This window comes from Neorhizobium alkalisoli (assembly GCF_002968635.1).
GTDB classification, from domain to species: domain Bacteria; phylum Pseudomonadota; class Alphaproteobacteria; order Rhizobiales; family Rhizobiaceae; genus Neorhizobium; species Neorhizobium alkalisoli.
Window position 1 is genome coordinate 223,935 of the sequence record NZ_PVBN01000006.1, and the last position, 110,419, is coordinate 334,353.

Genomic DNA, 110,419 nt, shown 5'->3' on the forward strand with positions numbered 1-110,419 from the left:
GCCCGCCGGAGCGGCGGTGGCGCGCGAAGGGCTGGCGGGCGGCGAAGCCATTTCGCTCCGCCCTGCCCTGTTTGCCGCAGCCTTCGCGCTGCTGGTGCTCGACAGCTTCGTCGTGCTGTTCATGAACGGCGCCTTCGCCCGCGGTGCGCGGCGAAATCGCGGCGCAGCGGCTGCAGCGATTGTCGCGGCCCTCGCCTTCGGCCTCTTTGCCTTTATTCCCGGCCAGACGATGGCGCAGGACATGCCGCCGGGTGCGGGGACGAAACCGGGTGACGAACAGATCCTCGAGCGGCTGGACACCACTCACCTCGCCTATGTCGTCACCGGCGAGGCCGACGTGGACAACCTGTCGGAACAGGGGCTGGAAGGGCTCAGCCAGTTCCTGACCTATCGCACGACGCTCGAACCCGGCGCGCCGGTCGGGCTGGATATCACCAAGGATGACCTGTCCTTCTATCCGATCATCTACTGGCCGATTTCCGCCAATGCGCCCATGCCCTCGCAGGCCGCGATTTCGCGCATCGACGCCTATATGCGCAACGGCGGCACCGTTCTTTTCGACACGCGCGACCAGTATTCCGCCCTGGACGGCGGCGGGACGACGCCGAACGGCGAACGCCTGCAGGCGATCCTTGCCAATATCGACATACCGCCGCTCGAGCCGACACCCGAGGATCACGTCCTCACGCGCTCCTTCTACCTGCTCACCAATTTTCCCGGCCGCTACACCGGTAGCCCGCTCTGGGTCGAGGCACGGCAGGAGGCGAGGAATACCGGCGCGCAGTTGTCGTCCTCGGGCGACGGCGTCACGCCGCTCCTCATCACCGGCAACGACCTCGCCGGCGCCTGGGCCATCGACCCGCAGGGAGCGCCCGTCTTGCCCACGGTGCCGCCCGATGAGATGCAGCGCGAATACGCCTATCGCGCCGGCGTCAACATCATGATGTACATGCTGACCGGCAACTACAAGGCCGATCAGGTGCATGTGCCGGCCCTCCTCGAACGGCTTGGCCAGTAGGGAGCAACGGATGACCATCGAATTCGCCCCCTTCTTCTCCTGGCCGGTACTTACAGCTCTCGGCGTGCTGGCGCTCATCCTCGCAAGTCTCGCCTTCTGGCGCGGCGTGCGCGGCGCCACACTCCGCACGCTTGCGCTTGCAGCCCTGCTTTTGGCGCTCGCCAATCCGACTCTGATGCAGGAAGACCGGGAACAGCTCTCGACCATCGTTCCGATCATCGTCGACCGTTCGCAAAGCCAGGAGACCGCGCAGCGCAAGGAGCAGACCGACGAGGCTCTCGCGAGCCTCAGTGACCGGTTCTCCCGTTATCCGCGGATCGAGACGAGGGTGGTCGACGTCGCCGACGACGAAAATTCGGATACGCCGTCCACAAGACTCTTCACCGCCCTGCGTTCGGCCATTTCCGACGTGCCGCCGGCACGCATCGGCGGCGCGGTCTTCCTGACCGACGGCCAGATCCACGACCTTCCCGGCGTCAATCAGGATCTCGGCTTCAACGCTCCCGTCCACGGCCTCATCACCGGCCAGCCGGACGAGTTCGACCGCCGCGTCGAGGTGGTGCGGGCGCCCCGCTTCGGCATTGTCGGCGAAGAGCAGGAACTGACGCTGCGCGTCTTCGACGACGGCCGCTCCGGCAGCAGCGCCGCCCAGGTGACCGTGCGGATGAACGGCCAGCAGATCGCCACGCTTCAGGCCCGAACCGGCATCGAAACGCCGTTTCCCTTTACGGTTCCGCGCGGCGGCAACAATGTCATGGAGTTCTCGGTCGCCGAACTGCCGGGCGAAGTCACGACCGCCAACAATCGCGCCGTCCACGTTATCGACGGGATCCGGCAGAACCTGCGCGTCCTGCTGGTCTCGGGCGAACCGCATGCGGGCGAGCGCGCCTGGCGCAACCTCTTGAAATCGGATGCCTCGGTCGACCTCGTCCATTTCACCATCCTGCGGCCGCCGGAAAAGCAGGACGGTACGCCGATCAACGAGCTGTCGCTGATCGCCTTCCCCACCCGCGAGCTTTTCGTCGAAAAGATCAAGGATTTCGACCTGATCATCTTCGACCGCTACAAACATCGCGGCGTGTTGCCGATCCTCTATTACGATTACATCGCCCAGTATGTGCAGAACGGCGGCGCGTTGCTGATCGCCGCAGGCCCGGAACATGCGGGCGAAGATTCGATCGCCTCGACCCCGCTCGAACAGGTTCTGCCGGCCGCACCGACCGGAGAAGTCCACAGCGCAGCCTTCTATCCCCATCTCTCGGAAGCGGGGCAGAAGCACCCCGTCACCCGCGGCCTGGACGGATCGGATCAGACGCCACCCGCCTGGGGCCGCTGGTTCCGCACCATCGACGTCGATACTCCCCAAGGCCAGACGGTTATGGAAGGGGACGGCAACCGCCCGCTTCTCGTGCTCAACCGCCAGGGCGAAGGCCGCGTCGCCATGCTGTTGTCCGACCAGGGCTGGCTCTGGGCGCGAGGCTTCGAAGGCGGCGGGCCGCATGTCTCGCTCTACCGCCGCATCGCCCACTGGCTGATGAAGGAACCGGAGCTTGAGGAAGAGGCATTGACCGCCCGCGCCGTCGGCCGGACGCTGGAGGCGACGCGCCAGACGATCGGCGACGATCCGGGTCCCGCCAGGGTCCGCTATCCTTCCGGTCGCACCGAAACGATGCCCATGACCGCTTCCGGCCCAGGCGAATACCGGCTGGAGCAGCGGATGGACGAGACCGGCCTTTTCGAGGTCACCAATGGCGAGTTTTCGACGCTCGTCCATGTCGGCACCGTCGATGCACCGGAATTCAAGGCGATGATCTCGACCGAGAACACGCTGAAGCCGTATGCCGACAAGACCCACGGCCTTGTCACACGGGTGGCCTCCGGGGACGGAATTTCGCTGCCCGGCATCCTGCCCGTGCGCGGCGAAGTGCGCGTCAACGATCCCGACCGGATGGTGATCCGCATGACCGACGAGAGCGTGCTGCGCGGCATCAATACGCTGCCGCTGTTTGCCGGCTTTGCCGGCCTCTCCGCCCTCCTCTTCGCAGTCGCGGCCATGTGGTGGCGCGAGGGGCGCTGAGCATGGCCGATCTTGAACTGACGTCCGAGCCCTCCCCCGAGGATCTGTCGGTGATCCTGGAGGGGTTGACTGCCTTCAACGAAGGCGAAGTTGGCGCAGCGGAACGCCAAACGCTTGCCGTACTGATCCGCGATCCGGACGGAAAGGTGATTGGCGGTCTCTCAGGCTACACGTCCTGGGGATGGTTGTTCACCCAGCTGCTATTCATCCCGCATTCGCTGCGGGGCAAGGGCATGGCAGGCAGACTGCTTCAGGAAGCCGAGGAGGAAGCCCGCCGCCGGGGCTGCCATGGCGCCTGGATCGACACTTTCAATCCCATTGCTCTCAAGGCTTATGAGCGTCACGGCTACGAGAAGTTCGGCGAGTTACCGGGCTTTGTGACGGGGCGAACCCGTACCTTCCTTAAAAAGGCGCTTTGAGTTATTCCATCCGCAGGATTTCACGCGGAAAAACGCCGGCGGCATGGATATCGAACTGAAATTGATCGAGGGCGTCACGCCCGAGGAAGAGGAGGCCATCCTCAATCGGCTGAAGGCCTACAATATTGAAAGATTCGGCAAGAGCGACCGCCAGGAGCTGGCGGTACCGATCTACGATGCCGAAGGCAAGGTGATCGGCGGATTGACGGGCTATACCGGCCGCGGCTGGCTCTATGTGGCGATGCTTTACGTTCCCGACGAACTGCGCGGCCAGGGCCTTGCCGCCCGCATGCTGGATATGGCCGAAACGGAAGCCCGCGCCCGGGGCTGCGTCGGCGCCTATATCGACACGATGAACCCGGACGCCCTGAGGATCTACCGGAAGCAGGGCTATGCAGAGATCGGCACCCTCAACGACCTCGCGGGGGGCCATTCGATTAGCTGGCTGCAAAAGCGCTTTTGAACTCCCCCCCTCAGGTGAGCGATGTCTGGCGTGTTTCCGTGTTGATCATGATCCCGGCAAGCGCGGCGAGAACGAGCAGTCCGGCAAAGATGCCGATGGTGAGCCCGAGGCCCTGCACCACGACGTAACCGACCAGCGACGGCGCAAGCAGGCCCCCGAGACGGGCCATGGCGCCCGCGGCCCCCATCCCGGTTGCACGAGACGCCGTCGGATAAAGCTCCGGAGTGTAGGCGTAGAGAGCGCCCCAGGTGCCCAACAGGGCAAAGCTCATCAGCAGCAGCGCAGTTGCGATGAGGCTCGCATTCGAGGCTATGACGAACAGCAGGCAACCGAGCGCCGACAGCAGGCAGAAACCGATCAGCGTCGGCTTGCGGCCCCATTTCTCGACGCCATAGGCGGCCAGCGCATAACCCGGAAGCTGCGCCAGCGCCACGAGCACCAGAAAACCGTAGCCCCGCACGAAACCGAAACCTTCACCGGCGAGCCTCGCCGGCATCCAGGTGAAGACGCCATAATAGGACACCGACACGAGGAACCAGATCGTCAGGATCATGATGCTGCGCTGGCGCAGTCCGGACGAGAAGATGCCCGTCGACTTCACCGGCGGTGGCGAAACGAGACTGGTTTCAGCCCCGAGCCGTGGCCGGCCGTTCACGACGAGCATCCGCTCCATGATGGCTTTGGCCTCGTCGCTACGGCCTGAACGCAAGAGATAGAGTGGCGATTCCGGCACCAAGAAACGCAGGCCGATACCGGCTACGGCCGGGATTGCCGTCACCGCGAAGATATAGCGCCAGGCATCGGCCACCCCGGCTAGACTGGCCCCCCAGGCGGCGAGCGCGACGATCAGCGTGCCGACCGCCCAGAAGCCCTCGAGCAATACCAGCCAGCGCCCGCGGTTCTTGGCCGGCAGGAACTCGGCCATCATCGCGTAGTCCACCGGCAAGGTGCCGCCGACCGCAGCGCCGGTCAGGAAGCGCAGGACGACGAGGATCATGAAGTCTGGAGCGAAGATGGAAAGCGTGCCAAACAGCGCGTCGCAGGCGACCGTCACGATCAGAACGCGGCGACGGCCGATGCGATCGGCAAGCCTGCCGAAACCCATCGCGCCGAGAAGCATCCCGAAGAAGAAGGCCGTGCCCGTCTGCAGCGCCTGAGGCACCGTCAGGCCGAAGGTCGCCGCTATGGAGGCGGCGGTAAAGCCGACCGCCAGAACCTGCATCGCATCCGCAGCCCAGACGAGACCAAAGATACCCATCAGCCGGCGTTGGTAGGTCCCCGCTCCGGCGCGGTCCAGCGCCTCGTCCATCGTGATTGCCGCCATGCACCTGTCCCCCGGAGTTGACGAATCATGCCGACAAATCATTGCCGGCCAATGGTAAGGTTGATTAGCGGACTTGGGCTATTCGCGCCAGACGATCGTTCCCTTGAGACGCGCATGCACATCTGCCGAAACGGGTACGACCAGAACCCGGTTCGGATCGACCGGGCCTGGAAATTCGAGCGCGTTATACGCGACCTTCTCGAAACCGAGCGGGCCGTAATATGGCGGATCACCGACCAGGATCACCGCTTCCGACCCTCTCTGCTTTGCGGCCTCGATGGCGATCCGGACGAGCTCGCGGCCGATGCCGCGATTTTTATGCGACGGCCGTACGGCAAGCGGTCCGAGCAGATGTCCCTTTACGCCGCCGGCAAGAACCGGGGTCATCCGGACCGAGGCGATCGTCTCGCCGTCATCGGTACAGACGAAGGACAACGACCGGTCATGCGGCCCCTGCTCCCGAATGCGGGCGGCAGCGCGGGTGTGGCGGCCGGGCCCGAAGGCTTCCGCATTGATGAGTTCGATGACGTCGTCATGCGACGCGTCTTCGGTGAGGTAGACAAGTTCGTGCTTATGCAGAAATTCGAGCTGAGACATGGATGGACCGAAGCCGTAGGATAAAGAGCGGACAGGACAAGGGATTTCGATGACGCCGCGTGGCGTCTTGGTCGATAATCAGCGTCGTCGCAGTGCCCGTACTTCGGTCATAGAGGGAATTATCCTTAAAATCCGGGAAGCGAATTAGCAGGAAAAATTTGCCGCGTCCAACGCAAAAACACAGCGTTCATAAAATCATGCCTCGTATTCGGCGCACGCTACCGTATCTATTCAGCCAATGGACAAGCGAAGGAGATCACCGTGGGCAGGCTCGTCGATGGAAAATGGCAGGATGTCGGCTCCGACACCAAGGAAAACAAGGGCCATTTCAAGCGCGCCGAATCGCAGTTCCGCAACTGGGTGACCGCGGATGGCTCCGCCGGCTCCTCCGGCAAGAGTGGGTTCAAGGCAGAGGCCGGCCGCTACCATCTCTACGTTTCCTACGCTTGCCCCTGGGCGCATCGCACACTGATCTTCCGCAAGCTGAAGAAGCTCGAAGACCTGATCTCGGTCTCCGTTGTCGATTATCTGATGCTGGAGAACGGCTGGGAGTTCAAGAAACGCGACGGCGCCACCGGCGACGAGCTTTTCGGCTCGAACTATCTCTACCAGATCTACCTGAAGGCCGATCCCAGCTATACCGGCCGCGTCACCGTGCCGGTCCTCTGGGACAAGCGTGAGAACACGATCGTCTCCAACGAGAGCGCGGAAATCATCCGGATGTTCAACGGTGCCTTCGACGGGCTGACCGGCTCGGCGTCGGATTTTTATCCGGAAGCGCTGCGCGGCGAGATCGACGAGTTGAACGCGGTCGTCTACGACACCGTCAACAACGGCGTCTACAAGGCGGGCTTCGCCACCTCCCAGGAAGCCTATGAACCGGCCGTTACCCGTCTTTTCGACACCCTGGATATGCTGGAAAAGCGCCTCGCCGGCAGCCGCTATCTCTTCGGCGACAGGCTGACCGAGGCCGATTGGCGGCTCTTCACCACGCTTTTCCGCTTCGATCCCGTCTATGTCGGCCACTTCAAATGCAATATCCGCCGCATCGCCGACTACCCGAACCTGTCCGGCTACCTGCGTGATCTCTACCAGCATCCGGGCATTGCCGAGACATGCAATCTCCTGCACATCAAGAACCATTATTACGGCAGCCACCGGACGATCAATCCAACCGGCATAGTCCCTGTCGGTCCGGCGATCGATCTCGACGCCCCCCACGGAAGAGAGAAACTGAAGACGGCGGCCTGATCGGTATTGCTGTGCCCGCCGCTGTCGCCACGCATCACAATCGATATATCCCACGAAATATTTCGATCGACTTTGTAAGCCAAAAGGGCTATGAAAAGGAGACGGGAAATCACGGGTCGGGCAGTACTTGCTTCTCCCCCGACTGAAGGGAGGTAGCCATGCGCAATGAAGTTTCAGTATTTCCAAGAGAGCAGAATTGGGTCGTGCGGCTTGTCGAACAAGGCGCCGAAAGCGAACGCGAGTTTCGCTATGAAGTTTACGCCCGCTCTTGGGCTGAAGGGCAGCGTATCCGGTTGAACAAGGCATTTTCCGCCGGCGCGGACATCGCAAACCGGGCATCAGCGCAAGCCGAGGGATGTTTCGCGAAACTCGAAGACTGAGGCGCCGCGAGCTTTTGGATCAAGCGGAATTTTAGGCGGTCAACCGGCTAGCAGGCCTCACCAGAAATCCGATGTCTCGACGTCGCCGCTCAGTTCCTTGAGCCGTCTCCGCGTCGCGGTTGTCGTATCCTTCGGCAACTCATCCAATGCGAAAAATCCGCTCTCGGCAATCTCCCGATCGGCAGCCCGTGGCGCCGTCTGCTCCACGGTCAGCCGATAGAAGAGCACATGGTCGCGCTTGCTGGCGTTGCGGTTATAGTAGACGTGGACGAGCTGCGGTTCGCCAAGGATTTCCAGATTACCCTCTTCCCTCAACTCCTTCGTGAGTGCGGCGCGGGCAGTCTCGTGCCGTTCCATGCCTCCACCCGGCATGTACCAGCCGGGAACATAGGTATGGCGAACCAGGAAGATGCGGCCTTCGGCATCGAAGCAGGCCGCGCGCACGCCGAGCGTCATGCCGCGTCTCACGATGAAGAACTGGTGCAACAGCCAGACCATTGCGCGTGTTCGAAAACCGCGGATTTCCGGGATGTCTTCGCTGTTCATTCATAACTCCGGGAGCGGCCAGAAAATCGATAACGATTTGCCGGCTTATGCGTTATGTCTGCGGCATGTTCAAATTCGCGCATATTTCCGATATCCACTTGGGCCCGCTGCCGAAACTGACGCTTCGCGAACTCTTTTCGAAGCGCATCACGGGATTTGTCAATTGGCACCGCAATCGCCGCAAGCACCTTTTCGTCAACACGCTCGACCTGCTTTTGAGTGATTTGAAGTCGCGCGAGCCGGACCATCTGGTCCTGACCGGAGATCTGGTCAATCTTGCGACCGGCATCGAGATAAGGCTGGCTGCCGAATGGCTGCAGACGATCGGAGACCCGCTGGAGACGACGGTCGTGCCGGGCAATCACGACGCCTATGTTCCGGGCGCCCATGATAAGTCGGTGGCCGCATGGTATCCTTTCATCGCCAGTGACGACGACCCGAAAATCTGGCCGGAGCACGACCACGTTTTCCCGACCTATCGCCGCCGCGGGCCGATTGCGATCATCGGCTGCTCGACATCCAATGCGACGCCGCCGTTCTCCGCTTCCGGCTATTACAGCCCCAGGCAGGCCCGCGAGACGGTGAACCTCCTGAAAAAGGCCGGCGAAGAGGGTTTGTTCCGCGTCGTGCTGATCCATCACCCCCCGATCCATGGCGCAGCGTCTTCGCACAAAAGAATGATCGGCATCCGCCGCTTTGCCGCCGCGATCTCGACCGGCGGCGCCGAACTGGTGCTGCACGGGCACACCCACCTCAACACGCTCTATTGGCTGAGGAGCCATCACGGCCAGGTTCCCGTCCTCGGCATAGCCTCTGCCTCGCAGGGGCCTGGCGGGCACAAGCCGCGAGCCGCCTACAACCTGTTCACCCTTTCCGGAGAACCCGGCGCCTGGAACCTTCTCTGCGAACGCTACAGCCTCACCGAGAACGGAGACGGCGTCGGTCTCGACAACAGCCGGCTGCTCTATGGCGAGATGCCACCGGCCGTTTCGATCCCGGAAGCCGCGAGAATGTTGTAGAATCAATGTCGGGATTGTTGCGGAATCGCCACATTCCCGTCATAGCTAGTGTCAGACACAGTCATCACCGACATATCAACAGCAGCAAAGCCGCTCTCTCCCTATGAGCCAACCGAGCCCATCGACCGACATTAGGCGCGATCTCGTCGCCCTCCTGCCACGCCTGCGTCGCTTTGCGCTGACGCTCACGGGCGATGCGTCGGATGCCGATCTGCTGGTGCGGGGCTCGGCCGTCAGGGCGATCCAGAAGAGCCACCATTGGAAGGGTGAAGGACGGCTCGAAAACTGGCTTTTCAGCATCATGCGCACGACCTGGTCGGACGAAGCCAGGAAGCGCAGGAAGGCTGAGCCAGCCGGGACGGATATCGGCTCGGCGTCCGAAAGGAAGAAGGCGGGAAATGCCGTGCTCGCGATGCCGGAGGGGCTTGCCGCCGCTTTCCTGCTGACCGATGTGGAAGGCTTCACCTGTCAGGAAGCCGCAGCCATCCTGGGCATTCAGGCCGATCAGCTCGCAACCCGCCTCTGTGCGGCCCGCCTCGGTCTTGCGTCGGCCAACGCCATGACGAGCGAGCGGAGGGCGTGACGGTGAGCGCCTCGCAGCCATCACCGCTCGAATTGCGGCTTTCCGCCTATGTCAACGCACAGGCCGGCGACGGCGATTGGCACGACGTCGAAGAACTGCTGGTGAACGATCCTCAGGCCCGGGCATTGCACGATGCGCTGCGGCATGGCTCGGAAGTCGGGCGACGGGCGTTCGACGATATGCTGAAGGAACCCGTTCCGCTCGATCTCGTCCGTTCCATCAAGAACGCGCCGCTGCCGCGGCGGGCCGTTCGCCTGCCGCAGGCCCCGCGTCCCGGCTTTTTGCTGAAGCCGTCGGGCATGCAGACCTTCATCGCCTGCCTCTCCCTCTTCGTGCTTGGCGGCGCAATCGGCTATATGCTGGGCAGCCGTCCGACGGCGCTCCAGGAGCGCGTCGCCATCGCCGCTCCGGCGCAGGCCGACCGCGATTGGCTGGACGATATCATCGCCCAGTACCGGTTTTATGCGCGCCAGACCACTCATCTCGCAGAAATCCCGGCCGAAAGACCCGCCGACATCCTCGAATGGCTGACGACCAATACCGGAATAAGCTTCCGCATTCCTGATCTTCAAGGCAGCAGTCTCGTCTTTCAGGGAGCGCGTATGTTCACGGCCGGCGGCACGCCGGTCGCGCAGCTTCTTTACCGGCGCATTGAAGGCGACGCGGACGGCGACGTGATCGCCATCACCTTCACCAAGACGCGGCCCGCGGGCAATCGCTCGCTCGAAGAAATCCGCAACGAAACGGGAATCGTCACCTGGGTGACCCCGCTTGCGACCTACATGGTCATCGGCCCCTCCTCCGCAGCAGATCTCGACGATATCGCCGCCAAGGCGGCGGGGTTGATCTAGATCGCCAGCCTGCTTCGGACGGGTGCGATGCTGCGGAAGCCTACTCTTATGGGTAGATGAAGCACAAAAGAACGGCCAGCATGGTGCTCCCTGCTTGGTTGCAATTTGAGGATGCGACCATCGCTTCCGTTTGGAGACCGTGGCACACGGCAAGTCCCCTCTTCCCGCATGCGGGGAGAGGGTTGGGGTGAGGGGCAATCAACTCGTCCAGGAACAAATCTGAGGTCGTGAGCGTCTAAAGCGCCCGTCAATCGACCATCGAAAATAGCCACAATGGTCTCAATTACCGGCCCATTTCGATCAGACCATCGACATTCCAGAAACGGACGGGACCATCCTTCCGCATTCATGTATCGATCACGCTGACGATCGTACTCGCTGTCGGCATGCTGGCTACCGTCAACCTCAATCACCAGCCGCTTACCTGCCGCTCCTTCTTCCCGCGCGCGGGAAGAAGGAGCATGCCGCGCCCTCAAGCCGAACTCAAGAGCATGCCTACAACGACAGTCAGCCGCCAATAGAGCAAGGACAGGTGATCCCGCTAGTGCCGCTCAGCCCCTGGCTTCGAGCACCCGGTTTGCCGCCGATACGATCGCTTCGAGCGAGGCTGCAACGATGTTCTTGTTGATGCCGGCGCCGAACAGTTTTCCGCCCGGATGCTCCATCTCCACATAGGCGATCGCCGATGCATTCGAACCATGCTGCAGCGAATGTTCGGAATAGTCGTTCACCGACAGCTCGATGCCGAGATAGGTGGAGAGTGCGTTGATGAAGCCGTCGATGGGGCCGGTGCCCTTGCCCTCGATGCGCTTGATCTCGCCGCCGTCGGTGATCTCGGCGGCAACTACGCGCACGCCCTTGTGGTCGGTGCCAGCCGGATAGGTGTGGTGATCGACGAATTTCAGCCGTGCCTCGGGCTGTTCCACATATCGCTCGATGAAGCGCTCATAGATCCGTTTCGACGGAAGCTCCACGCCCTCTTCGTCGGTGATGCGCTGGATATCCTCCCGGAATTCGACCTGCAGATTGCGCGGCAGATTGAGACCGTAATCCTCCTGCAGGATATAGGCGATGCCGCCCTTCCCCGACTGGGAGTTGATCCGGATGATCGCCTCGTAGGAACGGCCGACGTCGCGCGGGTCGATCGGCAGATAGGGCACTTCCCAGACAGGATGGTTGGCTTGCCTGATCGCCTTCATGCCCTTGTTGATCGCGTCCTGATGCGAGCCGGAGAAAGCGGTATAGACCAACTCGCCGACGTAAGGATGGCGCTCGGGGATCTTCATCTCGTTGGAATATTCGTAGACGGCCTTGATCCGCTCGATGTCCGAGCAGTCCAGTTCCGGATCCACGCCCTGGGTATACATGTTGAGCGCCAGGGTGACGATATCCACATTGCCGGTGCGCTCTCCGTTGCCGAACAGCGTGCCTTCCACCCGGTCGGCGCCAGCCATCAGAGCGAGTTCGGTTGCGGCGATACCCGTGCCCCGGTCGTTGTGGGGATGCAGCGAAACGATGACATTCTCGCGGTTGTCGATATTGCGGCACATCCATTCGATCTGGTCGGCATAGATGTTCGGCGTCGCCATCTCGACGGTGGACGGCAGGTTCAGGATCAGCTTGTTGTCGGCCGTCGGCTTGATGATGTCGATGATGGCGTTCGAAATCTCGAGCGCGACCTCCAGTTCGGTCCCGGTAAAGCTCTCCGGCGAATATTCGAAGCGATAACCGCCTCCTGCCTTTTCCGCCATCTCCGTGATCATCTTGGCGGCATCGACCGCGATCTGCTTGATGCCGGCCACATCCTTGCCGAATACCACGCGGCGCTGCAGTTCAGAGGTCGAATTGTAGAAATGGATGATTGGCTTGTGCGCGCCCTCCAGCGCCTCGAAGGTGCGGGTGATCAGCTCCGGGCGGCACTGAACCAGCACCTGCAGCGAAACATCCGCCGGCACCCCGCCCTGTTCCACACACCAGCGTGCGAAGTCGAAATCCGTCTGGGATGCGGACGGAAAACCGATTTCGATCTCCTTGAAGCCCATATCCAGCAACAGCTTGAACATGCGCGCCTTGCGGTCGTGGCCCATCGGGTTGACCAGCGACTGGTTACCGTCGCGCAGGTCGACGGAACACCAGATCGGCGCCTTGGAAATTGTCCTGGAAGGCCAGGTCCGATCGGGAATGTTGATCGCCGGATAGGGACGGTATTTCACCGCTGCTTCCGGCATGCCTTGTTTTACGGAGTGCGTCTTGGCGTCCATGATTTGAACTCTCTTCTCGCTTCACGCGTCGCTGCGGCGCCCGTTCCGGGAAAAAGCCGTCGATGCGGACCCTTAGGGTCTATTGTTGCCGATGTCTTGAATGTTCGTGAGAGGAGCTCTTACGCCGGCAGGCTTTCGGCCGCCGGGCGCTCCTCAACGGACCCGGCAACCGCGCGTAAGGTCGAGGCTAAGAAGCGAGGAAAGCGCAAAAGCCGTCGCCCCGGCCGCGGTGCGGCGGGTCAGCAAACGGTTGGACATGATTGCGCCTGTCATGGTCATGTCGGGATGTATAACCGCAGCCGAAAAGCGAGGCAAGTCCCCGCTCATCTTTTCGCCGCATGCAGGAAATGCCGCAGCCCCATCATCACGCCGCCTGCCACAAGGCCCCAGAAAGCACCGGAAATGCCGGCGAACGAGGTGCCGGAAGCAGTGACGAGGAAGGTGATTGCCGCCGCCTCGCGCGTATCGGGCTCCTTGTAAGCGGCGAAAGCGGCGCTCGAAAAAGCCGCGATCAGCCCAAGACCCGCCACCGCCTGCAAAAGGATCGGCGGCGCAAGCGACACGAAGGCTATGATTCCCCCGGCTGCCAAACCCAGCCCGATATAACCCAAGCCGCCGATGATCGCCGCCCAGTAACGCTTCTTCGGATCGGGGTTGGCATCTTCACTGGCACACATGGCAGCGGTGATCGCAGCCATGTTGACCGGCACGCCGCCGACCAATCCACCCAGAATCGAAAATATGCCCGTGCCGGCGAAGAGCACGCCCGGCGGCGGCTCGTAATGGTGCACCTTGAGGATCGCCATGCCCGGTATGTTCTGGGACGCCATGGTGACGATGAAGAGCGGCACCGCCACGGAGACGATGCCATGCCAGGTAAAGACGGGGTCGATGAAGGTGAGGTCCGGGTGGATCGCCGCACCGATCTGAGCAAAGACATCCGGCGGCAGCTCGACCCCGAAGACCAACACCAGCACGAGCGCACCAAGAGCGGCGGGCACGGCCCAGAGCCGCCAGCGGGAAACCACCACCATCCAGGTCAGGACGATCGGCAGGCCGAGCGCCGGGTTGAACGCAACGGCCTTCACCGGCGCAAGGCAGAGGCTCAGCAAAATACCGGCGAGCATCGCGTTGGCGAGTGGCGCCGGGATCATCCGGATCGCGCGGCCGAGCGGGCGGAACAGGCCTGAAAGGATGATCAGGACACCGCACACCACGAACGCCCCGACGACGGCGGGAAAGCCGCCCTCGATGGCGCTGATGCCGGACAGGAGCGCAGCACCCGGTGTCGACCAGGCGATACTGATTGGCATGCGGAACCAGGAAGAGAAGACGATCGCCAGCACGCCCATCGCGACCGATTGCGCAAGCAGCGCCGAGGCTATCTCCGGTCCGCTGGCGCCCATGGCCTGCAGCCCCTGCATGATCACGGCGAACGAACTGATGAAGCCGACAAAAGCAGTCAGCAGCCCCATCATCAGGGCGGAGATGGAAAAATCCTTGAGCATGCCGGCGGGACTCGTGACCTCGAAAGTCGACATGGAGCATCACTGCCGCCGCTGAGGCAAGGTTCGTTGGCGGCAAAAAGGTACGGCGACAAGCAAACCCCGGAGGGAATCCATCCGCCCGGCCGGAGCGTCCGGCGCCGGCAAATCAACCCGTCTTATCGTTAGTGCGAATATTCGCATGCGTTGATAATTTCGAAGGAACTTGGCTGTAGCCTTGTCTTTGTATGTCCTCTCCCACTGCTCCACTGGAGAAACGGGCCAACGAGAACCTTAGAGACTATCCATGACGGCATTGCCAGGTCGCCTTGCAGAGATTGATGTCGGAACTCAGACGCTCTTTCCGCGTGAGCAGCTCTACTTCATCCTGTCGGCCATGCCGGACCCCTGTTTCATCCTGACGCGCAGCGGCCGTTACGCTGCATTGTTCGGCGGCAAGGACACCCGCTACTACCATGATGGCAGCGGGCTCGTCGGCAAGAATGTCCACGATGTCCTGAGCTTCGAAAAGGCCAATCGCTTTATCCGCGAGATCGACAAGGCGCTGGCTTCGCGCTCCCTGCATATCGTCGAATACAGCCTTTCGGCTCGCGATATCCTGGGAATGGAATCGGCCGGACCGGACCATCCGATCTGGTTCGAGGGACGCGTACAGGCTCTGGACTTCCAGGTGGGCGACGAGGATGCGGTCGTCTGGGTGGCAAGCAACATCACCGAAAAGAACGCGATCGAGAACCAGCTGCGCCACCAGAGCGAAACCGATGCCCTCACCGGGCTTTTCAATCGCAGAAAACTGCTCGACGTCCTTCAGCTGAAATTCGAGCTCTTCCGCGATGAACATATCCCCACATCGGTGCTGATGTTCGACATCGACAATTTCAAGATGGTTAACGATCAGCTGGGCCATGCGGTGGGCGATACGGTTTTGCAGGCAACCGCCAATGTCTGTCGTCAGGAACTGCGCAAGACGGATTTCGTGGCGCGCCTCGGCGGCGATGAATTCGTGATCGTGATGCCGGCCACCCGCAAGGAGCACGGCATGATGATCGCCAACAGGCTTCGCCAGCAGGTTGCGTCGGATCTCCAGCGTGCAGTCGGATACAAGGTGACGATCAGCGGCGGCCTGAGCGATTTTTCTGCCCTCGATGCGTCTTCCGACGCGGCTCTGAAGCGGGCGGACGACGGGCTCTATCACTCCAAGCGCGCCGGCAGGAACCGGATCAACTCCGCCTGATACCGGACGCTCACCTTGGCAGAGCGGGAGGTACCAAAATCTTCAGCCAAATCCTCCTTCTCGCACATTAGGCAATCTTAAAGTTTATGAGCAACAGTTTGAATTCCTCTTGGAAATACTCATGATCCCACTGTCGCTCGCTCCAAAATCGAAATGGCTCAAACCCCGGTTTTACGGGCTCGGCTACTTCTTTCCAGCCATTGTAGCCGTCACCGCCGTAGTGATAATGGTGGTGCGGGCAGACATCGAGAAGCGTGAACAGTTCCGGAGCACACAACAGGTCAAGGCGGCAGAACAGCTCGCACGCGTCGCAGCGAGCCTGGAGACCAATGTCCGCGGCAACGTCAACCTGATTTACGGATTGATCGCAGCGGTCGCCGCAAACCCGAACATGGCGCAGCCGCAGTTTTCCGCGTTGTCCGAGCGCATTTTCGGGGTCCCGTCCCAGCTCCGGAACATCGCGGCGGCGCCTGATCTCGTCGTGAAATTCGTCTATCCTGAAGACGCGAACAAAAAAGCGATCGGCCTCGACTACCGGACCAATGAGCAGCAACGGGATTCGGTGATGACGGCGATCCAAAGGCGGAGCCTGGTCATCACCGGCCCGGTCAATCTCGTCCAGGGCGGCCAAGGCTTGATCGCGCGCTATCCCGTCTTCTCGCTGGCCAATGGGCGTTTCTGGGGTGTCGTCTCGGCTGTCATCGATCTCAACAGGCTTTATACCGACAGCAACGTCAACACGTCCCGCCAGAGCCTCGACATAGCCATAGCGAGGCGTCCCATTCCCGGCGAGCAGGATGTGTTTCTCGGGAACCGGGACGTGTTCTCGCAGGACCCGGTCAAGACGCGGTTCGAGCTCGGCCACGATACCTGGTATCTGGCCGGCGTGCCTAAAGAAGGATGGCAAGGCTCGCCGCCGGATATCGTCAGCTTCCGCATTACCGCGTTTCTGGTCGCGCTTTGCATCGCCGGACCGCTGATCTGGGCCGGCCTGCTGATGAAGCAGCGCCATCGCAACATGCTTACCCTGCAACAGCGCGAGGAGCAGCTCGAAGCCCTTTCCCAGCGGCTGGAACTGGCCCTCGAGGCGTCCGGCGTCGGCGTCTGGGAATACGAGCCTTCGTCCGAAACGCTGATCTGGGACCAGCGCATGCGCGAGCTTTACGATGTGCCGCAGGACAAAACGACCTGCGGACATCACGACTGGCGCGACGCCGTCCATCCGGATGACATTCAGGCCCTCGACGAACAGCTCCTCAGGTCGATCCGCGAGGATAAAAGCCACGAACTCGAATTCCGTGTCGTGCGGCGTGACGGAAATATCCGCCATATCCGCGCCAATGGCGCCACCTATGTTGCTGCGAGCGGCATCAAGCGGGTCGTCGGCGCCAACTGGGACGTCACCATCGACGTGACGATGAATGCCGAACTGCGGGAAGCAAAGGCTCAGGCCGAGCGGCAGAACGCGGAACTACGATCGGCGAGACGGACGCTCGAGCATCAGTCTCTGCACGATGCCCTGACTGGCCTGCCGAACCGCCGGTTCCTCGATCAATTCATGGCCGCCGAGGAAACTGCCAGCCAGGATGATCACAAGCTTGCCTTCATCCATATCGATCTCGACCGCTTCAAGGAGGTCAACGATACCTTCGGCCATGCGGCCGGCGATGCCGTCCTCAAGGAAGCCACGGCCCGCCTTCTCCAGTTGATCGGACACGACGAATTCGCGTCCCGGATCGGCGGCGATGAATTCGTCGTGATTACCGGCGGGGCAGAACCGCTTGCGCGGGCAAACCATCTTGCGCAATCGATCGTGACCGCGCTTTCAAGGCCGATCGATATCGGCGAGCACCAATGTCGGATCGGCTGCAGCGCAGGCATCGCCTGCCAGACGAAGGCCGGCGAAGAACTCGGCCAGCTATTGATCAATGCCGACATCGCGCTCTATGAGGCGAAAAAGCTGGGCCGCAACCGGGTCGAGCTGTTCTCCGAGAAGCTGCGCGCCGCCGCCGTGCTGACAAAGCGGCTCTCCGACGAATTCCTGAGCGCGCTCGAGCAGGACCAGATCATTCCCTACTTCCAGCCGCAGTTCGATGCACACTCGCTGGCGATCGTCGGCGTCGAGGCGCTCGCCCGCTGGCAGCACCCGACCCGCGGCCTGCTGACGCCGGACAAATTCCTCCATATCGCCGAGAACCTGCACAAGGCCGCGGACATGGACGCGACCATTCTCGATCGGGCGCTCTTTCAGACGACGCGTTGGCGAACCCTCGGCATCGACGTTCCGCATCTGTCGGTGAATATTTCCGCCCAGAGACTGAAGGACGAGCGGCTCTTCAAGCGTCTGGCGGAACTGTCGTTCACGCCGGGTACGCTCTCCTTCGAACTTCTGGAATCGATTTCCTTCGAGGATCAGGACAAGGAACTGAAAGCCGCCATCCTCAGCCTGAAAGCCTTGGGAATAGACATCGAGATCGACGACTTCGGGACGGGCCACGCATCCATCGTCAGCCTGCTCGAACTCGGCCCGAAGAGGCTGAAGATCGACCGAAAGCTCATTGCGCCCCTGGAGTCGGGTTCTCAGCGGCAGCTCGTGGCATCGATCATCGAAATCGGCCGCTCTCAAGGCATCGAGATCGTCGCGGAAGGCGTCGAGACGGCGGCCCATATCGAGATACTGCGCGGGCTGGGTTGCCAGATCCTTCAGGGTTACGCATTCGCGAAGCCTATGTCGTCGGCGGACTTCGTTGCCTTCGCACAGAACTGGCAGAATGCCGGACCGATGTCATTCCCTCCCGCCATGGTCCGCTCGGCTTAAGACCGGTGCCGACCGTGGATCGCATCGGAAGGCCAACAAAACTCCCGTCCTCATGTACCGATCGCTATTGACCTGGCCCCTGGGGCCGCCCCGATAGAGGTGCGGTCCACAACCGGCGAGGTGATTCTTGATGACATCCGCACAATATCTGAGCCCCTCCGAGGCCTCCGAACGGCTCGGGATATCCCAGAAGGCGCTCCGACTCTATGAACAGCGCGGGCTTGTCACGCCCGTCCGCACGACGGCAGGCTGGCGCACCTATGGTCCCGTCGAGATGACCCGCGTCGCCGAAATTGCGGCCTTGAGAGCCCTGGGCCTCAGCCTTGCACAGGTGGCCCGCGTCCTGAAAGGCGAACCGCAGGATCTGGAGCCCGTGCTCGCAGCACACCAAGCGAGGCTGCAGATCGAGGCGCGCCGCGTCACCGAGACGATCGAGCGGGTGCGGACCCTCAGAACCGAGCTTGCCGATGGTCGCCTGCCGGGAACCGAAAGCCTGATGCGGCTGGCGCAGCCGGCGCGTGATCCCGTCGTGACCTTCGACCTGCCCTGGCCCTGGGGCGGTGAACGGTTCGAGCTGCGCGATATCAAGCGTCTCAATTACATCATAGGTCCGCTCGGCAGCGGCAAGACCAGACTTGCCAGGGAGATTGCGTTGCACCTGCCCGGTGCGGTCTTTCTCGGGCTGGACCGGAGCGATGACGATGCTTCCGACCTGCACCGCCGGCTTGCCGCCGACGTGGGCTTGAAAACTCGTGTCGATCTGGCGCTCGCCTGGCTCGCCGATGAGGGGGCCGCGCCCTCCCCCGACCTTGCCGTTCTTCTCGCCGCACTGGAAACAGATGCCCATGATGTTCTGGTGATCGATATGATCGAACAGGGGCTCGATCGGGCAACCCAGGAAGCACTCATCGCCTATCTGCGTTATCGGGCGCCTGCCCAAAGGCCGCTCTTCATGCTGACCCGTTCGTCGGCGATCCTCGACCTCGCGCTTGTCGGACCCGACGAGACCATCCTGTTCTGCCCCGCCAACCACAGCCCACCGACGAAAGTCGCTCCCTATCCGGGCGCTCCGGGTTACGAAGCGGTCGCTACTTGCCTCGCCCCTCCGGAGGTGCGCGCCCGTACCGAAGGCGTCATCGCCTGGCGTCCGGCGGCGATGCGCGAAGCCCCTCGATAAACAGATCGAGAGCCCGGCGCATTGCGTCTTCCGGCGTGCGGGAAACCTTCCATTCCGGAAAATGCCCGTCGATATACATCCGCGCCAACCCATAGGCGAAGGCCCGCGCCGAAAGCATGACGTCGTCGGTATCGAGCGACGCTTTCATCCGCCCGTCGTCCTTGGCCCGCCCAACGATATCCTCAAGCCGTTGCCGCAATGCCTCGTTCACCGCCACCAGCGTTTCCGAGCCGTGAAAATCGATCAGCGTCCGCGAACTGATGATCTGGAAATGCGTCGGGTTCAGTCGGGCCCAGTCGAGATAACCTATTCCCACAGCACGTAGCTGCTCCATCGGATCGTCTTCAGCCAGCGTCGACAACGCCTGCTCTACCGATCCAGCAAGGCGATGGATCGCCTGCTCGGCCACAGCCGTCAGCAATGCACCCTTGCTGCTGAAGTGACGAAACGGAGCGCCCGGCGAAACGCCCGCCTTTTTCGCGACCTCGCGCACCGAAAGATTGTCGACGCCCTTTTCCTCCACGATCGCGATGGCCGCGGCGATCAGCGCTTCGACCAGATTTCCGTGGTGGTAGGTTTCTCGGGTGGTCTTGGTGTCTTCGGTCTTCGGCATCGCGCTCTTCAAACTGCATCGTCCTCACGCACCCTTAGCACGGCATCACTTTCACGTAATCACTGATTACATCACTTGCGGTCCGGGACAAGCGATGTAATCAATGATTACATGATCGACCTTGGAGGCTCCCCCATGACATTGAACGGCTGGCGACTGATTGCATTGGTCGCGTCTATAATTCTTCTGCTGCTCGCCGCGGCCGCCGGCTGGACAGCCGGTACCGCGGAAGCGGCGCGGATGGTCATCCGCTGGACCGCGCGCCTCTCCCTCATCCTGTTCCTTATGGCCTTCACCGCCTCGGCAATGGTGAGGCTGGCGCCAGGCGCATACACCATCTGGCAGCGTCGCAATCGGCGTTATCTAGGGCTTTCCTTTGCCCTCTCGCATTTCGTGCATCTCGGTGCGATCCTGACCCTGGCATCCGTCGATCCGGACCTGTTCTGGAAACTGACCAATCTCGTCACGATCCTGGCCGGAGGCCTCGCCTACGTCTTCATCGCCGCTATGGCTGCAAGCTCGTTCGACCGGATCGCGGCGGCCATGGGCGGCAGGCTCTGGCGGGGCGTCCACCGCTTCGGCGCCTGGTATATCTATATTTCCTTCATCTTCACCTTTGGAAAACGCGCCGTCATGGACGCCGCCTATCTTCCCGCCATGGTGCTCATCGCGGCAGCGCTGTTCGTCAGGCTGCTCGCCTATGTCCAGACCAGCCGGAGCCGCGTTACGGGTTAGTGACGAGGCCTGCCCAGGGGCAGATAAGAAAAAAGCCCCGCCGGCTTCTGCCAGCGGGGCTTTTTTTTCTCAATTCGGTCGATCAGATTTCGCCCTGGGAGGTGACGATCTTCGAAGCCAGGCCGTAAGCGACGGCCTCTTCGGCGCCGAGCCAGTAGTCGCGATCGATATCCTTGGCGATCTTGTCTTCCGGCTGGCCGGTGGCCTTGGAGAAGATCTTGATCAGGCGTTCGTTCATCTTGATGATTTCGCGAGCCTGGATTTCGATGTCGGAGGCCATGCCGCGCGTGCCGCCGGACGGTTGGTGCAGCAGGAAGCGGGTGTTCGGCAGAGCGATGCGGCGCTCCTTGGGAGCGGCGACATAGATCAGCGCGCCAGCCGAGGCCACCCAGCCGGTGCCGATCATCCAGACCTTCGGCTTGATGAACTTGATCATGTCGTGGATCGAATCGCCGGATTCGACGTGACCGCCGGGCGAATTCACGTAGATGCGGATGTCGTCGTCGCCGGCCGCGGAGAGCGCCACGAGCTGCGTGCAGACTTTCTGTGCCAGTTCTTGCGTGATCGGCCCGTAGATGAAGATCGAACGCGACTTGAAAAGATTCGCCTCCGTTTCCTTGCCGAGCGGCAGTTCCTTCGTCTTGTCGTCGTTGTCGTCTTCGTCGTTCATTACGGTCTCCTGAATGGATTCTGATATCGGACATAATGCGTTCGCGGCCGTAAAACAATGGAGACGAAGTCTAAGAAGCAACCTTCCCCGGACTAAGGTGAATGACGTAGGCGGCATTCCGTCCGATCGGCGAATGGCAATGGACAGTGCGCAACCGCTTGCCTATCCTCCGATATCATTTCGCACGATCACGATTTCGAGGGGACCCGAATGCTGAAACGCCTTTTGCTCGCAACCGCCGTTCTTGCCGCTTTTACCGCCCCGGCATTTGCCCATCTTGATCCGACGGAACACGGCTCCTTTTTCGCCGGCGTGTCACACCCGCTTTTCGGTCTCGATCATATCCTGGCCATGGTGGCGGTCGGTCTTTGGGCCGCACAGATGGGAGGCAAAGCTCTCTGGACCGTACCCGCAGCATTCGTCGGCACCATGGCGCTCGGCTTCCTCGCCGCCCTGAACGGGCTCGCTCTTCCCTTCGTCGAACCGGCGATCCTCGCCTCGGTGATCGGCCTTGGCCTTCTGGTCTCGATGGCCGTGAAAGTCCCTGCGTCGGCGTCTGCGGTCGTCGTTGCCGTCTTCGCGCTTTTCCACGGTTTTGCCCATGGCGGCGAACTCGGTTCGGCAGGAGCCGTCCGGTTCGCTCTCGGCTTCCTCATCGCCACCGGCCTGCTGCATGGCGCCGGTATTGTTCTCGGCCTTGGCATCATCAGGCTTGCGCCCGCCGCCACCCGCATTGCCGGCGCCGTCACCGCGCTGCTCGGCCTGTCGCTGGCCTTCGGCTGAGCCCCGCATTACCGAGATTTAAGGAAGCATCGGCTTTAAACGTCCGATACGGAACCTAACTCCTTGTGAGAAATGTTTGCTCGCAAGGAGTAAGATCATGTCACCGGAAGAACGCCAGATTCTGACCTCCCTGTTCGATCGCGTCCGAACGGCATCCTCGACGCCGAGGGATAGCGACGCCGAGGTCTTCATCGAGCAGGCGAGCCGCGAACAGCCCTATGCCACTTACTATCTGGCCCAGGCGGTAGTGGTTCAGGAAAAGGGGTTGGAAGCGGCGGCCAACCGCATCAAGGAACTTGAGGAACACGTCCATCAGCTGGAGGCTGGCGAAAGCGAACACCACCGCGCCGAACAGGGCGGCGGCTTCCTGAGCTCCATTTTCGGCTCCAGCCAGCCTCAGCAGCCCGGCCCAGCCCCCTCCTCCGGCCCTTGGAACACCGCCCCTCGTCAGACCTACCGCGCGAACCGCGACGGTGACGACGGCTATCGGGCCGCGCCCTCCCAGCACGCGTTCCCCGGCCCATGGGCGGCGCAGCAAGCCTCCGCGCCCTCTGCCGGTGGCAGTTTCCTGCGCGGCGCTCTCGGCACCGCCGCGGGTGTGGCGGGCGGCGTGCTGCTTGCCAATTCGCTGTCCGGAATTTTTGGCCACCACATGTCGTCGCTTGGCTGGGGATCCCCTTTTGACGGAGCCAACCCTTTTGGCAATGCTCCGGCGGAAGAAACCACCGTCAACAACTACTTCGGCGACGACGCCATTCGGGAAGCTTCGGACAGCCGAGGGGGAGCCGGCGCCGCCGACAATTCGAACGACGCGCTTCAGCAGGCCGACTACGGCAATGACGACTTTGCCGACGACCAGCCGGACTTCGACAACAGCGACCTCGGCGACGACAGTTCGATGGACGTGTAAGCGGAGCAAGCCGCCCGTATCCGGCGCCTCACTTCAGCTCGGCGCGTTCGTCACTGCAATCGGTTCACTGGATCGATTGCTGCGGCTTCGCCGGACCACTCCTCACCCACGTCCCCGGTAGGTCGGCACGCCCTGCTCCGGCAGCCAGACTCCTGCCGGCGCCTCGCCGGTCTGCCAGAAGACGTCGATCGGGATGCCGCCTCGCGGATACCAGTAGGCGCCGATCCTCAGCCATTTCGGCTGCAGGAGGTCGATGATCCGCTTGGCGATATAGACCGAGCAGTCCTCGTGGAAAGCGCCATGGTTGCGGAAGGAATGCAGGAAGAGTTTCAGCGACTTCGACTCGACCAGGAAGCCATCGGGGATATAGTCGATGACGATATGGGCGAAATCCGGCTGGCCGGTCATCGGGCAGAGCGAGGTGAATTCCGGCGCCGTAAACCGCACCACATAGTCCGTCCCCTGATTGCTGTTCGGCACCTTTTCAAGGACTGCAGCCTCCGGGCTCTGGGGGGTGCCGACATTGGCTCCAAGCTGCGAAAGCCCGCTTACATCCGTCATCGTCATTTGCCTGTTCCTTCGATCTCTACTTTCTGTCCATGGGCGCGCTCGCCTTCGGGCTCCACATGGATTGCCAATGTGGCGCCCGGAATAGTCTCTTTGATCGCATCTTCCAAGCGGTCGCATATGTCATGTGCCTCGCCGACGCTCATTCCCGCCGGCACGACCAGATGGAAATCGATGAAGGCCACCGCCCCTGCCCGGCGCGATTTCAGATCATGCACGCCGAGCGCACCGTCCGAATGAGCGGTAATCGCTTCGCGCACCGCCGCCTCCTCATCCGGTTCGAGCGCCCGATCCATCAACCCGCCGAGCGAATTGGAAATCACCTTGTAGCCCTGCCAGAGAATATTGAAGGCGACGAAGATGGCGAGCAGCGGGTCGAGGATCGGGTAGCCGGTCAAGACCGCAAGGACGAGGCCGACGAGGACACCGGCCGAGGTCACCACATCCGACATGATGTGCTGACCGTCCGCGGTCATGGCCGGCGAGCGATGAGCCTTACCGGTGCGGATCAAGGTGGTTGCCCAAAACGCGTTGATGATGCCGGCAAAGCCATTGATCGCAAGGCCGAGCACCGGCGCATCCAGGAGATCAGGCTCAAAAAGCCCGCGCCAGGCCTCCTGTATGATCAAGAGCGCGGCCACCACGATCAGCACGCCTTCGATGACCGCCGAGATGTATTCGGCCTTGTGATGTCCGAACTGATGATCGTGATCGGCGGGACGCTGGGCGTAGCGGATGACGAAATAGGCGATGAAGGCGGCCACGACATTGACGGTCGATTCCAGCCCGTCCGAAAGCAGCGCGACGGAGCCCGTCACCCACCAGGCCAGCATCTTCAGCCCCATCACGACCAGCGAAACCGGAATGCCCCAGAAGGCCAGCCGCTCGACGATCCTGTTGTCCCTCGCCACTATCTTCGTCCTCATGCGCATGCGAATGATTTGCAGGAGCCAGGCCCCAAAACGGCGAAACCGCCGGCGCGACATTCGTCGCTCGGCGGTTTCGGTTGGCGGTGCATATGACTCAGGTGGAGGCGTTTGTCAAAAGGCCGCCAAATCGAGCTTCATCTATTCGAACACCGTTCCAACCCGTTCGACTTCCCCTGATACGAAAATCATTACAATACGACCGGAAACACTCTCTGCCGGGATGAACCCATCTTCACCGATAGCATCCGGGAAGCGGCTGTCCGCCGAGTTGTGGCGATTGTCCCCCAGGACGAAATAATGTCCTTGGGGCACGTGAAAGGGGCCTGCCTCATCCGCCGCCACCGGCCGGTTTGCGGTACTCAAGCCGATCTCATATTGCCGCCCCTCAGGCGTGGTTTCCTTGAATATCTCCACCTCGTTTCCAAACAGGTCTTTGAAGTCCTTCCCGGACGCAGCCTGGGGCATGCTTTGCCCGTTGACCAATACCTTGCCTTGACGCAGCTCAACCACGTCACCCGGCAGACCAACCAACCTTTTCACATAAAGCTCGGGCTTGTCCGAGACGTTGGTGCGTGTGTTGAATACAATGATATCGCCGCGCTTGGGTGCGATGTCGCCGTAGGGTTTACGAACAATCAGTTCCCGCTCCCTCAGAGTCGGCTCCATCGAGCTCGAAGGCTGAAGAAAAATTCGAAGGCCGCAAAGATCTCGCCGGAAGCCCTCGCCATTACATTCGTCCGGAGCCACGGCCGCCAGTCCGGTTGCCGCTCTGTCTACTCGTTGAGAGATCTTTTCCGGATCAGTTTCCCAAAGACCGGCTTGTGCCGACAGCAAGGGATAAGCCGGTCGCACGAATTCGCTGAACTTGCGGGCTCTGTCGGAACCGTCGTCCGCCACCGAATATCCAGAAAACAATGCCCCCAGCGCGACCGCGAGTAGCTGCCAAAACCTCATCGCCCACGCCATTTGATGTCGCGGGTAATGTAGGGGAGAGATCTGGCATGGCTACCCGAAAATCACCGCCATCTGAATTGCATCGATAAACCGCCCGTCGATCTTCACCGCGTCGCGGGCCACGCCTTCATGGACGAAACCCACCTTCTCGTAGAGCGCGGTCGCCCGCATGTTGTCCGCATGCACATGCAGTTCGACGCGATGGAAATTGCTTTCCCTGGCAAGATCCAGCGCCGCCGTGATCAACCGCCTGCCGAGTCCATTGTCGCGATAGCCGGGAATGATGCCCATGCCGAGCGCGCCGCAATGGGCATGCGTCTCCCGGGCATTGCGGCGGATGTCGCACCAGCCGACCACTTTGCCGTCTACGATGGCGACGACTTGCGGATGGCCGCCTTCGATCATGTCCTGCACGAAGGACCTTACGCTTTCGAGCGGTGGTGCCTCCAGGAATGTCAGGTATTTGCGCTCGCGGGACACGGTATCGAGAGCCTCGTGAAAGCTCTCGATATGGTCCTCGCGGATGCGTTCGATCGCGATGGCTTCCATCACCTCACGCCGCCTTGGTCTCGCGCTTGCGCGAAAGATGCGCCACCACGTTCTCGATCATCCGCATGCCGGCATCGCCGCCGAGCGTCATGATCGATTCGGGGTGGAACTGCACCGCAGCCACCGGCTCCTTGACATGCTCGATCCCCATGATCGTGCCGTCCTCGCTTTCGGCGGTGATCATGAAGTTCGGATCCAGCGTCTTGGGGTCGGCGAAGATCGAGTGGTAACGGCCAACCGTCACCTCGCGGGCGAGGCCCGAGAAGACGATGCCGGGTTCCAGCACGCGGATGCGCGAGGGCTTGCCGTGCATCGGAACCGCCAGATGCCTGAGCTCCCCGCCATAGGCTTCGGCGAGCGCCTGCAGTCCGAGGCAGACGCCGAAGATCGGCAGGTTCTTTGCCCGCGCCGTCTTGATCGTTGCCTTGCAGTCGAAATCCTTCGGATTGCCAGGTCCCGGCGACAACACCACGAGGTCCGGATCGAAGCGGTCGAACACTTCCTCCGGCACCGGCGTACGCACGGTCGAGACTTCCGCACCCGTCTGGCGGAAATAGTTGGCGAGCGTATGGACGAAGCTGTCCTCGTGGTCGACCAGCAGGATCTTCACGCCTTGCCCGACGCGTGCCACGTCACGGCCGACCTTTGCGGCGTTGCCGGCCCTTGCATCACGGATTGCGGTCAGCATCGCGGAAGCCTTCAGTTCGGTTTCAGCCTCTTCCTCGTTCGGATCGCTGTCGTTGAGCAGCGTCGCCCCCGCCCGCACTTCCGCAATGCCGTCCTTCACGCGAATGGTTCTGAGCGTCAGCCCGGTATTCATGTCGCCGTTGAAGCCGACCATGCCGATCGCCCCGCCATACCAGGCGCGCGGGCTCTTCTCATGGTTCTCGATGAAGCGCATGGCCCACAGTTTCGGCGCGCCGGTGACGGTCACGGCCCAGGCGTGGGAGAGGAATCCGTCGAAGGCGTCCATGTCTTCCCTGAGACGCCCCTCGATATGGTCCACCGTGTGGATCAGCCGCGAATACATCTCGATCTGGCGGCGGCCGATCACCTTCACCGAACCGGGCTCGCAGACCCTGGATTTGTCGTTACGATCCACGTCCGAGCACATGGTGAGCTCGGATTCGTCCTTCTTGGAGTTCAGGAGCTTGAGGATCTGTTCGCTATCGGAGATCGCATCCTCGCCGCGCTTGATCGTACCCGAAATCGGGCAGGTCTCGATGCGGCGGCCGGACACACGCACGAACATTTCCGGCGATGCGCCGATCAGATATTCCTGATGGCCGAGATTGATGAAGAAGGAATAGGGCGACGGGTTGATCGCCTTCAGCCGGTTGGAAATCTCCGAAGGCTTCGAGTCGCAACGCTCCATGAACTTCTGGCCGGGCACCACCTCGAACAGGTCGCCGCGGCGAAAACTTTCCTTCGCCTTGGTGACGAGGTCGGCATATTCGCCGGGCTTGTGATCGCCCTTCGGCGGGATCGTGTCGGTGCGCTTGAATGGATCGGGCGCGATCTCGACCGATTTGCCTTCGGTGGTCACGCCGTCCCTGGCAAAGTCGTAGCGATCGATCCAGGCCTTGGCGGCATGGTGGTCGACGACGAGGATTTCGTCCGGCAGGAACAGCACCATGTCGCGCTGGTCTTCCGGGCGGGCCATGGAGAGCTTGATCGCATCGAACTGGAAGGCGAGGTCGTAGCCGAAGGCGCCGAACAGGCCGATCGCCGAATCAGCCTCGGAATAAAAGAGGTCGACCACGGCGCGAAGCACGGTGAACACCGTCGGCATCTTGGAACGCTCTTCCTCGGTGAAGACGCGGGACGGTTCGTTGACGGTGAGATCCAGCCGCCGAGCCGTCTGGTCACCGAACGTCAGGTCGGCGACCGTCTTCAACTTGTCGGCGACGAAGCCGAGCAGCACTTCGCCGCGGCCGTTATAGGCCTCGATCCAGACCTTGCGACCGTTGCAGGAGAATCCGAGCGGCGGGTCGGCGATCGCCGTGTCCCAGCGGGTATAGCGACCCGGATATTCGTAGTTGGAGGAAAAGACCGCGCCGCGCCGTTCGTCGAGCCTGTCGACATAGGAGGAAATCGCGGTCGCATAATCCGCCGCCCTCCGCTGCCGGCTGACGGTTACTCCGCCCCGCGTCTCGTAGGTCTCCGAACCGTCGTCCCGAATGATCGTTACCATTTATCCTGCCTCTCCGATCTGCATCTTGCTTCGTGGCAATTCCGGATGGAAAACCGCTTTGCGCTTTTTCCGAAACTGCTCGATGCCCGGATCCCCTTATGCGGCCAACAAAAAAGCCGCCTCGGTTCTCGGGCGGCTTGTCGTCGTCTTGTCGATGGACATGACTGGTCAAGGCCGCGCGAAGCGTGCCCACCACCAGTTGCCAATGTTCATCGAAATCGTCATGGGCGGAATTGTTAGCGTGGGTCGCGATTGTGCGCAAGCGAATTTCTTGGGCCGGCAATGCGACCAAAACAGGAGGATCGGCGTTATCATCCTCCGGAATTCAAGAAGGATACGGCATGAAGTATTCATGGATCGCAGTTCTGGCAGGCCTGCCCCTGATCATGGGCGCCGGATTGCCGCTCGATCGACCAATACCGCGGTCGCAGCCGGCCGATGTGCTGGAAGTGAGCTTCCTCGATCGTCTCTTCCAGGAGGGCACGCCCAAACGTGCGTCCTCGGCTCAACGCCGGGGGTCTTCGTCGCGCGGACGCAACACGATACCGAAACCACCGGCACTGACCAGCATCCCCGTGCCGATACCGAAGCCCGCCCTGAACTCGACGGCACAAGCCGAGAGCGTGCCGGAGGTGCCTCAGCAGACCGGCAGCGCCGCCAGCAAACCACCTGTTTCGGAAACCCCGCCACCCGTGGCACAGAACCAGGCAAACCAACGCCCGGACAACCCGCCGGCCACCGCGCCCGCGGCGGAACCGCCTGTCGTCGAGCAGCCCGGCACCGCCACCAAACCTCCATACGAAGCCGAAGTCCCAAAGCCTCTCGCAAAACCTGAAAGCGTCGAGCCTGCGACGCCGGACGAGAAAAATGCGGCAAAACCGGAAGAGGCCAAGCCGGACGGCAAGGAAAGCGAGGAGGACAAGGCCGAGACGCCGCCACCTCCCCCGCCTCCGCCGCTCGTCAAGGAGAATCCGGAAGAGCTGCAAGCCTGCCTTGCCGAACTCACCGGTCTTGGCACCAAGTTCGAACCCATCAGTCCTATCGATGACGGCAATGGTTGCGGCATCGAACATCCGATCAAAGTCGCGGAAGTGTTGCCGGGCGTCGAGCTCGGTGGCGCGGTCATGCGCTGCAAGACGGCAGTCGCCATGGCCCACTGGCTGAAGGATACGACCCAGCCGGCGATGAACATCGCCATGCCGGGGCGAAAGATCACCGGCATCGTGCCGGGCTCCACCTATGCCTGCCGCCTGAGGAACGGCGCCTCGACCGGTAAGATTTCAGAGCACGCCCGCGGCAACGGCATCGACGTCGCCGCCTTCAAGCTGGACAACGGCGAGACGATGGAAATGAAACCGCGCGAAGACGATTCGACGCTCGAAGGGGCGTTTCAGCGCACCGCCACCGCCGGCGCCTGCCTGCACTTCACCACCGTCCTGTCACCAGGCAGCGACGCCGCCCATCAGAACCACCTGCATCTCGACGTGATGGAACGGGAAAACGGCTACCGGTATTGCCGGTAGCTATGCCGGCAACCGCCACCGCCCGGTCGCGAAGCGGGCTCTGTTCAGAAGTCCCCGGATTGCGTCACCGTGAACGAGGATCCGCCGAAGAAATCGCCGCTCGACGACAGCCGTCCCGGCGTCGGGCTCAAGTCCAACGGCGGGTAGCAGACCTCCACGATCCTCGACCGGTCCCATTCGGTGACCCTCAGAAGACTGCATTCCTGGATATTGCGGCGGACATAGGTCGTTCTCACCACCCGCGGGCGCTCGCGATATCCGCCGGCGAGATCGGCAGCGTAAGCGGTCTGCTGGCCCAACGAGGTCGCAGCCATGGTCAGAAGAACGAAAACTGGAAGCTTTGCGGATGCGATCGACATGGGGCTTTCTCCATACGGGATGAACTGGAACGGCCTTTGCCCGCCGATCCTGCGCCGCATCAATTCGCAATTCAAGTTTCGGTTCCCTGAATGCTATCCCGTATCCTGATATCGCCGCGTTCGCTTTGCCCGAACCTGCCCGAAGAACTCAGAACAGCCCCTCGACGAACCCCGCCTCGTTGAGGAAAATCCGCTCCGCCGACGGTATCTTCGGAAGCCCCGGCATGGTCATGATTTCGCCGGTGATCGCCACGACGAAGCCGGCACCGGCAGACAGGCGCACCTCGCGCACGTCCACCACATGCCCCTCCGGCGCACCGCGCAGATTGGGATCGGTCGAGAAGGAATATTGCGTCTTCGCCATGCAGATCGGCAGGTCGCCGTAGCCCTGCGCTTCCCAAGCCTTGAGCTGGTCGCGCACCCCCTTGTCGGCGGTCACTTCGCCGGCGTGATAGATCTTCGAGGCAATGATCTCGATCTTTTCCATCAGCGGCAGGTTGTCGGGATAAAGCGGCTGGAATTTCGCCTGCCCGCCTTCGGCAAGCTCGACCACCTTCTGCGCCAGTTCCTCGATGCCGGCAGACCCCTCCGCCCAATGCCGGCAGACAATGGCGTCCGCCCCATGCCGCGCCACGTAGTCCTTTACCGCCGCCACTTCGGCATCCGTATCCGAGGTGAAGTGATTGATCGCAACCACCACCGGCACGCCGAATTTTCGCACATTGGCGATGTGTCGCCCGAGGTTGGAACAGCCCCGCTTGAGCGCCTCCACGTTCTCGACCGCAAGCTCCTCCTTCTTGATGCCGCCGTTCATCTTGAGCGCCCGGACGGTGGCAACGATCACCGCCGCATCCGGCATCAGCCCGGCCTTGCGGCATTTGATGTCGAAGAACTTTTCCGCACCGAGATCGGCCCCGAAGCCAGCCTCCGTCACCACATAGTCGCCGAGCTTGAGCGCCGTCTTGGTGGCGATCACCGAATTGCAGCCATGGGCGATATTGGCGAAAGGCCCGCCATGCACGAAGGCCGGATTGTTTTCGAGCGTCTGCACCAGGTTCGGCTGCATTGCGTCCTTCAGGAGCACGGTCATCGCCTTGTCCGCCTTGAGATCGCGGGCAAAGACCGGCGACCGGTCGAAGCGGTAGCCGATCACGATATTGCCGAGGCGCTTTTCGAGATCTTCGAGATCGGCGGCGAGGCAGAGGATCGCCATGACCTCCGAAGCCACGGTAATGTCGAACCCGCTCTCGCGCGGAAAGCCGTTGGCGACGCCGCCGAGCGAGGCGATCACCTGCCTGAGCGCCCGGTCGTTCATGTCCATCACCCGCCGCCAGGCGATCCGGCGCACGTCTATATTCTCGGCGTTGCCCCAGTAGATATGGTTGTCGATCATCGCGGAAAGCAGATTGTGCGCCGAAGTGATCGCGTGGAAATCGCCCGTGAAATGCAGGTTGATGTCCTCCATCGGCACGACCTGCGCATAACCGCCTCCGGCAGCCCCGCCCTTGGTGCCGAAACAGGGACCGAGCGAGGGTTCGCGAACGCAGATCACCGCTTTTTTGCCGATCCGGTTGAGACCGTCGCCCAAGCCGACGGTCGTCGTGGTCTTGCCCTCGCCTGCAGGCGTCGGATTGATCGCGGTTACCAGGATGAGCTTGCCGTCCTTCCGCTTCGAAAGGGAACTGATGAAGTCGGCACTCAGCTTGGCCTTGTCGGAGCCATAGGGCGCCAAGGCGCCGGCCGGGATCGCCAGCCCCGCTCCGATATCCGAAATGGGCCTCTTCTTCGCGGCACGCGCGATCTCGATGTCCGACTTGACGGCTGCCATGCCACTCTCCCCGTTCCCCACGGCTCGCACCGGCCGCTTACCTATGAATAGCCAAGGAAAAGCAATGTGGGAATGGCAGCGCCGCTGCGGCGCGGGCCGCTCCGCAGAAAAAATAGAAAGAGCGGCGCCTCCATCGCGCCGCCCCTCAAGGCGTCCCACCGCCCCTTTTGGTGCTTCAGAACCGCTGCGTCAGCGAGATTTTGAATGTCCGGCCGGGCTCCGAATAAAATTCGCGGGACTGCAGGGCGCCGTTCTGCCTGACCGTCGCGTAGTCGTAATAGGTGCGGTCGAATACGTTGTAGATGCCCGCGTTGATCTTCAGACCCTTTACCTGTTCCGGCTCCCACCAGGCTGTGAGGTCGAAAATGCCGTAGCCTGGGGTCTTGAAATAGGTCCCGCCGAGTCCGTCGTCGTTGAAGGATGACTGAACCCCGATCACGTCGAGGCCGACGCCCCAGGTTTCCGTATCATATCCCACGCTTGCGACCGCCTTGAGAGGAGGGACCGACCGCAGGAAAGTGTGCCGGTCGAGGTCGTTGCCCCGAGCAAAGGCAAGCCCGCCGCCGATCCGGAATCCGTTGTCGAAGCTTTTGTGAACGCTGGCCTCTATGCCGAAGATCTCTGCACGAGAGATGTTCTGGTACCCGGAGACTCCAAACGGGAAGTCGGCGGGGTCGTAGCCTGCTGCAATCGTTTCGGCGGCGGTGAAGCCGCGGGTGTCGATGAAGTTCTTGTAACGGTTGTAGAACAGGTTGATGCGTCCGCCGAAGGCCTCATCACCCAAATTGGCGCCAAGTTCGAAACCATTGCTGGTTTCGGATTCGAGATTCGGATTGCCGAGGCGCAGATAGGTCCCGGGTCCTCCGAAGACACTATAGAGTTCGCCAGCGGTCGGAGCGCGAAAGCCCATCGCCCACTGTGCGAAAAGCTCGACATCCTTGTTCACTTCGTAACCGATGCGCAGCTTCGGAGACAGCGCCCAGTCTTCGAAACCGTCCGGCAGTGCGGGGTTGCTGGCGTTGTTGTCATACGCCGAAGTCATCTTCGGAGCATGGCGAACCCAGTCGAAGCGGATCCCTGGGGTCAGCGTGAAAGCGGAGTTCTCAAAACTGATCTCGTCGTCGAGATAGAAGCCGATGCGGCTCGTCTCCACCTTCGGCGTGTCGGCCTGGTTCGTATGCAGGTTGGCGCAGGCGGCGAAGCCTGGCGGGTAGACGCCGGGGCTGATCTCGGCCGGGCAATTGTCGTAGCCGGACGAGTATTGTTCCGAGGTTATGCGTGCCAGATCGAAGCCGAAGGTGAGCCGGTGACCGAGAGCACCCGCATCGATGTTCTTTTCCAGCGCGCCGATCAGACCAAAGCTGTCCTGCTCATAGTCGTTGCGGCGACCGATCGGTCCAATGACCGAGGTCGAGCGGACCCCGTCATAGCCGTCCACGGTCTTCTGGTTCATGTAGTAGAGCGAGGCCCAGGCGCTGTCGATCGGACTGTCGTCGCTCTGGGACTGGTATCTGTAGTCCAGGGAAATACGATCGCGGTCCGTGTCCTTGATCGTCGTGTAATCGCCCGCCCGGTAATTCCCTGCCGCCGTCTGCGTGGTGCGCTGATCAGTCTCGCGGTCCCGGCGGAAGCGCTCTGCGGTCAACCCGAAGGTGTGCCCTCCGTCGAATTCATGCCGCAGCTTGAAGAGCAGGTTATATTGATCATAGTCCGACGGATTGGCTTCAGTACGTGCAGTGCTTAGCGCATCGATGTCGCCGTTCGTCTTGCGCTCCTGGCCCTTCCTGTATCCGCCCTGGAAAAGGATCGAGCTGTTTTCGATTTTCTTCGCGACCCCGACCGAGCCGAAGCCGCTCGTGTCAGCGCTGTCATAGCCGGTCCGCGCGATACCGCCCCAATCTCGGCCCTCACTGATGAGGTCTTCCGGCTCTAGCGTCCTGAGGCCCAGAACACCGCCAAGCGCTCCCGGACCGGCTCGGCTGGAATCGGCACCACGCACGACGTCGACCCCCGAAAGCGAACCGAAGTCGAAAGCATCGACGCCGCCGGTCGCATTACGCGTGACGTCATCGATGAACGGCGTCGGAATGCCGTCGACCGTCGTCAGCACGCGGTTTCCTTCGAGGCCGCGGATGTTGATCGCACCTGTGGTGCGGTTGAAATTCACCCCGGGTTCCGCCACCCGGCCGAGATCCTCGACGTTGGTGATCTGCTTGTTTTCGATCTGCTCCTGCGTGGTCTCGGTCGCCAGAGGCGTGTCGGCCACGCCGCCCGGTTGCGCAATCCTTTTGCCCTTGAGCGTAATCGGTCGCAGGGTGGTATCCGGCTGCGCAGCCTCTTGCGCCCCAGCGCCCGGGCCAAAGGAAACCACCGCAAGCGCGGTGCAGGTGAGCAGGATCGATCGCATCTGGCGGCGGGCCATAACAGTCCTTTCACAAGGGCGCACGGAACCCCTCGGCGCGCAGTTGCGCACCGGCAACCGGCGGCCCTTTTCAAATCTGGCTAAAATGTGGCGGGAGGCAGAAATATTGCCTTATTCATGCCATTAGAAAACATGACTCTATTTGTCAATTATTAAAATATGACTGCAATAATCATATTTTTGAGAACACCGGGCAAGTTGTAGAAAAGCAACATCTCTGCCAGTCTTGCGAGCCTCGCCCCTGGCGGGTAAATGAGGCACGGCTTCAAGAACTACGGAACGATCGCATGAAATCGCTGGAACGCCTGGTCGAATGGATCATTTTGTCGAGCCGCTGGATCCTCGTGGCGTTCTATATCGGCATGGTCATAGCGCTCGCCGTTTACGCCCTCTCCTTCGCGATGAAACTTCTGAAAGTCGCCAAGAACGTCTTTACGTTGAGCGATGCAGACATGATCCTGGCGATGCTCGGCCTGATCGATGCGGCGCTCGTCGCAAGCCTCATGGTCATGGTGATGATCTCCGGCTACGAGAATTTCGTCAGCCGCTTTGAAGATGCCGATGCGGACATCTCTTTCCTCGGCAAGCTCGATGCCGGCAGCCTGAAGATCAAGGTCGCCTCCTCCATCGTGGCGATCTCCTCGATCCATCTGCTGCAGATCTTCCTCAACGCCCACCAGTACGATAACTGGAAGCTGATGTGGTACACGCTCATCCACATCGCCTTCGTCATTTCGGCAGTGATGCTCGGCTGGCTCGAGCGCATCATGTCGAAGACCAAGGCCGGCAAGGACGAAGAAAGGATCTGAGGCTTCGCCGACCTGCGTCCGGTCAGGGTAGATCCAGCGAACCGCTTGACAATTTTGAGAAATTTGTCGCTCTTGTCGTGTCTCCCACAGCGTATGGAAGAGACAGGACATGACGCATTTTCCCTATATCGGATCAGGCCCCTATTGCTACGCGAATTCCTTCGCCATGATGTTTGGCGATAAGGCCGCGCCGACTTCGGTCATCGAATTCGCCACCGGCAGTCCGTTTGGAATGCAGCTCATAAGCGGGACGTTGCCCTTCTTCGATCCCCATGGCTGGACGCCGGAGGCAGGTTTCGATGATGCCCTTGCCGCCTTGGGCTGGACATCAAGAACCGTGAGAAGCCGGGAGCCTGGAGAGGCCGTTGCGGCCCTGGAAGAGGCTCTGATATCCGGTCCTGTATGGGTCGGACCGGTAGAAATCGGTCATCTTCGGCATCAGCCGGGCATGAAGGGGCCGATCGGCGCCGACCACTATCTTGTTGTCCTGGGGCTCGGAGGCGATCACGTGCTCATGCACGACCCGCAGGGCTATCCCTACGCCACGATCCCTCTCGGCCATTTCATCGAGGCCTGGAAAGCCGAAACGCTCGATTACGGTTCGCCATTCACCATGCGGACCGCGTTCCGGCAGGTGGAAACTGTTCCGGACGAGGAGGTGATCCGCAGATCCCTGCCGCATGCGGCGCGATGGCTGTCGATGGCCGGCGACCACGATGTTCCCCCGGGCACGCTTGGCAACGCTCAGGCTGCCGCGCGTCTTGCTGAACTGGTCGAGGCCGGCGACGATCCCGAGCTCCGAGGCCACCTTATCCATTTCGCGGTCCGCGTGGGCGCTCGGCGGGCGGCGGATGCGGCGACTTGTCTCGCTCGCATCGGAAGAGAGAAACCGGCGGAGGTCATGGATCGCCAGGCGCGCCTCATCGGATCGCTCCAATATCCCCTCGTCGTTGAAGATTATGCCAGAGCGGCGAGCCAGCTCCGCATGCTTGCACCGATCTATGAGGAGTTGCAGGCGGCCTGCACCGACTGGCTATGAGAGCCGGAAACGGATCGCCGGAATGGAAACATACCGGCGGTTTCCGTCGAAGTGATTCTTTGTTTTGTCCTGGAGTGCGGGAAACCCCACTCATGCGGCCATGGAGGAAGTTAAAAACGCCAGATATCTGCCGATTTGAAAAAACCTTCCTGTTTGAGTTCGGAAATAACAATAAAACTGATTGACTATCGCAAACATCAGGAATAACTGCCCGGCATATGAATTTTCACTAGCTATTCAAGTCACTTCGTATATTTCTTAACAATAACATAAATCCCTATCAGCTTTTGCCCAGCATGATCACCCTTGAACGGCAGTCTATCTTGAACAGCGAGATTTCCGCTGCCGATTCGCAGGGGGAAATTTTTGCGGCCATGAAACGCGTCACCCGGGAATTCGGGTTTCTGCATGTCACGCTGTTTGCCGCCACCTCGCCGGATGAGGTGCTGATGTCGCGGATGATCGTCGAGACGACGCTGCCCGCCGCCTATGTCCAGGAATTCGACCGCCGCCGCCTGCTGCGGCTCTGCCCCGTCGCTCCGCTCATCAGCAGGTCGGTCCTACCGATCTGCTGGTCTCTCGATGATCCCGACACCGTCCGGGGGTTTGCAATTCCTGCAACGATGCAGGAATTGCAGCGCCGCTACAACCTCGTCACCAGCGTCGCGATGGCCCTGAACTCCATCGATGGCGACCGGTTCCTGCTGCGGTTCGACGGCGTCCGCCCGCGGCTGAGCCAGGTGGAACTCAACGAGATCGGCATGATCGTGCTGCATGCCTTCGATGTCTTCGACAAAATTCGGCGCGGTACCAAGACTGCGACGGCCGGACCGCTCACCGTCCGGGAACTGGAGGTCGTCCGCTGGACCGCGCAGGGCAAGACGTCGGCGGAGATCGGCCGCATACTTTCATTGTCCGACCACACCATCAACGCCTATATGAACAACGCCATCAAGAAACTGGATTGCGTCAACCGCACCCAGTTGGTAGCAAAGGCGTTGAGGCTCAGACTCATAGTATAGCGCGTAGCTGTCGCCTGGCCTCTTGGGAGGAAGAGATTGCCGTTTTGGGTTCAACACACCGAAAAACGCGTCAATACTCAATATCAGCAGGTGGGCCTTTCGTCTGACGAAGTGGTAGATCTCGCAGCCGCGTTTCGTCTCTACGGTTTCTGGCGCATCGAGTTGGACTCCGGCCATTTCTTCGCAACCGAGGACCTTTGCCACATCTTCGGCATGGAGCCCCAGGATGGCCCGATCAATCTGATGGCCATTACCGCCCGCATCCACCCCGAAGACATGCCGAGGCTGATGGAGACCTTCGAGCGCGCCAGCGCCGAGAGGCTCACCTATCACAACATCTACCGGATCAGGACGGATGCCGAGGACTACAAGTATGTCCGCTCGGTCGGCAAGTTTCGCGACAAACCGGGCACCGCTGGAGAAGTCGTCGGCGTCACCTATGAGTTCTTCGCCCAGCGTCCCGGCGTGACTTTTTTCCTCGACGAAATGCCCGATAATCAAGCCTGAATATCGGACCGATCCTATCGATCGAGGACCGAACGCACTTCAACGAGGTTGGACCGGACCATCAGCGTGTGGAAACCCATGACGGCGAGATGGCTTGGCATGATCAGGCCGTCTTCGCTGCCGTTCGAGACGATCGCCGGCTGGACGCGTAACGCTGAACGGAACCTGGTAAGCGTTTCGCTCCAGAGCGGGCCGAGATTGCGCTCGCGGATGACCTGGGAAAAATCGGCGCCAGCGCCTGAAAGCACCGCATAATATCCGTAGAGCTGACCATAGGCGAACCAGAAGCGGTCGTCGGCGCGCGTGTCGAACCAGCCGGCGCTGTTGTTTTCCGACCGCTCGCGGAGGATCGCCGCCGTCCCGCCGAGATCATTGGCAATGCGGTCGACGAACTGGATCAGGTTGTCGGCGCGGGTGTCGAAGGTGGCATTGCAGGAGGTCAGGTCGGCATTGAAGGCCCTGAGCTTTTCGATTGCCGTGCGGTAATAAGCGGGCGACGGGGTTTTGAAGCCGAAGGGATCGAGACCGAAATACCACGAAAACTCATCGAACTGCAGATTTCCGCGTGCATCCTGCAGGTTGCTGTTGATCCCCGACGTACCGCGGACGCGACCGAGCGTATCGACGAGTTCCGCCGAGGTGCGGCGGACAGCCTGATGGACTCCCCGCTGGAACGACGCCTTGTTGTCGAGGAAGGGCGTGTGGTCCCAGTCGATGCCGAACAAGCCGAGCCGGTAGAGCAGCATCGAGGAGATCCAGGCATTCTGGTTGACATTCATGTCGATCAGATCGGCCGAGGCATCGACGATGGCGGAGGACTGGCACTGCCGCGCGGCGGGAGTGGCGGCCGCCGCAGCGGCGGCGGGTGCTGCAGCCGGCAGTTCCTGGCCGGCCGGCACGGTGCGCTCCGACCAGCGATAACTCTCCACGAAATTCGGATTGAAGCCGCTCCAGACCTGTGTCTGCCAGATGAAGTAGCCGTAGAGGCCGACGAGGATCACCAGAAGCGCCAGAATCGGCCCCTTCACCATCCAGTGACGTTGCCGGTACCAGCCGTGCGCTGCCATGAAGGGCCAGACCAGCCATGCGATCAGAAGCCCGATGCCTCTTCCGACGGCCTGGCCGATCCGTTGAAAGAAGGCGGTAATCCGGTCGAGCATCGCTGTCTCCTGTCAGGCGGGGGCGCATCCGATTGAGCTGCCTCACACATATGTGTTCCAGGCGGCGATCACAACCGGCGCGAGTCACGACCTGGCAAGCTTGAAGCCGAAAGGAGGCCAGCGCATGCCCGCCACCTGCCGTGCCTCGATTGCAGCCTCGGCGGCGGCTTCGGCTGGAAACCGCTCCGCAAACGCCTGATCGGCGAGGTTGCGGCGACGGTCGAGACCGTGAACGGTCAGCAATCCGTCCGAAAAGCGCTTCATCTGACTTTGGAGATTGGGAAAGGTGTCCGGTTTCACGCTTTCGTCGCCGTGCCGCCGGACCGCGTTGAAAACGACCTGGTAAAGGATGAGCAGGTCTTCCGTGTCGGTGGCAAGCTTGTGCAGCAGGACGTGGCAGGTGCCGACGGATGTGTTCAGCCCATCGAGGAATGCCTGGAAGATCTCCACGCAATGTTCGGTCCGCCGCGTCGCGTCCACGACTGTCGTCGCCTCCCCGTTCTCCCCCCGCAGTCTGTCGATGATCTCCGCCCGGTGGTCGATAAACGTCACCAGATCGTTTTCGCTTTCCTTGCGCCGGGAAAGCAGCACATCACGCTCGCCTTGCAGCAGCCCTGCGAGGATGTCGGCTCGCCGCAGAAGCTCGCCGAGTTGGGCGAGCGGCGCCTGGCTTTTCCGGCGAATCTGCTGACGTCGCAGCATCGCCGACCGGGAAACGACACCGATCGCCTTCTCCAGACGCGTCGGCAATTCACGATTGTCGAATTGGGTCTTGCGGATGCTGATCGCAGCAGCCTGTTTCGCCACAAGCCGCGCAAGGGCGGTCTCGGCTGCCCGCCGTTCGGGCGCTTCGCGCCTCAGCCGTTCCGCTTCGCCATCGAGTTCGGCCTCCTCCGGAAGCGCGTCCTGCCTGGCAGCCTTATCGAGCATCGCCGCCAGGGGCTGCTGCCCCTCGCGCATGGCACCGAAAATCCCGGTTACCCTTTCGATCTCGCTGTCGAAAACCTGCTTTGCCGCCACACTGCCCCTCCGCCGTCTTTCGACAGGATAACGGCGGCGGGCCAATTACGCCACCCGGCAGGTTCACCGCCGTTGCCACGAAAATCCACGTCCGGCGCGCCCGTCTCGCGGCGAGCCGTTCCGTCCTTCGCATCCGGACCCGCGCGTGGCGCTACTCGCAGCGCATCCGGTCTTCCCAGTGCCGGCGGCAGAGCGAAACGTACTTCTCGTTTCCTCCCACTTCCACCTGCGCCCCTTCCCGCACCAGGTTGCCCTGCTGGTCGAGCCGCACGACCATCGTCGCCTTGCGGCCGCAGAAGCAGATGGTGCGCACCTCGCGCAATTCGTCGGCGATGGCGAGAAGCTCCAGCGAGCCTGGAAACAGCTTTCCCTGGAAATCGGTCCTCAATCCATAGGCCATCACCGGAATGCCGATGCGGTCGCAAACGCGGGCGAGTTGCCAGACCTGCTCGGCGGTCAGAAACTGTGCCTCGTCGACGAAGACGCAGGCGATCGGCTCCTGGCCGTGCATCGTTTCGATCGCCGCGAAGAGATCGTCCGACTGAGTGAACGGGATAGCATCCTCGGACAGGCCGATCCTTGAGGCGACCCGCCCCTTCCCCGCCCGGTCGTCCAGCGCGGCGATGAAGATCGCCGTGCGCATCCCGCGTTCCCGATAATTGTAGGAGGCCTGCAAGAGCATGGTCGACTTGCCGGCATTCATCGTTGCATAGTGGAAATAGAGCTTGGCCATAACCTGCTTCTGCTCGCGATCGGCCTCCATGAAAAGCGGCCAATGGCGATAATCACAGGAAAACTGCGGCGCGAAGGAAGGGGCAGAGTTTGCATAAAATGTCGCAAATGCACCCTGCCCCCCGCCGCGAATGCGCGCGCTTGCCTCATCTCAGGAGATATTGATAATGGCGGGAACACGAAAAACAGGGGAACAACTCATGCGCATCACCACTTCGCTGAAGACCACGTTCGCAGCTGCCGCCTCCGTGCTGGTGCTGGCAACGGGTGTCTCCGCCGCCGAACCGGAAGCGTGCGGCACGGTCCGATTCTCCGATGTCGGCTGGACCGACATCACCGCCACCACGGCGACCGCGACCGTGCTTCTGAAGGCGCTCGGTTACGAAACGGACGTCAAGGTTCTCTCCGTGCCGGTCACCTACAGCTCGCTGAAGAACAAGGACATCGACATTTTCCTCGGCAATTGGATGCCGACCCAGGAAGCAGACGTGCGGCCCTATCTGACCGACAAGTCGGTGGAATCCTTCGGACCGAACCTCGTCGGCGCCAAATATACGCTTGCGACCAATGCCAAGGGCGCCGAACTCGGCATCAAGGATTTCAAGGACATCGCCAAGCAGAAGGATGCCCTGGACGGCAAGATCTACGGTATCGAGCCGGGCAACGACGGCAACCGGCTGATCCTCGACATGGTCGAGAAGAACACGTTCGGGCTCAAGGGTTTCGAAGTGGTGGAATCCTCTGAACAGGGCATGCTCGCGCAGGTGGCCCGCGCCGACAAGGCAGGCGATCCGGTCGTCTTTCTCGGCTGGGAACCGCATCCGATGAACGCCAATTTCAAGCTGACTTACCTGACGGGTGGCGACGACGTCTTCGGGCCGAATTTCGGCGGCGCCGAGGTCTACACCAATGTCCGCGCCGGCTTCACCGACGAATGCCCGAATGTCGGCACCTTCATCAAGAATCTGAAGTTCTCGCTGCCGATGGAGAACCAGATCATGGGCGGTATTCTGAACGATGGCGAGGAGCCGGAAGCCGCAGCCGGCAAATGGCTGAAGGCGAATGGCGCCGCGATCGAGCCCTGGCTTGCCGGCGTCACCACCAAGGACGGCAAGCCGGGCCTCGCGGCTGTCAAGTCAGAGCTCGGCCTCTGACCTTTGAACGGGCCGGCCAGCCGGCCCGTCTGCCTTTCATCGAAAATTTTCTCCGGATCAGGCAGGCTTCAACGTGAATTGGCTTCCCGAATGGCTCGTGGATTCCGGCGGCAAGGTGCGCCTCGGCAATTGGGCGAAGGATTTCGTCGATTGGCTGACCGCCAACGCCGACTGGTTTTTTGACTTCTTATCGGACGTACTCTCGGCGGTCATCGATGCGATGCTGTTCGTGCTGCAATGGCCGAACCCTTATGCGTTGATCGCGGTGTTCACGGCGCTCGCTTGGTGGCTGCGCCGCTCGGTCGGCGTCACGCTCTTCACCGTTCTGGGGCTGCTCATCATCTACAACCAGGGCTACTGGAAGGAAACGACCGAGACGCTGGCGCTGGTGCTCGCCTCGACCGCGGTCAGCATGGCGGTCGGCATACCGCTCGGCATCGCCGCCGCCCGCCGGGCCTGGGTCTATGAGGTGATGCGGCCGATCCTCGACCTGATGCAGACGATCCCGACCTTCGTCTATCTGATCCCGGCGCTGATTCTCTTCGGTCTCGGCATGGTTCCGGGCCTGATCGCCACGGTCATATTCGCGATCCCGGCGCCGATCCGCCTCACCCGCCTCGGTATCGTCTCCACCCCCGACGCGCTTACCGAAGCCGCCGTCGCCTTCGGCGCGACGCCGGGCCAGGTGCTGCGCAAGGTCGAGCTGCCCTTTGCAATGCCGCAGATCATGGCCGGCCTCACCCAGACGATCATGCTGTCGCTCTCGATGGTGGTGATCGCGGCGCTGGTCGGCGCCAACGGCCTCGGCGTGCCGGTCGTCCGGGCGCTCAATACCGTCAATATCGCCCGTGGCTTCGAAGCCGGGCTCTGCATCGTCATCCTGGCGATCATCCTCGACCGAATATTCCGCAGCTCGACGGGAGACGGCGCATGACAGAGATGACAGCCCGACCGACAGGGCATCCCGATGCTCCGAATGACTGCGTCGTCTTCGACCGGGTCGACATCATCTTCGGCGACAATCCGGAGCGTGCGCTGTCGATGGTCGATCAGGGCAAGACCCGCGACGAGATCAGCGCCGCAACCGGCATCGTCCTCGGCGTCGCCAATGCCTCGCTGACGATCCACGAGGGCGAGATCCTCGTGCTGATGGGCCTGTCGGGCTCCGGCAAATCGACGCTGCTGCGCGCCGTCAACGGCCTCGCCCCGGTGGTGCGCGGCGGCGTGAAGGTCGCCACCCCTTCGGGTCCGGTCGATCCGTACACGGCGAGCCCGAAAGCGCTGCGGGATCTGCGCATGCACACGGTCTCCATGGTCTTCCAGCAATTCGGCCTGCTTCCCTGGCGCACCGTCTCGGAAAATGTCGGTTTCGGCCTCGAACTGGCCGGCGTGGCGGAGGCCGAGCGCAAGAAGCGGGTCGATGAGCAGCTCGAACTGGTCAATCTGACCAAATGGGCCGACCGCAAGGTGGGCGAGCTTTCCGGCGGCATGCAGCAGCGCGTCGGCCTTGCCCGTGCGTTTGCGACCGGCGCGCCCATTCTCCTGATGGACGAGCCCTTTTCTGCCCTCGATCCCCTGATCCGCACCCGCCTTCAGGACGAGCTTCTGGAATTCCAGCGGCGGCTCAAGAAGACCATCCTCTTCGTCAGCCACGATCTCGACGAGGCCTTCCGTATCGGCAACCGCATCGCCATCATGGAAGGCGGCCGCATCATCCAGTGCGGCACGCCGCAGGAGATCGTCCGCGCGCCGGCAGACCAGTATGTCGCAGACTTCGTGCAGCACATGAACCCGATCAGCATGCTGACGGCGAGCGACGTGATGCGCGCGGGCGTAAACCCTGCGACCGGCTCCGGCGGCGTCTCCGCGACGGCCCGCTCCGATACCCCCCTCATCGATATCCTCGATGCGCTCTCCCGCCAGCCGGGGACGATCGGCGTCGTGGACAACGGCGCCGTCATCGGCACGATATCTGCAGACGACGTGATTGCCGGCCTCACCCGTCACCGCCGGCGAGGAGCCTGAAAGCGGAGACGAAAAGTCCACTTTCCTGGCCCGGCCACTGGTGGTATGTCCTGCTGACTTCGCCGGCCTGCCCGCGAGGAAGACTGGGTGAACGAAATGCCTGACAATTCCGCAGCGGACAAGCCTGCGACAGACCGTCCTGCAACGGACCGGCCGCAGGTGCTGCGCGAGACGGACGACGATGCTCGCCGCCTCGCACGGACGCTGGTGCGGGGGGCACGTTTCATGGCGCTCGCCGTTCTCGATCCGGAAACCGGCTTTCCGTCCGTCAGCCGGACGCTGACCGGCACCGACGTCGACGGCACACCTGTTATCCTCGTCTCGGGCCTCTCCGGCCATACCAAAGGGCTCGTTGCCGATCCCCGCTGCTCGCTGCTCGCTGGCGAACCCGGCAAGGGCGATCCGCTCGCCCATCCGCGAATCACGCTGCAGGGCCTCGCCGAAAGCGTTGCCCGCGAAACGCCGGATCACACCCGCATCCGAAGCCGCTTTCTCGACCGGCATCCGAAAGCGGCCCTTTACGCAGATTTCCCGGATTTTCGCTTTTTCCGAATCACGCCGCAGACCGCATCGCTCAACGGCGGCTTCGGCCGTGCATACATACTGCCGGGATCCGATTTGGTGATTCCCCGGCCGGGAATCACTTCGGACTGGCTCGAACTTCAGAAAAGTTTAGGAAGCATGACAGAGGCTGCGGAGAAATTTGCGGCAAATCTCGGAGCGGCGAGCAGCCACAATTGGCGTTTCGCCGGAGTGGATCGTGCCGGAATCAACCTTATTTCCGGGGATTTGCAACTTAGGCACGAATTTGACGAGCTTGCAGACTCACCGAAGATAGTATTTGAATATATTTTTGCCACAACTAAAGTACAATGGTCGGTTACCTGAAATTTAGGGATATACAATCCCTTTTGCTCGTTGTTAATTTTTGCCCTAGGGACGAGGGGCGATTATTTTTTGGGCGGGAAGCCGCTTTAGATCGAGGGGAATTGTAGCTGATGGATACGATGGCGCTATCTGAGCACTCCACCGCCGCGGCAGGCTTGTTGTCTGCCATGGCCAATCCGAAGCGGCTGATGATCCTGTGCTGCCTGGTCAAAGGCGAGGTAGCCGTTGGCGCGCTCGCTTCCCAGGTCGGGCTCAGCCAGTCAGCGCTGTCTCAACATCTCTCCAAACTGCGTGCGCAGAAATTGGTGAAGACCCGCCGTGACGCACAGACCATTTATTATTCCAGTTCGTCGGAATCGGTGATCAAGGTTCTTGAGACGCTGGAAGACATCTATTGCGTGCCGGCCCAAAAGACGTCGGCAGCCGCTTGAGTTTGACAGCGCGGACATGACGTCTTCGCTGCTTGGGCCCAGCCTCCGGCATGCATCGCCGGAGGCTGGGCTCTCCAGTTTGCCGGCTTCATCTCTTCCCTTCCCTTCCCTGTTGCTCCGCTGAATGCGGTTGACGACTCCGCTTGCCCTGATAATTTGACCATGCAGTCAAAACTTGGCGCTGAGCCGCCGACCGGGAAATGGCCACCTGACGATCCGAATGGCCATGGAGAGCCGCATGTCGAACCGCCTGAATACCACGCCCAATGACCTCAGGGCGTTCTGGATGCCGTTCACGGCAAACCGCCAGTTCAAGAAGGAACCCCGTCTTTTCGTGAGTGCCAAGGATATGCACTACACGACCCATGACGGCCGTCAGGTGCTCGATGCGACCGCCGGCCTCTGGTGCGTCAATGCCGGCCACTGCCGGCCGAAGATCACCGAGGCGATCCGCGAACAGGCAGGCGAACTGGACTATGCGCCGGCCTTCCAGCTCGGCCATCCGAAGGCCTTCGAGCTCGCGAACCGCCTGGTCGACATTGCGCCGGAGGGCATCAATCACGTTCTCTATACCAATTCGGGCTCCGAATCGGTTGATACGGCGCTGAAGGTGGCGCTCGCCTATCATCGCGCCAAGGGCAACGGTTCGCGCTTCCGCCTGATCGGCCGCGAGCGGGGCTATCACGGCGTCAATTTCGGCGGCATTTCGGTCGGTGGCATCGTCGCCAACCGCAAGATGTTCGGCACGCTGCTGACCGGCGTCGACCACATGCCGCACACCCACCTCCCCGGCAAGAACGCCTTCACCCGCGGCGAGCCGGAACATGGCGGCGATCTGGCGACCGAGCTGGAGCGCATCGTGACACTTCACGATGCCTCGACCATTGCGGCCGTCATCGTCGAGCCGGTCGCCGGCTCGACGGGTGTCCTGATCCCGCCGAAGGGTTATCTCCAGAAGCTTCGCGATATCTGCACCAAGCACGGCATCCTGCTGATCTTCGACGAGGTCATCACCGGCTTCGGCCGCATGGGCACCCCGTTCGCGGCCCAGTATTACGGCGTGACGCCCGACATCATCACCACCGCCAAGGGCCTCACCAACGGCGTCATCCCGATGGGTGCGGTCCTGGTGACCTCGGAAATCCACGACACGTTCATGAACGGTCCGGAACATCTGATCGAGTTCTTCCACGGCTACACCTATTCGGGCAATCCGATCGCGTCGGCCGCAGGCCTGGCGACGCTTGAGACCTACAAGGAAGAAGGCCTGTTCGACCGCGCTCGCGACATCGCACCTTACTGGGAAGAGGCGCTGCACTCGCTGAAGGATGTCCCGAACGTCATCGATATCCGCAATATCGGGCTGATCGGCGCGATCGAGCTCGACCCGATTGCAGGCGAGCCCACCAAGCGCGCCTTCTCGGCCTTCCTGAAGGCCTACGAGAATGGTCTGCTGATCCGCACCACGGGCGACACCATCGCCATGTCGCCGCCGCTGATCGTCGAGAAGCACCACATCGACGAAATCGTCGGCAAGCTGCGAGAAATCCTGACGACCGGCGTCTGAGCACATAGTGATCTCAAACCGCTCGCAACACGAATGTTGCGAGCGGTTTTTCTTTGCCGGAAATATCTTCCTGAAGCATTCTGCAGCTCGACAGTTGCGGAAGAAGTTTCCGCGAGTCGTTCGCAAATCATCGCTTTGATCGAGATCTTACGGGAGGAATTCGATGCGTTTTATCAATCCCATCCCTTTCGTCCGTGACATCGATCGGTCCAGGGAGTTTTACAACAAGAGGCTCGGTCTGAAGATATTGGAGGATTTTGGAAACTTCGTGCTTTTTGAAACGGGCTTTGCGATCCACGAGGGAACTTCCCTTGAACAGACAATCTGGGGGGAAGCATCTGGCACGGAGGAGCCCTATGGGCGAAGAAATCTGCTGTTGTATTTCGAACATGAGGACATTGAAGCGGCCTTCGAAATCATCGCACCGCATGTGGAGCTGATACATCCCATTGAGCGGCAAGCATGGGGGCAGCGGGTGTTCCGTTTTCTTGATCCGGACGGGTACGCTATAGAGATCGGAGAGCCGCAAAATCTCGGACCTTCAGGAAATTAGCACAAGCCTAAGGGGACGGCTCGACCCGCATGTCCGCAATGATCCCGGCGATCGCCGCCTGGCGTTTTTTGGCAAGGTCCGAGCCGTCGGCCGCAAAATAGTTCATCAGTACGGGTACTTTCTCCGCCAGCGTATAGGCGCTGACGCCTGAAACGGCGATCTTTCCGCCTTCCCGCAGGGCCCGCTGCCCCAGATAGACGCCGCGGTCGTCACGTCCGAAAAAGGGCGTTCCGGCGACTGGCGGTTCCTGCCAGAACTGCGGTGTGAGCGGTTCCCTTTTCTCGTAACGCGTCTGCAGAAGATCGAGGAAAGGAACCAGGCTCTCCGGCAGCGGCTCCTTGCCGCTATGAAACCGCATCACCGAGAAGATATGCTTGGGCCGGGTTTCGCGACCCGTTTCGGAAGCCTTGAGCGACTCGCAGTCGATATCCAGCGACTTCAGTTCGGCGGCCCGTTGCGGCGGCGGGGTCAACACCTGCCAGACTTTTTCATGATAGCCGCCGCGTTTCGGATCGATCGGGCAAAAACCCTCCGGCACCTTGATGCCGATCTTCAAGCCGCCGAGATCGATGATACGCGCCTGCGCATCATGTGCATCCGGCAAAGCCTTCGTCGGATCGGGAATGAACGTCGACTCGAATTCCAGCTTCCCATTGACCTTGTAAGGGCTGCACCGCCGCACCGCCCGTATGGCCGATTGGGCGAAAGCCTGGTTGATGGCACCCTCACCCCGGCTTTTGATCACCGGATCCCCATCGAGGCTGCCATCGGCCTTCAGTTTGAAAGCAATGATCGCCGGCTTGTCGGCGCCCGACGGCGCGGACCAGCAGCGAACGATCTGCGCCTCGAAAGGCAGCTCTTCGTCAGGAGCCGCGGGCTGGGCCGCATGAGCGCAAGCTGCGGCGGACACGAGCCAAAGCGCGCCGGCGAGAAATAGACTATGCCGCATGAAACCACCCCGTCCTGTGACCGGCCGGCAGGCAAGCACGGCCGCCGGCGTCGTCCCGAAAGCTAGGGTCAGGAGGCATCGCTTCAAGTCCGCAAACAACAACTTCAACGGCAAAGGCGGCCCTGCGGCCGCCTTCTTTTCCAATCATCCGGGCGCAGCCGGGAATTGCCTTCTCAGGCCTTGAAGAATGCCAGGAGGTCGGCGTTGATCACGTCGGCATGGGTGGTCGCCATGCCATGCGGAAGGCCTTCGTAAACCTTCAGCGTCCCGTTCTTCAGGAGCTTGATGGCAAGGTGCGCCGAGTCGGCGATCGGCACGATCTGGTCGTCATCGCCATGCATGACGAGAACCGGCACGTCGACCGTCTTGAGGTCTTCGGTGAAGTCGGTTTCCGAAAACGCCTTGATGCAATCGTAATGGGCCTTGGTACCGCCCATCATGCCCTGTCGCCACCAGTTGCGGATTGCCCCTTCCGAGACCTGTGCACCCGGCCGATTGAAGCCGAAGAACGGGCCGGTCGGGATGTCCAGGAAGAACTGGGCCCGGTTTGCGAGCAGCGCCGACCGGAACCCGTCGAAGACCTCGATGGGCAGGCCGCCGGGATTCTTGTCGGATTTGACCATGATCGGCGGCACGGCGCCGATGAGGACGGCTTTGGCAACCCGGCCACGATCGCCGTATTGGGCGACGTAACGGGCGACTTCGCCGCCGCCGGTCGAATGGCCGACATGGATGGCGTCCTTGAGATCGAGATGCTCGGCCAGTTCGGCGACGTCGGCTGCATAGGTATCCATCTCGTTGCCGGTCGCCGTCTGGGTCGAGCGGCCGTGGCCGCGGCGGTCATGAGCGATCACGCGAAACCCCTGATGCAGAAAGAACAGCATCTGGGCATCCCAGTCGTCGGCGCTGAGCGGCCAGCCGTGATGGAAGACGATCGGCTGGGCGTCCTTCGAGCCCCATTCCTTGTAGAAGATCTCGGTGCCGTCCTTGGTGGTGATGAAACTGCTGGTCATGGTCTTCTTGTCCTCATGGGTTGGTTGCGTGGATGCATGAGCGATCTGGATGAAGGGCGAAACGGTTGTGGCCGCCGCGACAATCAACCCGGCCTTCATCGCATTCCGACGTGTCGTCCAGATGATTGCAGCGCTCATTATGTCTCTCCATTTATTTATCGCGATATTTATTTTCGCGATAAGCATCCTCATAAAGCGGCGTCCGGCGCCTGTCCAGCAAAAAAGATTATCGCGATACATTTTTTCGTGATATCAAATCCCGACATCTTCCGGAGACCTTGCATGTCCGAACCGAAACCCGTCCCTTTGGACGATCAGCTGTGTTTCTCGCTTTACGCGGCAAGCATCGCGATCAACCGTCTTTACAAGCCCATGCTGGATGAGATGGGCACCACCTATCCGCAGTACCTCGTCTTAAGCGCAATTGCCGAACATCAGGAGATGACGATCGGCGCGATCGCCGACCGCCTGTCCTTGGAATCGAGCACGGTGACCCCTCCGGTGAAGCGGCTCGAGCAGGCGGGACTAGTGGAGCGCCAGCGCGGCAAGACCGACGAACGCCAGGTTCATGTCCGGCTGACGGATGCCGGCAGAACCCTTGTCCAAAAAAGCAGGTGTCTCGGAGATACGCTCATCGAACGTTCCGGCATGACGTCAGCACAGTTCCAGTCGTTCAACCGGCAGGTCCAGGCGTTTCTCGACACGCTGACCCGCAGCCCGTAAATCTTCGGCCTCGTTCGAAAATCTGGGTCGTTCCGGGCAATTTCGGTCGAATCCTTCGCCGCAGCGACAAAAACCCGCGCCGTTTTGTTATCTTCTTGCGGAATCTCGGCCAAATTCCTACAGAATTGTTCGCCGACCGCCGAAAGCCAAACATGGCGCGGCACGGCATCGACCGCATCGCCTTTCGTCATTGGCACGAATGTCCTGAAGACCTTCGGAGACGGCAGGCGCGGGATGCGGCGTTGATCGAGGGCTGTTTTGAAGCCCACCCAAGGAGAACCGAAATGAACCTCAAGACGCTTCTGGGGGCAACAGCCCTCGCCTCCCTGATTTTTGCACCGCTCGCCCATGCGGAGATCGTCATCGGCCTGATCGCGCCGCTGACCGGCCCCGTCGCGGCTTACGGCGATCAGGTCAAGAACGGCGCCGAGACCGCCGTCGCGGAGATCAACAAGAAGGGCGGCATCCTCGGCGAAAAGGTCGTGCTGAAAGCCGCCGATGATGCCGGCGAACCCAAGCAGGGCGTGTCGGCCGCAAACCAGCTGGTCGGCGAAGGCATCCGCTTCGTCGTCGGCCCGGTCACGTCAGGCGTCGCCATGCCGGCCTCGGACGTATTTGCCGAAAACGGCGTGCTGATGGTCACGCCGACGGCGACCACGCCGGATCTCACCAAGCGCGACCTCGCCAACGTGCTGCGCACCTGCGGCCGCGACGATCAGCAGGCCGAAGTGGCCGCCAAATACGTTCTCGACAGGTTCAAGGACAAGAAGATCGCGATCATCAACGACAAGGGCGCCTATGGCAAAGGCCTTGCCGACGCTTTCAAGGCTACCCTCAATGCCGGCGGCATGAAGGAAGTTCTCGATGATGCCGTCACCCCCGGCGACAAGGATTTCAGCGCACTCACCACACGCCTGAAATCGCAAAATGTCGAAGTGATCTATTTCGGCGGCTACCATCCGGAAGGCGGTCTGCTCGCCCGCCAGCTCGCCGATCTCGGCGTCAAGGCGACGATCATCGGCGGCGACGGCCTGTCGAACAGCGAGTTCTGGAACATCGGCACGAAGGCGGCGGCCGGAACCGTCTTTACCAATGCCTCGGATGCGACCAAGAGCCCGGACTCCAAGGCTGCGGCCGAAGCACTCGCCGCCCGCAAGATTCCCGCCGAAGCCTTCACGCTGAATGCTTATGCCGCCGTCGAGGTCATCAAGGCCGGTATCGAAAAGGCAAAAAGCGCCGAGGATACCGAAGCGGTCGCTGCCGCCATCAAGTCAGGTGAGCCGATTGCGACGGCCATCGGCAAACTCACCTATGGGGAGACCGGCGACCTCACCTCGCAGAGCTTCTCGCTCTTCAAGTGGGAAGACGGCAAGATCGTCGCCGCCGAATAACCCTCGACACAAACACGATCGGTGGGCGCCTCCGGGCGCCCGTCTATTTGCGGGAGACCCGGAGGCGGATCTGATGTTTGTGATATTTGGCGGCCTGCCGGGAACGGGCAAAAGTACCATCGCGCGGCAGCTCGCCGAACGCCTGCATGCCTGTTACCTGCGCATCGATACGATCGAGGAGGCCATTCGCTCCGCGGGCGTCTTGGCCTCAGGTTCGGAGGTAGGGCCAGCCGGCTACATCACCGCCTATCGTCTGGCCCTAGACAATCTTCGCATCGGCTGCTTCGTCGTGGCGGATTCGGTCAATCCGCTGAAGATCACGCGCGACGCATTCAAGGCAATTGCAGAACAGGCCGGTGCGGCATTCCTTGAGGTAGAAATTATCTGCTCGGACCGCCATGAGCACCGGCGCCGTGTCGAGACACGAGGCTCCGATATCGAGGGTCATACGCCTCCAACCTGGGAAGAGGTCGAAGCGCATCGCTATGAAGCATGGGACCGTCCCCATCTGCAGATCGATACCGCCCTGTCCTCGATCGCAGAAAGCGTGGAACGGATAATCCGGTCGCTGCCGCAGCGCTGACCACCAGAACCATTTCCCTTCGACCGCGTTGAACCGGGTGCCCACCGGTTGGGGGAGCGGAATGCGGAAAAACTGGTCCGACTTCTTGGACAGGATATCTGTAGGGTCGAGCGAAGCGGAACTCGCGACGATCGAGACACCGCTCGGCGTCTTGCGGCTCTTCATCGCCCGCAGGGGAAACGGCCGCGTCGCGGTGCTCCGTTGCGACAGTGCCGGAGATTACGACTACGCCCCGCTCAACCGGATCTATCTGAATGACCTGATACGTGTGGTGGCGGATGGACGTGAGCTTCTCGATGGACCGGAAGCGCCCTCCGGCAATTGGCTGAAGCGCGCGGAAGACTTCATCCTTTTGCCCTTCCGCGGGCGTGTGATCCGCTCCCTCGGCCGGGTTCGCTGCGAAAGTTTCGTCGATCTCATGGTCTTCATCACCGAATGGGAGGAGATCCGTTATCTTGCGATCCACCTTCGGGGCGGGGAAACCTCGCCCATCGCTGTTCTGGACGCCGAAGCAATCGATATCCTGCTGGCGGCCTTGAAAAGGGCCTCGGATCTCTTGCCTCCACCTCCCAGCCTGAAGACGGGCTCATGAACCAACGCGGTATCGAGCGATCCACTTTCCTCGCTTCGTCTACGAACTGATCCCGTCGAGCATTTTTCCGATCGCGGCGATGGCCGAAAAGCCGCGCCAGAACAGCCAGCCGGAGATGCCGGCGAAAAAGATCAGGAAAGCCCAGAGCGCCGTCCGGACGTGGGGATAGAGCGGATCAGCGGATGCGGTTGCAGCCATCATCAGGCCGTTGACGAGAACGAAGACCACGAAGGCCAGCACCACCAGGTTGATGATATAGCTGTCCCTGTTCGACAGTTTCCGGAATTCGACCCGGCATTCGATGATCGCCTTCTGCTGGCTCTCGTTGGCGTGGCGCCTGTTCAGTTCCACCTTCTGTTCGAGCGCCATCAGGTCGCGCAGCCACTGGCTGAGCTGGATGTTGAAGAAACTCCCGACCAGCCCGGCAAGGCTCAGCATCAGGCCGACGAGGTTCATGGCCTTTCACCTTTCTGCAGGAAGCCGAGAAGCGCGAGCAGCGTCTCGGCCGGCACGGCGAACCAGCGGGTCGTGCCAAGCGACGGCTTCGCCTTGGGAGGCCGCGGCCGCTCGTCGGGTGCAACGGTGGCGGAATAGCGGTCGAGCTGCACCCTCAGTTCGTCGGCCGCACCGGCCGAAAGGCTGATGTCGATCTCCTCGATGCCGGCCCCGTCTTCCTTCGCCGCTTCGGCACCGGCGCGATTGGCCGCAAGTGCGGCGACAAGTTCCTTGCGTGCGGCGGTGCGCCACTGTGCGGCCCGGCGGGTCCGGAGCAGCCGGGCGATATAGTTCGCCCGCGGCAAAGGCAGGCCGAAGCGTTCATAGATCACGGTGCCATCAGGTTGTTCGTCGGGAAACATCTCCTCGTAGAAGCGGGAGAGCCAGTATTCGCTCTGCTGCGTCTGGCTTTCGAACCGTCGCTCGCCCGTCAGCCATTCGAGGAACAGTTCGGCGGCAAGGTGCTCGAGCCCCGCCTTCAGCCGTTCCCCGGCCTCGGGCGAAGCATCAACGAGAAGCGTTTCAAGCGCCTTCTCGGACAGCTGCCGAAGACGCTCGTCCGTCATCGTCAAACCCTCTGCCACTCAGAAGACGATCGTCCGGCCCTGGTCGCTCGCCTGGGCCTTCGAATAGGTGACCACATGCGCGGTATGGCCGTCGCGGTTGACGAGCCGGATTTCGCCGCCCTTGTTGGAAAGCTGGATCGAATTGCGCGGCAGGAGGATCGTCGTCGCGACGCCGGGATCGAGCTTCACCTCGTTGACGGCGAAACGGTGGTTCATCTTGTCGACCAGGAACCAGCCCTCGAGGGATTGCTGCGAAGAACCGGTATTGATGAGAGTGACCGTTTCCTGGCCCGGATCGTCGCCGAGCGGATTGACCAATGCCGCCAGGATGCGGATGGGGCTTTGCACCACCGGCTGCTGAGGCTGCTGAGGCTGCGTCGGCGTCACCGCGGGGCCCTCCACGGTTCCGCCGCCCGCCCGGCCGAGAAAGACGGGATAGAAGGTGCGAATATGCTGCTCGTTGGCGCTGCGGAAGACCTTGAGGTCGTAACGCGCCCCATTGATGACCGCCTCCTTGGGCGCCCGGGCGCCGAGATGGGCGCGGACGGACCCCAGAGCCATCAGCCCTTCGACACTGCAGCCGACGAAGAAGCCGCCGACCGGCTTGGTGAGCGGCCGGATGACGCCTGCCGCATTTTCGCCTGCCGACCATCGCGAATAGTCCGGCGCGTGCCATTTGTAGGAGATCGTTACCGATTCCGGAAAATCCTCCTGCCCGTTCTGGTAGAGCCCGCGGACATAGGCGATGCGGTCGTCGGCAAAGCCCGGAAAGTTCTCGCGGTCGTAGGCCGTGGCAAGCCCGTCGTCGAGGTAATATTTGTACCAGAAGTGATAGCCCTGCACCTTCGGGCCCTCCTGCTCGCCGACGAAAACGTGTTCGAAACCGGTGAGCGCCGGATCGCCGCCCTGCGAGAAGGTCCGGAACCAGTGCTCCAGAAGAACGCCATACCAGCGGTCGCGAGAGATCACGGTGCCGGTGGCGTTGGCTACATATTCGCGCGCGACCTGCATCGGCGGCGTATCGATGACGGCGGCCAGAAGATCGTGCACCTCCTGACGCTCCTCCGGCGTTTCGATCTCCTGCTCCTGCTCGTCCAGCGAATAATTGTCGAAAAGCTTCAGCACCCGGTCGTAGGTCTGCTTCTTGCTGTCGGGGATGACGACGTTCTGGAGGATTTGCGTGTCCTCCTCTGCATCCGCCTCGGTCACGACGGTGACGTAACCTCTGGCTTCATCCCCGTCCTGCCCCGAAAGGATGGGCTGCACCCCGTTGGCGGTCTGGTCGGCATCCCAGATCTGCTGGTAGATATCCATCACGTCCTCCCGGCGCTCGTGCATTCATGACTGAATAGCCAAAGGCTGTTACACCAATTTGACATGACAACCGGGACCGGGGAAACCCGTCCGAGACTGGGCCCGCACTCCCTCGGGTGCCATTTCACTCGCCCTCTCGCATGGCTAAGATGTCGTTTGACGGATTCGGAGGCCAGAATGACCGCTAGACTTGAAACGCTTATCGATCAGGGCACGGGCCGGGAACCGGCAGATTTGGTGCTGAAGGGCGGAAAGTTCTTCGACCTCGTCACCGGCGAGCTCGTGTCCTCCGACATCGCAATTTCGGGCGACCGCATCGTCGGCACCTGCGGCGCCTATTCCGGCAAGACCGAGATCGACATAACCGGCAAGATCGTCGTGCCGGGCTTCATCGACACGCATCTGCACATCGAATCCTCGCTGGTGACCCCGCATGAATTCGATCGCTGCGTGCTGCCTTATGGCGTGACGACGGCGATCTGCGATCCGCATGAGATCGCCAATGTGCTCGGTACGGAAGGCATCGAATTCTTTCTGGATTCCTCGCTCGAAACCATCATGGACATCCGCGTCCAGCTTTCCTCCTGTGTGCCGGCCACGCATCTGGAGACCGCCGGCGCCGACCTGCCGATCGAAAAGCTCCTGCCCTTTCGCGACCATCCGAAGGTCATCGGCCTGGCGGAGTTCATGAATTTCCCCGGCGTCATCCACAAGGACCCGACCTGCCTCGCCAAGCTCGACGCCTTCTATGGCGACCATATCGACGGCCATGCGCCGCTTTTGCGTGGGCTCGACCTGAACGGCTATCTCTCGGCCGGCATCCGCACCGAACACGAATGCACCACCGCAGAGGAGGCGCTCGAAAAGATCCGCAAGGGCATGCACATTCTGGTGCGCGAAGGCTCCGTCTCAAAGGACCTCCACGCGCTGATGCCGATCATAACCGAGCGTCTGTCGCCGTTCCTGGCGCTCTGCACCGACGATCGCAATCCGCTCGATATCGCCGAACAGGGCCACCTCGACTACATGATCCGCACCGCGATCGAGAACGGCGTCGATCCGCTCGCGATCTACCGCGCCGCCTCGATCTCGGCAGCCCGCGCTTTCGGGCTTCGCGACCGCGGCCTCGTCGCGCCGGGCTGGCGGGCCGATCTCGTCGTCCTCGACAGCCTTGAAAACTGCAAGGCCGAGATCGTCTTTTCGGCCGGCCGCAAGGTCACCCACGAACTCTTCGCGACCCGCAAGCTCGTCGCCCCCGTCGGCCTCGACAGCGTCAGGGCGAGACCTGTGGAAGCCGCCCATTTCGGCGTACCGGTCACGGAGGGTGAAACGCCGGTCATCGGCGTGATGCCGGGCAAGATCATCACCGAGCATCGCCGCTACAAGCTCCCCTCCTCAGGCAATCAGACCGTGGTCGACCTTTCCCGCGACATCATCAAGGTCGCGGTCATCGAGCGCCACGGCAAGAACGGCAACCATGCCAACGGCTTCGTGCAGGGTTTCGGCCTGACGAAGGGCGCGATCGCATCGACGGTCGGGCACGACAGCCACAATATCTGCGTTGTCGGCGTCGACGAGGACGACATGGCGCTCGCCGCTAACCGGCTCGGTGAAATCCACGGCGGCTTCGTGGTGGTCGAGGATGGCAGGGTCACCGGCGAGATCCCGCTCCCCCTCGCCGGCCTGATGAGCCTCGAGCCTTACGAGGTGGTGCGCGACACGCTGCATCACTTGAGAAAGGCCGCCTATGCCCTTGGAACGACTCTGGAAGAGCCCTTCCTGCAGGTCGCCTTCCTGCCCCTCCCCGTCATCCCTCACCTGAAGATTTCCGACAAGGGCATGGTGGATGTGGACAGGTTCGCGCTGATCTGAAACGCTTTGAGATCCGGAGCCGAACGACTATATTCTTCGCAAACGAGGTTCCAGATGACCAAACTCGAGCAAATCGAAAAGTCTGTTTCAGAACTCGACCCGAAAGAACTCGAGGCGTTTTCGACGTGGTTTGAGGAATTTCAAGCCGCCCGCTGGGATGAACGGATAGTATCCGACTCCGTAACCGGCAAGCTTGACGCCTTCGCCGACAAAGCTCTGACCGAATTCCGTTCCGGAAAGACGCGGCCGCTTTGAAACATCACGCGACCGCCGGCTTCTGGGAAGCCTACGACCGGCTACCGCGTCAGGTTCGAAAACTAGCCGACGAAAACTTTGAACTTCTGAAAAGCGATCCGCGGCATCCGTCTCTACATTTCAAACGGATCGACCGCTTCTGGTCCGCAAGAGTCGGAAAATCCTGGAGGGCGCTAGCCATCCAGGACGGCGATGATTTCATCTGGTTCTGGATTGGCTCGCATGCCGACTACGACAGACTGATCGGCTGACTTATCGCCACCTGAGCACCATCCCCCTATGATTGAGCACGCCGGCGCGGAATCCCTATCGGCAGGCATTCATGCATTCCGTCCAGATTCACCACATCCAAAACAATTAGCCTTGACTAATTGATTAGCGCAGACTAATTATTCTTCATGATCCAGACCGAAGCCATCACCACTGTCATGCGGGCGCTTGCCGATCCGACCCGACGCGCCCTCTTCGAGCGTGTCGTAAGCGCCGACGAAATCACCGTGGTCGAACTGACGCGGGGCAGCGGCGTGACGCAGGGCGCCATTTCCCAGCATCTGAAAACCCTGAAACAGGCTGGACTGGTCGCCGAGCGGCCGGAGGGCCGCAAGGTCTATTACCGGGCCGCACCCGAGGGCCTGGAACCGCTGGCCGACTGGATGAGCCATTACGGCGTCTTCTGGCGCGAGCGCTTCACCAACCTCAGGACCCTTCTGAAGGAGATAGATCCATGAACGATGCCGCATTGAAACCGGACACGCAGGAGATTGTGGTCGACGAGGTCTTTCCGCATTCGCCGGAGACGATCTGGAAGGCGCTGACGAGCGGCGAACTGATTGCCCGGTGGATGATGCCGCCGACCGGTTTCGAACCGGTCGAGGGACAGAATTTCACCTTCACCACAAAGCCTGCCGGCGCCTGGGACGGCACCATCAGGTGCCAGGTACTCGAGGTCGAGCCGAATAAGCGCTTTGCCTATTCCTGGAAGGGCGGAGATGAGGCCAACACCGGCTACGGTTCGCGGCTGGATACCGTCGTCACCTGGACGCTTTCGGGCGTGGAAGGCGGCACCCGCGTCCGGCTCGTGCATTCGGGCTTTGTGCTGCCGAAGAACGAGACCGCATTCCGGAACATGGGCGAAGGCTGGAAGACGATCGTCCCGCGCCTCGCCACCGCCCTCGACAACGACAACTAAAGCCAATCGACAACCGTCCGCACTGCGGACCATTTTCCAGGGAGAAAGTTATGAGCAGGCCTTTTACGGGCGGCTGCGCCTGCGGCGCTGTCCGCTATGAAGTCTCGGGCGAACCGATTGCGATGCTCGATTGCCAGTGCCGCCAGTGCCAGCGCGAAAGCGGCACCGGCCACGCCTCCCACCTCACCTTCGCGCATGCGACGGTGAAGCTGGAAGGACAGCCGACCCTTTGGGAAGCGACCGGCGACGGCGGCACGGTCAAGCGGCGCGCCTTCTGCCCCACTTGCGGTTCGCCGGTCTACATGACCTTCCCGGCGGCACCGGACTATTTCGTCATCCGCGCCGCCAGCCTGGATGAGCCGGAGCGGTACCAGCCGCAGATGGTCACCTGGGCCGACGCCGCGCAGCCCTGGGATCACGTCAGCCCCGCCGCGACGAAATTTGCCCGCATGCCGCCGGCAGGCTGAGCACCCGGCTCACACCCTGGCGCAGAACACGTCGAGCGCATCGAGCTTGACGACGCCTTTCTCGAGCCGCGAGGAAAAGCCCGGCAAGGATACCGGCAGGCAGTCGCCAAGCCGCTTGGGCAGGGTGAAGTCCTGCGCCTCGCGGGTCAGATTGAAGACGAAAAACAGCTTTTCGCCGCCCTTTTCCCGCACGAAGGCCAAAAGGTCCTGATTGGTGTCGAGAAAGGTCATGTCGCCGTCGACCAGCGGCGGATGCGCCTTGCGGAAGGAAAGCGTGGCCCGATAGTGGTTGAGTACCGAATCCTCCTGAGCTTCCTGCGTATCGACGGCGCGGGCCGCGTGTTCGCTCGGCACCGGCAACCAGGTCTTTGACCCTTCGGTGAAACCCGCGTGCGGCACGCCGGCCTCCCAGACCATCGGCGTGCGGCATCCGTCGCGGCCCTTGAAGGCCGGCCAGAAACGGATGCCATAGGGGTCGCGCAGGTCCTCGTAGGCAAGCTCTGCCTCCGTCAGCCCCAGCTCCTCGCCCTGATAGAGGCAGATCGAGCCGCGCAGAACCGAAAGAAGCGTGATCGACAGTTTCGCGACCCGGTCCTGCTCCCGGGCGTCCTCTGTGAAGCGGGTCACGTGCCGCACCACGTCGTGGTTCGAAAAGGCCCAGCAGACCCAGCCGTTGCTGACCGTGTCCGCGACGGTCGTCATCACCTTGCGGATGTAGCTCGCATCGAAAGCCGGCCCCAGGAAATCGAACGTATAGCACATGTGCAGCTTGTCGTTGCCGGTCGTGTAGAGCGCCAGCGTCGAGAGCGACCGTGGGCCGTCGCCCACCTCGCCCACGGTCGCGCGCCCCTCGTAGCTGTCGAGCAGCGCCCTCAGCCTCTTCAGGAAGCCGATATTTTCCGGCTGCGTCTTGTCGTAGAGATGGTTCTGCATGGAATAGGGATTGGTATCCGTTTCCATGCCCGCGCCGTCGGTATCGTAGACCATCGGCGGATTGTTGCGGAGCTGCTTGTCGTGGAAATAGTAGTTCACCGTGTCGAGCCGGAAGCCGTCCACGCCCCGGTCGAGCCAGAACTTCACGGTGTCAAGCACCGCCTGCTGGACCTCCGGATTGTGGAAGTTGAGGTCCGGCTGCGAGATCAGGAAATTGTGCATGTAATATTGCTTGCGCACCCCGTCCCACTCCCAGCCCGGCCCGCCGAAGATCGACAGCCAGTTGGTCGGCACGGTGCCGTCCGGTTTCGGATTGGCCCAGACATACCAATCCGCTTTCGGGTTGGTGCGGCTCGAACGGCTTTCGACGAACCACGGATGCCGATCCGAGGTATGGCTGATCACCTGGTCGATGATCACCTTCAGGCCGAGCCGGTGCGCCTCCGCCATCATCTCGTCGAAGTCGGCCACCGTTCCGAACATCGGGTCCACGTTGCAATAGTCCGAAACGTCGTAACCCATGTCGGCCATGGGCGAGGTGAAGAAGGGCGAGAGCCAGATCGCGTCGACACCGAGCGAGGCGACATGCGGCAGGCGGGCCGTGATCCCCTTGATGTCGCCGAGCCCATCGGCGGTCGTATCCTGGAAGGACCGCGGATAGATCTGGTAGATCACCGCGCCGCGCCACCAGTTTGCATCGACCGCCTTCGCCGCTTCCGTCGCCATGCTTCGACTCTCCTGTGTCTGTCGTCCCAGCCAACCTAGAGCCGCCGACGTAAAAGACAACGCAAAAGCAAGGGCCTGAGCGCTCTTGCCATGACCCGAAGTTCGGCCTATGCGACTTGTCCGAGGATATGGAGGGATGAACAGTGGGCGGGCGGCTTCTTTCGATCGGCGAATGTATGGTGGAGCTGTCGCAGGCAGGCGAAGGCTTGCTGCGCAAGGGTTTTGCCGGCGACACGTTCAACACGGCCTGGTATGCCCGCGCCTGCCTGACCGCCGAATGGCTGGTCGACTATTTCACCGCCGTCGGGGATGACCCGCTTTCCTCCGAAATGCTGACGATGATGAAGCAAGCGGGCATCGGCACCGGCTATGTCCGCCGCATCGAAGGCAAGACGCCCGGCCTCTATCTCATCACGTTGAAAAACGGCGAGCGCACCTTCAGCTACTGGCGCGACACCGCCGCCGCCAAGCAGCTTGCCAACGACGCCGACCACCTGCGAAGCGCAGTCGAGGCCGCCGATATCGTCTATTTCTCCGGCATCACGCTCGGCATCCTGGCGCCCGAAGCCGTCGAAACGCTGCTGGCAGAACTGCGCCGCGCCAAGGCGGCGGGCAAGATCGTCGCCTTCGATCCCAATATCCGCCCGCGCCTCTGGCCGAACAAGGACTATATGCTGAGAACCATCGAGGCCGGCGCCCGCGCCGCCAACCTCGTTCTGCCGAGCTTCGATGACGAGACGGCGCATTTCGGCGACGCGGCGGTGACCGATACGATCGCACGTTATCATGGCCTTGGCGTCGAGAATGTCGTGGTGAAGAATGGCGCGGAAGGGGCGACCTTGAGCTTCGGCGGCGCCGAGGCGGTCCAGGTGCCGGCCGTCAAGACAACGGAACTCGTCGACACGACAAGCGCCGGCGACAGTTTTAACGGCGCTTTCCTCTCGGCACTGGTGCGCGGCGCCTCGCCCGCCGAGGCGGCAGCCTACGGCGCCGCCGTCGCCTCGGTCGTCATCGGCCACCACGGCGCCCTGATCAGCCCGACCCTGCTGCCCGGCTGATTGGCTTCGGCTGCCTCTAACGGCAGGTTTCGGGATCAGACGATCACGAAGTCCCGGTAGGTCAGCGAGAGGTTTGGGTCGAGTTCGGCAAACAGGATCCGGCCGCCGGAAGCGCTGCCGTTGCTGTCGTAGAACAGGTCGCCGGTGTCGCGTTCATAAATCAGGAAGTCGTTGGCATCACGCGCAAGGCCGGTGGTATTGCTGAGGAACATGCTGGATGCGATGCCGCCTGTCGCCGTGAAGCGCGTGAAGATCGCGTTGTCCAGTTCGATCGTATCGTAGGTGACGTTGAAATCGTCGATCAGATCCACGTTGCTTGAAGAATTGAGCCCGGTATTGAAAAGAAATCTGTCCGAGCCCGTGCTGCCGATGAGCCTGTCATTGCCGCTGCCGCCTGCGAGCCGGTCATTCCCGGCTCCGCCATTCAAGAGGTCGTTGCCGGAAGCGCCGAGCACGGTATCGTTACCGCTTTCCCCGTAGAGCGAATCGTTGCCGGAATCGCCGTATATGTAATCATTGCCGGCGCTGCCCCAGAGCTTGTTGTTGCCAGTCGATCCATAGAGATGGTCGGCCGCGCCGCTTCCGACCGCGTTCTCTATGCTGACCAGGGTCTCCTCGTAGTCGGTACCCTTGGTATAGGCATAGCCGCCGCGCAGATCGACCACGACGCCGGAGCCGGCCAGATCCGGATCATCGTCCTGCAGCTCGTAGCTAATGACGTCGGTGCCGGAGCCACCGTTGAAGTAGTTGTTGAAGCCGACCGAGTAGAAAGTGTCGTTCCCGATTTCGCCGTAGTAATCGCTGTGGAAGGTCGAAACTTCGAAGACGTCGTTACCGTCGTAACCGCGCACGACATCGTAGTAGTCAGGATTGGTGGAGAATCCGATGGTGGAGTAAAAATCGTTGCCTGTCCCGAGATCAATCTCGTTGCCGCCCTCGTAGACATTGTAGACCCGGTCGTCGCCCGCTCCGGCAGCGACCCAGTTCCATCCACCGTTGGAGCCCCCGACGTTCAGGTAGACGCGATCGTTGCCGCCATAGGCGTAAATGTCGAGCTCGTACCCATAATCGTCCTGATAGATGGTGTTGGCGTAGTCATTGCCCCGCACGATTGCCATATCTCACTCCTGATATTTGGGTCCTGCAGCTTGGGTAGCATCGACAAGATGAACAGCAGCAGAACGACAAATTCATCCGGCAGTTGCCTTCGATTGGCCGATGTGTCTGCTAGGAGTTTGGAAACCCGAGCCAAGGCTCGAGTTCTTCGAAAGTCTCATCCATCCTGTAGGCCGCGGTGAAGGGTATGGACAGATGCCCGTACCGGAAGGACATCTGGCCTTCCGCCTTCTCCTCGCCCTGCTTGGCGACGGCTGCGAGGTAGAGGGCTGAGGCAAGGCTGCTGCGGTCGGCCCCTTCGTCGCAATGGATCAACAGCGGTTTTTCCGCCCGCCGCATCAAGGCGACGAGTTCTTCCGCTTCCGGTTGCGAAAGATCGCGTTTTTTCGGGATCCGAAAATCGTAGTGGGCAATGCCGAGGGATCGGGATGCCGACACCTCTGCGTCATACCAGGTCCGGCCGAAATTGGCGCCGCGAAGGTTGATGACCGAGCGGATCCCGTGTTCCCTAGCATAGCGGGCGACTTCCTCTCCGGTCGGCTGGGCGGACCGGTAGAGTTCCGCCTCGATGACGGGGTGGAAATTGCCGGAAATCTTGAGATACGTGAGGAAGCCGCCGGCCAGCAGCGCGAGGATGCCAAGCGCCCCGATGCCGTTCATCAGGCGCCTGCTGCGAAAGAGGCCGCTCATCCGGCTCAGGGCGCTGAAGAGCGCATCCGGAAGCCGCCTATGGGCGCCCGCATCAGGTTGTCCATCCGCCGTGAAGAAGATCGTACCCGCGCCGATATCGGTCAATACGAGTCGTTCCGGCTGCCCGGCAGGATTCCGCCTTACCAGGATCAATCCTGTCTCCTCCGCCTGCGTTATGAGGGCACGCTCGATCGGGGTCAGGTCTTCCACATCCGTCGGCAGGCTACCCGCGGCGAGCTTCAGCGCCAGCACCAGGCTCGGCAGGTCGACGATTTCGATTTTTGTATTTCGGCTGATCATGCGGATGTTGAGCCCGGCAAGTGGGTCGGAAATGTGTCGCTGAGGAATCCTCTGCCTGTCCAGAGTGACATGCTTCTGTTACAAATTTTTAAGATAGAGGATTGAACACGCGCAGCGGCATCCGAGTCGCCCGCGAGCGGCAATCGGGTCGGCAATCGAATGACCAGAATCACTATCGTGACGGATGCCTGGTATCCTCAGGTGAACGGCGTCGTCCGTTCCATCGAGAACACCAATCGGGAACTTGCCCGCATGGATGTCGAGGTGGTGATGGTGACGCCGCAGGATTTCACCAACGTGCCCTGCCCGACCTATCCCGAGATCCGGCTTTCACTGGCTACCTATGGCCAGGTGGCGGCGGCGATCGAAGCCTCGCAGCCGACCGCCGTGCATATCGCCACGGAGGGGCCGCTCGGCCTGCTCGCGCGCCGCTGGTGCCTGAAGAACCGGGTATCCTTTTCGACGAGCTATCACACCCGGTTTCCGGAATATGTGGCGGCCCGTTTCCCGGTGCCGCTCCGCTGGCTGCATGCCTTCGTGCGCTGGTTCCACAATGCCGGCAATGGCTGCATGGTGGCGACCGCCAGCCTGGAGCGTGAACTGGGCAAGCTCGGGATCAAGAACCTGCTTCGCTGGAGCCGCGGCATCGACCAGACGGTATTCCACCCGATGGTGCTCGACGAACGCCCGTTCGACCTGCCTCGGCCGATCTTCATGACGGTCGGGCGCGTCGCGGTGGAAAAGAACCTGCCGGCCTTCCTCGATCTCGATCTTCCCGGCTCCAAGGTGGTCGTCGGCGACGGCCCGGCCCGTGCCGAGCTCGAAAAGCGGTATCCGAACGTCCTTTTTACGGGCATGAAAATCGGAGAGGATCTGGCCCGCGCCTATGCCCAGGCCGATGTCTTCGTTTTCCCGTCCAAGACCGATACCTTCGGCAACACCATTCTGGAAGCGCTGGCGAGCGGCGTTCCGGTCGCCGCCTATCCGGTCACCGGGCCGATCGACATCATCGAGGAAGGGTCCGGCGCCGGCGCGCTGAACGAGGATCTGCAGGAAGCATGTCTGGCGGCGCTGAACTGTTCGCGGGAAAACGCCCGAAAGCTCGCCCGCAATTTCACCTGGGAGGCTGCGTCGAGGCAGTTTCTGAACAACGTGCTGACGGCGCAGGGCCGCCGCCCGGCACTGCCCGGGCCGACGAAGGGTGTCAGCCCCTCCGCGGTGTGATGGGCACCCAACCTCCCCCTTTAAGGGAGGTCATCGCGAAGCGATGGGTGGGGGTGAACATTTTTTGACTGACTAGGCCGTGCCCCATAAATGCGAGCGGCTGAGATAGATGGGCAAAAACAGTCGGCTTTGATGGAACAATGACCGGAAGCTGCCGTTACGGGACAAAGCCGGAACGGAGGTAGTTGTGATCCATCATGTCTCTGTCGGGACGAATGATGTTGGGCGTTCGAAGCGCTTCTACGATGCTGTTTTGCCCATCCTTGGCCTTGTGCCGATGGCCGAGGACGAGGGTGGACTGGGCTACGGAAGCGGCACGTTTCACTTCAGCGTTCAGGTTCCGATTGATGGAAAACCGGCGACCGTGGGCAACGGCACTCATATCGCCTTTGCCGTCGAGGACCGTTCGATGGTCGATCGATTTTACGCAGCAGCATTGAAATATGGTGGCAGCGACGATGGCGCTCCGGGGCTGCGGCCGAACTACGATGCCAACTATTATGGGGCGTTTGTCCGCGATCCAGACGGTCACAAGATCGAGGCAGTGACCTACTCCGCGAAATAACCGCTAACGGAGGCGCGCATGCCGACCCGTCCCTATGCAATTCTCGAAGCTCCCTCTACGCTCGGCTTGGCGACCGACGGTGTGGAGCACTTGCCCGGCCAGCTCTTGGGCCTCGGTCTTGCGGAGCGCATTCACGCGCGCCGCGCCGGGCGGCTGGCGGTGCCTCCGAAGGACCCTACGCCCGATCCCGAGACCGGCATCCTGAATGCCAGGGCAATTGCGGCGTGGCCGCCCAAGCTCGCCGACGCGGTGGAAGCCGTGCTTGACGCTGTCGAGTTTCCGGTAGTGCTCGGCGGCGATTGCACGATCCTGCTGGGCTCGATGCTCGCGTTTCGACGGCGCGGTCGCTACGGCCTGTTCTTCATCGACGGCAACGCCGATTTCTTCCAGCCGGAGGCGGAACCCAATGGCGAGGGCGCCTCGATGGACCTTGCCCTGGTCACCGGCTACGGCCCGCCGCATCTGACCGACATTGAAGGTCGCGGTCCACTGGTCCGTCCCGAAGACGCTGTCGCGTTCGCGTATCGCGATCACAAGGATCAGGAGGAGTACGGAAGCCAGCCGCTCCCCAAGGAGCTCAAGGCGATTGACCTTCCCGCCGTGCGTGCGATGGGCATCGAGGCCGCCGCGCGCGAAGCGGTCGACCACCTGACGCGAGAGGAACTCGACGGCTTCTTCATCCATCTCGACGCCGATTGCCTCGACGACGCCATCATGCCCGCTGTCGATTTCCGCATGCCGGGTGGGTTGTCGTGGGACGAGCTAGGGGTCGCGCTTCGGGTTGCCTTGGCGAGCGGCAAGGCAGTCGGCATCGAGATCACCATCTATAACCCGCGCCTTGATGAGGACGGCAGCGCCGGGCGCGGCCTGGCCGATGTACTAGCCGTAGCGCTCGGTACAGCAGCGCCCTGAATACGGCGAGCAACGTCTGCTTTCCGGCGCAGCTGGACGCACTGTGAACGACGGACTCTGAGACGGTTGCCTTCCGCCGTATCGCCACACGATGCGACAGGCACGCCGCAAACTTCCTGGCGATGGTTCGGCTCGCCTCAATGCGGCCTTGGCTCCGCGCTCATGAGTCAACGGTCTAGCCTCAACGGAGGCTGGTTGGTCACCCCACCTCGGCGCGATGCGCCGACCCTCTCCCATCAAAGGAGGATGGCCCCAACTACCTCTTCCTTTTCCTGCCTTCGAACGGGTTTTCGCCCGCCTTGAAATGAATGCGGATCGGCACGCCCGGCATCTGGAAATCGTTGCGCAGCCCGTTGATCAGGTAGCGCACATAGCTTTCCGGAAGCGCATCGGGCCTGGTGCAGGACACCATGAAAGCCGGGGGGCGAGCCTTCACCTGGGTCATGTATTTGAGCTTCAGGCGGCGGCCGGAAACGGCCGGTGGCGGATGCTGGATCTGCACGCCGTCGAGCCAGCGATTGAGCCTTGCGGTGGAGATGCGCTTGTTCCAAACCCGGTCGGTGTCGATGATGTTCTGCATCAGCTTGTCGAGCCCGTAGCCGGTCTGGCCCGAGATCGGCACCGCGCGGATGCCCCGCGCCTGCGGCAACAGCCGTTCGGTCTTTTCGCGGAGATCCGCCAGAACCGCCTGCGGATCCTCCACGAGATCCCATTTGTTGAAGGCAAGCACCGCGGCGCGTCCCTCGCGGAGCACCAGATCGGCGATCTGCAGGTCCTGCTTCTCGAAGGGGATCGTCGCGTCGAAGACGATCACCACCGTCTCGGCAAACCGGATGGCGCGCAGCGCATCGGCAACCGAAAGCTTTTCGAGCTTTTCCTGAACCCTTGCCTTGCGGCGCATGCCGGCGGTGTCGAACATCTTGATGGTTCGCCCGCGCCAGTCCCATTCGACCGAGATGGAATCGCGCGTGATGCCGGCTTCCGGTCCGGTCAGCAGCCGGTCTTCGCCGAGGAACCGGTTGATCAGCGTCGATTTGCCGGCATTCGGGCGGCCGACGATTGCAACGCGGAGCGGCTTCGTCTCGTCATAGACCGGCTCCTCTTCGGCCTCGCCTTCGGCGCCCACCTCGGACTGGAGAACGTCGACATTGGTCTCGGCTTCGAAATCGTCCTCCGGAAAGGCCCTGTCCTCGCCGAGCGCCTCGACGATCGCGTCGCGCAGGTCGATCATGCCCTCGCCGTGCTCGGCGGAAATCGGCACCGGCTCTCCAAGTCCCAGGGTGAAGGCGTCGTAGAAACCGGCATCCGAGCCGCGCGCTTCCGATTTGTTGGCGACGAGCACGACCGGCTTGCCGCTGCGGCGCAGGAGTTCGCCGAATGTCTTGTCGAGCGGCGTCAGGCCGGATTTGGCGTCGACCACGAAGAGCGTCAGGTCGGCATCTTCGATCGCCGCCTCCGTCTGGGCGCGCATCCGGCCTTCCAGCGTTTCGGGTCCGGCCTCTTCCAGGCCGGCAGTGTCGATGATCGTGAACTTGAGGTCCACGAGCTTGGCGTCGCCCGGACGGCGGTCGCGGGTGACGCCCGGCGTGTCGTCGACAAGCGCCAGCTTCTTGCCCACCAGCCGGTTGAAGAGCGTGGACTTTCCGACATTCGGGCGTCCGACGATGGCGACGGTGAAGCTCATCTTTTTTCCTTAGACCTCGACCGGCAGAAACTTAGGGCGCCTTGCCGGAAGAGGCGATATTGTCGAGCATGATCTGCGCGCGGTTGGCGACATTGCGCGGCGCGGCGGTGTCGTTGGCAATCTGCTGGAACCATTCCTTGGCTTTTGCCATATCGCCGGCCTTGTAGGCGGAAAGCCCGAGCGCCTCGCGGGCGGAATTGGCAAGCGGATTGCCGGGATTGGCGGTTGCCTGCACTTCGGCGGCGACCTGTTCGTAGGTGCCGGTGTCGATCAGCAGCCAGGCGGCACGCATCTTGGCGAGGTCGCGGACCGCCTGCGGTGCGGCGGCCTCCTTGCCGATACCCGAAAAGGCGGCGATCGCGCCGGCCGTGTCGCCCTTGGCCTGCTGCACCGAGGCGGCGCGCATCCGGGCAAGGACGGGATAGGCGCCGGTACCGTCTTTTTCCAGCGCTTCGAATGCGGAAAGCGCCTCGTCCAGCTTGTTGTCTTCGGCAAGCTTCAGGGCTGCGAGGAACTGGTCGCCGGACTTGGAAGACGTATGGCTGTCATACCATTCATAAAGCACGCTGGCGGTCGTGCCGCCGATGATCAGCACGGCAATCGCGATCACCAGCGAGCGGTAACGGCTCCAGGCATACTTCATCTGGTCGGAGCGGAGCTCCTCGTTAACCTCGCGGATAAAACTGTCGTCGTCGTGCTGCGCCATCAAAGTCTCCGGCCAAAGCGGCCTCAATCCCAATAAGAAAGCGCCTTCTAGCCTATTTTCCCTGAGATGTAAGGCCCCTCTCACGATTCTGACCAAGCTTGTTAACGGCTCTCAGGCATCAATCACGCTTTCGTGCCACGCCTCCCAAGCTTCGCCTTATTCGCCGGCCACAACACCGGCGCCGCTTATTTGTGATTCAGGTTCGTTGATGCGTCTGTTTGCCCTTCCCCTCGCCCTCTGCCTTTCGCTTGTCCCTGCGATGTCGCAGGCGATTGAAAAACCGAAGCAGCTGGTGATGATCTCCTTCGACGGCGCCGGCGCCAACCATCTCTGGCAGAGGAGCCGCGATCTCGCGAGCCGCGTCGACGCCCATTTCACCTATTTCCTTTCCTGCACGCTGGTCATCGAGCGGGCGAAGGCGAAAAGTTATCAAGGCCCGCGCCAGAAGCCCGGCAAGTCCAATATCGGCTTCGCCCAAACGGCGGCGGAGGCGCGCGAACGGCTCGGCCATGTCTGGCAGGCGCATCTCGAAGGCCATGACATATCGAGCCATACCTGCGGTCACTTCGACGGCGGAGAGTGGACGGCGGCCGACTGGACCACGGAGTTCAGGACCTTTGACGATGTGCTGACCGGTGCCTGGAAAACGGTCGGCGCCGAGGCGGAGGAGCCCGCCGGCTGGAAGGATTTCGTCAGAAACGGCATCACCGGTTTCCGCGCGCCTTATTTCTCGACAAGCCCGGGCATGGTGGAGGCGGAAAAACAGGCCGGCATCCGTTATGACGCAAGCCTGGTGACCAAGGGACCGATGTGGCCGGAGGAAAAGAACGGGCTCATCCGTTTCGGCCTGCCGCTGATCCCGGAAGGCCCCTCGGGCCGGCCGATCATCGCCATGGACTACAATCTCTTCATCCGCCATTCCGGCGGCCTCGACAATCCGAGCCGCTCAGCCGAGTTCGAAGAGCGCACCTATTCGGCCTTCCGGGCCGCTTTCGACAAGCAGTATGACGGGGAACGTATTCCCCTGCAGATCGGCCTGCATTTCGTGGAAATGAACGGCGGCGCCTATTGGCGCGCCATGGAGCGGCTGGTGACGGAGGTCTGCGGAAAGGAAGACGTCGCCTGCGTCAGCTATTCCCAAGCGATCGACATGCTGAAGCATCGCGAAAAGCCGAGCGAGACCTCGGGGTTGTAGAATTATCCCCTCCCGGCCTGCCGGGAGGGGATAATTCTATCCATGGCAAAAAGATCTTCTCACCTCGTCAATCTCTTACCGCCTTCGGGCTCCCCTTTTCATCCCCGCCTGCCGACGCGGCACGATAATCGCCCTCGTCATCGGATGGGAAACCGGGTTCGCGAACCGGCCTCCTCCTCTGGGTTCGAAGCTCGGTTTCCGGTGATGGTTGTGGAAAGGCGGCAGCGGAGGGCTGGGAAATCCTCCAAAGACGCCAAACGCAATCGGGGTAGGCGGAAAGCCTGACACCAATACCCTTGAAATACCCGCCTGCCCCAATCCCAAAACAAAACCGCGCCGGGGTGACGATCCGGCGCGGCCAAATGTGCTTGCGTTGAAGACCGATCAGTACGGCCGGTCGGCCGCCAGTTCTCCGTCCATTTCCTCCCGCGCCAGATAACGCTGGTCGATCTCCGGTAGCGGCTGATCGTCGATCGCCGCCTCGAAAGCGACGAGGCGCTTGTGGATGGACAAGAGTTCGATGATCGTCGACCAGTAGTTGACGAGATACTGGAACGAATTGCTGACTTCCCCGAACGCGGTCAGGATTTGCTGCCAGATGCCGAGGGTGATGCGGCCAGCAACGAAAGTCGGGATAAGGATGACGCTGATGAAGATTGCGTCCAGCTGTCCATAGGTATAGCGGGCAACGTTGAAGTAGAGATAGTGCCAATACATGCGGAAATAGTTTCGCCGCACGTTGGAGAAGAGTTCCCGGACGGTGACTGGATCGGCGCGATCCACGTGATCCTCCCCGTAAACCAGCTCTTTACGGAACGCTGCCTCGACGCGCTGATTTCGGAACTGCAACCCCGGCAGCTTGATACCCGCTACAGCGAGCAGCACCGTACCGAAGAGGGACCAGATTATTGCAAGCCAGAAGAGGGAATGAGGAACCGCACCCAGGATCGGAAGCTCCGACACATGCTCTGAAAGAGCGAAAAGAAGCGGCAGGAAGACCACCAACGTCATGACGGAATTGATGAGAACCACGCCAAGGCCTTCGAGAATGTTGGCAAAGCGCATGGTGTCTTCCTGCACACGCTGGGAGGCGCCTTCGATATGCCTGAGCTTGTCCCACTTCGACAAATAGAAGTCGTTCATCGCCGTACGCCAGCGAAACACATAGTGGTTGGTGAAGAACGCGGTGGCGACATTGAGTATGATGCTCAGAACGCCGATCTCGAGAAACCGAAACTGGTACTCGTAGAGCAACGGTGCCGTTACGCTCTTGTCGCCGGAAAGTGCCTTTTGAACCAGGTCCCAAAACGGTCCCCGCCAATTGTTGATGGCGACTGATAGCTGGACGCTGAAATAGGCAATGAAGATGATGAAGGCCGAACCCCAGATGGACCAGTTGGACCAGGGATGGTCCCTGTCGATGAGTTTCCAGGCAATGCCGAAGATCAGCACGAATATGGTGAAGTAGATGTAGAACCAGATGTTCTCTGGGGTAAGGAAGAATGCCAGGCCGATCGGCGGTCTTTCGCCATCGGGAAGCGGCGGCAACCCGACGGCGGCCCCCATTTGCGGCCCTACCGTATACCAGACGAGAATACAAACGAGCGACCAGATGGCAGCGGATGTGAAGAATAACTTCGGTCGGGGAAAGAACGAATGGAACACGGAGCTTTGGCTTTCCTGAGTTCGAGATCTCTGAAGGTCGGGAACGACTGTAGAGCGCGAAACTAAGGCAGTTCCAAGAATGCGGCAATGGCCGCAGGCGATGCTTACACAATTGTAACCATGGGATTATTGGCTCCGCTGCGGTGCAACCGGCAGCGCCAGCAGGACGCAGACGACAAGGACTGCTGCCGCAAGTATCGTCGGCAGGGTGAAGCTGCCGCTCCGCTCCGCCACCCAGCCGGCCACCAGCGGGCCGATGATCTGGCCGGTGCCGAAGGCCGCCGTCATGAAGGCGAGCGCCCGGCGCGGACTGTCGGGCGAAAGCGCGCGGGCGATCTGGAGCCCGTAGGCCGTGACCACCATGAAAGTGGCACCGAGCAGAAGCCCGCCGACCAGTGCACCCGCCGTCGGCGGCAGCAGGACGGAGCCGAGCACGCCGACCGCCTGCAGCCCGAGCGCCGCGGCATAGGCCGTGGTGAGCCCGAAACCCCTCACCACCGGACGCCAGAGGACGAGCGAAACCGCCGCCGCCGTGCCGGTCAGGAACCAGGCGAGGAATTCCACGATCGGGCCGGCGTCTCCCATCCGCGCGATCGTGACGAGGAAGGTCGCGGTGATGACGTATCCGAAGCCGAACAACCCGTAGGAGGCGGTGAGGAGGACCAGCGGCAGGCGCCAGCGAAGCGGTGGTTCGATGGCTGAACCGCCCCCGAAAATCGGTCGCGGCAGAAGCCAGCCGACGGCGGCCGAGATGACGATAACGATCGCAGCCCCGGCAAGCCAGTTCGCCTGCCAGCCGTGCGCGCCGTCGCCGGCGACCGCATTGACCCCAAGCACCAGCGCGGAGGAAAGCGCGATCCCCGCTCCGACGCCGCCGAAATGCAGGACATTCACATTGTCCCGTCCGACCGCATGGGGCAGCACGATCGACGAGGTGAAGATCATCGCAAGGGCGCTCGCAAGCCCTGCAAGGAAGCGGATGACGGTAAAGGCGAAGACGGACGTGGTCGCAGCCATGGCCGCGAGCAGGATCGCCGTCGCCAGCAGTCCGCCGAGCGCCACCTGCCGCTCGCGTCCGGCCGCCCAGCCATAGGCGGAGAGGATCGCGCCGGCGAGATAACCGGCGAAATTGCCCGCCGCGATGAAGCCTGCATCGGCCGCCGAAAGCGGAATTCCACCCATCATCCCGGGCAGGATCGGGGTATAGAAGAAACGCCCGAACCCCATCGCCGCCGCCATGGCGATGGCGCCGGCAAATCCGGTCAAGAGAGGGCGGCTGGAATGGTCGATGTTCATCTGCAGCATGGTTCGCTTATCGCAGCCGCAGCCGGTCGGCACAAATCAGCAATTGTCATCCCTGCGATCAGCAGCGCTGATCACGAATCATCACGCAACTGCCGCGACGATTTGATGCGGCGCAATACGACTTTCGTCTTGTTGCTGTCACGAATGCAGGTCAATGTTAGCAGGTCGTCATGTTGCACGGCGGAGGATTGAACATGGACACCGACCTGACCCTATCGGAAGTGCTTGTCGACCCCCTTATCGCTCAGGTCCGCAAGGCCGACCATGTCGGCTATGCTGCCTTCGCGCAGTTGATGGAAAGTGCTGCGCGGATTCACACGCGACAGCTTCTTGAACATCTGAACGAGGAACGTGCCGACGCCTTCTATCGCCGCGTTGCAGCCATATCCGAACAGAGCGAGCTCTCGTAAATTTCACGCAGGAAGCGTCAGGATCAGCGGTCCGTTGCGGGTCACCACCACCGTGTGCTCGTATTGAACGGTCGGCGCCTTCGGGTCGCTGTAAAGCGTCCAGACGTCGCCGTTACCGCCGTCCTCGGCCCAGTTGGCGCCCATTGAAAGAAACGGCTCGACGGTAAAGACCAGCCCCTCCTCGAGAATCCGGTCTTCGTCCGGATCCGGCCAGGTCGGTACTTCCTTCGGCTCCTCGTGCAGCGAGCGGCCGATGCCGTGGCTCGATAGATTGGTGATCAGCGTGTAGCGGTTCTTCTTGGCGAAGCTACCGATGGCATTGCCGATGCCGGCGATCGGCTTGCCGGACTTCACCTGCTGCAGCCCGGTCCAGAGCGCCCGGCGCCCGTCGCGGCAGAGTTTTTCGATCTCGCGCTTCACCGGCGGCACGGCATAGGAAGCCCCGGTATCGCCGAAGAAGCCGTCCTTCACCGCCGACACGTCGATATTGACGAGGTCGCCCGCGTTGATCACGCGGTCGCCGGGAATACCGTGCGCCACTTCCTCGTTGACGCTGATGCAGGTTGCCGCGGGAAACTGGTAGCAGGTCTCCGGCGCCGATTGGGCGCCGGCATTTTCAAGGATCCTGCGGCCGATATCGTCCAGCTCGCGGGTCGTGATCCCGGGCTCCAGTGCCTTGCCCATCGCCTCCATCGCCTGCGCGCAGAGCCTTCCGATCTCCTTCAGCTTGGCGAGTTCGTCTTCGGTGGAAATGACCATGGCCTGTCCGTGTTCTTCCTTTGCGTATCAGGCGGCCGGTTTCGCGCCATCGCTGCTGCCCGTCAATTCTTTTCTGACGCCCCCTATTTCTTTTCTGACGATCGGAGCGACCTTCGTGCCGTAGAGCTCGATGCCGCGCATGACCTGGTCGTGCGGCATCGGCCCGATCGCCATCTGCAGCAGGAACCGGTCCATGCCGAACAGCCGATGCGCGGCGATGATCTTTTCCGCCACCAGTTCCGGCTCGCCGACGAAGAGATTGCCGAGCGGCCCGCGCGACTGGTCGAAATACGCCCGGCTGGTCGGTCCCCAGCCGCGTTCGCGGCCGATGCGGTTCATCACCTCCGCCTGCGGGCCGTAGAACTGATCGGCCGCCGCCTCCGTCGTATCAGCGATGAAGCCGTGCACGTTGATGCTCGTCTTCAGCTTTGCAGCATCCTGGCCGGCCCGGCGGGCAGCCTCGCGGTAGAGGTTGAAGAAGGGCGCAAAGCGCGGATATTCGCCGCCGATGATGGCGACCGCGAGCGGCAGGCCCATGGCCCCTGCCCGCGCTACCGATTGCGGCGTACCGCCCACCGCGATCCAGACCGGCAGCGGATCCTGCAGCGGACGCGGATAGACGCCCCGGCCGTTGATGGCCGGCCGTAGCTGGCCTTCCGACCACGTCACGATCTCCTGCTCCTGGATCGCCAGCAACAGGTCCAGCTTCTCGGCAAACAACTGGTCGTAATCGCCGAGGTCGTAGCCGAAGAGCGGGAAGGATTCGATGAACGAGCCTCGGCCCGCCATGATCTCCGCCCTGCCGTTCGAAATGAGGTCGACCGTCGCGAACTGCTGGAAAACCCGCACCGGGTCATCCGAGCTCAGCACCGAAACGGCGCTGGTCAGGCGAATGGTCTTCGTTCGCGCCGCAGCGGCTGCAAGCACCACGGCGGGCGAGGAGACCACGTAGTCCGGGCGGTGGTGTTCGCCAAGCCCGAAGACGTCGAGCCCCACCTGGTCGGCGAGCTCGATCTCTTCCAGAAGATCCTTGATCCGGCGGGCGCCTTCCGCGCCCTTGTCGAGCGCTGCGGCGTCGACATCGCCAAAGGTATGAAGTCCGAGTTCCATCGTGAAAAATCCGTTCGTTGATGACGGTCAGATAGTTATCCGGCCGTCGGCGCGCAAACGCGAATCTTTCGAAGGGTCTGTTCGATCGATTGGATAGGTCGCCGGAAACGTCGTCAGGCGGCGGCCGGCGGGGGAGCCAGCAGTTCGACCGCCCGCCGCAGGTCGTCGATCAGGAACGGCTTGGTGATCACGGGCCATTGCTGATAGCCGGGTTCGATGCCGGCCGCGCCATACCCGGTCGCGAAAACGAAAGGAATGCCGCGAGCGGCGAGGATATCGGCGACAGGAAACGATTTGTGCCCGTCCAGATTGACGTCGAGTATGGCCAGATCGATTTCGAAGGTCGCCGCCATCTCCTCTGCCTGTTTCAGGCGCATGGCGAGATCGACGACCTCATGGCCGAGTTCGACGAGCATGTCCTCGACCAGCAGCGAAATGGTCATCTCGTCCTCGACAACAAGAATTCGCAACGTCATCTCAGTGGCTCGCATAAATGGAGTCGGACGCATCGATCGTGCAGACGAAGCCGTTTGGCAGGAATTCCATCTTGGCCTCTCCGCCCACTTCTCTTGCCAGCCCCCGCTCGATCAGTGCGGATCCGAATCCGCGCTGATCCGGTGGTTGAACCCTCGGGCCGCCCTCTTCGCGCCATTCGATCCGCAGGCGCTTTGCGCCGTCCTTCAGATAGGCGGACCAGGAAACGGATACCCTGCCCGCGGAATTCGACCAGGCGCCGTATTTGAGCGCGTTGGTGGCCATTTCATGCATGGCGAGCGTCAAGGCGAGCGCCGTCTTGGCCGAGAGCGTAACGTCGTCGCCCTCGATCACGCACCGGCCCTTCTCGGGGCAATGGGGCCGGATGGCCTGCTCGACGGCGCCACGCAGCGAGGCACCCGCCCATCGCTCGCCGGTCAGAAGATCGTTCGCCTGGCCGAGCGCCACCATGCGGGCGGAAAAGCGCACCTGTGCGTCCTTCAGGTCGGTATTTTTCCGGAAGGTCTGCATGGCGATCGCCTGGATCATGGCGAGGTTGTTCTTGACCCGGTGATTGAGCTCGTGGACGACGAGCTTCAGATGTTCCTCGTTCTGCCGCCGCTGGGTGATGTCGGACGCGGCCCCGAACCATTCGACGATCCGCCCCCTTTCATCGAAGATCGGCACAGCGCGCGACGAGGTCCAGCCGACCGTACCGTCCGCCCGCCGAACGCGATGTTCGAGCTGGAAGACGCTCTTCGTGCGAATCGCCTCGTCGATCACCGACTGTATGTATTCCCGATCCTCGGGGAAAAGGTATATTTCCTGCCAGGCGATGCGCGGGGTTTCCGTATTGGCGAGAAATCCCCGGCCGTCGAGCTGGCGCATTTCCTTCCAGTCCGCGCTCATCGAGTAGACGACATCGGACATGGCATTGGTGAGGGCCCTGAAGCGGCCCTCGCTTTCGCGAAGCCTGCGCTGCCCCAGGACGCTCTTGGTGGTTTCCACCACGACAGCAATGACGCCGGCGGGGTCGCCGCTTTCATCGAGCACCGGAGAATAGTCCAGGTTCATCCAGACCGGCTCCGGCATGCCGTGACGGATCAGCGTGTGCTTCTGGTTTTCGTAGGAGAGAACGCCGCCGGCCATGCAGATCTTCATCACGTTGTCGTTGAAGTCGGCGACCTCTTCCCAGCCTTCCCGGACTTTGGATCCGAGCAGTTGCGGGTGGCGCTCGCCGGCAAAGACGGAATAGGCGTCGTTGTAGATCATGATTCCATCGGCACCCCAGAGAACCACGATGGGCACGGGTGACAGGAGCAGCATGCCGGTCACGGTTCTGAGACTTTGCGGCCAATCCGAAATCGGCCCGAGCGGCGTTTTCGACCAGTCGAAACGCCTGATCAGGTTCCCCATTTCCCCGGTGCCGGAAAATGGCGGATGTTCGTCTTTCGCCGCCGAATATGCAACCACGAAGAGCTCCAGATCATTTCGCGGGACCGCCTGACGAGGGTCGAAGGCACTGCCTGAAATTGCCCTTCACGTCACTATATCACCAGCCGGCCGTCCCGCCTCAAGCAATTTCGAATCTAAACCTAGATCATTCACAACTTCAATGAAATCCGGCGGGATATCGCTTCAAAACGAAACGACGAAGCGTGGCGCGCTCTCGTGTCGATCCGCGATCGGAGCTCTACTCCAATCTTGGGGCGGCTTCGGCCGCCGTTGAATCAAAAATCGAGGAGATGACGCCATCTCCCCGATTTGATTCGTTCTTCAGAAAGTCTTCGCGATCTGCGCGAGCTGGTCGGCGACGATGCCCCAGCCTTCGTGAAAGCCCATTTGTTCATGAGCCTTCCTGTCCTCTTCCGTCCAGTGCAAGGCGGTTGCGGTATAGCGGGTGCGGCCGTTGCCGAGGTCGTCGAACTCGACGATGGCCGTCATGAACGGCTTTTCCGATGGCACCCAGGCGCTCGTGTAAGCGTCGGTGAAGACCAGCTTCCGGTTCGGGACGACCTCCAGATAGACCCCGTGGTTGGGAATCTTTTCGCCTTCCGGCCCCTCCATCAGGATGTAGCTCGATCCGCCTGCACGCAGATCCACCCTGGCTTCTGTCACCTTCCAGGGTTTTGGGCAGAACCATTCGCCCATCCGCTCCGGTGTGGTCCAGGCCTTGTAGAGCTGTTCGGCCGGCGCATCCATCTCGCGCACGAGCTGCAGGGGGTAAGCAGCGGTATTGGCAGTCATTTTCCATCTCCCGTTGGGTTTGAACGACATCGTATCCGATGTTGCCCCAAGGACGGGCGGCGGAAAAGAGATCCGACAGGGCCAGCGAAGATTTTGGGTATTTTTGTCGAGACTGCCGACGAGATCCTCCCGCACGGTCGATTTGACGGAAATTTCACGGCCGTCCGCACGCTGGGCAAACGCCGCGGTGCCATCTTCCCCATCACAGAAATCGACTTGTCGCGTTTCGAGGGAGATCCCTGATGACGAATATCCTGACCACCACGCGCCTCACTCGTGGGCTTGGCGAGCTCCTGCTTGGCGCCGCGGGCTTCTGGTTCAACGAGAACCGCCGGCACGCAAGCCACGCGCGAACCATGAAGATCCTGCACGAACTCAGCGACGAGCAGCTGACCGATATCGGGATTGATCCCTCGCTTGTTCACGTGGGGCCGAGGATGCATGTGGACGCACGGCTCATGACCACCCTGCTCTCGCTTCGGTGAGGAGGGCGGCGATAGCCTCCGTCATTCCACCGGCGAGGGGACGGCGCCGAGCTTGTCGATCTGCTGGCGGATATGGGCGCATTCGGCTGGAGAATTGGCGAGCGCGATTGCCCGGTCGAAGGCTTCGCGCGCCTCGGCCTTGCGGCCAAGCTGCATCAGGAGGCTGCCGCGCACCCCGTGGAAATAGAAATAGCCGTCGAGCCTTTCGGCAAGCGGAGCGATCAGCTCGAGCGCCTGCTCCGGACCGTCAAGCTTCGAGACGGCCACTGCCCGGTTGAGGGTGATGACCGGCGACGGCCGGAGACGTTCCAAAAGGCCGTAGAGCTGGTTGATCTCCGCCCAATCCGTCTCCTTGGGGGTGGCGGCGCGGGCATGCAGGGCGGAGATCGCCGCCTGCACCTGATAGCTTCCGGGCTGGCGATGGCGGATCGCCTTGTCGAGCAGAACAAGGGCCTCGTTGATCAGCTTGCGGTCCCAGAGCGAGCGATCCTGGTCTTCCAGCAAGATGATCTGGCCCTGCGCGTCGAAGCGGGCTCCGGCGCGGGAATGCTGCAGCATCATCAGCGCGAGCAGGCCCATGATCTCCGGCTCTCCGGGAAAGATGCGCAGGAGCAGCCGGGCGAGCCGGATCGCCTCTTCGCAGAAGGCTGCATTGTCCGGATTGTTGACACCGGCGGAATATCCCTCGTTGAAGACGAGATAGATCATCGAGGAAACCATGCCGAGCCTTGTCGCCCGCTCGGCCGCGTCCGGCGTCTCGAACGGCACGCCGGCCTTGGCGACGCGGGCCTTGGCGCGGGTGATGCGTTGCTCCATCGCCGCCTCGCTGACGAGGAAGGCGCGGGCGATCTGCGGCACGGTGAGACCCGAGACGATCCTGAGCGCCAGCGCAATCTGCTGGGTATTGGGCAGATCGGGATGACAGCAGATGAACATCAGACGCAGGATGTCGTCGCGATAGTTGGAATTGTCGAGCCGGTCGGCGATATCGTCTTCCGCATCGGAAAGATCGGAGAAGGCTTCCTCCTCCGGCAGCGGATCGTTCTTGGCACGCTTGCGGACCGCGTCGATGCCGCTGTTGCGGCCGACGAAGATTAGCCAGGCAGTCGGATCGCGGGGCGCACCCTTCTCCGGCCAGGTCCGGATGGCGCGCAGGCAGGCCTCCTGAAACGCCTCTTCCGCGGTGTCGAGATCGCGGAAATAGCGAAGCAGTGCGCCGAGCGCCTGCGGCCGGGCGGCCGTCAGTGCAAGTTCGATCCACGCGATATCGGTCATGTCTTGATTGCTCCGGGGTAAAAGACGTGGAAGGGCCGGATTTCATAGGAACTCGAGCCCGGATTGACGCTCGACAGTTGCTTGGCGAAGGCGACCGCTTCTTCGAGCGTTTCGGCGTCGACGGTGTAAAAGCCGAGCAGCGCCTCCTTGGTTTCCGCGAAAGGACCGTCGATCACCAGCGGCTCGTCCTTGCCCTTGCGCACGGTGGTCGCGGCGGTGGTCGGCATGAGGCGCGCAACAGGTCCGAGCTTGCCGGCCTGCATCAGCGGCTGCTGGACCTCCATGAGCTTGTCCATGACGGCCGCCTCTTCCTCCTTGGACCAGGCAAAGACGGTCTCCTCATGGGCGTAGCAAAGGATGGCGTATAGCATGTCGATCTCCTTCTCCTGTTGAAGACGAAGGAGTAGCCGCTGATCCGACCGGCCGCAGCATTTTTTTTGAAGGAACCTAGCGGCGGCCCGTGGGGCTTGTCCCGAAACTCTCCCGGAAGCGGCGGGAGAAATGCGAGCGGGAGGAGTAACCCGCCGCCTCGGCGGCTGCGAGACTGGATGCACCGGCGACGAGCGCATTTTGCCCTGCCCGGAGGCGCTCGCGACGCAGGATCGTTCGAAACGAGGTCCCTTCGACGGAAAGACGTCGCCTCAGGGTGGAGGCGCCGACCCCGAGTTCTCTCGCCACCTCTGCAACACACCACGATTCGGAAGGAGCCGTCGCGATCAGCCACGCGACCTCTTCCGCAACGCTCTGACGGAACAATGCCCGCGCTTCCGGCAGGGGCCTGAGAAGCGCGAGAACTTCGGTCATCCTCAGCCGTTTGATCGTCTCGCCGGTGGATCCGTCGGCAATCGACGTCGCCGCATGGCAGAGTGCTTCAACCAGGTCTTCGCTGAGCGGCACGCCGAACGAGCCGGTCGCGCCGCCTTCCAGTCGCTCCGCTGCGGAAAGCGGCGCAATTCCCTCCGGCAGGTTCGGCACATCGAGGCGAAGCGCCACGTAAAGCCCGTTCGTCGCATCGGGAATGTTGACGACATCCATCGGCACCCCGGCCGGCAGCACGAAGACCGAGCCCGCCGGGAAGGATTGCGCCCGGTCACCCAGCCACACGTCCTTCTGGCCATAGAGCACGATGCAGATCATCGGGCAGTCGAGCTGGAGCGCCGTCATCCGCTCGCGGTCGAAGCAGCAATAGGCAAAAAGCTGGCCGCCATAGGGATGCATGCCGCGGTCGAGCCGGCCGGACACGACGGGGCGCAGGCGCTCGAGCAGGCGACGGGAGAGATCGGGAAAACGGTCTCGCATGATCAGGTTCATGGGCGCACTATAGCGCATCGCAGCAGGCGAAAAACATGCCTGGTGAGCGTTTCGGGCTCAAGCCGATGAAATTCCGGCACCAGCGTATCCCCAGGAACGGGCAAAAGGCGGCGGCTTCAACAAAGGAGACATTCCATGAAGACCCTTGCTTCTCTCTTCAGCCTCGGCGCCGCATTGCTGGCGCTGTCCAACCCGGCCAAGGCAGCGGCCGACCTCGAGCTCTGGCGGCTCGACTGCGGCTCCGTCGTGATCAAGGACCTGTCGAGCTTTTCCGACACCTTCAGCTATGCCGGTGAAACCCGCACGCTGACCGCCAGCTGCTACGTGATCCGCCACGGCGCCGACTACATGCTCTGGGATGCCGGCCTGCCGGCAGCGCTGATCGGCAAGGCACCGGACCCAAGCCAGGCGATGGCGCCGGCGCTGACGATCGATATACCGACCCAGCTTGCCAGGATCGGCATCAAGCCGGAGCAGATCGGCATCGTCGGCATCAGCCACAACCATTTCGACCATATGGGCCAGGCAACCAGCTTCCCCAAGGCCACGCTGATGATCGGCGCCGGCGACTGGGAAAGCCTGCATGCCGATCCCCTGCCCTTCGCGGTCATGTCCGCGCTGGTCCAGCCCTGGTTGGATGGAAAGGCCAAGGTCGATCCGGTTTCCGGCGATCGCGACGTCTTCGGCGACGGTCAGGTGATGATGCTTGCCATGCCCGGCCACACCGAGGGCGAAACCGCATTGCTGGTAAACCTGCCCCAGACGGGACCGGTCCTGCTTTCGGGCGATGTCGTGCATTTCGAAGAACAGATCGCCAACCGCGGCGTGCCGCCGTTCAACGTCAACAGGGCGGAAAGCCTCGCCTCGATGGAGCGAATGACGCAGATCGCCGAAAAACTCGACGCAAAGCTGATCGTCCAGCACGATGCGAGCCATATCGGCCGCCTGCCGGCTTTCCCGGCCAGCGCCCGGTAACCCAAACACTGTATTCATCAGATCGCCACTGGCGCATCACGCGCCGGTGGCTATATTCCGCGGGAACAAATTGCAGACGAGGACACCGCATGGCCGATCTCTCCGCCTTCCCCATCGCCACCAAATGGCCCGCAGAGAACCCGAACATCCTGCAGCTCTATTCGACGCCGACGCCGAACGGCGTCAAGGTATCGATCATGCTGGAGGAGATCGGCCTGCCCTACGAGCCGCATTTCATCAATATCGGCGAGAACGAGACCTGGGGACCGGAATATCTGGCGCTCAATCCGAACGGCAAGATCCCGGCGATCATCGATCCCGACGGCCCGGGCGGCAAGCCGCTCGGCCTCTTCGAATCCGGCGCGATCCTGATCTACCTCGCCGAAAAGACCGGCAAGCTTCTGCCGGCCGACCCCGCCAAGCGTTACGAGACGATCCAGTGGGTGATGTTCCAGATGGGCGGCCTCGGCCCGATGTTCGGCCAGCTCGGCTTCTTCCACAAATTCGCTGGCAAGGACTATGAGGACAAGCGCCCGCGTGACCGCTATGTCAAGGAATCGGCCCGCCTCATCCGCGTCATCGAAACCCGGCTCGAAGGCCGCGACTGGATCATGGGCGGCGAATATACGATCGCCGACATTTCCATGCTCGGCTGGGTGCGCAACCTGATCGGCTTCTACGGCGCCGGCGAACTGATCGAATACGACCAGCTGAAGCGGGTCCCGCAATGGCTGGAACGCGGCCTTGCCCGGCCTGCGGTACAGCGCGGCCTGGAAATCCCCAAGCGGCCCTAGTTCTCGCCTAGGCACCCGCCGCAGAAAGACACGGAGGCTTACATGGCGAAACTCGCACTCCCCATGGAAGGTTCATGCCGTTGCGGTCGGGTCCGCCTGAGGATCAGCGCCCAGCCGATCCTCACCATGGCCTGCCACTGCAGCGGCTGCCAGAAGATGAGCGCCAGCGCCTATTCGCTCTCCGCCGCCATTCCGGCGCAGGGCTTCGAGGTCACAGAAGGCGAGCCGGTGATCGGCGGCCTGCACGGCCCCGACGCGCACCACTACCATTGCCCCCACTGCAAGAGCTGGATGTTTACCCGGCCCGAAGGCATGGACTGGTTCGTCAACCTGCGCCCCACCATGCTCGACGACGCAAAGTGGTTCTCGCCGTTCATCGAAACCTACACGTCCGAAAAGCTGCCCTGGGCGACGACCTCGGCGGTTCATTCCTACGAGACTTTTCCGCCTTTCGAGGCGTATGAAGGGCTGGTCAGGGAATTCGCGGCAAGGAACTGACGCTCACCCTTGCTAAAGCCTTCCGCCGCTTCCATGATTGGCAAAGAAGGAGTTGCCGATGGATATCAATGTCTCGTTGTCAGGCGATCTCGCGGAGTTCGTGAAATCCCAAGTGGAGTCCGGACGTTATCGCTCTTCGAGCGAAGTGGTGCAGGAAGCCTTGCGCCTGCTTGAGGAACATGACCGCGAAGCGGACGATCTCTTGCGCCTGAGGAAAGCATGGAACGAAGGCGCCGCGAGCGGCGACTATCGCCCGCTGGATTTGGCGACCATCAAGGACGAAGGCCGCAAGAAGTTGGCAGGTAAGCTCTGACTCATGACCAAGCCGGTCGTCTATTCGAGCCGCGCCCGTGATGACATGCTGGATATCTGGTCATGGATTGCCGAAAGCAGCGGCGTAACCTTGGCTGATACCGTCGTTGAGCGGATCGGAGCCCGCATAAGCCAACTCGAACACCATCCCGAGATGGGACCCGCACGGCCTGATATTGCGGAAGCGGCCCGCATGCTCGTAGTTGAAAGATGGCTCGCGCTCTATGCCATAGCGGAGGATCGGGTGCGCATCGTCCGGATCGTGGACGGGGCTGCCGATCTACGCCGCGTTCGATGGCAAGCCTGAGGCCGTTTCCCAAACAAAGAAGGATTTATTTTTATCCTTCCTGTCGGCTTCCGCTCATCCCGCCCGTCCTTGGGCAGGTTCACGCGGAACCTCAACCGAACAAGGAGGGAAAATTTCATGGAAGCGGCAGTTCAGACGAATGATCATCCGGCACCCTCGCCCGTCCGCGGCGGGCTTGTGGCCTATCTGCAGGTGGACGGCGCGATGAAGGCGGCCGAGTTCTACAAGCAGGCCTTCGGCGCCACGATCGAGTCCTTCTATCCGGTGGACGAGCAGGGCCGGACGATGCACGTCCATCTCTATATCAACGGCAGCTCGCTGATGTTGAGCGACGCCTATCCGGACCACGGATATCCGCATGAAAAGGCACAGGGCTATACCATGCTTCTGCCCCTGACCAACGAAGAGGTCGACTTCTGGTGGAAGCGCGCCGTCGATGCCGGGCTCGAGGTGAAGCTGGAGCTGCAGGTGATGTTCTGGGGTGACCGCTACGGCCAGCTCAGCGATCCTTTCGGCGTCTCCTGGGCTGTGAACGCTCCGGTAAAATAATCCCGGCCCCATCGAGACAGGCTCTGCAGGGCGGCCGGTTTCGGTCGCCCTTTTTCCGTTTTGGCGCCAGGCGAACACAATCGCCTCAAACCTTTGTGACCGGAACCGCCCTCACTTCGACACGAAAATTAACGTCTGGGTAACCGTCCGGACCTTGAATAAGGCCATCCTGAAATGGCCCATTTCCAGGCCGAGGCCGTCCGGTTCTCGCCCTGGGACCTGTTGCTTTGTGGAGATACCATGCCGATCAAGCCTTTCGTCCTCGCTCTTTCCGTCACCTTTGTCGCCGCGGCTTCTGCGACAGCCCAGCCGACCCGGGTCGCGCAGTTCGATGCCTGGGGTGTCTATTCCTATACCGATGCCGGCCAAACGAGCTGTTATGCGCTTTCGGTACCGGTGAATTCGGCGCCTGCCGGCATCGATCACGGAGACAATTTCTTCCTGATCGCACCTCACGGCGAAACCGCCTATGCGCCACAGGCGGTCATGGGTTACCCTCTTCAGGAAGGTTCCGAGATCAGCCTGACGGTGGGTGACGAGGCTTTCCGTCTGATGCCTGAGGACAAGACCGCCTGGCTGCGCAATCAGGAACGCGAGCCGGTTCTGGTGGATGCCATGCGCGGCGGAAGCGACATGAGGCTCGAAGCCACGTCCCGCCGCGGCACCAATACGAGCTATTCCTATTCCCTGCGTGGCGTCAGCGCCGCACTCCAGGCAGTACGCAAGTGCCGCTGATCCGAGGCATCTGCCCGGGAAAATTGGCGGACTGAAAAGAATATCTACCGCACCACGAAGCAGTTCACCGCTTTTGCCTGCAGCACCGAGCAGGCGCGGGTGGCGGTGTTCTGGTCGGCAAAGCCAACCAGGCGGGCCCGGAAATATTCCTTTCCGGCCTCCGCATAGCTCTCGACGCTCGGCGCGATGCGCCCGAAATCCGTCGTCAGCAGCGGCAGGGCTTTTTCGAGCATCGCGGACGCCGTCTCGCGATCGCCGGCGGCGGCGATCTGGATCTGCCAGAGCGGCCCGACCGGTTTCTGCGGTGTGGCATAGAGATTGGCGATCGATGCCTTCGCAGGCGGCGCACCGAGCGTGATCTCCTTCCGCGGCGCGACGAGCGCCAACGGCTGCGCCCCGGCAGGATCCCGCTTCTGCTGTTCCAGGGCCAGCAGACCGCCGGACGCGGCGCCGGTTCCCGGCACGTATTTGTCGAGCAGCGCCACCATCTGGTCGTCGCGCCGCCGCGCCGTCTTGCCGCCGAGAACGACGCCGATCACCCGTCTTCCGTTGATGTTGACGGCGCTCGCGATATTGAAGCCGGAGGCACGGATGTAGCCGGTCTTGACCCCGTCCATGCCGGGATATCGGTACATCAGGTTGTTGTGGCCCCGGATGCGTTTGCCTCGGAATTCGAAGGCACGCATCGAAAACAGCTGGTATTCGCGGGGGAAGTCGCGGATCAGAGCGAGCGCCATCATGCCCATGTCGCGCGCGGTCGTCACCTGGCTGTCATCGGGCAGGCCGGAAGCGTTGCGGAACACCGTGCGTGACATCCCGAGTGCACGAGCCTTCTGGGTCATCATCACGCCGAACCGCTCTTCGGTACCACCAAGATGATCGGCCATCGCGGCCGCGGCGTCGTTTGCCGAGCGCACGGCCATCGCAAGCACCGCCTCGCGCACCGTGATCGTCTGGCCGGCCTTGACCCCCAGCTTGAACGGTATCTTGGAGGCCGCGTTCGCGGTCATGACGATCTGCTGATCCCAGCCGAGGCGGCCGTCCTTGAGCGCCTCGAAGGTCATGTAGAGCGTCATCATCTTGGTGAGCGATGCCGGATGGTTGATGACGTCGGCATTTTCCGAAGCCAGCACCTTGCCGCTCTGGGCGTCGTAGATGAAGTGCGCATAACCCGCCTCGGCAGGCGTTCGGCTCATGGAGAGAGAGGCACCGACGAGAAACAGGAAGGCCAGGACATGCGCAATTCTTGACATCAATCTACCTCACTAAGTGCGCACGAACATAGGCCAAGGATGCTGGTGCGAAAATGGCGGAATTGAAATTTAACCGGATTTTCGCACTTACTTCCCCGAAAAGATCGCCTAGCCGGCGGTCAGCGTCCGTCTGACGGCATCTTTCCAGCCCCGGATTTTCGCGCCACGGGTCTTCTCGTCCATTTCCGGCTCGAAGCGGCGCTGGCGTGCCCAGCTCTTCGCAAACGCCTTCCTGTCCGGCCAGACGCCGGCTTTGGAACCGGCCAGCCAGGCCGCCCCGAGCGCGGTTGTCTCAAGGATGGTCGGGCGATCGACGGGCGCATCGAGCAGGTCGGAGAGACGCTGCATGGTCCAGTCGGAAGCGACCATTCCGCCATCGACGCGCAGCACGGTATCGCCATTGGCATTGCGCCAGTCCCGGCGCATGGCGTCGAGCAGATCGCGGGTCTGGTAGCAGACGGCTTCGAGCGCGGCGCGAGCGAATTCCGCGGGGCCTGTCGCGCGCGTCAGGCCGAAGATCGCGCCCCTCGCCTCGGCATCCCAGTGCGGTGCGCCAAGCCCGGTGAAGGCCGGCACCAGATAAACCTCCTGCTGAGGATCGGCTTCTGCCGCCAAGTCGCCGGATTGACTCGCCTTTTCGATGATGCCGAGCCCGTCGCGCAGCCATTGCACGGCAGCGCCTGCGATGAAGATCGAGCCTTCCAGCGCATAGGTCGTCTCGCCATCGAGCCGGTAGGCGATGGTCGTCAGAAGCCGGTTTTTGGAGCGGCACATGTCCGTGCCGGTATTCAGGACCGCAAAACATCCCGTGCCGTAGGTGGACTTCATCATGCCCGGTTCGAAACAGGCCTGGCCGATCGTGGCGGCCTGCTGGTCCCCGGCAACGCCGAGGATCGGGATCGCCGCGCCGAACAGGCTTTCGTCGGTGACGCCGAAATCGTCGGCGCAATCCTTGACTTCCGGCAGCATGGCGGCGGGAATGCGGAGAATTTCCAGGAGGTCGTCGTCCCAGCGGTTGTCGCCGATATTGTAGATCAGCGTGCGGGACGCATTCGTGGCGTCGGTGACGAAGCTTTTGCCCCCGGTCAGCCGCCAGATGAGGAAGGTGTCGATCGTGCCGAAGCAAAGCTCGCCCTTGGCCGCCCGCGCCCGCGCGCCTTTGACGTTGGCGAGCATCCAGGAAAGCTTGGTGCCGGAAAAATACGGGTCGAGCAGCAACCCGGTGCGGCGGGTGAACAGCTTTTCGAGATCCTGCCGCTTCAGTTTTTCGCAATAGCTCGCGGTGCGGCGGTCCTGCCAGACGATGGCGTTGTGGATGGGCTTGCCGCTCTCGCGTTCCCAGACGACGACCGTCTCGCGCTGGTTGGTGATGCCGATCGCAGCGATATCGGAGGCTTCGATCTTTGCTTCCTTCAGCGCCTGCTTGACCGTCCACAGCACGGTTTCCCAGATCTCCTCCGGATCGTGCTCGACCCAGCCAGGCATCGGAAAGATCTGCGTGAATTCCTTCTGGCCTATGCCGGCGATTTTCATCTTGCCGTCAAAAACGATCGCCCGCGTCGAGGTCGTCCCCTGATCGATCGCCAGAACATAACCCGCCATGCTGCTCTTCCTCCCCTAGAGTCTCGTGGAGACGGTTTCAGCAGGCCGGATCGCCATGTGTCAAACAAAAACATCGAGCCGGCCGATCGGAAAGTTCGATCGGCCGGCTCGATGAAGGTTTCGGTGAAGGTGTAACGTTCGATCGCTTAGAATTCTTCCCAGTTGTCCGCGGATGCCGCAGGCGAAGCCGCGACGGGCGCTCCGCCACCGGAGAAGGCCCTGGCGATCTTGCTGACCATGGAACGGGCCGGCGACGCAGCCGGGACCGAGCGCGCGGTTGCCGGCATGGCCGGTGCAGCCTGGCGAACCGAAGCCGAAGGCGTCGAGGCGTTCTGGCCGAGCTGGAAGTTGCCGATCAGCTCGCGCAGGCGGCCGGCATCGGTGGCGAGCGTGGCGCCGGCCGCATTGGCTTCTTCCACCATGGCCGCATTCTGCTGCGTCACCTGGTCCATCTGGTTGATCGCGGTATTGACTTCGGAAAGCCCGACCGACTGTTCCTTCGCCGAGGTGGCGATGGCGTCCATATGCTGATTGATCGAGATGATATAGGTTTCGATGGCCTTCAGCGCCTCGCCCGTCTCGCTCACCAGCTTGACGCCGCTTTCCACCTCGACGGACGAATTGCGGATGAGATCCTTGATCTCCTTGGCGGCCTTTGCCGACCGCTGGGCGAGTTCACGCACTTCCTGAGCGACGACCGCAAAGCCCTTGCCGGCCTCGCCGGCACGCGCCGCCTCGACACCCGCATTGAGGGCGAGCAGGTTGGTCTGGAAGGCGATGTCGTCGATCACGCCGATGATGTTGGAGATCTGGCTCGACGACTGTTCGATCTTGCCCATGGCGTCGACGGCGTTGGCGACCACGGTTTCCGACTGGCGGGCGCTCTCGTTCGCCTGGATGGCCACGATGCGGGCCTCCTCGGCGCGCCTGGAGGAATTGGAGACGTTGACGGTGATCTGGTCGAGCGCCGCCGCGGTCTCTTCCAGGGACGCCGCCTGCTGCTCGGTCCGCCTCGAAAGATCGTCGGCGCTCTGGCTGACTTCCCGCGCACCGCCATCGATGGAGGCACTGACGTCGGCAACCGTTCCAAGCGTCACGCGCAACTGTTCCACGGCACGATTGAAATCCGCGCGGAGCGTCTCGAAATCCGCGGCAAAGGGCTGGCTGAGCTGGAAGGAGAGATTGCCCGCGGAAAGGTGCTTGAGGCCTTCCGCCAGCCCGTTGGTCGCCTGGGTCATGGCTTCGGCGCGGATCCGTTCCAGTTCGGCCGAACGGCGGCGCTCGGCCTCCGTCTGATTGCGCTGCGTCTCCGCCTCGCCCTCGAGCTCTTTGGCTTTCAGCGCATTGTCCTTGAAGACCTGCACCGCCCGCGCCATGCTGCCGACCTCGTCCTTGCGGTCCTCGCCCGCCACGACGGCGCTGAGATCGCCTTCGGCGAGCCGCCCCATGACGCTGCCGAGCGACCGGATCGGCGCGGCGACATAGGCACGCAATGCCCAGCCGCTGACGATCGTCATCAGCACGAGCCCGCCGACCATCGAGCCGATCGAGGTCCAGTAGGTGACTGCAGACTGTTCCGACAGTTCGTCGCTGCGCACAGTCGTCGCCTTGGTGATTTCCGCGACCTTGCCGATCAGCGCCTTCGTCACTTCCTCGAATTGAGGAGAGCAATCCTTGAAGAAGAGCGAAGAAGCGCTCTTGATGTCGATATAGGTGATGGCCTTGGTGCCGGCTTCGGTCGTGGCGCGGCAGAGATTGTCCACCGTGTCGATGCCTCGGGCGCGGATATCCTTGATCGATGCGTCTCCCGGCAGGTCGGCGACGGCCAGATCCATGAATTCGACGAAGCGCCCGCGGCTCGCGGCCAGTGCCTCGAGCGATGCCTTGTCCCTCTCCTTTTCCGTCGACAGGAGCAGATCGTAGATCGACCCTCGGACGGACTGGAAGGCGCCGGTCGCCCGCGACAGCGTGATGGAGGCATCCGCCTCCCGCTCCAGGAGATCGGAATAGGCGTCGCTGACGCTGTTGATTTGATGGCCCGCATAGAAGGACAAGCCGACGGCAAACAGGCCGAAGGCGACGAGCAGGACCAGAAACTTGCCGATAATGGGTAGGTTTTTCATGGAAGACCTGTTGAATGTGACGGGGAGATCCGATTCCATGGATCGCGAGGCGGCGCCAGCGACCGGCACGCCACCTCCCCTGCAGGTGATGTCATTTCACCCGGTGATTGGCCTCAGCCTATAAGCCCAAGATTTATTAGGCGTTAATCGCAGCAGAAACCGGCAGATAGCGTCCGCCGCTCCACCGCTTTGGCCTTCGATCCGCCACCGATTGCCATTTCGCCCGAATTGAGAATAACCTGTGGGCGTTGCGGCGCACAAGAACGCCGCGTTGGAGGAGATAGGGCATGACCAGAACCGTCGTCGTCACCGGCTCAACGAGCGGCATCGGGCTCGGCATCGCGAAGGCGTTTGCAGCCGAGGGCGCCAATGTCGTCATCAACGGCTTTGGCAAGGCGGATGAAATCGAAACGGTCCGCAGGGCGCTGGACGATGCGAGCGCCGGAACCGTTCTTTATCACGGGGCCGACATGACCCGGCCGGAAGAGATCGAGGACCTGATCGCCACGGCCGTCAAAAACTTCGGAACCGTCGACGTGCTGGTCAATAATGCCGGCATCCAGCATGTGGCGAAGATCGAGGAATTCCCGGTCGAGAAATGGGACCAGCTGATCGCCATCCTGCTTTCCTCCGCCTTCCACACGATGCGTCATACGATCCCGTTGATGAAGCAGGCCGGCAAGGGCCGCATCGTCAATATCGCTTCCGCCCACGCGCTGGTCGCCTCGCCGTTCAAGTCGGCCTATGTGGCTGCCAAGCACGGCATATTGGGGCTCACCAAAACGGCGGCCTTGGAACTGGCCGAATTCGGGATTACCGTGAATGCGATATGTCCGGGCTACGTATTGACGCCGATGGTGGAAAAGCAGATCCCCGACACCGCCCGGGAGCGCGGCATTTCGGAGGCCGAGGTCAAGAGCGAAGTGATGCTGCGGTTGCAGGCGACGAAGGAATTCGTCTCGATCGACGAGGTTGCGGCAGCCGCCGTCTATCTGGCGAGCGATGCGGCGAGAAGCATCACCGGCACGCATATGTCGATCGACGGCGGCTGGACCGCCCAGTAGGATCGGCGGCGAAGGATTTTTAGCCGGCAACGGCGGACGAAGGAGAGAAATGAGCGAAGCCATCCGCTTCATCCTGAACGGAGAAGAGGTCACCCTTGGAGATTTCGGACCGACGGAGACCCTTCTCGACTATCTGCGCCTGAGGCGGCGGCTGACAGGAACCAAGGAAGGATGCGCCGAGGGCGATTGCGGCGCCTGCACGGTGCTCGTCGGGCGACTGACGGAACAGGGCCTGCGCTACGAAAGCGTCAATGCCTGCATCCGCTTTCTCGGGTCCTTGCACGGAACCCATGTGGTGACGGTCGAGCACCTGGCGGGCCGGGACGGTGCGCTGCACCCGGTGCAGCAGGCTCTGGTCGACTGCCACGGTTCGCAATGCGGCTTCTGCACCCCAGGCTTCGTGATGTCGCTCTACGGCCTCTGGCTTTCGAACCAGGCGCCGACCCGCGCCGATATCGAAAGCGCGCTGCAGGGCAATCTCTGTCGCTGCACCGGCTACGAGCCGATCGTGAAGGCGGCCGAGCAGGTTTCGCAGAACCGGCCAAGCTCGCTCTTTGACCCGCTGGAGCGCGACCACATCCAGATCATGGCGAAGCTCTGGTCGATCCATTCGGAGGCAGACACGATTGTCGTGGAAAAGGATGGCGCGCGTTCGATCGTACCGGCTTCGGTCGCCGCCTTCTCCGATATCCTGGCCGAAGAGCCGGACGCGACGATCATTGCCGGCGCCACCGATGTCGGCCTCTGGGTCACCAAACAGATGCGGCTTCTCAATCCGGTGATCTTCATCAATCACCTGACCGAGCTGCAATCCATCACATCCGACGAAACGACCATCACCATCGGCGCCGGCGTCAGCTATGCTCAGGCCTTCGACCTGTTGACGGACGAAATCCCGTCCCTTGGCCGGCTGATCGACCGGATCGGCGGACAACAGATCCGCAACATGGGTACGATCGGCGGCAATATCGCCAACGGCTCGCCGATCGGCGATATCCCGCCGCCGCTGATTGCGCTCGGCGCCGAGCTGACGCTGAGGACCCATGCCGGCCGGCGCACCATAGCGCTCGAGGATTATTTCCTCTCCTACGGAAAGCAGGACCGGCTGCAAGGCGAATTCGTCGAGAAGGTTTGCGTGCCGCGTCCGGCCGAAGGCAGCCATTTCGCCGTCTACAAGATCTCCAAACGGCGCGACGAGGATATTTCCGCGCTTTGCGGCGCCTTCAACCTGACCCTCGACGCCGAGGGCAAGGTCGCCAAAATCCGCATCGCCTTCGGCGGCATGGCCGCCACCCCGAAACGGGCGAAGCATGCGGAGGAAGCGCTGTTGGGAAAAGACTGGAGCTGGGAAACGGTTTCGGCTGCGCGCAACGCCTTTGACGAGGACTACGCGCCGCTGACCGATTGGCGGGCAACGGCGGAATACCGCAGCCTCGCCACCAAGAACCTCTTGACCCGCTTCTTCCTGGAAACCGCCGGCGCACCCACCGAACTCCGCCGTTTCGAGCTGGAGGAGGCGTAAGGATGGACAAGTCGACCTTCGAAACCAAGCCCGCCATCAAGGGTCCGATGCACAGCTCGCTGAAACATGATTCAGCGCATAAGCACGTCACCGGAAGTGCCGAATATATCGATGATATTCCCGAACCCTCAGGCACGCTGCATGGCGGCCTCGGCATGTCGGATCGGGCGCATGCGGAGATCGTCTCGGTCGATCTTTCGGCGGTAAAGGCAGCCCCCGGCGTCGTCTGGGTGATGACGGCGGCCGATATCCCCGGCTTCAACGACGTCGCCTCGACCGGCCAGCATGACGAACCGTTGCTCGCCACTGCAAAGGTCGAATTCCACGGCCAGCCGATCTTTGCCGTGATCGCCGAGACCCGCGATCAGGCCCGCCGTGCGGCAACGCTTGCCAGGATCGAATACCGCGACCTGCCGCACTGGACCGACATCGACGGCGCGCGCGAAAACGGCGCACCGCTCGTCGTCGAGCCGATGGTGCTGAAGCGCGGCGAGCCGGAAACCGAGATCGAGAACTCGCCCCTGCGCGTACAGGCTCACATGTATATCGGCGGCCAGGAGCATTTTTACCTGGAGAGCCATATCGCGCTCGCCATCCCCGGCGAGGACGAGGATATCACCGTCTGGTCCTCCACCCAGCATCCGAGCGAGGTGCAGCACATGGTGGCGCATGTGCTCGGCATCGCCAACAACGCGGTGACGGTCATGACCCGCCGCATGGGCGGCGGCTTCGGCGGCAAGGAAACGCAAGGCAACCACTTCGCCTGCCTTGCCTCGGTGGCGGCCAAGAAGCTGAAGCGGGCGGTGAAATTCCGCCCCGACCGCGACGAGGACATGGCGGTCACCGGCAAACGGCACGATTTCCGCGTCGACTACGACGTCGCCTTCGACGAAGAGGGCCATATCCATGCGGTCGATGCAACCTACGCGGCGCGCTGCGGCTTTTCCGCCGACCTTTCCGGCCCGGTCACCGACCGCGCGCTCTTCCACGCCGATTCCAGCTACTATTACCCGCATGTGCGCCTCGCCTCGCAGCCATTGAAGACCCATACGGTCTCCAACACCGCCTTCCGTGGCTTCGGAGGGCCGCAGGGCATGCTCGGGGCTGAGCGGATCATCGAAGAGATCGCCTATGCGACCGGCAAGGATCCGCTCGAAATCCGCAAGCTGAATTTTTACGGCAAGCGGGGCTCGGAGCGGACGGTGACGCCCTATCACCAGGAGGTCGAGGACAATGTCATTGCCAGGGTCGTCGAGGAGCTCGAAACCTCCTCCGACTACCAGGCACGGCGCCAGGCGATCATCGACTTCAACGCAGACAGCCCGGTGATCCGCAAGGGCATCGCGCTGACCCCGGTGAAGTTCGGCATCTCCTTCACCATGACCGCCTACAATCAGGCCGGCGCACTGGTACACATCTACAACGACGGCTCGATCCACCTGAACCATGGCGGCACCGAAATGGGCCAGGGCCTCTATACCAAGGTGGCGCAGGTGGTGGCCGACACCTTCCAGGTCGACATCGACCGGGTGAAGATCACCGCCACGACGACGGGCAAGGTTCCGAACACCTCGGCGACCGCGGCCTCGTCCGGCTCCGACCTCAACGGCATGGCGGCCTATGACGCGGCCCGCCAGATCAAGGAACGGCTGATCGACTTCGCCACCCGCCAATGGAAGGTCGGGCGCGACAAGATCGAGTTCCTCCCGAACCGCGTGCGGATCGGCAGCGAGATCGTGCCCTTCGATACCTTCGTGCGCGCCGCTTATTACGACCGGGTTCAGCTTTCCGCCGCCGGCTTCTACAAGACCCCGAAGATCCATTGGGACCGCAAGGCCGGCCGCGGCAGGCCGTTCTATTATTTCGCCTATGGCGCCGCGGTTTCAGAAGTGGCGATCGACACCCTGACGGGAGAATATCTGGTGGAGCGGACCGACATCCTTCACGATGTCGGCAAGTCGCTCAATCCCGCGATCGACATCGGCCAGATCGAGGGCGGCTTCGTGCAGGGCCTGGGCTGGCTGACCACCGAGGAACTTTGGTGGGATGCCGAGGGCCGGCTGCGCACCCATGCGCCGTCCACCTACAAGATCCCCCTCGCCTCCGACCGGCCGAAGATCTTCAACGTCAAGCTAGCCGAATGGTCGGAAAACGCCGAGCCCACCATCGGCCGCTCCAAGGCGGTCGGCGAACCGCCCTTCATGCTGGCGATCTCGGTATTCGAGGCAATCTCCATGGCGGTGGCAAGTGTTGCCGATTACCGGGTCTGCCCGCGGCTCGACGCGCCGGCGACACCCGAACGCGTGCTGATGGCGGTCGAACGGCTGAAATCGATCGGATGACCCTGAACATTCGTCCAGAACGCCCCGGCGACGAAGATATCATCCATGAGCTGACTGAGACGGCGTTCGCCACCATGCCCTATAGCTCTGGAACCGAAGGACCGATCATCCGCGCGCTGCGGGCCTCCGGCGATCTCACGCTGTCGCTGGTCGCGGAGGATGATGGAGCCCTCGTCGGACACGTCGCCTTTTCGCCGGTCACCATCGAGGGCATCCACGGCGGCTGGTACGGGCTTGGTCCCATATCGGTGCAGCCGGGACGGCAACGGCAGGGGATTGGAAAAGCGCTCATCGGCGAAGGGCTGGAGAGATTAAAGCAGCGTGGCGCGGCGGGCTGCGCCCTGATCGGCAACCCCGAAGTCTATCGCGGCTCCGGTTTCGAGAGTGACGGCTTGCTCTCCTACGGCGATCTGGATCGTCGCTACGTGCAGAGGATCATCTTCTCCGGTCCTGCGCCAAAAGGCGTCCTGCAGTTTTCGCCCGCCTTCGAAGCCCTTTGAATAGAAGGCGGTTTGGTGCAAGCTGACGAGATGCAAGATCGTTTCTCTATCCAGTTTCTAGCGCGCGACCTCAGCCTGTCCGCCTTCATCGCCAGCCACCCGCAGGTGATTCTGGTCGAAATCGCGCAGGCGAAGGGGTCGACGCCGCGCGAGGCCGGCGCCTTCATGCTGGTCGCCGACACGGCGATCTGGGGCACGATCGGCGGCGGTCAGTTCGAATACATGGCGATCGACAATGCCCGGGCGATGCTTGCCGGCGGCGGCGAGAGGGTGATGGACATTCCGCTCGGTCCGGAAATCGGCCAGTGTTGCGGCGGACGCACGCAGCTTGCCTTTACGCCCATGACCCAGGCAGTTGCCGACGCGCTGGAAGCGCGGATGCGTGACGAGCTGGAGCATCGTCCGTCGGTCTTCCTGTTCGGATCGGGTCATGTGGGCCAGGCGCTCGCAAGAGCGCTGGCGCCGCTGCCCTTCGCCGTGACCGTCGTCGAGACCCGGGCCGAGGCGCTCGAGGACCTGCCGGCGGACACGGAAACGCACCTGACCGCCATGCCGGAGGCCTTCGTGGAAAAGATCCCGAGCGGCGGCGCGGCGATCATCCTCACCCACGACCATGCGCTGGACTTCCTGATTGCGGAGCGCGCCCTCACCCGCACCGACCTCGCCTATGTCGGCATGATCGGCTCGGCCACCAAGCGCGCCACCTTTGCCGGCTGGCTGAAGAGAGAGGGGAGCGACGAGACGATCCTGACGCGGCTCGTCTTGCCGATCGGTGGCTCCCTCGTAAAGGACAAGCGACCGGCCGTCATCGCGGCTATGGTGGCGAGCGAGCTTCTGCAAACGCTCCTCACAGCCGGGCAGCGCGAGCCGTCAAAACGGCCAATGCCGACCGCGTGAACTCCGCCTCGCCTCCCAGAACGCTTCCGTTCGGCTCATCTGCAAAGGTTCGGGAAATCCGACGTCCTCGCGAAGCTCGTCCGGCAGTCCCGGCGCCCATGGCCGAGCAGGCCGAAGGAGACCTCTCAGAAAGCGGTGAAGATATCGCCGGATCGGATCCGGGCGTGTCGGCTTGGACGGCAAAGAACGGGCGCTTGCGGAAAGCATGTCTGCTCCACATCGAATGAGACTATTGGATGGTTGGAGCAATGATTGATGCGGATTGCCGAAAAATTCCAATTCAAATACGGTGGGCAGCAATAAAGAGAGCTTATCGATGAAACTGTCGCGCCGTTTTCCGCTGAATGCGCTCCGGGTCTTCGAGGTGGTCGCTCGCCTGGAAAATTTTACCCGCGCGGCGGAAGAACTCGGGATGACGCAAACCGCCGTCAGCTACCAGATCAAGCTTCTGGAAGACTATCTCGGCGATGCGGTTTTCATCCGCAAGCCGCGGGCATTGCAGCTCACCGAAACCGGCCGGGGCCTGTTGCCGAAAGTCTCGGAAGCCTTTTCGCTTCTGTCGGAAGCGGTGCATGCGGCGCGCGGCACGGCGGACGAGACACTGGAAATCCACTCCCCGCCGACCTTCGCCTCTCACTGGCTGGCGCGCCATATCGGAGAATTCCAGCTCGAACATCCCCATATCGCTGTACGTCTCGTGCGCGACGGCGCTCACGATGGGGAATATTCGCAACCCAGCGACGTCGCCATCCGTATCGGCGCAAACCCGTGGGACGGATTGATCTGCCACCCGATAATGCGCCTGACCTATGCGCCGATGCTCAATCCGCAGCTCGCCGAGAGTGTCGGGGGCATAAACACTCCCGCCGACCTGATGAAGCCGCCCTGGATTTCGAACGGCAAAGGCCTCTGGAACGACTGGTTCCAGGCCGCCGGCCTCGATCCCGTCGGGATCAGGCAGATGCAGCTCGACGCCGATGGCGCGCTCGATCTGGAGGCGAATGCGGCGATTGCCGGTCATGGGGTCGCGATGCTGAGCCCTTTCCTCTTCAAGGCCGAGCTGACCTCGGGACGCCTGGTGCAACCCTTCGATCTGGCGCTCAGCGACGCCAAGACCTATTGGCTCTGTTATCCCCCGGCGCGAAAGAACACGGCCAAGGTCAAAGCCTTCACCGCCTGGCTGCAGGCGTCCGTCGCACGCGACCTGGCCGCCGCACCGGGCGACCTTGCCCCGCTGGCGGCACGATGATCCGCCGCCATGTCTCATAGGCTCCGCTGCATGGAGATCATCCGCGTTGCCTGGAACGCGCCTTCGTCCGGCGGGCCGCGGCGGTCGCGACCGTCGAGCATGCCGATATCGCGCTTCCAGCTTTCCGGCATCTCGGCCACATCGACATTGTTTTGATGCGTAGAAAGCCTCCGGCTGATAAGCTCGCTCAGAGAAACATGCGGCAGAAACCGACCGAAATGCATGTGGGTTATAGAAAACATTGTTGACCTCCAACGGGATAAACCCGTTTCCATGGGTTCGTTGTGGAGGTAATGTGCGCCATGGGATGACGGTTATCCAATCGAATAACCGTATCCATGCATCAAGAGAACTCATCCATGAAGATGTCGAAACAGTTCCCTCTGAATTCCCTGCGGGTATTCGAATCCGCCGCCCGGCTGATGAGTTTCACCAGGGCGGGCGAGGAACTGGGACTGACCCAGACGGCGGTGAGCTACCAGATCAAGCTGCTGGAGGAGACGATCGACGAACAGCTTTTTCTGCGCCGTCCGCGTCAGGTGTCGCTGACCGAAGCCGGCGAGCGGCTGGCGCCGAAGATCACCGAAGCTTTCGCGATCATGACGGAGGCTATGACCAACCTGCGGGACGTATCGGAGGGGACGCTGGTCATCCACTCGACCGCGACCTTTGCCTCCCAGTGGCTGGCACGCCATCTCGGCACGTTCCAGCTCGAAAATCCGGGCATTGCCGTGAGACTGGAGACATCCCAGGAAATGGTCGACTTTTCGCGCACCCAGGCGGACATAGCGATCCGCAGCGGCAAGGGCGAGTGGCCGGGCCTACGCACGCATTTTCTGATGCACAATCATTTCACGCCGATGCTGAGCCCAGCTTTGGCCGCCACGATCGGTGGAGTGAAAACGCCTGAGGATATCCTCAAGCTCAGGATAATCGATCCCGGCGATCCCTGGTGGCCGTGCTGGTTTGCCGCCGCCGGCCTGCCGGATGTGGATCTCGCCGGCCGGCCGGTCAGCAGGTTCGGCGCGCAGGCCTTCGAGGCATCCGCCGCGATCGCCGGCCAGGGTGTGGCGATCCTGCAGCCGGAATTTTATACCGCCGATATCGCCCTCGGGCGACTGATCCAGCCGTTCGACATTCTGGGCCACGACGGCAGCGACTATTGGCTCGCCTATCCGGAACCGCGCAGGAATTCCCGAAAAATCCGCGCCTTCCGCGAGTTTCTGCTGAAAACCATGCCGGCTACCGAAGGTTAGCAGCCAGTTTCCTATCCGCCGCATTTCCGGAGGGAAAACCGTCTGACCGTTCCGAAAGCCTCAGTAGCTCATATCCGGTGCGTAGAAACAGCGAAGCGTATCCTCGGTCGGATAAAGGCAGAGGTGATATTCCTCGTCCTGGCTGCGCCGCGCCTGGCTCTGTTTTAGCGAAAAATGGTGGGGCCTGGTGATCAGTCTATGGTCACCGGGACCGAGCGAGATTTCGTAGCCTCCCTCGGTGACCCTGACGTTTTTGGTCGAAATCATCTGGCAATCGCCGGATAGGTTGTCACCGTTGCAGCAGAAGCCGTCATATTTCCAAGTGACGCCCGTCGGGCTGTGCGCCTCATGGGCGGCCGCCGCGCCAACCTGTAGGCTCGATACAAACGCAATCATCACACCTGTCAGAATACCACGCATGAGCTTAGTCTCCGTTGATGATGCCATCCCCGGCGAGCTCTCACGCAATACCCGGACCTCGCCGGTTGACTTGCATTTGTCACATTACGTGAGTCGGGCTAGCCGGCCATTCCAATATTTTGCAATGCACAATTAATACATTCGAAAATGGTCATCTTAAGATCACGCGCAAGTGAGAACTCCGAGTCATCAATGTGAGTTCCGTGGGAAGACAAAAAGGTTCCCGGAGATAAGCGCTTCCCTCCTTCCGGTTTTTTTCGCAGAGTGGCGAGCCGGGGGGCAAAAAAGGGAATCGAAGGGGACCCTGAATGTATGAATACGCCGTTGCCTGGGAGTGGCTGAGCTTTGCCGCCCGCTGGTTTCACGTCATTACCGCGATCGCCTGGATCGGCTCGTCCTTCTATTTCATCGCACTGGATCTCGGTCTGGTGAAACGGCCGCATCTGCCGGCCGGCGTCTATGGCGAGGAATGGCAGGTGCATGGCGGCGGCTTCTACCACGTCCAGAAATATCTGGTGGCGCCGGCCGAGATGCCCGAGCATCTGACCTGGTTCAAATACGAGAGCTATTTCACCTGGCTCTCCGGTTTCCTGATGCTCTGCATCGTCTATTACGGCGGCGCCGACCTCTTCCTGATCGACCGGACGGTGATGGAACTCGCCCCCTGGCAAGCCATCCTCATCTCGCTCGCCTCGCTGGCAATCGGCTGGATCATTTACGATCAGCTCTGCAAGTCGCCGATCGGCAACAATACCTGGGGCCTGATGGCGCTCCTCTTTATCGTGCTGGTGGCCATGGCCTGGGGTTACACGCAGGTCTTCACCGGCCGCGCCGCCTTCCTGCATCTCGGCGCCTTCACCGCCACGATCATGTCCGCCAATGTCTTCTTCATCATCATTCCCAACCAGAAGATCGTCGTGGCGGATCTGATTGCCGGCCGCACGCCGGACCCGAAATACGGCGTCATCGCCAAGCAGCGCTCGCTCCACAACAACTACCTGACGCTGCCCGTCATCTTCTTCATGCTCTCGAACCACTATCCGCTGGCCTTTGCGACCGCCTTCAACTGGGTGATCGCAGCACTCGTCTTCCTGATGGGCGTGACGATCCGGCACTGGTTCAATACGACCCATGCGCGAAAGGGCAGACCGACCTGGACCTGGCTGGTGACCGTCCTGCTCTTCATCGTCATCATCTGGCTTTCGACGGTGCCCAAAGTACTGACCGGCGAGACGGAAACCTCCATGACCACGACGGAGCAGAAATTCGCCTCCAATGCGCATTTCGGCGCGGCGAAGGACGTGATCCTCGCGCGCTGTTCGATGTGCCACGCCGCTGAGCCGGTCTGGGAAGGCATTTCCTTCACGCCGAAATCAGTGAAACTGGAGACCGACCGGGAGATTGCCGCGCATGCCCGCGAAATCTATATCCAGGCGGGCCGGAGCCATGCCATGCCGCCCGGCAACGTCACCGCCATTTCGCCCGGCGAGCGCAAGCTTCTGACGGCGTGGTACGAAAGCACGATATCCGAATGACCGAAAAACTGATCCGCGGACGATTGCTCTCTTTCAAGCGCGCGCCGCAAAGCCTTACAGACACCGAGAGCTATTCGTATGAAAGCGACGGCGCGCTGCTGGTCACCGATGGCAAGATCGCCGCTGTCGGCGACTATGCGGTGGTGAAGGCAAAGGCCGCGGATGGTGTGGAGGAAATCGACCACCGGCCGCATCTCATCCTGCCGGGGTTCATCGACACCCATATGCATTTCCCGCAGATGCAGGTGATCGCCTCCTATGCGGCCAATCTGCTCGAGTGGCTGAACACTTACACCTTTCCGGAGGAATGCCGGTTCGTGGAAAGCGAGCATGCAGCCCGCATCGCCACGCATTTCTATGACGAGCTTCTGCGCCACGGCACGACGACGGCGGCCGCCTATTGCTCCGTCCACAAGAGTTCGGCCGACGCCTATTTCGCCGAAGCCCTGAAGCGCGACATGTGCATGGTGGGCGGCAAGGTGATGATGGACCGCAACGCGCCGCAGGGCCTGCTCGACACACCGGAAATGGGTTACGACGAGACGCGGGCCGTGATCGCCGATTGGCACGGCAAGGGCCGAAACCACGTTGCCATAACCCCGCGCTTCGCGATCACCTCGACGCCCGGCCAGATGAAGGCCGCCCAGGCGCTGGCCGAAGAGTTTCCGGACCTCCACATCCAGACCCATCTTTCCGAAAACCACGAGGAAATCCGCTACACCTGCGAACTCTATCCGGAGGCGACGGACTATACGGATATCTATGCCCGCTACGGCCTTTTGGGAAAGAAGACCCTGCTCGGCCATGCGATCCACCTCTCCGACCGCGAGGCGGATGTGCTTTCGGAGGCGGGCAGCGTCGCCGTTCACTGCCCGACCTCCAACCTCTTTCTCGGCTCCGGCCTCTTTCCGATGAAGACGCTGATGCGGCGGGAAAAGCCGGTCCGCGTGGCGGTCGCGACCGATATCGGCGGTGGATCGAGCTATTCCATGCTCAGGACCATGGACGAAGCCTACAAGATCCAGCAGCTTCTGGGCGAGCGTCTCAATCCGCTCGAAAGCTTCTACCTGATGACGCGCGGCAATGCCGAAGCCCTGTCGCTGGTGGACCAGATCGGCACGTTGGAGCCCGGCACCGATGCCGACCTGGTGGTGCTGGACGCTGCGCCGACGCCGGCGATGAAGCTTAGGATGGAGACCATCAAGACGCTGCCGGAAGAACTCTTCCTGCTGCAGACCATGGGCGACGACCGAGCAGTCGTCGAGACCTATGTGGCGGGCAACGCCATGAAGGAAAGCATCTGAGCGCTCCAGGCCTGAAAAACACTCATTTCTTAAAATCTTAACAAATCCTCAAAGCCGATTGAAATCTCTTTTGCGCAAGGATGACCGCAGGTGATGAATCCGCGTTCATGCAAGGGACGCACCGCAACGGCATGATGCCGATCTTCACCGCGCCGATAAACGTGTCGTCCCTCCTGCGCGAGAAGTTTCATGGCCACCATTTCCTATAACCAGTCGTCGGCATCGGCGCTTGCCCTGCTGACCGGTTCGACCCGGGCGCTGGAACGCCAGACGGTCCGGGTCGCATCCGGTCGCGAAGTCAACCAGGCGTCCGACAACGCCGCCTACTGGTCGATCGCGACGTCGATGCGCTCCACCGGCCTGTCGCTCTCCTCCGCGCAGGACGCCGCGGGCCTTGCCGCCGCGACCACGGATATCGCCTCGCTCGGCATGGAAGCGGCCACCGGCATCGTCTCCGAGATCAAGGCAAAGCTCATCCTGGCGCGCTCGCCGGGCGTCGACAGAGATGCCGTCAATGCGGAAATAGCGCAGCTGAAGGAGCAGCTGGGCACGGTATCTGAGTCTGCCTCCTTCAACGGCGAAAACTGGTTGCAGGCTTCCGGCGCGCCGGGTGTCAAATCCCTGGTGGCCTCGCTGTCCACCGGTCCGGACGGCACGACCTCCATCAACACCATTGAGGTCGATACGAGCGAGACGACGCTGACCAGCAGCGGCAATCCCGAAGACGGCCTTTTGACGAGGACTTATTCCGGTACCACGCCGGCGGGCAATGCCTATGAATATTACCTGCTATCCTCGGGCGGCACGCCGGCTTCGGCTACGGCCAAGGAAGTCGGGATTTCAAACGCGACGACCGAGGACGAACTGGACGGCATGATCTCCGCCGTGGACAGCATGTTGTCCGGCCTCACCTCCGCCGGCGCACGCCTCGGCGCCACCTCGGGTCGCATCGGCGGCAACATGGATTTTCTTTCGAAACTGCAGGATTCCATCGAACGCGGCGTCGGGCGCCTCGTGGATGCCGACATGGAGGAGAGCGCCGTCAAGCTTGCCGCAGCGAAGGTGCAGCAGCAGCTCCAGACGATCGGCCTGAACATCGCCAACGAGCAGGCCAAGAGCATTCTCACGCTTTTCCGCTGATCTTCCCGGCCTGATCAGCAACAAACAAAGCCACGCGCCTTAACCGCCGTGGCTTTTTTGTTTTCGGGATGCGGCACCCTTTTCTTTCCGGCGGTTAAGACTGGATATCTGCGTCATGATTTCCGATGACCATGGCTGAAATTTTGTGCTAACTCCTTGCCCGCCCTGTTTCCCGCCTCGAAAGCAAACCGACCGATGTCCAAGCCGCTGACCATTGCAGACCTGAAGACCCTCGCCCGCCGCCGTGTCCCGAAAATGTTCTTCGACTATGCCGACAGCGGCGCCTGGACCGAAGGCACCTACCGGGCAAACGAAGACGATTTTGCGAAGATCAAGCTGCGTCAGCGCGTGCTGGTCGACATGACCGACCGGTCTCTGGCAACGACCATGATCGGCCAGAAGGCCGCCATGCCCGTGGCGCTCGCACCGACCGGGCTTACCGGCATGCAGCATGCCGACGGCGAAATGCTGGCCGCGAAGGCCGCCGAAGAATTCGGCGTTCCCTTCACGCTGTCGACCATGAGCATCTGCTCGATCGAGGACGTCGCTTCTGTCACCTCGAACCCCTTCTGGTTCCAGCTCTACGTGATGCGCGACCGCGGCTTCATCGAGCGGCTGATCGGTCGCGCCAAGGCGGCGAAATGCTCGGCGCTCGTCGTCACGGCCGACCTGCAGATCCTCGGGCAGCGGCACAAGGATCTTCGCAACGGCCTCTCCGCTCCCCCGAAATGGACGCTGAACAGCGCCCTGCAGCTCGCCACCCGGCCGCGCTGGTGCCTGGAAATGCTCGGCACCAAGCGGCGCGGCTTCGGCAATATCGTCGGCCATGCGAGCAATGTTTCCGACCTGTCCTCGCTCAGCGCCTGGACGGCCGAACAGTTCGATCCGCGACTGTCCTGGGACGACGTCCGCTGGATCAAGAACCTCTGGGGCGGCAAGCTGATCATCAAGGGCATCCTTGACGAAGAGGATGCGCGTGCCGCTGCCGACACCGGCGCGGATGCGATCATCGTCTCGAACCATGGCGGACGGCAGCTCGACGGCGCCCCCTCATCGATCAGCATGCTGCCGAGGATCGTCGATGCGGTCGGCGACCGGATCGAGGTGCATTTCGACGGCGGCATCCGCTCCGGCCAGGACGTCTTGAAGGCCGTAGCGCTCGGCGCCCGCGGCACCTATATCGGCCGGCCCTTCCTCTACGGCCTCGGCGCCATGGGCAAGCCCGGCGTCACCACGGCGCTCGAAATCATCCGCAAGGAGATGGACATCACCATGGCGCTTTGCGGCAAGCGGGACATCCAGACGATCGACCGCAACATTCTCGCCAATATGCCGTTCTGAGCAGGAATTGCGATTGAGAAGGCGACCTTGGGCGGCAGCGTCAGCACCAGCGGCCCTTGGCGCCCGGCTTGCGGGCGAGGCCTTCGCGCACGAGTATATCGGAAAGCGACATGCCGTTGCGGGTCACCTGCCTCAGCTTGTGGCCGTCGACCTCGGAATCGTTCCCCTGCCAGGTGACCAGCTCGAAAGGCCCGGAATCGAGGAAGGCACGCACCCTGAGTTCCGCGTCGCTCGCCTTGACACGTTCTTCCTCGCAGCGCGGCTTCTTGATGTCGGGCACTTCAACGCCCACGAGGCGGATCTTTTGACCGTGAAAAACGAACCGGTCGGCGGAAACCACGCAGTCATCCTGCTTCGCCGTGCCGCAGAGATAGAATTTTGCCTGATAGGCGCCAGCAAGTCCCTCGTCCGCTTTCGGGGGCTCGCCGGCCTTCGGCGTCTCGTCGGTAAACGGCTTGCCGATCGGTGCCGGCGGGATGATCGCCGCCGTGTGGTTCTGGTCCGGCGGCGTCGCAGGCTTTGATATCACCGGGCGGTGAGCCGTTGCGACAACAGGTTTCGGCGGAACCGGTTTGTCGGGAGCAGAGGCAGGCTTGGCCGCGACGTGAGTTGGTTTGTCCGACGTCAGGCTGGCGACGAAACGGCGCGCTGCAGCCGAGTTCTCATAAAGGGCGATTCCGCCGGCGACGGCAGCCAAGGCCCCGACCCAGAGCCAGGTCGACGAGCCGGAACCCGCAGCCGAACGCTTGCCGCCTTTACGGCGAGAACCGGATTTTCCCCGCGACTGAGCCATGACCATCTCCACTTTTCGAATCGAGGAGAAGTATCGGGAGGAAGGATTGCCGAATGGTTTCTGCGAGGTCGTCGTCAGTAGTGAAAACGGCATTGGAGAACGACGAGCCTTGGCTCACCAACGTCTTCCACCCTATACACCAGCCGGTGTTCCTGCGTAATCCGCCGAGACCACTGGCCCTTGAGTTGGTTGCGCAGCGGTTCAGGCTTTCCGATACCTTCAAAGGGATGGCGCAACGCATCCTTGATCAGTTCATTGATCCGAATGACGATCTTCGGGTCGGTCTCTTGCCAGTAGATATACTCGCGCCAAGCTTCCGGCTCCCAGACAAGCAGAAACGTCTTAGCGGGTGGCATCAACCGGTCTTCTTGGTCAGGGCATAGTCTTCCGGCTCGATAAGGTCATGAACGATCAAGTTCTTCCCTTCCTCGGCGTTGGCGATCGCTTCCATCAAACGCGTCGCATTCGCCGGCGTGGAAAGAAGATGAAGCGTCTCCAGCATGCCCTCATATTCATCCTTGTCGATCAGAATGGCAGAGGGCTTGTCCCGGCGCACGATCTCCACCGCGACGCGATCGTTCGAAACTTCATCGAGAAGGCTCGCGAGTTCCTGACGGGCTTGGGAAAACATGATCGTGCGCATCCGGGCCTCCAACTAAGACATGTACAATAAATAGTACAAGTCCTCACGGAGATCAATATCCCTTATCCCACCCGCCCCGTCGCAAGCGCCGTAGCCCAATCGAGCCGGCCGTTCTTGGCCGCGAGCCGTGACATCGCCATGTGGTCGTATGGCACGTTGCGAAACTGCGGCACCCAGCCGGACGCCGCCTTTTCCATGACCGCGTAGGATGCCATACAGTGGCCCGTCTCCACCTTGTGAACGAAAGGCTTGTCGTCGTCATAGGCGGGGCAGCCGACGCTGCCGGGATTGACGACGAGGCGGCCGTCAGAAAGCTGCACGGCGCGCGGAACATGGCTGTGCCCGCAGAGAATCAAGGGCTGGTCGATACCCTCCGCAAGCGCGTCGATATCGGAGAGCGGCTTCAGAAAGACATGCCCGTCGCTCGATACCTCCTCCAGCCAATAGACGTTGTCGTCTCGCGGCGTGGCATGGCAGAGGAAGACCTCATCCCGATAAACCATGTTGAGCGGCAGCTTGCGCAGCCAATCGAAATGCCGCTGCGAGAGCTGCGCATGGGCATGCGCATCGGAGGGCGCGAGCGCACCGGCCGGCGTTTCGATGAGATAGCGGTCGTGATTGCCCCGGACCGTCCGCACCGCGTGCATATCCAGAAGCAGCAGAAGATCGCCGGTCCGGTCTGCTTCCAAGGGCCCGCTGAAGCAATCGCCGAGATTGACGATCTCGCGGATGCCGAGCGAGGCGATGTCGTCCAGCACCGCCCGCAATGCCGCGCAGTTTCCATGAATGTCGGCGATCGCGGCGAAACGCATCAGCTTCCCCTATAGGTGGAGTAACCGTAGGGGGAGAGAAGCAGCGGCACGTGATAATGCGCCGCGGTGTCGGAGATGCCGAAGCGGATCGGGATGACGTCGAGAAAGGCTGGTTCGGTGAGCTTCGCACCCTGCGCGCGGAGATAGTCGCCGGCATGGAAGACGAGTTCGTATTCGCCGACGAGGAAGCTTTCGCCGATCAGGATCGGCCCGCCGTCGACGCGTCCGTCGGAATTGGTGGCGACGGATCTGATCTTCTCGCGGGCCTCGCCGCTCAACCGGTAGAGATCGATCTTCAGCCCTTCGGCAGGCCGGCCGCTGGCGGTATCGAGCACATGGGTGGTGAGGCCTGTCATAGGCTGGGTTCCGCGATCAAATAGGGAGTTTCGAAGAAGAATTCTTCCAGGTTGTTGCCGGGACCTTCGCGGTCGGCAACCAGAAAATCGCTGGCGCTGCCGATGGCCATCAGCGGATGATGCCAGACGTTCCGGCGGTAGTTCACGCCCTGATAGCCGCGCGCCAAAAATATCTGGGGAACGTCGGGCTTACCGTCCCGATCCTGCGAAACCGCAACGAGAAAGGGCTGCCCCGAAAGCGGCGAAAAGCTCTGGCTGCCGAACGGGTGCCGCTCCATCATCGTGATGGCATAGGGAAACCGCCGCGGCTGACCGCGGAATATGCTGAGGATGATCCGCGCGCCCTCGCCCGCTGCCTCGGGTGCTGCCAGCGCATGGAAGCGCTCCGTCGTACCGCCGTTGATGAGCTTCATGGTGGAAGGATCAGCCTCGATCACGTCGCCGAAAGGCGCGAAGGCCGCTTTGGTCAGCAGTCGTATCGGGAGAGTTTTGGTCAAGTCATTCGCCTTGGGCACGCCAGTTGCTGAGGGTATTCAGGTTGGAAATCAGGGCCGGGAGAGAAGTTCGCACGGTGTCCCACACAACCGGAAGCTCCAGTTCGTAATAATCATGGACGACGAAATTACGCATTCCCCGCATTTTCGACCAAGGAATTTCCGGATGCTCGACAGGAAAATCCGGATGATGCGTCATGATCCTTGCCGCGCTTTCGCCAATCAGAACGAGCGCCATCGCAACCGCCATCTGCGTTCGGATGTCCGAAAGAAAGGTTTCCTGCTCCATGTCGCCTATGAATTCGCAGGCTCGAAACGCGGCCGATCGCATTTGGTCGAGATATTCCCTCAGACGATCTGCACTCATATGACGGCCGCTTCCGCCAATATCCGGTCCCGCATCGAGGATTTAAGGCCGCCTGACGTAACGAGATCTACCTTGATTTCCAGAAGAACTTCGAGCGCATCCTGAAGTCCGCCCAGATCGAACAGCGTCGTCCCCGGAAGCGCGTCGACTAGGATGTCGAGATCGCTCTCCGGCCCGTCCTCGCCGCGGGCCACGGAGCCGAAGACACGCGGATTGGCCGCATTGAAGCGCTTCGTCGCTTCGCGGATCGCTTCCCTGTTCTTCTCCAAGACTTCCGACGGTCTCATGACGGCATCACTCCTGATATCGTCAATATAAGCGACGCAAGGTTGAGAGGAAAGCACCGCATCCATCACCCCTCCGGCAGCATCGAAAGCAGCCGCAGCAGTGCGATCCGCTCAACCTGCGCGGCGGCGGTTTCGAATTCTTCCTGCGCACTGTTGTGAATGCGCTTTTCGAAGGCGGCGAGAATGTCTTGCTTGTCGAGTCCCTTGACCGCGATGATGAACGGAAAGCCGAACTTTATCGTATAGGCCGTGTTGAGTTCGGTGAAGCGCGCATGTTCTTCAGCACTCAGCCGGTCGAGCCCGGCACCCGCCTGCTCCTTTTTGCTGTCTTCGGTCAATTCTCCGGCGATCGCGAGCCTGCCGGCGAGATCGGGATGGGCGCGCAGCACACCTAGCCGCTCCTCATGGCTCGCCTTGCGGAAGACCGAGACCAGCCCGGCATGGACCCCTTTCGCCGTCAGCGGCACGAAGACGAGGCCGCTATCATAGGCACGCTCGGCGATGAACGGCGAGTGCTCGAAAACGCCGCCGAATTTCTCGATGAAATCTCCCCGCGCGGTCATGGCGTGCCCGCCGGCTTGTGATGCTGGTGCCAATGGTTGGCGATCTCGATGCGGCGCGGCAGCCAGACCTTGTCGTGAGAAAGCACATATTCGATGAAGCGGCGCAGCGCCGCCGCACGGCCCGGTCGGCCGACGAGACGGCAGTGAAGACCGACCGACATCATCTTCGGCGCGCCTTCCCTGCCCTCCTGGTAAAGCACATCGAAGGCGTCCTTCAGATAGTTGAAGAACTGATCCCCGGCATTGAACCCCTGCGGCGTCGCAAACCGCATGTCATTCGTCTCGAGCGTATAGGGAATGATCAGGAACGGCTTTCCGCCGAGACCCGGCACCCAATAAGGCAGATCATCGGCGTAGGAATCGGACGAATAAAGGAAGCCGCCCTCCTCCATGACGAGGCGAAGCGTGTTCCCCGACGGCTTGCCCTGATACATGCCGTAGGGCCGCTCGCCGACGAGTTCGGTGTGAAGGCGCACGGCTTCCAGGATATGCTCACGCTCCTTGGCTTCCGGAAAATCCTTGTATTCCAGCCAGCGGTATCCGTGGCTGGCGATCTCCCAGCCCGCCTCCTTCATCGCGGCGACCGCTTCCGGATTGCGGGCCATGGCGAGCGTCACGCCATAGACCGTCGCCTGAACCTTGAGCTCGGTGAACATGCGCCAGAGCCGCCAGAAGCCGGCGCGCGAGCCGTATTCGTAGATCGATTCCATGTTGAGATTGCGCTGGCCGGGCCAGGACGCCGCCCCCACGATCTCCGAGAGCAGCGATTCCGAGGCAGCGTCGCCATCGAGGATCGAGCTCTCGCCACCCTCTTCGTAGTTGATCACGAACTGGACGGCGACATGCGCGCCGCCCGGCCATTTCGGGTCGGGAGTGGAGCGGCCGTAGCCGATGAGATCGCGCGGATAGTCTTGTGCCTGCATCAAATCACCCTCGAAGTTTACCCGCGACGGTAGCCCACCGTTTTGCGGAATGTCGAGGCCGAAAGCGGGCTCAGATACCAAACGCCCTGAGAGAGGCGACCGAGACGACGCCGAGTGCCACCGAAACGAGCATCGGCAGGCGAAGTGCTGCAAAAGCAGTCACTGCGCAGGCGATTGTTTCGGCAAGCCCCGTGGCCAATGCGGTCGGTGCGACGACCGCCATCAGCACCGCCGGCGGAATCGATTCGATCGCCTTGCGGCGGCTGCCTTCGAGCGAGACATGGCGAATGAGGACGAGGCCGCCGAGACGGGTGAGCGCCGTAGCCGCCGCCATGGCGAGGATGGCGAGCAGGGTTGCAAGATCGACGCTCATGACGCCACCTCCACGCCGCGGCGGCTGCCGGAAACGACGGCGGCGACGAGGCCCGCGACGGCTCC

119 protein-coding genes and 1 pseudogene (2 of these 120 only partly in view) are annotated in these 110,419 nt (G+C 61.9%); 63 read left to right on the forward strand and 57 right to left on the reverse strand.

The genetic code is table 11. From position 1 onward, the window contains the following. The 4 genes in view from C5L13_RS15365 to C5L13_RS15380 are tightly spaced (at most 43 nt apart) and all read left to right on the forward strand, a layout consistent with a single transcriptional unit that may run on beyond the window. Positions 1-1,018: the 3' portion of a DUF4159 domain-containing protein gene (locus C5L13_RS15365; RefSeq protein WP_105384157.1), read on the forward strand. It extends 1,820 nt beyond the left edge of the window; only the last 1,018 of its 2,838 coding nucleotides appear in the window; its start codon lies beyond the left edge, outside the window; it ends in the stop codon at positions 1,016-1,018. Positions 1,019-1,028: 10 nt separating this feature from the next. Then, entirely contained in the window at positions 1,029-3,095 is a 2,067-nt protein-coding gene (locus tag C5L13_RS15370) for a hypothetical protein (protein ID WP_105384158.1), read from the forward strand. A 2-nt stretch (positions 3,096-3,097) separates the two neighbouring features. Beyond that, positions 3,098-3,514 (forward strand): GNAT family N-acetyltransferase, encoded by a 417-nt coding sequence (locus C5L13_RS15375; RefSeq protein WP_105384159.1) that lies wholly within the window; start codon positions 3,098-3,100, stop codon positions 3,512-3,514. Between the two features lie 43 nt (positions 3,515-3,557). After that, positions 3,558-3,977, forward strand: a complete 420-nt coding sequence (locus C5L13_RS15380; protein WP_105384160.1) for a GNAT family N-acetyltransferase — start codon at positions 3,558-3,560, stop codon at positions 3,975-3,977. A 10-nt stretch (positions 3,978-3,987) separates the two neighbouring features. Here C5L13_RS15380 and C5L13_RS15385 read toward each other — a convergent pair whose 3' ends face one another. Continuing rightward, on the reverse strand, positions 3,988-5,301 hold the full coding sequence (locus C5L13_RS15385) for an MFS transporter (protein WP_105384161.1): 1,314 nt from the start codon (positions 5,299-5,301) through the stop codon (positions 3,988-3,990). 78 nt (positions 5,302-5,379) lie between these two features. Continuing rightward, entirely contained in the window at positions 5,380-5,898 is a 519-nt protein-coding gene (locus C5L13_RS15390; RefSeq protein WP_205836840.1) for a GNAT family N-acetyltransferase, read from the reverse strand. 261 nt (positions 5,899-6,159) lie between these two features. On the opposite strand from C5L13_RS15390, the gene C5L13_RS15395 reads away from it, so the two are divergent. Both C5L13_RS15395 and C5L13_RS15400 read left to right on the forward strand, forming a co-directional pair. Then, positions 6,160-7,149 carry a glutathione S-transferase family protein gene (locus C5L13_RS15395; protein ID WP_105384162.1) on the forward strand — a complete coding sequence of 330 codons (990 nt, stop codon included), beginning with the start codon at positions 6,160-6,162 and terminating at the stop codon, positions 7,147-7,149. A gap of 158 nt (positions 7,150-7,307) precedes the next feature. After that, a complete protein-coding gene (locus C5L13_RS15400) occupies positions 7,308-7,529 on the forward strand; it encodes a hypothetical protein (protein WP_105384163.1) in 222 nt (73 codons plus the stop codon). Positions 7,530-7,586: 57 nt separating this feature from the next. Here the strand turns inward: C5L13_RS15400 and C5L13_RS15405 are convergent, their stop codons facing one another. Next, positions 7,587-8,075, reverse strand: coding sequence for an NUDIX domain-containing protein (locus C5L13_RS15405; protein ID WP_105384164.1), 489 nt, complete (start codon positions 8,073-8,075; stop codon positions 7,587-7,589). A 65-nt stretch (positions 8,076-8,140) separates the two neighbouring features. On the opposite strand from C5L13_RS15405, the gene C5L13_RS15410 reads away from it, so the two are divergent. The 3 genes from C5L13_RS15410 (at position 8,141) to C5L13_RS15420 (ending at position 10,528) form a co-directional block, all read left to right on the forward strand. Continuing rightward, positions 8,141-9,094 (forward strand): metallophosphoesterase family protein, encoded by a 954-nt coding sequence (locus C5L13_RS15410; protein WP_105384324.1) that lies wholly within the window; start codon positions 8,141-8,143, stop codon positions 9,092-9,094. Positions 9,095-9,197: 103 nt separating this feature from the next. Beyond that, the gene (locus tag C5L13_RS15415; protein WP_105384165.1) at positions 9,198-9,677 is read left to right on the forward strand and encodes an RNA polymerase sigma factor; all 480 of its coding nucleotides are present in this window, start codon (positions 9,198-9,200) and stop codon (positions 9,675-9,677) included. 2 nt (positions 9,678-9,679) lie between these two features. Further along, positions 9,680-10,528 (forward strand): anti-sigma factor family protein, encoded by an 849-nt coding sequence (locus C5L13_RS15420; RefSeq protein ID WP_105384166.1) that lies wholly within the window; start codon positions 9,680-9,682, stop codon positions 10,526-10,528. On the opposite strand, the gene C5L13_RS29620 is transcribed toward C5L13_RS15420, so the two are convergent. From C5L13_RS29620 to C5L13_RS15435, 3 genes are all read right to left on the reverse strand, one after another. Further along, entirely contained in the window at positions 10,525-10,941 is a 417-nt protein-coding gene (locus tag C5L13_RS29620; RefSeq protein WP_158693454.1) for a hypothetical protein, read from the reverse strand. The genes C5L13_RS15420 and C5L13_RS29620 overlap by 4 nt on opposite strands. Positions 10,942-11,079: 138 nt before the next feature. Then, the gene (gene leuA, locus C5L13_RS15430) at positions 11,080-12,789 is read right to left on the reverse strand and encodes a 2-isopropylmalate synthase (protein ID WP_105384168.1); all 1,710 of its coding nucleotides are present in this window, start codon (positions 12,787-12,789) and stop codon (positions 11,080-11,082) included. 323 nt (positions 12,790-13,112) lie between these two features. Then, positions 13,113-14,297: a benzoate/H(+) symporter BenE family transporter gene (locus C5L13_RS15435; RefSeq protein ID WP_105384325.1), complete on the reverse strand. Its 1,185-nt coding sequence runs from the start codon at positions 14,295-14,297 to the stop codon at positions 13,113-13,115. 283 nt (positions 14,298-14,580) lie between these two features. Between C5L13_RS15435 and C5L13_RS15440 the strand changes: the two genes are divergently transcribed. The 3 genes from C5L13_RS15440 to C5L13_RS15450 all read left to right on the forward strand — a co-directional run bounded on the left by C5L13_RS15440 (position 14,581) and on the right by C5L13_RS15450 (position 19,523). Next, positions 14,581-15,528, forward strand: coding sequence for a GGDEF domain-containing protein (locus C5L13_RS15440; protein WP_105384169.1), 948 nt, complete (start codon positions 14,581-14,583; stop codon positions 15,526-15,528). A 121-nt stretch (positions 15,529-15,649) separates the two neighbouring features. Further along, positions 15,650-18,346: a bifunctional diguanylate cyclase/phosphodiesterase gene (locus tag C5L13_RS15445; RefSeq protein ID WP_105384170.1), complete on the forward strand. Its 2,697-nt coding sequence runs from the start codon at positions 15,650-15,652 to the stop codon at positions 18,344-18,346. A 130-nt stretch (positions 18,347-18,476) separates the two neighbouring features. Beyond that, positions 18,477-19,523, forward strand: a complete 1,047-nt coding sequence (locus C5L13_RS15450; protein ID WP_245571281.1) for a MerR family transcriptional regulator — start codon at positions 18,477-18,479, stop codon at positions 19,521-19,523. On the opposite strand, the gene C5L13_RS15455 is transcribed toward C5L13_RS15450, so the two are convergent. Then, on the reverse strand, positions 19,480-20,136 hold the full coding sequence (locus C5L13_RS15455) for a TetR/AcrR family transcriptional regulator (protein WP_105384172.1): 657 nt from the start codon (positions 20,134-20,136) through the stop codon (positions 19,480-19,482). The genes C5L13_RS15450 and C5L13_RS15455 overlap by 44 nt on opposite strands. Before the next feature lie 135 nt (positions 20,137-20,271). Here C5L13_RS15455 and C5L13_RS15460 point away from each other — a divergent pair, with 135 nt between their 5' ends. Further along, the gene (locus C5L13_RS15460) at positions 20,272-20,871 is read left to right on the forward strand and encodes a hypothetical protein (protein WP_105384173.1); all 600 of its coding nucleotides are present in this window, start codon (positions 20,272-20,274) and stop codon (positions 20,869-20,871) included. A gap of 82 nt (positions 20,872-20,953) precedes the next feature. On the opposite strand, the gene C5L13_RS15465 is transcribed toward C5L13_RS15460, so the two are convergent. Next, on the reverse strand, positions 20,954-21,541 hold the full coding sequence (locus C5L13_RS15465) for an ATP-dependent Clp protease proteolytic subunit (protein WP_105384174.1): 588 nt from the start codon (positions 21,539-21,541) through the stop codon (positions 20,954-20,956). Positions 21,542-21,751: 210 nt separating this feature from the next. On the opposite strand from C5L13_RS15465, the gene C5L13_RS15470 reads away from it, so the two are divergent. Next, positions 21,752-22,324, forward strand: a complete 573-nt coding sequence (locus C5L13_RS15470) for a HupE/UreJ family protein (protein WP_105384175.1) — start codon at positions 21,752-21,754, stop codon at positions 22,322-22,324. Positions 22,325-22,421: 97 nt separating this feature from the next. Beyond that, entirely contained in the window at positions 22,422-23,234 is an 813-nt protein-coding gene (locus C5L13_RS15475) for a DUF2076 domain-containing protein (RefSeq protein WP_105384176.1), read from the forward strand. 102 nt (positions 23,235-23,336) lie between these two features. Here the strand turns inward: C5L13_RS15475 and queF are convergent, their stop codons facing one another. The 5 genes from queF to C5L13_RS15500 form a co-directional block, all read right to left on the reverse strand. Continuing rightward, complete coding sequence (queF, locus tag C5L13_RS15480; RefSeq protein ID WP_105384177.1) at positions 23,337-23,801, reverse strand: preQ(1) synthase; 465 nt, start codon at positions 23,799-23,801, stop codon at positions 23,337-23,339. Further along, complete coding sequence (locus C5L13_RS15485) at positions 23,798-24,712, reverse strand: cation diffusion facilitator family transporter (protein WP_407070431.1); 915 nt, start codon at positions 24,710-24,712, stop codon at positions 23,798-23,800. The genes queF and C5L13_RS15485 overlap by 4 nt, the downstream gene beginning before the upstream one ends. 156 nt (positions 24,713-24,868) lie before the next feature. Continuing rightward, on the reverse strand, positions 24,869-25,684 hold the full coding sequence (gene lepB / locus C5L13_RS15490; protein ID WP_158693455.1) for a signal peptidase I: 816 nt from the start codon (positions 25,682-25,684) through the stop codon (positions 24,869-24,871). A gap of 51 nt (positions 25,685-25,735) precedes the next feature. Beyond that, entirely contained in the window at positions 25,736-26,233 is a 498-nt protein-coding gene (locus C5L13_RS15495) for a GNAT family N-acetyltransferase (protein WP_105384179.1), read from the reverse strand. Between the two features lie 4 nt (positions 26,234-26,237). Further along, entirely contained in the window at positions 26,238-28,427 is a 2,190-nt protein-coding gene (locus C5L13_RS15500) for an anthranilate synthase (RefSeq protein ID WP_105384180.1), read from the reverse strand. 341 nt (positions 28,428-28,768) lie between these two features. On the opposite strand from C5L13_RS15500, the gene C5L13_RS15505 reads away from it, so the two are divergent. Further along, entirely contained in the window at positions 28,769-29,950 is a 1,182-nt protein-coding gene (locus C5L13_RS15505) for an extensin family protein (RefSeq protein ID WP_105384181.1), read from the forward strand. 44 nt (positions 29,951-29,994) lie between these two features. Here the strand turns inward: C5L13_RS15505 and C5L13_RS15510 are convergent, their stop codons facing one another. The 3 genes from C5L13_RS15510 to C5L13_RS15520 all read right to left on the reverse strand — a co-directional run bounded on the left by C5L13_RS15510 (position 29,995) and on the right by C5L13_RS15520 (position 34,559). Then, a complete protein-coding gene (locus tag C5L13_RS15510; protein WP_105384182.1) occupies positions 29,995-30,309 on the reverse strand; it encodes a hypothetical protein in 315 nt (104 codons plus the stop codon). A 148-nt stretch (positions 30,310-30,457) separates the two neighbouring features. Then, a complete protein-coding gene (locus C5L13_RS15515) occupies positions 30,458-32,137 on the reverse strand; it encodes a formate--tetrahydrofolate ligase (protein WP_105384183.1) in 1,680 nt (559 codons plus the stop codon). Positions 32,138-32,312: 175 nt separating this feature from the next. Continuing rightward, entirely contained in the window at positions 32,313-34,559 is a 2,247-nt protein-coding gene (locus C5L13_RS15520; RefSeq protein WP_105384184.1) for a TonB-dependent hemoglobin/transferrin/lactoferrin family receptor, read from the reverse strand. A 287-nt stretch (positions 34,560-34,846) separates the two neighbouring features. On the opposite strand from C5L13_RS15520, the gene C5L13_RS15525 reads away from it, so the two are divergent. The 4 genes from C5L13_RS15525 (at position 34,847) to C5L13_RS15540 (ending at position 37,936) form a co-directional block, all read left to right on the forward strand. Then, positions 34,847-35,368 carry a TIGR00645 family protein gene (locus tag C5L13_RS15525; RefSeq protein WP_105384185.1) on the forward strand — a complete coding sequence of 174 codons (522 nt, stop codon included), beginning with the start codon at positions 34,847-34,849 and terminating at the stop codon, positions 35,366-35,368. A gap of 109 nt (positions 35,369-35,477) precedes the next feature. Then, the gene (locus C5L13_RS15530; RefSeq protein WP_105384186.1) at positions 35,478-36,407 is read left to right on the forward strand and encodes a hypothetical protein; all 930 of its coding nucleotides are present in this window, start codon (positions 35,478-35,480) and stop codon (positions 36,405-36,407) included. Between the two features lie 296 nt (positions 36,408-36,703). Continuing rightward, entirely contained in the window at positions 36,704-37,429 is a 726-nt protein-coding gene (locus C5L13_RS15535) for a helix-turn-helix transcriptional regulator (RefSeq protein ID WP_105384187.1), read from the forward strand. Positions 37,430-37,465: 36 nt separating this feature from the next. Further along, positions 37,466-37,936: a PAS domain-containing protein gene (locus C5L13_RS15540; protein WP_105384188.1), complete on the forward strand. Its 471-nt coding sequence runs from the start codon at positions 37,466-37,468 to the stop codon at positions 37,934-37,936. 14 nt (positions 37,937-37,950) lie between these two features. Here C5L13_RS15540 and C5L13_RS15545 read toward each other — a convergent pair whose 3' ends face one another. The 3 genes from C5L13_RS15545 to C5L13_RS15555 all read right to left on the reverse strand — a co-directional run bounded on the left by C5L13_RS15545 (position 37,951) and on the right by C5L13_RS15555 (position 40,849). Next, positions 37,951-39,096 (reverse strand): DUF2333 family protein, encoded by a 1,146-nt coding sequence (locus C5L13_RS15545; protein ID WP_105384189.1) that lies wholly within the window; start codon positions 39,094-39,096, stop codon positions 37,951-37,953. An 84-nt stretch (positions 39,097-39,180) separates the two neighbouring features. After that, positions 39,181-40,116, reverse strand: coding sequence for a hypothetical protein (locus C5L13_RS15550; RefSeq protein WP_105384190.1), 936 nt, complete (start codon positions 40,114-40,116; stop codon positions 39,181-39,183). A gap of 151 nt (positions 40,117-40,267) precedes the next feature. Beyond that, entirely contained in the window at positions 40,268-40,849 is a 582-nt protein-coding gene (locus tag C5L13_RS15555; protein WP_105384327.1) for a thymidine kinase, read from the reverse strand. 199 nt (positions 40,850-41,048) lie between these two features. Here C5L13_RS15555 and C5L13_RS15560 point away from each other — a divergent pair, with 199 nt between their 5' ends. The 7 genes from C5L13_RS15560 (at position 41,049) to C5L13_RS15590 (ending at position 47,466) form a co-directional block, all read left to right on the forward strand. Beyond that, positions 41,049-42,002 carry a choline ABC transporter substrate-binding protein gene (locus C5L13_RS15560; RefSeq protein WP_105384191.1) on the forward strand — a complete coding sequence of 318 codons (954 nt, stop codon included), beginning with the start codon at positions 41,049-41,051 and terminating at the stop codon, positions 42,000-42,002. A gap of 73 nt (positions 42,003-42,075) precedes the next feature. Further along, entirely contained in the window at positions 42,076-42,936 is an 861-nt protein-coding gene (gene choW, locus C5L13_RS15565) for a choline ABC transporter permease subunit (RefSeq protein WP_105384192.1), read from the forward strand. A 5-nt stretch (positions 42,937-42,941) separates the two neighbouring features. After that, positions 42,942-44,027 (forward strand): choline ABC transporter ATP-binding protein, encoded by a 1,086-nt coding sequence (gene choV / locus C5L13_RS15570; RefSeq protein ID WP_105384328.1) that lies wholly within the window; start codon positions 42,942-42,944, stop codon positions 44,025-44,027. Positions 44,028-44,123: 96 nt separating this feature from the next. Beyond that, complete coding sequence (locus C5L13_RS15575) at positions 44,124-44,915, forward strand: HugZ family pyridoxamine 5'-phosphate oxidase (protein ID WP_105384329.1); 792 nt, start codon at positions 44,124-44,126, stop codon at positions 44,913-44,915. Positions 44,916-45,025: 110 nt separating this feature from the next. Further along, positions 45,026-45,346, forward strand: a complete 321-nt coding sequence (locus tag C5L13_RS15580; protein WP_105374035.1) for an ArsR/SmtB family transcription factor — start codon at positions 45,026-45,028, stop codon at positions 45,344-45,346. Positions 45,347-45,584: 238 nt separating this feature from the next. After that, positions 45,585-46,913 (forward strand): aspartate aminotransferase family protein, encoded by a 1,329-nt coding sequence (locus tag C5L13_RS15585; protein WP_105384330.1) that lies wholly within the window; start codon positions 45,585-45,587, stop codon positions 46,911-46,913. 163 nt (positions 46,914-47,076) lie between these two features. Beyond that, complete coding sequence (locus C5L13_RS15590; protein ID WP_105384193.1) at positions 47,077-47,466, forward strand: VOC family protein; 390 nt, start codon at positions 47,077-47,079, stop codon at positions 47,464-47,466. A gap of 7 nt (positions 47,467-47,473) precedes the next feature. Here the strand turns inward: C5L13_RS15590 and C5L13_RS15595 are convergent, their stop codons facing one another. Both C5L13_RS15595 and C5L13_RS15600 read right to left on the reverse strand, forming a co-directional pair. Continuing rightward, entirely contained in the window at positions 47,474-48,415 is a 942-nt protein-coding gene (locus C5L13_RS15595) for a hypothetical protein (protein WP_158693456.1), read from the reverse strand. A 173-nt stretch (positions 48,416-48,588) separates the two neighbouring features. After that, positions 48,589-49,428, reverse strand: coding sequence for an alpha/beta fold hydrolase (locus C5L13_RS15600; protein WP_205836844.1), 840 nt, complete (start codon positions 49,426-49,428; stop codon positions 48,589-48,591). A gap of 282 nt (positions 49,429-49,710) precedes the next feature. Between C5L13_RS15600 and C5L13_RS15605 the strand changes: the two genes are divergently transcribed. The 4 genes from C5L13_RS15605 to C5L13_RS15620 all read left to right on the forward strand — a co-directional run bounded on the left by C5L13_RS15605 (position 49,711) and on the right by C5L13_RS15620 (position 52,717). Beyond that, on the forward strand, positions 49,711-50,151 hold the full coding sequence (locus C5L13_RS15605; protein WP_105384196.1) for a MarR family winged helix-turn-helix transcriptional regulator: 441 nt from the start codon (positions 49,711-49,713) through the stop codon (positions 50,149-50,151). Positions 50,152-50,435: 284 nt separating this feature from the next. Continuing rightward, positions 50,436-51,542 carry a branched-chain amino acid ABC transporter substrate-binding protein gene (locus tag C5L13_RS15610; protein ID WP_105384197.1) on the forward strand — a complete coding sequence of 369 codons (1,107 nt, stop codon included), beginning with the start codon at positions 50,436-50,438 and terminating at the stop codon, positions 51,540-51,542. Positions 51,543-51,615: 73 nt separating this feature from the next. After that, positions 51,616-52,125: an AAA family ATPase gene (locus C5L13_RS15615; protein ID WP_105384198.1), complete on the forward strand. Its 510-nt coding sequence runs from the start codon at positions 51,616-51,618 to the stop codon at positions 52,123-52,125. Positions 52,126-52,186: 61 nt separating this feature from the next. Next, on the forward strand, positions 52,187-52,717 hold the full coding sequence (locus C5L13_RS15620; RefSeq protein WP_105384199.1) for a hypothetical protein: 531 nt from the start codon (positions 52,187-52,189) through the stop codon (positions 52,715-52,717). 39 nt (positions 52,718-52,756) lie between these two features. Here C5L13_RS15620 and C5L13_RS15625 read toward each other — a convergent pair whose 3' ends face one another. From C5L13_RS15625 to C5L13_RS15635, 3 genes are read right to left on the reverse strand one after another with little or no spacing between them, the layout of a single operon-like run. Beyond that, positions 52,757-53,173 carry a hypothetical protein gene (locus C5L13_RS15625; protein WP_105384200.1) on the reverse strand — a complete coding sequence of 139 codons (417 nt, stop codon included), beginning with the start codon at positions 53,171-53,173 and terminating at the stop codon, positions 52,757-52,759. After that, positions 53,170-53,778, reverse strand: a complete 609-nt coding sequence (locus C5L13_RS15630; protein ID WP_105384201.1) for a hypothetical protein — start codon at positions 53,776-53,778, stop codon at positions 53,170-53,172. Before C5L13_RS15630 ends, C5L13_RS15625 begins: the two co-directional genes overlap by 4 nt. An 18-nt stretch (positions 53,779-53,796) precedes the next feature. Continuing rightward, positions 53,797-55,092: a hypothetical protein gene (locus C5L13_RS15635; RefSeq protein ID WP_158693457.1), complete on the reverse strand. Its 1,296-nt coding sequence runs from the start codon at positions 55,090-55,092 to the stop codon at positions 53,797-53,799. Positions 55,093-55,269: 177 nt separating this feature from the next. On the opposite strand from C5L13_RS15635, the gene ade reads away from it, so the two are divergent. The 6 genes from ade (at position 55,270) to C5L13_RS15665 (ending at position 58,875) form a co-directional block, all read left to right on the forward strand. After that, positions 55,270-56,964 carry an adenine deaminase gene (gene ade / locus C5L13_RS15640; protein ID WP_105384203.1) on the forward strand — a complete coding sequence of 565 codons (1,695 nt, stop codon included), beginning with the start codon at positions 55,270-55,272 and terminating at the stop codon, positions 56,962-56,964. A 54-nt stretch (positions 56,965-57,018) separates the two neighbouring features. Continuing rightward, complete coding sequence (locus C5L13_RS15645; RefSeq protein WP_105384204.1) at positions 57,019-57,219, forward strand: hypothetical protein; 201 nt, start codon at positions 57,019-57,021, stop codon at positions 57,217-57,219. After that, complete coding sequence (locus C5L13_RS15650; protein ID WP_105384205.1) at positions 57,216-57,470, forward strand: type II toxin-antitoxin system RelE family toxin; 255 nt, start codon at positions 57,216-57,218, stop codon at positions 57,468-57,470. The genes C5L13_RS15645 and C5L13_RS15650 overlap by 4 nt, the downstream gene beginning before the upstream one ends. A gap of 147 nt (positions 57,471-57,617) precedes the next feature. Beyond that, positions 57,618-57,947, forward strand: a complete 330-nt coding sequence (locus tag C5L13_RS15655) for an ArsR/SmtB family transcription factor (protein ID WP_105384206.1) — start codon at positions 57,618-57,620, stop codon at positions 57,945-57,947. Then, complete coding sequence (locus C5L13_RS15660; RefSeq protein ID WP_105384207.1) at positions 57,944-58,408, forward strand: SRPBCC family protein; 465 nt, start codon at positions 57,944-57,946, stop codon at positions 58,406-58,408. Before C5L13_RS15655 ends, C5L13_RS15660 begins: the two co-directional genes overlap by 4 nt. Positions 58,409-58,458: 50 nt before the next feature. Continuing rightward, positions 58,459-58,875 (forward strand): GFA family protein, encoded by a 417-nt coding sequence (locus C5L13_RS15665; protein ID WP_105384208.1) that lies wholly within the window; start codon positions 58,459-58,461, stop codon positions 58,873-58,875. Between the two features lie 9 nt (positions 58,876-58,884). On the opposite strand, the gene bglA is transcribed toward C5L13_RS15665, so the two are convergent. Further along, positions 58,885-60,534 carry a beta-galactosidase BglA gene (gene bglA / locus C5L13_RS15670; RefSeq protein ID WP_105384209.1) on the reverse strand — a complete coding sequence of 550 codons (1,650 nt, stop codon included), beginning with the start codon at positions 60,532-60,534 and terminating at the stop codon, positions 58,885-58,887. A 143-nt stretch (positions 60,535-60,677) separates the two neighbouring features. Here bglA and C5L13_RS15675 point away from each other — a divergent pair, with 143 nt between their 5' ends. Next, positions 60,678-61,592: a sugar kinase gene (locus C5L13_RS15675; RefSeq protein ID WP_105384210.1), complete on the forward strand. Its 915-nt coding sequence runs from the start codon at positions 60,678-60,680 to the stop codon at positions 61,590-61,592. Positions 61,593-61,627: 35 nt separating this feature from the next. Here the strand turns inward: C5L13_RS15675 and C5L13_RS15680 are convergent, their stop codons facing one another. Both C5L13_RS15680 and C5L13_RS15685 read right to left on the reverse strand, forming a co-directional pair. Continuing rightward, positions 61,628-62,710, reverse strand: a complete 1,083-nt coding sequence (locus C5L13_RS15680; RefSeq protein WP_105384211.1) for a calcium-binding protein — start codon at positions 62,708-62,710, stop codon at positions 61,628-61,630. A gap of 109 nt (positions 62,711-62,819) precedes the next feature. After that, positions 62,820-63,698, reverse strand: coding sequence for a fused DSP-PTPase phosphatase/NAD kinase-like protein (locus tag C5L13_RS15685; RefSeq protein WP_342588180.1), 879 nt, complete (start codon positions 63,696-63,698; stop codon positions 62,820-62,822). Between the two features lie 159 nt (positions 63,699-63,857). Between C5L13_RS15685 and C5L13_RS15690 the strand changes: the two genes are divergently transcribed. From C5L13_RS15690 to C5L13_RS15705, 4 genes and pseudogenes are all read left to right on the forward strand, one after another. Continuing rightward, the gene (locus C5L13_RS15690) at positions 63,858-64,922 is read left to right on the forward strand and encodes a glycosyltransferase family 4 protein (RefSeq protein WP_105384212.1); all 1,065 of its coding nucleotides are present in this window, start codon (positions 63,858-63,860) and stop codon (positions 64,920-64,922) included. A gap of 187 nt (positions 64,923-65,109) precedes the next feature. Next, positions 65,110-65,487: a VOC family protein gene (locus tag C5L13_RS15695; protein WP_105384213.1), complete on the forward strand. Its 378-nt coding sequence runs from the start codon at positions 65,110-65,112 to the stop codon at positions 65,485-65,487. A gap of 18 nt (positions 65,488-65,505) precedes the next feature. Then, on the forward strand, positions 65,506-66,399 hold the full coding sequence (locus tag C5L13_RS15700; protein ID WP_105384214.1) for an arginase family protein: 894 nt from the start codon (positions 65,506-65,508) through the stop codon (positions 66,397-66,399). 71 nt (positions 66,400-66,470) lie between these two features. Further along, a pseudogene (locus tag C5L13_RS15705) lies at positions 66,471-66,578 on the forward strand (IS5/IS1182 family transposase); the annotation flags it as partial. Positions 66,579-66,655: 77 nt separating this feature from the next. Here C5L13_RS15705 and der read toward each other — a convergent pair. After that, positions 66,656-68,083, reverse strand: a complete 1,428-nt coding sequence (gene der, locus C5L13_RS15710) for a ribosome biogenesis GTPase Der (RefSeq protein WP_105384215.1) — start codon at positions 68,081-68,083, stop codon at positions 66,656-66,658. 31 nt (positions 68,084-68,114) lie between these two features. Beyond that, positions 68,115-68,789: a tetratricopeptide repeat protein gene (locus C5L13_RS15715; protein ID WP_105384216.1), complete on the reverse strand. Its 675-nt coding sequence runs from the start codon at positions 68,787-68,789 to the stop codon at positions 68,115-68,117. Positions 68,790-68,997: 208 nt separating this feature from the next. Here C5L13_RS15715 and C5L13_RS15720 point away from each other — a divergent pair, with 208 nt between their 5' ends. Next, entirely contained in the window at positions 68,998-69,984 is a 987-nt protein-coding gene (locus C5L13_RS15720; RefSeq protein ID WP_105384217.1) for a polysaccharide deacetylase family protein, read from the forward strand. Between the two features lie 384 nt (positions 69,985-70,368). On the opposite strand, the gene sbmA is transcribed toward C5L13_RS15720, so the two are convergent. Both sbmA and C5L13_RS15730 read right to left on the reverse strand, forming a co-directional pair. Continuing rightward, entirely contained in the window at positions 70,369-71,649 is a 1,281-nt protein-coding gene (gene sbmA, locus C5L13_RS15725) for a peptide antibiotic transporter SbmA (protein ID WP_105384218.1), read from the reverse strand. Positions 71,650-71,775: 126 nt separating this feature from the next. After that, entirely contained in the window at positions 71,776-72,954 is a 1,179-nt protein-coding gene (locus tag C5L13_RS15730; protein ID WP_105384219.1) for a YbfB/YjiJ family MFS transporter, read from the reverse strand. Between the two features lie 194 nt (positions 72,955-73,148). Between C5L13_RS15730 and C5L13_RS15735 the strand changes: the two genes are divergently transcribed. After that, positions 73,149-73,364, forward strand: coding sequence for a hypothetical protein (locus C5L13_RS15735; RefSeq protein WP_170117273.1), 216 nt, complete (start codon positions 73,149-73,151; stop codon positions 73,362-73,364). A gap of 3 nt (positions 73,365-73,367) precedes the next feature. Here the strand turns inward: C5L13_RS15735 and map are convergent, their stop codons facing one another. From map to C5L13_RS15760, 5 genes are all read right to left on the reverse strand, one after another. Further along, positions 73,368-74,123 carry a type I methionyl aminopeptidase gene (map, locus tag C5L13_RS15740; RefSeq protein ID WP_105384221.1) on the reverse strand — a complete coding sequence of 252 codons (756 nt, stop codon included), beginning with the start codon at positions 74,121-74,123 and terminating at the stop codon, positions 73,368-73,370. Positions 74,124-74,150: 27 nt separating this feature from the next. After that, the gene (locus C5L13_RS15745) at positions 74,151-75,233 is read right to left on the reverse strand and encodes an LLM class flavin-dependent oxidoreductase (protein WP_105384222.1); all 1,083 of its coding nucleotides are present in this window, start codon (positions 75,231-75,233) and stop codon (positions 74,151-74,153) included. A gap of 113 nt (positions 75,234-75,346) precedes the next feature. Then, positions 75,347-75,709, reverse strand: coding sequence for a response regulator (locus C5L13_RS15750; protein WP_105384223.1), 363 nt, complete (start codon positions 75,707-75,709; stop codon positions 75,347-75,349). A 1-nt stretch (position 75,710) separates the two neighbouring features. Continuing rightward, entirely contained in the window at positions 75,711-77,180 is a 1,470-nt protein-coding gene (locus C5L13_RS15755; protein ID WP_245571285.1) for a PAS domain-containing sensor histidine kinase, read from the reverse strand. 303 nt (positions 77,181-77,483) lie between these two features. Next, positions 77,484-77,954, reverse strand: a complete 471-nt coding sequence (locus C5L13_RS15760) for an SRPBCC family protein (protein WP_105384225.1) — start codon at positions 77,952-77,954, stop codon at positions 77,484-77,486. A gap of 242 nt (positions 77,955-78,196) precedes the next feature. Here C5L13_RS15760 and C5L13_RS15765 point away from each other — a divergent pair, with 242 nt between their 5' ends. Next, positions 78,197-78,439: a DUF1127 domain-containing protein gene (locus tag C5L13_RS15765; RefSeq protein ID WP_105384226.1), complete on the forward strand. Its 243-nt coding sequence runs from the start codon at positions 78,197-78,199 to the stop codon at positions 78,437-78,439. Between the two features lie 21 nt (positions 78,440-78,460). On the opposite strand, the gene C5L13_RS15770 is transcribed toward C5L13_RS15765, so the two are convergent. The 3 genes from C5L13_RS15770 to C5L13_RS15780 all read right to left on the reverse strand — a co-directional run bounded on the left by C5L13_RS15770 (position 78,461) and on the right by C5L13_RS15780 (position 81,013). Continuing rightward, positions 78,461-79,714: an RNA polymerase sigma factor gene (locus C5L13_RS15770; RefSeq protein ID WP_105384227.1), complete on the reverse strand. Its 1,254-nt coding sequence runs from the start codon at positions 79,712-79,714 to the stop codon at positions 78,461-78,463. Further along, complete coding sequence (locus tag C5L13_RS15775) at positions 79,711-80,085, reverse strand: YciI family protein (protein WP_105384228.1); 375 nt, start codon at positions 80,083-80,085, stop codon at positions 79,711-79,713. Before C5L13_RS15775 ends, C5L13_RS15770 begins: the two co-directional genes overlap by 4 nt. 76 nt (positions 80,086-80,161) lie before the next feature. Further along, positions 80,162-81,013: a helix-turn-helix domain-containing protein gene (locus tag C5L13_RS15780; protein WP_245571287.1), complete on the reverse strand. Its 852-nt coding sequence runs from the start codon at positions 81,011-81,013 to the stop codon at positions 80,162-80,164. A 147-nt stretch (positions 81,014-81,160) separates the two neighbouring features. Here C5L13_RS15780 and C5L13_RS15785 point away from each other — a divergent pair, with 147 nt between their 5' ends. The 7 genes from C5L13_RS15785 to C5L13_RS15815 all read left to right on the forward strand — a co-directional run bounded on the left by C5L13_RS15785 (position 81,161) and on the right by C5L13_RS15815 (position 85,195). Next, positions 81,161-82,000 (forward strand): N-acyl homoserine lactonase family protein, encoded by an 840-nt coding sequence (locus tag C5L13_RS15785; RefSeq protein ID WP_105384229.1) that lies wholly within the window; start codon positions 81,161-81,163, stop codon positions 81,998-82,000. A gap of 89 nt (positions 82,001-82,089) precedes the next feature. Then, a complete protein-coding gene (locus tag C5L13_RS15790) occupies positions 82,090-82,794 on the forward strand; it encodes a glutathione S-transferase family protein (protein ID WP_105384230.1) in 705 nt (234 codons plus the stop codon). Positions 82,795-82,836: 42 nt separating this feature from the next. Then, a complete protein-coding gene (locus C5L13_RS15795) occupies positions 82,837-83,292 on the forward strand; it encodes a GFA family protein (protein ID WP_105384231.1) in 456 nt (151 codons plus the stop codon). A gap of 58 nt (positions 83,293-83,350) precedes the next feature. Further along, on the forward strand, positions 83,351-83,605 hold the full coding sequence (locus C5L13_RS15800) for a type II toxin-antitoxin system ParD family antitoxin (protein WP_105384232.1): 255 nt from the start codon (positions 83,351-83,353) through the stop codon (positions 83,603-83,605). Between the two features lie 3 nt (positions 83,606-83,608). Further along, positions 83,609-83,911, forward strand: coding sequence for a type II toxin-antitoxin system RelE/ParE family toxin (locus C5L13_RS15805; protein ID WP_105384233.1), 303 nt, complete (start codon positions 83,609-83,611; stop codon positions 83,909-83,911). Between the two features lie 117 nt (positions 83,912-84,028). Further along, on the forward strand, positions 84,029-84,460 hold the full coding sequence (locus C5L13_RS15810; RefSeq protein WP_105384234.1) for a VOC family protein: 432 nt from the start codon (positions 84,029-84,031) through the stop codon (positions 84,458-84,460). 240 nt (positions 84,461-84,700) lie between these two features. Continuing rightward, complete coding sequence (locus C5L13_RS15815) at positions 84,701-85,195, forward strand: invasion associated locus B family protein (RefSeq protein ID WP_105384333.1); 495 nt, start codon at positions 84,701-84,703, stop codon at positions 85,193-85,195. 44 nt (positions 85,196-85,239) lie between these two features. Here C5L13_RS15815 and C5L13_RS15820 read toward each other — a convergent pair whose 3' ends face one another. From C5L13_RS15820 to C5L13_RS15830, 3 genes are all read right to left on the reverse strand, one after another. Next, the gene (locus tag C5L13_RS15820; RefSeq protein WP_105384235.1) at positions 85,240-86,448 is read right to left on the reverse strand and encodes a D-alanyl-D-alanine carboxypeptidase; all 1,209 of its coding nucleotides are present in this window, start codon (positions 86,446-86,448) and stop codon (positions 85,240-85,242) included. Between the two features lie 108 nt (positions 86,449-86,556). Continuing rightward, positions 86,557-88,050, reverse strand: coding sequence for a glycerol kinase GlpK (glpK, locus tag C5L13_RS15825; protein ID WP_105384236.1), 1,494 nt, complete (start codon positions 88,048-88,050; stop codon positions 86,557-86,559). 146 nt (positions 88,051-88,196) lie between these two features. Further along, complete coding sequence (locus C5L13_RS15830; protein ID WP_105384334.1) at positions 88,197-90,173, reverse strand: methyl-accepting chemotaxis protein; 1,977 nt, start codon at positions 90,171-90,173, stop codon at positions 88,197-88,199. Between the two features lie 287 nt (positions 90,174-90,460). Here C5L13_RS15830 and C5L13_RS15835 point away from each other — a divergent pair, with 287 nt between their 5' ends. From C5L13_RS15835 to C5L13_RS15860, 6 genes are all read left to right on the forward strand, one after another. Beyond that, positions 90,461-91,237: a 3-hydroxybutyrate dehydrogenase gene (locus C5L13_RS15835; RefSeq protein WP_105384237.1), complete on the forward strand. Its 777-nt coding sequence runs from the start codon at positions 90,461-90,463 to the stop codon at positions 91,235-91,237. A 49-nt stretch (positions 91,238-91,286) separates the two neighbouring features. Continuing rightward, positions 91,287-92,759, forward strand: coding sequence for a xanthine dehydrogenase small subunit (gene xdhA / locus C5L13_RS15840; protein ID WP_105384238.1), 1,473 nt, complete (start codon positions 91,287-91,289; stop codon positions 92,757-92,759). A gap of 2 nt (positions 92,760-92,761) precedes the next feature. Further along, a complete protein-coding gene (gene xdhB, locus C5L13_RS15845; protein WP_105384239.1) occupies positions 92,762-95,101 on the forward strand; it encodes a xanthine dehydrogenase molybdopterin binding subunit in 2,340 nt (779 codons plus the stop codon). 2 nt (positions 95,102-95,103) lie between these two features. Beyond that, positions 95,104-95,601 (forward strand): GNAT family N-acetyltransferase, encoded by a 498-nt coding sequence (locus tag C5L13_RS15850; RefSeq protein WP_105384335.1) that lies wholly within the window; start codon positions 95,104-95,106, stop codon positions 95,599-95,601. 30 nt (positions 95,602-95,631) lie between these two features. Further along, complete coding sequence (xdhC, locus tag C5L13_RS15855; RefSeq protein WP_105384240.1) at positions 95,632-96,498, forward strand: xanthine dehydrogenase accessory protein XdhC; 867 nt, start codon at positions 95,632-95,634, stop codon at positions 96,496-96,498. A gap of 316 nt (positions 96,499-96,814) precedes the next feature. After that, positions 96,815-97,747, forward strand: a complete 933-nt coding sequence (locus C5L13_RS15860; protein ID WP_105384241.1) for a LysR substrate-binding domain-containing protein — start codon at positions 96,815-96,817, stop codon at positions 97,745-97,747. A gap of 14 nt (positions 97,748-97,761) precedes the next feature. On the opposite strand, the gene C5L13_RS15865 is transcribed toward C5L13_RS15860, so the two are convergent. After that, positions 97,762-97,989 (reverse strand): hypothetical protein, encoded by a 228-nt coding sequence (locus tag C5L13_RS15865; protein ID WP_158693458.1) that lies wholly within the window; start codon positions 97,987-97,989, stop codon positions 97,762-97,764. Between the two features lie 96 nt (positions 97,990-98,085). Here C5L13_RS15865 and C5L13_RS15870 point away from each other — a divergent pair, with 96 nt between their 5' ends. Further along, a complete protein-coding gene (locus C5L13_RS15870; protein ID WP_105384243.1) occupies positions 98,086-99,003 on the forward strand; it encodes a LysR substrate-binding domain-containing protein in 918 nt (305 codons plus the stop codon). 60 nt (positions 99,004-99,063) lie between these two features. On the opposite strand, the gene C5L13_RS15875 is transcribed toward C5L13_RS15870, so the two are convergent. Further along, positions 99,064-99,423, reverse strand: coding sequence for a hypothetical protein (locus C5L13_RS15875; protein WP_105384244.1), 360 nt, complete (start codon positions 99,421-99,423; stop codon positions 99,064-99,066). A gap of 308 nt (positions 99,424-99,731) precedes the next feature. Here C5L13_RS15875 and puuD point away from each other — a divergent pair, with 308 nt between their 5' ends. After that, positions 99,732-100,958, forward strand: coding sequence for a urate hydroxylase PuuD (gene puuD / locus C5L13_RS15880; RefSeq protein ID WP_105384245.1), 1,227 nt, complete (start codon positions 99,732-99,734; stop codon positions 100,956-100,958). Further along, positions 100,955-102,262 carry a guanine deaminase gene (guaD, locus tag C5L13_RS15885; protein ID WP_105384246.1) on the forward strand — a complete coding sequence of 436 codons (1,308 nt, stop codon included), beginning with the start codon at positions 100,955-100,957 and terminating at the stop codon, positions 102,260-102,262. Before puuD ends, guaD begins: the two co-directional genes overlap by 4 nt. A gap of 29 nt (positions 102,263-102,291) precedes the next feature. On the opposite strand, the gene C5L13_RS28760 is transcribed toward guaD, so the two are convergent. After that, positions 102,292-102,453: a hypothetical protein gene (locus C5L13_RS28760; protein WP_158693459.1), complete on the reverse strand. Its 162-nt coding sequence runs from the start codon at positions 102,451-102,453 to the stop codon at positions 102,292-102,294. Here C5L13_RS28760 and C5L13_RS15890 point away from each other — a divergent pair. Both C5L13_RS15890 and C5L13_RS15895 read left to right on the forward strand, forming a co-directional pair. Beyond that, entirely contained in the window at positions 102,452-103,402 is a 951-nt protein-coding gene (locus C5L13_RS15890; RefSeq protein WP_105384247.1) for a flagellin N-terminal helical domain-containing protein, read from the forward strand. The two genes, C5L13_RS28760 and C5L13_RS15890, sit on opposite strands and share 2 nt — an antisense overlap. Before the next feature lie 195 nt (positions 103,403-103,597). Beyond that, positions 103,598-104,743 (forward strand): alpha-hydroxy acid oxidase, encoded by a 1,146-nt coding sequence (locus C5L13_RS15895; protein ID WP_105384248.1) that lies wholly within the window; start codon positions 103,598-103,600, stop codon positions 104,741-104,743. Positions 104,744-104,783: 40 nt separating this feature from the next. Here C5L13_RS15895 and C5L13_RS15900 read toward each other — a convergent pair whose 3' ends face one another. The 12 genes from C5L13_RS15900 to C5L13_RS15955 all read right to left on the reverse strand — a co-directional run. After that, positions 104,784-105,536 carry a hypothetical protein gene (locus C5L13_RS15900; RefSeq protein ID WP_158693460.1) on the reverse strand — a complete coding sequence of 251 codons (753 nt, stop codon included), beginning with the start codon at positions 105,534-105,536 and terminating at the stop codon, positions 104,784-104,786. Between the two features lie 74 nt (positions 105,537-105,610). Continuing rightward, positions 105,611-105,892: a Txe/YoeB family addiction module toxin gene (locus C5L13_RS15905; protein WP_105384250.1), complete on the reverse strand. Its 282-nt coding sequence runs from the start codon at positions 105,890-105,892 to the stop codon at positions 105,611-105,613. Continuing rightward, entirely contained in the window at positions 105,892-106,179 is a 288-nt protein-coding gene (locus C5L13_RS15910) for a type II toxin-antitoxin system Phd/YefM family antitoxin (protein ID WP_105384251.1), read from the reverse strand. Before C5L13_RS15910 ends, C5L13_RS15905 begins: the two co-directional genes overlap by 1 nt. 62 nt (positions 106,180-106,241) lie before the next feature. Further along, positions 106,242-106,991, reverse strand: coding sequence for a metallophosphoesterase family protein (locus C5L13_RS15915; protein WP_105384252.1), 750 nt, complete (start codon positions 106,989-106,991; stop codon positions 106,242-106,244). Next, positions 106,991-107,347 (reverse strand): hydroxyisourate hydrolase, encoded by a 357-nt coding sequence (gene uraH / locus C5L13_RS15920; RefSeq protein ID WP_105384253.1) that lies wholly within the window; start codon positions 107,345-107,347, stop codon positions 106,991-106,993. Before uraH ends, C5L13_RS15915 begins: the two co-directional genes overlap by 1 nt. Beyond that, on the reverse strand, positions 107,344-107,844 hold the full coding sequence (locus tag C5L13_RS15925) for an ureidoglycolate lyase (RefSeq protein ID WP_105384254.1): 501 nt from the start codon (positions 107,842-107,844) through the stop codon (positions 107,344-107,346). The genes uraH and C5L13_RS15925 overlap by 4 nt, the downstream gene beginning before the upstream one ends. Before the next feature lies 1 nt (position 107,845). Beyond that, on the reverse strand, positions 107,846-108,208 hold the full coding sequence (locus C5L13_RS15930; protein WP_105384255.1) for a HepT-like ribonuclease domain-containing protein: 363 nt from the start codon (positions 108,206-108,208) through the stop codon (positions 107,846-107,848). Continuing rightward, positions 108,205-108,495, reverse strand: a complete 291-nt coding sequence (locus tag C5L13_RS15935) for a nucleotidyltransferase family protein (RefSeq protein ID WP_105384336.1) — start codon at positions 108,493-108,495, stop codon at positions 108,205-108,207. The genes C5L13_RS15930 and C5L13_RS15935 overlap by 4 nt, the downstream gene beginning before the upstream one ends. Before the next feature lie 65 nt (positions 108,496-108,560). Next, positions 108,561-109,058, reverse strand: a complete 498-nt coding sequence (uraD, locus tag C5L13_RS15940) for a 2-oxo-4-hydroxy-4-carboxy-5-ureidoimidazoline decarboxylase (RefSeq protein ID WP_105384256.1) — start codon at positions 109,056-109,058, stop codon at positions 108,561-108,563. Continuing rightward, entirely contained in the window at positions 109,055-109,981 is a 927-nt protein-coding gene (gene puuE, locus C5L13_RS15945) for an allantoinase PuuE (RefSeq protein ID WP_105384257.1), read from the reverse strand. Before puuE ends, uraD begins: the two co-directional genes overlap by 4 nt. A gap of 70 nt (positions 109,982-110,051) precedes the next feature. Continuing rightward, positions 110,052-110,354, reverse strand: a complete 303-nt coding sequence (locus tag C5L13_RS15950) for an AzlD family protein (protein ID WP_105384258.1) — start codon at positions 110,352-110,354, stop codon at positions 110,052-110,054. After that, a protein-coding gene (locus C5L13_RS15955) for an AzlC family ABC transporter permease (RefSeq protein ID WP_245571298.1) crosses the window boundary here: on the reverse strand, positions 110,351-110,419 show its end. The gene runs 600 nt beyond the window's last position; only the last 69 of its 669 coding nucleotides appear in the window; its start codon lies beyond the right edge, outside the window; it ends in the stop codon at positions 110,351-110,353. The genes C5L13_RS15950 and C5L13_RS15955 overlap by 4 nt, the downstream gene beginning before the upstream one ends.

Excerpts from the sequence above, each read along its gene's own strand:
- C5L13_RS15370 (WP_105384158.1), top strand. The coding sequence starts at position 1,029 with ATGACCATCGAATTCGCCCCCTTCTTCTCCTGGCCGGTACTTACAGCT.
- C5L13_RS15375 (WP_105384159.1), top strand. The coding sequence starts at position 3,098 with ATGGCCGATCTTGAACTGACGTCCGAGCCCTCCCCCGAGGATCTGTCG.
- C5L13_RS15380 (WP_105384160.1), top strand. The coding sequence starts at position 3,558 with ATGGATATCGAACTGAAATTGATCGAGGGCGTCACGCCCGAGGAAGAG.
- C5L13_RS15385 (WP_105384161.1), bottom strand. The coding sequence starts at position 5,301 with ATGGCGGCAATCACGATGGACGAGGCGCTGGACCGCGCCGGAGCGGGG.
- C5L13_RS15390 (WP_205836840.1), bottom strand. The coding sequence starts at position 5,898 with ATGTCTCAGCTCGAATTTCTGCATAAGCACGAACTTGTCTACCTCACC.
- C5L13_RS15400 (WP_105384163.1), top strand. The coding sequence starts at position 7,308 with ATGCGCAATGAAGTTTCAGTATTTCCAAGAGAGCAGAATTGGGTCGTG.
- C5L13_RS15405 (WP_105384164.1), bottom strand. The coding sequence starts at position 8,075 with ATGAACAGCGAAGACATCCCGGAAATCCGCGGTTTTCGAACACGCGCA.
- C5L13_RS15410 (WP_105384324.1), top strand. The coding sequence starts at position 8,141 with ATGTTCAAATTCGCGCATATTTCCGATATCCACTTGGGCCCGCTGCCG.
- C5L13_RS15415 (WP_105384165.1), top strand. The coding sequence starts at position 9,198 with ATGAGCCAACCGAGCCCATCGACCGACATTAGGCGCGATCTCGTCGCC.
- leuA (WP_105384168.1), bottom strand. The coding sequence starts at position 12,789 with ATGGACGCCAAGACGCACTCCGTAAAACAAGGCATGCCGGAAGCAGCG.
- C5L13_RS15435 (WP_105384325.1), bottom strand. The coding sequence starts at position 14,297 with ATGCTCAAGGATTTTTCCATCTCCGCCCTGATGATGGGGCTGCTGACT.
- C5L13_RS15440 (WP_105384169.1), top strand. The coding sequence starts at position 14,581 with ATGACGGCATTGCCAGGTCGCCTTGCAGAGATTGATGTCGGAACTCAG.
- C5L13_RS15445 (WP_105384170.1), top strand. The coding sequence starts at position 15,650 with ATGATCCCACTGTCGCTCGCTCCAAAATCGAAATGGCTCAAACCCCGG.
- C5L13_RS15450 (WP_245571281.1), top strand. The coding sequence starts at position 18,477 with ATGACATCCGCACAATATCTGAGCCCCTCCGAGGCCTCCGAACGGCTC.
- C5L13_RS15455 (WP_105384172.1), bottom strand. The coding sequence starts at position 20,136 with ATGCCGAAGACCGAAGACACCAAGACCACCCGAGAAACCTACCACCAC.
- C5L13_RS15460 (WP_105384173.1), top strand. The coding sequence starts at position 20,272 with ATGACATTGAACGGCTGGCGACTGATTGCATTGGTCGCGTCTATAATT.
- C5L13_RS15465 (WP_105384174.1), bottom strand. The coding sequence starts at position 21,541 with ATGAACGACGAAGACGACAACGACGACAAGACGAAGGAACTGCCGCTC.
- C5L13_RS15470 (WP_105384175.1), top strand. The coding sequence starts at position 21,752 with ATGCTGAAACGCCTTTTGCTCGCAACCGCCGTTCTTGCCGCTTTTACC.
- C5L13_RS15475 (WP_105384176.1), top strand. The coding sequence starts at position 22,422 with ATGTCACCGGAAGAACGCCAGATTCTGACCTCCCTGTTCGATCGCGTC.
- queF (WP_105384177.1), bottom strand. The coding sequence starts at position 23,801 with ATGACGATGACGGATGTAAGCGGGCTTTCGCAGCTTGGAGCCAATGTC.
- lepB (WP_158693455.1), bottom strand. The coding sequence starts at position 25,684 with ATGAGGTTTTGGCAGCTACTCGCGGTCGCGCTGGGGGCATTGTTTTCT.
- C5L13_RS15495 (WP_105384179.1), bottom strand. The coding sequence starts at position 26,233 with ATGGAAGCCATCGCGATCGAACGCATCCGCGAGGACCATATCGAGAGC.
- C5L13_RS15500 (WP_105384180.1), bottom strand. The coding sequence starts at position 28,427 with ATGGTAACGATCATTCGGGACGACGGTTCGGAGACCTACGAGACGCGG.
- C5L13_RS15505 (WP_105384181.1), top strand. The coding sequence starts at position 28,769 with ATGAAGTATTCATGGATCGCAGTTCTGGCAGGCCTGCCCCTGATCATG.
- C5L13_RS15510 (WP_105384182.1), bottom strand. The coding sequence starts at position 30,309 with ATGTCGATCGCATCCGCAAAGCTTCCAGTTTTCGTTCTTCTGACCATG.
- C5L13_RS15515 (WP_105384183.1), bottom strand. The coding sequence starts at position 32,137 with ATGGCAGCCGTCAAGTCGGACATCGAGATCGCGCGTGCCGCGAAGAAG.
- C5L13_RS15520 (WP_105384184.1), bottom strand. The coding sequence starts at position 34,559 with ATGGCCCGCCGCCAGATGCGATCGATCCTGCTCACCTGCACCGCGCTT.
- C5L13_RS15525 (WP_105384185.1), top strand. The coding sequence starts at position 34,847 with ATGAAATCGCTGGAACGCCTGGTCGAATGGATCATTTTGTCGAGCCGC.
- C5L13_RS15530 (WP_105384186.1), top strand. The coding sequence starts at position 35,478 with ATGACGCATTTTCCCTATATCGGATCAGGCCCCTATTGCTACGCGAAT.
- C5L13_RS15535 (WP_105384187.1), top strand. The coding sequence starts at position 36,704 with ATGATCACCCTTGAACGGCAGTCTATCTTGAACAGCGAGATTTCCGCT.
- C5L13_RS15545 (WP_105384189.1), bottom strand. The coding sequence starts at position 39,096 with ATGCTCGACCGGATTACCGCCTTCTTTCAACGGATCGGCCAGGCCGTC.
- C5L13_RS15555 (WP_105384327.1), bottom strand. The coding sequence starts at position 40,849 with ATGGCCAAGCTCTATTTCCACTATGCAACGATGAATGCCGGCAAGTCG.
- C5L13_RS15560 (WP_105384191.1), top strand. The coding sequence starts at position 41,049 with ATGCGCATCACCACTTCGCTGAAGACCACGTTCGCAGCTGCCGCCTCC.
- choV (WP_105384328.1), top strand. The coding sequence starts at position 42,942 with ATGACAGCCCGACCGACAGGGCATCCCGATGCTCCGAATGACTGCGTC.
- C5L13_RS15575 (WP_105384329.1), top strand. The coding sequence starts at position 44,124 with ATGCCTGACAATTCCGCAGCGGACAAGCCTGCGACAGACCGTCCTGCA.
- C5L13_RS15580 (WP_105374035.1), top strand. The coding sequence starts at position 45,026 with ATGGATACGATGGCGCTATCTGAGCACTCCACCGCCGCGGCAGGCTTG.
- C5L13_RS15585 (WP_105384330.1), top strand. The coding sequence starts at position 45,585 with ATGTCGAACCGCCTGAATACCACGCCCAATGACCTCAGGGCGTTCTGG.
- C5L13_RS15590 (WP_105384193.1), top strand. The coding sequence starts at position 47,077 with ATGCGTTTTATCAATCCCATCCCTTTCGTCCGTGACATCGATCGGTCC.
- C5L13_RS15595 (WP_158693456.1), bottom strand. The coding sequence starts at position 48,415 with ATGCGGCATAGTCTATTTCTCGCCGGCGCGCTTTGGCTCGTGTCCGCC.
- C5L13_RS15600 (WP_205836844.1), bottom strand. The coding sequence starts at position 49,428 with ATGACCAGCAGTTTCATCACCACCAAGGACGGCACCGAGATCTTCTAC.
- C5L13_RS15605 (WP_105384196.1), top strand. The coding sequence starts at position 49,711 with ATGTCCGAACCGAAACCCGTCCCTTTGGACGATCAGCTGTGTTTCTCG.
- C5L13_RS15610 (WP_105384197.1), top strand. The coding sequence starts at position 50,436 with ATGAACCTCAAGACGCTTCTGGGGGCAACAGCCCTCGCCTCCCTGATT.
- C5L13_RS15615 (WP_105384198.1), top strand. The coding sequence starts at position 51,616 with ATGTTTGTGATATTTGGCGGCCTGCCGGGAACGGGCAAAAGTACCATC.
- C5L13_RS15620 (WP_105384199.1), top strand. The coding sequence starts at position 52,187 with ATGCGGAAAAACTGGTCCGACTTCTTGGACAGGATATCTGTAGGGTCG.
- C5L13_RS15625 (WP_105384200.1), bottom strand. The coding sequence starts at position 53,173 with ATGAACCTCGTCGGCCTGATGCTGAGCCTTGCCGGGCTGGTCGGGAGT.
- C5L13_RS15630 (WP_105384201.1), bottom strand. The coding sequence starts at position 53,778 with ATGACGGACGAGCGTCTTCGGCAGCTGTCCGAGAAGGCGCTTGAAACG.
- C5L13_RS15635 (WP_158693457.1), bottom strand. The coding sequence starts at position 55,092 with ATGGATATCTACCAGCAGATCTGGGATGCCGACCAGACCGCCAACGGG.
- ade (WP_105384203.1), top strand. The coding sequence starts at position 55,270 with ATGACCGCTAGACTTGAAACGCTTATCGATCAGGGCACGGGCCGGGAA.
- C5L13_RS15645 (WP_105384204.1), top strand. The coding sequence starts at position 57,019 with ATGACCAAACTCGAGCAAATCGAAAAGTCTGTTTCAGAACTCGACCCG.
- C5L13_RS15655 (WP_105384206.1), top strand. The coding sequence starts at position 57,618 with ATGATCCAGACCGAAGCCATCACCACTGTCATGCGGGCGCTTGCCGAT.
- C5L13_RS15660 (WP_105384207.1), top strand. The coding sequence starts at position 57,944 with ATGAACGATGCCGCATTGAAACCGGACACGCAGGAGATTGTGGTCGAC.
- C5L13_RS15665 (WP_105384208.1), top strand. The coding sequence starts at position 58,459 with ATGAGCAGGCCTTTTACGGGCGGCTGCGCCTGCGGCGCTGTCCGCTAT.
- bglA (WP_105384209.1), bottom strand. The coding sequence starts at position 60,534 with ATGGCGACGGAAGCGGCGAAGGCGGTCGATGCAAACTGGTGGCGCGGC.
- C5L13_RS15680 (WP_105384211.1), bottom strand. The coding sequence starts at position 62,710 with ATGGCAATCGTGCGGGGCAATGACTACGCCAACACCATCTATCAGGAC.
- C5L13_RS15685 (WP_342588180.1), bottom strand. The coding sequence starts at position 63,698 with ATGATCAGCCGAAATACAAAAATCGAAATCGTCGACCTGCCGAGCCTG.
- C5L13_RS15690 (WP_105384212.1), top strand. The coding sequence starts at position 63,858 with ATGACCAGAATCACTATCGTGACGGATGCCTGGTATCCTCAGGTGAAC.
- C5L13_RS15700 (WP_105384214.1), top strand. The coding sequence starts at position 65,506 with ATGCCGACCCGTCCCTATGCAATTCTCGAAGCTCCCTCTACGCTCGGC.
- der (WP_105384215.1), bottom strand. The coding sequence starts at position 68,083 with ATGAGCTTCACCGTCGCCATCGTCGGACGCCCGAATGTCGGAAAGTCC.
- C5L13_RS15715 (WP_105384216.1), bottom strand. The coding sequence starts at position 68,789 with ATGGCGCAGCACGACGACGACAGTTTTATCCGCGAGGTTAACGAGGAG.
- C5L13_RS15720 (WP_105384217.1), top strand. The coding sequence starts at position 68,998 with ATGCGTCTGTTTGCCCTTCCCCTCGCCCTCTGCCTTTCGCTTGTCCCT.
- C5L13_RS15730 (WP_105384219.1), bottom strand. The coding sequence starts at position 72,954 with ATGCTGCAGATGAACATCGACCATTCCAGCCGCCCTCTCTTGACCGGA.
- C5L13_RS15735 (WP_170117273.1), top strand. The coding sequence starts at position 73,149 with ATGGACACCGACCTGACCCTATCGGAAGTGCTTGTCGACCCCCTTATC.
- map (WP_105384221.1), bottom strand. The coding sequence starts at position 74,123 with ATGGTCATTTCCACCGAAGACGAACTCGCCAAGCTGAAGGAGATCGGA.
- C5L13_RS15745 (WP_105384222.1), bottom strand. The coding sequence starts at position 75,233 with ATGGAACTCGGACTTCATACCTTTGGCGATGTCGACGCCGCAGCGCTC.
- C5L13_RS15750 (WP_105384223.1), bottom strand. The coding sequence starts at position 75,709 with ATGACGTTGCGAATTCTTGTTGTCGAGGACGAGATGACCATTTCGCTG.
- C5L13_RS15760 (WP_105384225.1), bottom strand. The coding sequence starts at position 77,954 with ATGACTGCCAATACCGCTGCTTACCCCCTGCAGCTCGTGCGCGAGATG.
- C5L13_RS15765 (WP_105384226.1), top strand. The coding sequence starts at position 78,197 with ATGACGAATATCCTGACCACCACGCGCCTCACTCGTGGGCTTGGCGAG.
- C5L13_RS15770 (WP_105384227.1), bottom strand. The coding sequence starts at position 79,714 with ATGACCGATATCGCGTGGATCGAACTTGCACTGACGGCCGCCCGGCCG.
- C5L13_RS15775 (WP_105384228.1), bottom strand. The coding sequence starts at position 80,085 with ATGCTATACGCCATCCTTTGCTACGCCCATGAGGAGACCGTCTTTGCC.
- C5L13_RS15780 (WP_245571287.1), bottom strand. The coding sequence starts at position 81,013 with ATGCGAGACCGTTTTCCCGATCTCTCCCGTCGCCTGCTCGAGCGCCTG.
- C5L13_RS15785 (WP_105384229.1), top strand. The coding sequence starts at position 81,161 with ATGAAGACCCTTGCTTCTCTCTTCAGCCTCGGCGCCGCATTGCTGGCG.
- C5L13_RS15790 (WP_105384230.1), top strand. The coding sequence starts at position 82,090 with ATGGCCGATCTCTCCGCCTTCCCCATCGCCACCAAATGGCCCGCAGAG.
- C5L13_RS15795 (WP_105384231.1), top strand. The coding sequence starts at position 82,837 with ATGGCGAAACTCGCACTCCCCATGGAAGGTTCATGCCGTTGCGGTCGG.
- C5L13_RS15800 (WP_105384232.1), top strand. The coding sequence starts at position 83,351 with ATGGATATCAATGTCTCGTTGTCAGGCGATCTCGCGGAGTTCGTGAAA.
- C5L13_RS15805 (WP_105384233.1), top strand. The coding sequence starts at position 83,609 with ATGACCAAGCCGGTCGTCTATTCGAGCCGCGCCCGTGATGACATGCTG.
- C5L13_RS15810 (WP_105384234.1), top strand. The coding sequence starts at position 84,029 with ATGGAAGCGGCAGTTCAGACGAATGATCATCCGGCACCCTCGCCCGTC.
- C5L13_RS15815 (WP_105384333.1), top strand. The coding sequence starts at position 84,701 with ATGCCGATCAAGCCTTTCGTCCTCGCTCTTTCCGTCACCTTTGTCGCC.
- C5L13_RS15820 (WP_105384235.1), bottom strand. The coding sequence starts at position 86,448 with ATGTCAAGAATTGCGCATGTCCTGGCCTTCCTGTTTCTCGTCGGTGCC.
- glpK (WP_105384236.1), bottom strand. The coding sequence starts at position 88,050 with ATGGCGGGTTATGTTCTGGCGATCGATCAGGGGACGACCTCGACGCGG.
- C5L13_RS15830 (WP_105384334.1), bottom strand. The coding sequence starts at position 90,173 with ATGAAAAACCTACCCATTATCGGCAAGTTTCTGGTCCTGCTCGTCGCC.
- C5L13_RS15835 (WP_105384237.1), top strand. The coding sequence starts at position 90,461 with ATGACCAGAACCGTCGTCGTCACCGGCTCAACGAGCGGCATCGGGCTC.
- xdhA (WP_105384238.1), top strand. The coding sequence starts at position 91,287 with ATGAGCGAAGCCATCCGCTTCATCCTGAACGGAGAAGAGGTCACCCTT.
- xdhB (WP_105384239.1), top strand. The coding sequence starts at position 92,762 with ATGGACAAGTCGACCTTCGAAACCAAGCCCGCCATCAAGGGTCCGATG.
- xdhC (WP_105384240.1), top strand. The coding sequence starts at position 95,632 with ATGCAAGATCGTTTCTCTATCCAGTTTCTAGCGCGCGACCTCAGCCTG.
- C5L13_RS15860 (WP_105384241.1), top strand. The coding sequence starts at position 96,815 with ATGAAACTGTCGCGCCGTTTTCCGCTGAATGCGCTCCGGGTCTTCGAG.
- C5L13_RS15865 (WP_158693458.1), bottom strand. The coding sequence starts at position 97,989 with ATGTTTTCTATAACCCACATGCATTTCGGTCGGTTTCTGCCGCATGTT.
- C5L13_RS15870 (WP_105384243.1), top strand. The coding sequence starts at position 98,086 with ATGCATCAAGAGAACTCATCCATGAAGATGTCGAAACAGTTCCCTCTG.
- C5L13_RS15875 (WP_105384244.1), bottom strand. The coding sequence starts at position 99,423 with ATGCGTGGTATTCTGACAGGTGTGATGATTGCGTTTGTATCGAGCCTA.
- puuD (WP_105384245.1), top strand. The coding sequence starts at position 99,732 with ATGTATGAATACGCCGTTGCCTGGGAGTGGCTGAGCTTTGCCGCCCGC.
- guaD (WP_105384246.1), top strand. The coding sequence starts at position 100,955 with ATGACCGAAAAACTGATCCGCGGACGATTGCTCTCTTTCAAGCGCGCG.
- C5L13_RS15890 (WP_105384247.1), top strand. The coding sequence starts at position 102,452 with ATGGCCACCATTTCCTATAACCAGTCGTCGGCATCGGCGCTTGCCCTG.
- C5L13_RS28760 (WP_158693459.1), bottom strand. The coding sequence starts at position 102,453 with ATGAAACTTCTCGCGCAGGAGGGACGACACGTTTATCGGCGCGGTGAA.
- C5L13_RS15895 (WP_105384248.1), top strand. The coding sequence starts at position 103,598 with ATGTCCAAGCCGCTGACCATTGCAGACCTGAAGACCCTCGCCCGCCGC.
- C5L13_RS15900 (WP_158693460.1), bottom strand. The coding sequence starts at position 105,536 with ATGGCTCAGTCGCGGGGAAAATCCGGTTCTCGCCGTAAAGGCGGCAAG.
- C5L13_RS15905 (WP_105384250.1), bottom strand. The coding sequence starts at position 105,892 with ATGCCACCCGCTAAGACGTTTCTGCTTGTCTGGGAGCCGGAAGCTTGG.
- C5L13_RS15910 (WP_105384251.1), bottom strand. The coding sequence starts at position 106,179 with ATGCGCACGATCATGTTTTCCCAAGCCCGTCAGGAACTCGCGAGCCTT.
- C5L13_RS15915 (WP_105384252.1), bottom strand. The coding sequence starts at position 106,991 with ATGCGTTTCGCCGCGATCGCCGACATTCATGGAAACTGCGCGGCATTG.
- uraH (WP_105384253.1), bottom strand. The coding sequence starts at position 107,347 with ATGACAGGCCTCACCACCCATGTGCTCGATACCGCCAGCGGCCGGCCT.
- C5L13_RS15930 (WP_105384255.1), bottom strand. The coding sequence starts at position 108,208 with ATGAGTGCAGATCGTCTGAGGGAATATCTCGACCAAATGCGATCGGCC.
- C5L13_RS15935 (WP_105384336.1), bottom strand. The coding sequence starts at position 108,495 with ATGAGACCGTCGGAAGTCTTGGAGAAGAACAGGGAAGCGATCCGCGAA.
- uraD (WP_105384256.1), bottom strand. The coding sequence starts at position 109,058 with ATGACCGCGCGGGGAGATTTCATCGAGAAATTCGGCGGCGTTTTCGAG.
- puuE (WP_105384257.1), bottom strand. The coding sequence starts at position 109,981 with ATGCAGGCACAAGACTATCCGCGCGATCTCATCGGCTACGGCCGCTCC.
- C5L13_RS15950 (WP_105384258.1), bottom strand. The coding sequence starts at position 110,354 with ATGAGCGTCGATCTTGCAACCCTGCTCGCCATCCTCGCCATGGCGGCG.